This is a genomic window from Sphingomonas sp. PWP1-2, from assembly GCF_049898305.1.
Classification (GTDB): Bacteria; Pseudomonadota; Alphaproteobacteria; order Sphingomonadales; family Sphingomonadaceae; genus Sphingomonas; species Sphingomonas glacialis.
In genome coordinates this window covers 449,625-562,548 of record NZ_JAFCXM010000002.1, presented here as the reverse complement: position 1 = coordinate 562,548, position 112,924 = coordinate 449,625, and the positions used below count along the sequence as shown (strand labels likewise).

General features: G+C 66.8%; 103 protein-coding genes and 1 tRNA gene (1 of these 104 running past the window's edge). 55 read left to right on the top strand and 49 right to left on the bottom strand.

Annotated elements, in window-relative coordinates; all coding sequences use genetic code 11:
* Positions 1-5: 5 nt before the first annotated feature.
* From ACP7C5_RS07505 to ACP7C5_RS07475, 7 genes are all read left to right on the top strand, one after another.
* Complete coding sequence (locus tag ACP7C5_RS07505; RefSeq protein WP_426263911.1) at positions 6-1,649, top strand: electron transfer flavoprotein-ubiquinone oxidoreductase; 1,644 nt, start codon at positions 6-8, stop codon at positions 1,647-1,649.
* A gap of 120 nt (positions 1,650-1,769) precedes the next feature.
* Positions 1,770-2,594, top strand: coding sequence for a 4-(cytidine 5'-diphospho)-2-C-methyl-D-erythritol kinase (locus tag ACP7C5_RS07500; protein ID WP_322163880.1), 825 nt, complete (start codon positions 1,770-1,772; stop codon positions 2,592-2,594).
* A gap of 206 nt (positions 2,595-2,800) precedes the next feature.
* Positions 2,801-3,535 (top strand): N-formylglutamate amidohydrolase, encoded by a 735-nt coding sequence (locus tag ACP7C5_RS07495; protein ID WP_426263749.1) that lies wholly within the window; start codon positions 2,801-2,803, stop codon positions 3,533-3,535.
* An 8-nt stretch (positions 3,536-3,543) separates the two neighbouring features.
* Positions 3,544-5,265 (top strand): dihydroxy-acid dehydratase, encoded by a 1,722-nt coding sequence (gene ilvD, locus ACP7C5_RS07490; RefSeq protein WP_189674661.1) that lies wholly within the window; start codon positions 3,544-3,546, stop codon positions 5,263-5,265.
* The gene (locus tag ACP7C5_RS07485; protein ID WP_426263748.1) at positions 5,252-5,653 is read left to right on the top strand and encodes a hypothetical protein; all 402 of its coding nucleotides are present in this window, start codon (positions 5,252-5,254) and stop codon (positions 5,651-5,653) included. Before ilvD ends, ACP7C5_RS07485 begins: the two co-directional genes overlap by 14 nt.
* Positions 5,650-7,074 carry an NAD(P)H-hydrate dehydratase gene (locus ACP7C5_RS07480; protein WP_426263747.1) on the top strand — a complete coding sequence of 475 codons (1,425 nt, stop codon included), beginning with the start codon at positions 5,650-5,652 and terminating at the stop codon, positions 7,072-7,074. Before ACP7C5_RS07485 ends, ACP7C5_RS07480 begins: the two co-directional genes overlap by 4 nt.
* A complete protein-coding gene (locus ACP7C5_RS07475) occupies positions 7,071-8,255 on the top strand; it encodes a class I SAM-dependent RNA methyltransferase (protein ID WP_426263746.1) in 1,185 nt (394 codons plus the stop codon). Before ACP7C5_RS07480 ends, ACP7C5_RS07475 begins: the two co-directional genes overlap by 4 nt.
* Here ACP7C5_RS07475 and truA read toward each other — a convergent pair.
* Both truA and fmt read right to left on the bottom strand, forming a co-directional pair.
* Positions 8,246-8,986: a tRNA pseudouridine(38-40) synthase TruA gene (gene truA / locus ACP7C5_RS07470; protein ID WP_426263745.1), complete on the bottom strand. Its 741-nt coding sequence runs from the start codon at positions 8,984-8,986 to the stop codon at positions 8,246-8,248. The two genes, ACP7C5_RS07475 and truA, sit on opposite strands and share 10 nt — an antisense overlap.
* Positions 8,983-9,945 (bottom strand): methionyl-tRNA formyltransferase, encoded by a 963-nt coding sequence (gene fmt, locus ACP7C5_RS07465; RefSeq protein ID WP_426263744.1) that lies wholly within the window; start codon positions 9,943-9,945, stop codon positions 8,983-8,985. Before fmt ends, truA begins: the two co-directional genes overlap by 4 nt.
* 138 nt (positions 9,946-10,083) lie before the next feature.
* Between fmt and recR the strand changes: the two genes are divergently transcribed.
* Together recR and def are read left to right on the top strand one after the other, a co-directional pair.
* Complete coding sequence (gene recR, locus ACP7C5_RS07460) at positions 10,084-10,680, top strand: recombination mediator RecR (protein WP_426263743.1); 597 nt, start codon at positions 10,084-10,086, stop codon at positions 10,678-10,680.
* A gap of 298 nt (positions 10,681-10,978) precedes the next feature.
* Positions 10,979-11,509, top strand: a complete 531-nt coding sequence (gene def, locus ACP7C5_RS07455; RefSeq protein WP_426263742.1) for a peptide deformylase — start codon at positions 10,979-10,981, stop codon at positions 11,507-11,509.
* 129 nt (positions 11,510-11,638) lie between these two features.
* Here def and ACP7C5_RS07450 read toward each other — a convergent pair whose 3' ends face one another.
* Entirely contained in the window at positions 11,639-13,300 is a 1,662-nt protein-coding gene (locus tag ACP7C5_RS07450) for a formate--tetrahydrofolate ligase (protein WP_426263741.1), read from the bottom strand.
* A gap of 152 nt (positions 13,301-13,452) precedes the next feature.
* On the opposite strand from ACP7C5_RS07450, the gene rmuC reads away from it, so the two are divergent.
* Both rmuC and ACP7C5_RS07440 read left to right on the top strand, forming a co-directional pair.
* Positions 13,453-14,997: a DNA recombination protein RmuC gene (gene rmuC / locus ACP7C5_RS07445; RefSeq protein WP_426263740.1), complete on the top strand. Its 1,545-nt coding sequence runs from the start codon at positions 13,453-13,455 to the stop codon at positions 14,995-14,997.
* Between the two features lie 37 nt (positions 14,998-15,034).
* Positions 15,035-15,709, top strand: a complete 675-nt coding sequence (locus tag ACP7C5_RS07440) for a tetratricopeptide repeat protein (RefSeq protein ID WP_426263739.1) — start codon at positions 15,035-15,037, stop codon at positions 15,707-15,709.
* On the opposite strand, the gene ACP7C5_RS07435 is transcribed toward ACP7C5_RS07440, so the two are convergent.
* The 7 genes from ACP7C5_RS07435 to ACP7C5_RS07405 all read right to left on the bottom strand — a co-directional run bounded on the left by ACP7C5_RS07435 (position 15,706) and on the right by ACP7C5_RS07405 (position 21,005).
* Positions 15,706-16,512 (bottom strand): TrmH family RNA methyltransferase, encoded by an 807-nt coding sequence (locus ACP7C5_RS07435; protein ID WP_426263738.1) that lies wholly within the window; start codon positions 16,510-16,512, stop codon positions 15,706-15,708. The two genes, ACP7C5_RS07440 and ACP7C5_RS07435, sit on opposite strands and share 4 nt — an antisense overlap.
* Positions 16,513-16,638: 126 nt before the next feature.
* Complete coding sequence (locus ACP7C5_RS07430; RefSeq protein WP_133188116.1) at positions 16,639-16,911, bottom strand: HPr family phosphocarrier protein; 273 nt, start codon at positions 16,909-16,911, stop codon at positions 16,639-16,641.
* Positions 16,911-17,318 carry a PTS sugar transporter subunit IIA gene (locus tag ACP7C5_RS07425; RefSeq protein WP_133188118.1) on the bottom strand — a complete coding sequence of 136 codons (408 nt, stop codon included), beginning with the start codon at positions 17,316-17,318 and terminating at the stop codon, positions 16,911-16,913. The genes ACP7C5_RS07430 and ACP7C5_RS07425 overlap by 1 nt, the downstream gene beginning before the upstream one ends.
* A 13-nt stretch (positions 17,319-17,331) precedes the next feature.
* Entirely contained in the window at positions 17,332-18,297 is a 966-nt protein-coding gene (rapZ, locus tag ACP7C5_RS07420; RefSeq protein ID WP_426263737.1) for an RNase adapter RapZ, read from the bottom strand.
* Positions 18,294-18,716 (bottom strand): HPr kinase/phosphorylase, encoded by a 423-nt coding sequence (locus ACP7C5_RS07415; protein WP_426263736.1) that lies wholly within the window; start codon positions 18,714-18,716, stop codon positions 18,294-18,296. Before ACP7C5_RS07415 ends, rapZ begins: the two co-directional genes overlap by 4 nt.
* Positions 18,713-20,281 (bottom strand): ATP-binding protein, encoded by a 1,569-nt coding sequence (locus ACP7C5_RS07410; RefSeq protein ID WP_426263735.1) that lies wholly within the window; start codon positions 20,279-20,281, stop codon positions 18,713-18,715. The genes ACP7C5_RS07415 and ACP7C5_RS07410 overlap by 4 nt, the downstream gene beginning before the upstream one ends.
* A gap of 16 nt (positions 20,282-20,297) precedes the next feature.
* The gene (locus ACP7C5_RS07405; protein WP_133188126.1) at positions 20,298-21,005 is read right to left on the bottom strand and encodes a response regulator transcription factor; all 708 of its coding nucleotides are present in this window, start codon (positions 21,003-21,005) and stop codon (positions 20,298-20,300) included.
* 166 nt (positions 21,006-21,171) lie between these two features.
* Between ACP7C5_RS07405 and ACP7C5_RS07400 the strand changes: the two genes are divergently transcribed.
* From ACP7C5_RS07400 to ACP7C5_RS07385, 4 genes are all read left to right on the top strand, one after another.
* Positions 21,172-22,776, top strand: coding sequence for a phosphoenolpyruvate carboxykinase (locus ACP7C5_RS07400; protein WP_426263734.1), 1,605 nt, complete (start codon positions 21,172-21,174; stop codon positions 22,774-22,776).
* Between the two features lie 45 nt (positions 22,777-22,821).
* The gene (locus ACP7C5_RS07395; RefSeq protein WP_426263733.1) at positions 22,822-23,274 is read left to right on the top strand and encodes a hypothetical protein; all 453 of its coding nucleotides are present in this window, start codon (positions 22,822-22,824) and stop codon (positions 23,272-23,274) included.
* A 41-nt stretch (positions 23,275-23,315) separates the two neighbouring features.
* Positions 23,316-23,630, top strand: a complete 315-nt coding sequence (locus tag ACP7C5_RS07390; RefSeq protein WP_133188131.1) for a hypothetical protein — start codon at positions 23,316-23,318, stop codon at positions 23,628-23,630.
* Positions 23,631-23,717: 87 nt separating this feature from the next.
* A complete protein-coding gene (locus ACP7C5_RS07385) occupies positions 23,718-24,362 on the top strand; it encodes a hypothetical protein (RefSeq protein ID WP_426263732.1) in 645 nt (214 codons plus the stop codon).
* Positions 24,363-24,594: 232 nt separating this feature from the next.
* On the opposite strand, the gene ACP7C5_RS07380 is transcribed toward ACP7C5_RS07385, so the two are convergent.
* From ACP7C5_RS07380 to ACP7C5_RS07370, 3 genes are all read right to left on the bottom strand, one after another.
* On the bottom strand, positions 24,595-25,041 hold the full coding sequence (locus ACP7C5_RS07380) for an NfeD family protein (RefSeq protein WP_133191950.1): 447 nt from the start codon (positions 25,039-25,041) through the stop codon (positions 24,595-24,597).
* On the bottom strand, positions 25,041-26,021 hold the full coding sequence (locus ACP7C5_RS07375) for an SPFH domain-containing protein (RefSeq protein WP_426263731.1): 981 nt from the start codon (positions 26,019-26,021) through the stop codon (positions 25,041-25,043). Before ACP7C5_RS07375 ends, ACP7C5_RS07380 begins: the two co-directional genes overlap by 1 nt.
* A gap of 97 nt (positions 26,022-26,118) precedes the next feature.
* The gene (locus tag ACP7C5_RS07370; protein WP_426263730.1) at positions 26,119-26,580 is read right to left on the bottom strand and encodes a hypothetical protein; all 462 of its coding nucleotides are present in this window, start codon (positions 26,578-26,580) and stop codon (positions 26,119-26,121) included.
* Positions 26,581-27,179: 599 nt separating this feature from the next.
* Here ACP7C5_RS07370 and guaB point away from each other — a divergent pair.
* From guaB to ACP7C5_RS07355, 3 genes are all read left to right on the top strand, one after another.
* Complete coding sequence (gene guaB / locus ACP7C5_RS07365) at positions 27,180-28,637, top strand: IMP dehydrogenase (RefSeq protein ID WP_426263729.1); 1,458 nt, start codon at positions 27,180-27,182, stop codon at positions 28,635-28,637.
* A gap of 142 nt (positions 28,638-28,779) precedes the next feature.
* Positions 28,780-29,952, top strand: a complete 1,173-nt coding sequence (locus ACP7C5_RS07360) for an RsmB/NOP family class I SAM-dependent RNA methyltransferase (protein WP_189674681.1) — start codon at positions 28,780-28,782, stop codon at positions 29,950-29,952.
* Positions 29,953-29,986: 34 nt separating this feature from the next.
* A complete protein-coding gene (locus tag ACP7C5_RS07355; protein WP_426263728.1) occupies positions 29,987-30,493 on the top strand; it encodes a tetratricopeptide repeat protein in 507 nt (168 codons plus the stop codon).
* 90 nt (positions 30,494-30,583) lie between these two features.
* Here the strand turns inward: ACP7C5_RS07355 and rsmA are convergent, their stop codons facing one another.
* The 4 genes from rsmA to ACP7C5_RS07335 all read right to left on the bottom strand — a co-directional run bounded on the left by rsmA (position 30,584) and on the right by ACP7C5_RS07335 (position 36,167).
* The gene (rsmA, locus tag ACP7C5_RS07350) at positions 30,584-31,405 is read right to left on the bottom strand and encodes a 16S rRNA (adenine(1518)-N(6)/adenine(1519)-N(6))-dimethyltransferase RsmA (RefSeq protein ID WP_426263727.1); all 822 of its coding nucleotides are present in this window, start codon (positions 31,403-31,405) and stop codon (positions 30,584-30,586) included.
* A complete protein-coding gene (pdxA, locus tag ACP7C5_RS07345) occupies positions 31,402-32,397 on the bottom strand; it encodes a 4-hydroxythreonine-4-phosphate dehydrogenase PdxA (protein WP_426263726.1) in 996 nt (331 codons plus the stop codon). The genes rsmA and pdxA overlap by 4 nt, the downstream gene beginning before the upstream one ends.
* A gap of 16 nt (positions 32,398-32,413) precedes the next feature.
* Positions 32,414-33,817 carry a peptidylprolyl isomerase gene (locus tag ACP7C5_RS07340; protein ID WP_189674684.1) on the bottom strand — a complete coding sequence of 468 codons (1,404 nt, stop codon included), beginning with the start codon at positions 33,815-33,817 and terminating at the stop codon, positions 32,414-32,416.
* Positions 33,818-33,929: 112 nt separating this feature from the next.
* Positions 33,930-36,167, bottom strand: coding sequence for an LPS-assembly protein LptD (locus tag ACP7C5_RS07335; RefSeq protein WP_426263725.1), 2,238 nt, complete (start codon positions 36,165-36,167; stop codon positions 33,930-33,932).
* 210 nt (positions 36,168-36,377) lie between these two features.
* On the opposite strand from ACP7C5_RS07335, the gene ACP7C5_RS07330 reads away from it, so the two are divergent.
* The 4 genes from ACP7C5_RS07330 to ACP7C5_RS07315 all read left to right on the top strand — a co-directional run bounded on the left by ACP7C5_RS07330 (position 36,378) and on the right by ACP7C5_RS07315 (position 39,414).
* Positions 36,378-37,853 (top strand): leucyl aminopeptidase, encoded by a 1,476-nt coding sequence (locus ACP7C5_RS07330; RefSeq protein WP_426263724.1) that lies wholly within the window; start codon positions 36,378-36,380, stop codon positions 37,851-37,853.
* 99 nt (positions 37,854-37,952) lie between these two features.
* The gene (locus ACP7C5_RS07325; protein ID WP_426263723.1) at positions 37,953-38,393 is read left to right on the top strand and encodes a DNA polymerase III subunit chi; all 441 of its coding nucleotides are present in this window, start codon (positions 37,953-37,955) and stop codon (positions 38,391-38,393) included.
* A 77-nt stretch (positions 38,394-38,470) separates the two neighbouring features.
* Entirely contained in the window at positions 38,471-38,893 is a 423-nt protein-coding gene (gene ndk / locus ACP7C5_RS07320; protein ID WP_426263722.1) for a nucleoside-diphosphate kinase, read from the top strand.
* Positions 38,893-39,414, top strand: a complete 522-nt coding sequence (locus ACP7C5_RS07315; RefSeq protein ID WP_426263721.1) for a GNAT family N-acetyltransferase — start codon at positions 38,893-38,895, stop codon at positions 39,412-39,414. Before ndk ends, ACP7C5_RS07315 begins: the two co-directional genes overlap by 1 nt.
* A gap of 18 nt (positions 39,415-39,432) precedes the next feature.
* On the opposite strand, the gene ACP7C5_RS07310 is transcribed toward ACP7C5_RS07315, so the two are convergent.
* The 4 genes from ACP7C5_RS07310 to purM form a co-directional block, all read right to left on the bottom strand.
* Complete coding sequence (locus ACP7C5_RS07310) at positions 39,433-40,077, bottom strand: hypothetical protein (RefSeq protein WP_426263720.1); 645 nt, start codon at positions 40,075-40,077, stop codon at positions 39,433-39,435.
* On the bottom strand, positions 40,074-40,451 hold the full coding sequence (locus ACP7C5_RS07305; RefSeq protein WP_354285561.1) for an MmcQ/YjbR family DNA-binding protein: 378 nt from the start codon (positions 40,449-40,451) through the stop codon (positions 40,074-40,076). Before ACP7C5_RS07305 ends, ACP7C5_RS07310 begins: the two co-directional genes overlap by 4 nt.
* On the bottom strand, positions 40,448-40,957 hold the full coding sequence (purN, locus tag ACP7C5_RS07300; RefSeq protein ID WP_426263910.1) for a phosphoribosylglycinamide formyltransferase: 510 nt from the start codon (positions 40,955-40,957) through the stop codon (positions 40,448-40,450). The genes ACP7C5_RS07305 and purN overlap by 4 nt, the downstream gene beginning before the upstream one ends.
* Positions 40,958-41,122: 165 nt before the next feature.
* Positions 41,123-42,232: a phosphoribosylformylglycinamidine cyclo-ligase gene (purM, locus tag ACP7C5_RS07295; RefSeq protein ID WP_322163850.1), complete on the bottom strand. Its 1,110-nt coding sequence runs from the start codon at positions 42,230-42,232 to the stop codon at positions 41,123-41,125.
* A gap of 62 nt (positions 42,233-42,294) precedes the next feature.
* Between purM and ACP7C5_RS07290 the strand changes: the two genes are divergently transcribed.
* Genes ACP7C5_RS07290 through ACP7C5_RS07275 form a run of 4 tightly spaced genes read left to right on the top strand, consistent with a single transcriptional unit; the run spans position 42,295 to position 47,938 of the window.
* Complete coding sequence (locus ACP7C5_RS07290) at positions 42,295-43,566, top strand: heavy-metal-associated domain-containing protein (RefSeq protein WP_426263719.1); 1,272 nt, start codon at positions 42,295-42,297, stop codon at positions 43,564-43,566.
* A 19-nt stretch (positions 43,567-43,585) separates the two neighbouring features.
* Positions 43,586-44,221, top strand: coding sequence for an HdaA/DnaA family protein (locus ACP7C5_RS07285; RefSeq protein WP_133191952.1), 636 nt, complete (start codon positions 43,586-43,588; stop codon positions 44,219-44,221).
* Entirely contained in the window at positions 44,218-46,395 is a 2,178-nt protein-coding gene (locus ACP7C5_RS07280; RefSeq protein WP_426263718.1) for an RNA degradosome polyphosphate kinase, read from the top strand. The genes ACP7C5_RS07285 and ACP7C5_RS07280 overlap by 4 nt, the downstream gene beginning before the upstream one ends.
* Before the next feature lie 4 nt (positions 46,396-46,399).
* Positions 46,400-47,938, top strand: a complete 1,539-nt coding sequence (locus ACP7C5_RS07275) for a Ppx/GppA family phosphatase (RefSeq protein WP_240699051.1) — start codon at positions 46,400-46,402, stop codon at positions 47,936-47,938.
* A 130-nt stretch (positions 47,939-48,068) separates the two neighbouring features.
* Here the strand turns inward: ACP7C5_RS07275 and rnd are convergent, their stop codons facing one another.
* Positions 48,069-49,247 carry a ribonuclease D gene (gene rnd, locus ACP7C5_RS07270; RefSeq protein ID WP_426263717.1) on the bottom strand — a complete coding sequence of 393 codons (1,179 nt, stop codon included), beginning with the start codon at positions 49,245-49,247 and terminating at the stop codon, positions 48,069-48,071.
* A 173-nt stretch (positions 49,248-49,420) separates the two neighbouring features.
* Here rnd and aspS point away from each other — a divergent pair, with 173 nt between their 5' ends.
* Both aspS and ACP7C5_RS07260 read left to right on the top strand, forming a co-directional pair.
* The gene (gene aspS / locus ACP7C5_RS07265; RefSeq protein WP_426263716.1) at positions 49,421-51,244 is read left to right on the top strand and encodes an aspartate--tRNA ligase; all 1,824 of its coding nucleotides are present in this window, start codon (positions 49,421-49,423) and stop codon (positions 51,242-51,244) included.
* A gap of 176 nt (positions 51,245-51,420) precedes the next feature.
* On the top strand, positions 51,421-52,200 hold the full coding sequence (locus ACP7C5_RS07260) for a polyphosphate kinase (RefSeq protein WP_322163845.1): 780 nt from the start codon (positions 51,421-51,423) through the stop codon (positions 52,198-52,200).
* A gap of 26 nt (positions 52,201-52,226) precedes the next feature.
* On the opposite strand, the gene ACP7C5_RS07255 is transcribed toward ACP7C5_RS07260, so the two are convergent.
* Positions 52,227-52,673 (bottom strand): hypothetical protein, encoded by a 447-nt coding sequence (locus ACP7C5_RS07255; protein WP_426263715.1) that lies wholly within the window; start codon positions 52,671-52,673, stop codon positions 52,227-52,229.
* Positions 52,674-52,718: 45 nt separating this feature from the next.
* A complete protein-coding gene (locus ACP7C5_RS07250; protein ID WP_189674697.1) occupies positions 52,719-53,348 on the bottom strand; it encodes a carbonic anhydrase in 630 nt (209 codons plus the stop codon).
* Positions 53,349-53,414: 66 nt separating this feature from the next.
* Between ACP7C5_RS07250 and lipA the strand changes: the two genes are divergently transcribed.
* Both lipA and ACP7C5_RS07240 read left to right on the top strand, forming a co-directional pair.
* Positions 53,415-54,335, top strand: a complete 921-nt coding sequence (gene lipA / locus ACP7C5_RS07245) for a lipoyl synthase (RefSeq protein ID WP_189674698.1) — start codon at positions 53,415-53,417, stop codon at positions 54,333-54,335.
* A complete protein-coding gene (locus ACP7C5_RS07240) occupies positions 54,335-54,814 on the top strand; it encodes a type II toxin-antitoxin system RatA family toxin (protein WP_133188183.1) in 480 nt (159 codons plus the stop codon). Before lipA ends, ACP7C5_RS07240 begins: the two co-directional genes overlap by 1 nt.
* On the opposite strand, the gene ACP7C5_RS07235 is transcribed toward ACP7C5_RS07240, so the two are convergent.
* The 3 genes from ACP7C5_RS07235 to ispF are packed head-to-tail and all read right to left on the bottom strand — an operon-like array spanning position 54,754 to position 57,042.
* Positions 54,754-55,284 (bottom strand): CinA family protein, encoded by a 531-nt coding sequence (locus tag ACP7C5_RS07235; RefSeq protein ID WP_426263714.1) that lies wholly within the window; start codon positions 55,282-55,284, stop codon positions 54,754-54,756. The genes ACP7C5_RS07240 and ACP7C5_RS07235 overlap by 61 nt on opposite strands.
* The gene (locus ACP7C5_RS07230; protein ID WP_426263713.1) at positions 55,277-55,798 is read right to left on the bottom strand and encodes a hypothetical protein; all 522 of its coding nucleotides are present in this window, start codon (positions 55,796-55,798) and stop codon (positions 55,277-55,279) included. The genes ACP7C5_RS07235 and ACP7C5_RS07230 overlap by 8 nt, the downstream gene beginning before the upstream one ends.
* Complete coding sequence (ispF, locus tag ACP7C5_RS07225; protein ID WP_426263712.1) at positions 55,795-57,042, bottom strand: 2-C-methyl-D-erythritol 2,4-cyclodiphosphate synthase; 1,248 nt, start codon at positions 57,040-57,042, stop codon at positions 55,795-55,797. The genes ACP7C5_RS07230 and ispF overlap by 4 nt, the downstream gene beginning before the upstream one ends.
* Positions 57,043-57,153: 111 nt before the next feature.
* Between ispF and dusB the strand changes: the two genes are divergently transcribed.
* From dusB to ACP7C5_RS07180, 9 genes are all read left to right on the top strand, one after another.
* Positions 57,154-58,155: a tRNA dihydrouridine synthase DusB gene (gene dusB / locus ACP7C5_RS07220; protein ID WP_189674701.1), complete on the top strand. Its 1,002-nt coding sequence runs from the start codon at positions 57,154-57,156 to the stop codon at positions 58,153-58,155.
* Positions 58,131-59,213, top strand: coding sequence for a two-component system sensor histidine kinase NtrB (locus ACP7C5_RS07215; RefSeq protein ID WP_133188193.1), 1,083 nt, complete (start codon positions 58,131-58,133; stop codon positions 59,211-59,213). The genes dusB and ACP7C5_RS07215 overlap by 25 nt, the downstream gene beginning before the upstream one ends.
* Positions 59,210-60,628, top strand: coding sequence for a nitrogen regulation protein NR(I) (gene ntrC, locus ACP7C5_RS07210; protein WP_133188195.1), 1,419 nt, complete (start codon positions 59,210-59,212; stop codon positions 60,626-60,628). Before ACP7C5_RS07215 ends, ntrC begins: the two co-directional genes overlap by 4 nt.
* 104 nt (positions 60,629-60,732) lie before the next feature.
* The gene (locus ACP7C5_RS07205; protein ID WP_426263711.1) at positions 60,733-62,952 is read left to right on the top strand and encodes a sensor histidine kinase; all 2,220 of its coding nucleotides are present in this window, start codon (positions 60,733-60,735) and stop codon (positions 62,950-62,952) included.
* 3 nt (positions 62,953-62,955) lie between these two features.
* Complete coding sequence (locus ACP7C5_RS07200; RefSeq protein WP_133188199.1) at positions 62,956-64,329, top strand: sigma-54-dependent transcriptional regulator; 1,374 nt, start codon at positions 62,956-62,958, stop codon at positions 64,327-64,329.
* A gap of 252 nt (positions 64,330-64,581) precedes the next feature.
* Entirely contained in the window at positions 64,582-65,412 is an 831-nt protein-coding gene (locus tag ACP7C5_RS07195) for a 23S rRNA (adenine(2030)-N(6))-methyltransferase RlmJ (RefSeq protein ID WP_426263710.1), read from the top strand.
* 148 nt (positions 65,413-65,560) lie between these two features.
* Entirely contained in the window at positions 65,561-66,052 is a 492-nt protein-coding gene (hfq, locus tag ACP7C5_RS07190) for an RNA chaperone Hfq (protein WP_189674705.1), read from the top strand.
* Positions 66,049-67,335, top strand: a complete 1,287-nt coding sequence (gene hflX, locus ACP7C5_RS07185; protein ID WP_426263709.1) for a GTPase HflX — start codon at positions 66,049-66,051, stop codon at positions 67,333-67,335. The genes hfq and hflX overlap by 4 nt, the downstream gene beginning before the upstream one ends.
* Positions 67,313-67,969 (top strand): GNAT family N-acetyltransferase, encoded by a 657-nt coding sequence (locus ACP7C5_RS07180; RefSeq protein WP_426263708.1) that lies wholly within the window; start codon positions 67,313-67,315, stop codon positions 67,967-67,969. Before hflX ends, ACP7C5_RS07180 begins: the two co-directional genes overlap by 23 nt.
* Here the strand turns inward: ACP7C5_RS07180 and mazG are convergent.
* The 11 genes from mazG to ACP7C5_RS07125 form a co-directional block, all read right to left on the bottom strand.
* Entirely contained in the window at positions 67,947-68,669 is a 723-nt protein-coding gene (gene mazG, locus ACP7C5_RS07175) for a nucleoside triphosphate pyrophosphohydrolase (RefSeq protein WP_426263909.1), read from the bottom strand. The two genes, ACP7C5_RS07180 and mazG, sit on opposite strands and share 23 nt — an antisense overlap.
* Before the next feature lie 208 nt (positions 68,670-68,877).
* Positions 68,878-69,558, bottom strand: a complete 681-nt coding sequence (locus tag ACP7C5_RS07170; RefSeq protein WP_426263707.1) for an RBBP9/YdeN family alpha/beta hydrolase — start codon at positions 69,556-69,558, stop codon at positions 68,878-68,880.
* Between the two features lie 254 nt (positions 69,559-69,812).
* Positions 69,813-69,995: a hypothetical protein gene (locus ACP7C5_RS07165; protein WP_133188213.1), complete on the bottom strand. Its 183-nt coding sequence runs from the start codon at positions 69,993-69,995 to the stop codon at positions 69,813-69,815.
* Positions 69,992-70,756 (bottom strand): MBL fold metallo-hydrolase, encoded by a 765-nt coding sequence (locus tag ACP7C5_RS07160; RefSeq protein WP_426263706.1) that lies wholly within the window; start codon positions 70,754-70,756, stop codon positions 69,992-69,994. Before ACP7C5_RS07160 ends, ACP7C5_RS07165 begins: the two co-directional genes overlap by 4 nt.
* Positions 70,753-71,529, bottom strand: coding sequence for a TatD family hydrolase (locus tag ACP7C5_RS07155; protein WP_426263705.1), 777 nt, complete (start codon positions 71,527-71,529; stop codon positions 70,753-70,755). The genes ACP7C5_RS07160 and ACP7C5_RS07155 overlap by 4 nt, the downstream gene beginning before the upstream one ends.
* Positions 71,529-73,070, bottom strand: a complete 1,542-nt coding sequence (gene metG / locus ACP7C5_RS07150; RefSeq protein WP_426263704.1) for a methionine--tRNA ligase — start codon at positions 73,068-73,070, stop codon at positions 71,529-71,531. The genes ACP7C5_RS07155 and metG overlap by 1 nt, the downstream gene beginning before the upstream one ends.
* Positions 73,071-73,125: 55 nt before the next feature.
* Complete coding sequence (locus ACP7C5_RS07145) at positions 73,126-74,103, bottom strand: DNA polymerase III subunit delta' (RefSeq protein WP_426263703.1); 978 nt, start codon at positions 74,101-74,103, stop codon at positions 73,126-73,128.
* Positions 74,100-74,726: a dTMP kinase gene (gene tmk / locus ACP7C5_RS07140; RefSeq protein ID WP_426263702.1), complete on the bottom strand. Its 627-nt coding sequence runs from the start codon at positions 74,724-74,726 to the stop codon at positions 74,100-74,102. Before tmk ends, ACP7C5_RS07145 begins: the two co-directional genes overlap by 4 nt.
* A complete protein-coding gene (locus ACP7C5_RS07135; protein ID WP_189674716.1) occupies positions 74,723-75,892 on the bottom strand; it encodes a D-alanyl-D-alanine carboxypeptidase family protein in 1,170 nt (389 codons plus the stop codon). Before ACP7C5_RS07135 ends, tmk begins: the two co-directional genes overlap by 4 nt.
* A gap of 18 nt (positions 75,893-75,910) precedes the next feature.
* Positions 75,911-76,819 carry an SPOR domain-containing protein gene (locus ACP7C5_RS07130; RefSeq protein ID WP_426263701.1) on the bottom strand — a complete coding sequence of 303 codons (909 nt, stop codon included), beginning with the start codon at positions 76,817-76,819 and terminating at the stop codon, positions 75,911-75,913.
* 4 nt (positions 76,820-76,823) lie between these two features.
* On the bottom strand, positions 76,824-77,870 hold the full coding sequence (locus ACP7C5_RS07125) for a lytic murein transglycosylase (RefSeq protein WP_426263700.1): 1,047 nt from the start codon (positions 77,868-77,870) through the stop codon (positions 76,824-76,826).
* 122 nt (positions 77,871-77,992) lie between these two features.
* Here ACP7C5_RS07125 and ACP7C5_RS07120 point away from each other — a divergent pair.
* Positions 77,993-78,082: transfer RNA gene (locus ACP7C5_RS07120), tRNA-Ser, on the top strand.
* A 337-nt stretch (positions 78,083-78,419) separates the two neighbouring features.
* Here the strand turns inward: ACP7C5_RS07120 and ACP7C5_RS07115 are convergent.
* Complete coding sequence (locus tag ACP7C5_RS07115) at positions 78,420-79,886, bottom strand: deoxyribodipyrimidine photo-lyase (RefSeq protein ID WP_426263699.1); 1,467 nt, start codon at positions 79,884-79,886, stop codon at positions 78,420-78,422.
* Positions 79,887-80,181: 295 nt separating this feature from the next.
* On the opposite strand from ACP7C5_RS07115, the gene ACP7C5_RS07110 reads away from it, so the two are divergent.
* The gene (locus tag ACP7C5_RS07110) at positions 80,182-80,331 is read left to right on the top strand and encodes a hypothetical protein (RefSeq protein WP_426263698.1); all 150 of its coding nucleotides are present in this window, start codon (positions 80,182-80,184) and stop codon (positions 80,329-80,331) included.
* 41 nt (positions 80,332-80,372) lie between these two features.
* On the opposite strand, the gene ACP7C5_RS07105 is transcribed toward ACP7C5_RS07110, so the two are convergent.
* Together ACP7C5_RS07105 and ACP7C5_RS07100 are read right to left on the bottom strand one after the other, a co-directional pair.
* Positions 80,373-81,653 (bottom strand): glycoside hydrolase family 28 protein, encoded by a 1,281-nt coding sequence (locus ACP7C5_RS07105; protein ID WP_426263697.1) that lies wholly within the window; start codon positions 81,651-81,653, stop codon positions 80,373-80,375.
* 26 nt (positions 81,654-81,679) lie between these two features.
* On the bottom strand, positions 81,680-84,937 hold the full coding sequence (locus tag ACP7C5_RS07100; protein WP_426263696.1) for a TonB-dependent receptor: 3,258 nt from the start codon (positions 84,935-84,937) through the stop codon (positions 81,680-81,682).
* A gap of 262 nt (positions 84,938-85,199) precedes the next feature.
* On the opposite strand from ACP7C5_RS07100, the gene ACP7C5_RS07095 reads away from it, so the two are divergent.
* The 10 genes from ACP7C5_RS07095 to ACP7C5_RS07050 all read left to right on the top strand — a co-directional run bounded on the left by ACP7C5_RS07095 (position 85,200) and on the right by ACP7C5_RS07050 (position 98,919).
* Entirely contained in the window at positions 85,200-86,891 is a 1,692-nt protein-coding gene (locus tag ACP7C5_RS07095; RefSeq protein WP_426263695.1) for a hypothetical protein, read from the top strand.
* 113 nt (positions 86,892-87,004) lie between these two features.
* On the top strand, positions 87,005-88,603 hold the full coding sequence (locus ACP7C5_RS07090; RefSeq protein WP_426263694.1) for a family 43 glycosylhydrolase: 1,599 nt from the start codon (positions 87,005-87,007) through the stop codon (positions 88,601-88,603).
* 378 nt (positions 88,604-88,981) lie between these two features.
* Entirely contained in the window at positions 88,982-90,061 is a 1,080-nt protein-coding gene (locus ACP7C5_RS07085) for a glycoside hydrolase family 43 protein (protein WP_426263693.1), read from the top strand.
* 8 nt (positions 90,062-90,069) lie between these two features.
* Positions 90,070-91,524, top strand: coding sequence for a xylulokinase (xylB, locus tag ACP7C5_RS07080; RefSeq protein WP_426263692.1), 1,455 nt, complete (start codon positions 90,070-90,072; stop codon positions 91,522-91,524).
* An 18-nt stretch (positions 91,525-91,542) separates the two neighbouring features.
* A complete protein-coding gene (gene xylA / locus ACP7C5_RS07075; protein WP_426263691.1) occupies positions 91,543-92,853 on the top strand; it encodes a xylose isomerase in 1,311 nt (436 codons plus the stop codon).
* Between the two features lie 124 nt (positions 92,854-92,977).
* Entirely contained in the window at positions 92,978-94,558 is a 1,581-nt protein-coding gene (locus ACP7C5_RS07070) for an aldehyde dehydrogenase (NADP(+)) (RefSeq protein WP_426263690.1), read from the top strand.
* 144 nt (positions 94,559-94,702) lie between these two features.
* Positions 94,703-95,836, top strand: coding sequence for a fumarylacetoacetate hydrolase family protein (locus ACP7C5_RS07065; RefSeq protein WP_426263689.1), 1,134 nt, complete (start codon positions 94,703-94,705; stop codon positions 95,834-95,836).
* The gene (locus tag ACP7C5_RS07060; protein ID WP_426263688.1) at positions 95,833-96,579 is read left to right on the top strand and encodes an SDR family NAD(P)-dependent oxidoreductase; all 747 of its coding nucleotides are present in this window, start codon (positions 95,833-95,835) and stop codon (positions 96,577-96,579) included. Before ACP7C5_RS07065 ends, ACP7C5_RS07060 begins: the two co-directional genes overlap by 4 nt.
* On the top strand, positions 96,579-97,445 hold the full coding sequence (locus ACP7C5_RS07055) for an SMP-30/gluconolactonase/LRE family protein (protein ID WP_426263687.1): 867 nt from the start codon (positions 96,579-96,581) through the stop codon (positions 97,443-97,445). Before ACP7C5_RS07060 ends, ACP7C5_RS07055 begins: the two co-directional genes overlap by 1 nt.
* Positions 97,446-97,470: 25 nt before the next feature.
* Complete coding sequence (locus ACP7C5_RS07050; protein ID WP_426263686.1) at positions 97,471-98,919, top strand: sugar porter family MFS transporter; 1,449 nt, start codon at positions 97,471-97,473, stop codon at positions 98,917-98,919.
* Between the two features lie 221 nt (positions 98,920-99,140).
* Here the strand turns inward: ACP7C5_RS07050 and ACP7C5_RS07045 are convergent, their stop codons facing one another.
* Both ACP7C5_RS07045 and ACP7C5_RS07040 read right to left on the bottom strand, forming a co-directional pair.
* Entirely contained in the window at positions 99,141-99,614 is a 474-nt protein-coding gene (locus ACP7C5_RS07045) for a DUF7668 domain-containing protein (RefSeq protein ID WP_426263685.1), read from the bottom strand.
* A 301-nt stretch (positions 99,615-99,915) separates the two neighbouring features.
* Positions 99,916-101,229 carry a sugar MFS transporter gene (locus tag ACP7C5_RS07040; RefSeq protein WP_354285636.1) on the bottom strand — a complete coding sequence of 438 codons (1,314 nt, stop codon included), beginning with the start codon at positions 101,227-101,229 and terminating at the stop codon, positions 99,916-99,918.
* 191 nt (positions 101,230-101,420) lie between these two features.
* Here ACP7C5_RS07040 and ACP7C5_RS07035 point away from each other — a divergent pair, with 191 nt between their 5' ends.
* Entirely contained in the window at positions 101,421-103,235 is a 1,815-nt protein-coding gene (locus tag ACP7C5_RS07035) for an IlvD/Edd family dehydratase (RefSeq protein WP_426263684.1), read from the top strand.
* 69 nt (positions 103,236-103,304) lie between these two features.
* Here the strand turns inward: ACP7C5_RS07035 and ACP7C5_RS07030 are convergent, their stop codons facing one another.
* The 6 genes from ACP7C5_RS07030 to adhP all read right to left on the bottom strand — a co-directional run bounded on the left by ACP7C5_RS07030 (position 103,305) and on the right by adhP (position 109,847).
* Complete coding sequence (locus ACP7C5_RS07030) at positions 103,305-104,222, bottom strand: Gfo/Idh/MocA family protein (protein WP_426263683.1); 918 nt, start codon at positions 104,220-104,222, stop codon at positions 103,305-103,307.
* 1 nt (position 104,223) lies between these two features.
* The gene (gene araD1, locus ACP7C5_RS07025; protein WP_426263682.1) at positions 104,224-105,207 is read right to left on the bottom strand and encodes an AraD1 family protein; all 984 of its coding nucleotides are present in this window, start codon (positions 105,205-105,207) and stop codon (positions 104,224-104,226) included.
* Positions 105,208-105,473: 266 nt separating this feature from the next.
* A complete protein-coding gene (locus ACP7C5_RS07020) occupies positions 105,474-106,982 on the bottom strand; it encodes an acetyl-CoA hydrolase/transferase family protein (RefSeq protein ID WP_426263681.1) in 1,509 nt (502 codons plus the stop codon).
* A 46-nt stretch (positions 106,983-107,028) separates the two neighbouring features.
* Positions 107,029-107,559 (bottom strand): GNAT family N-acetyltransferase, encoded by a 531-nt coding sequence (locus tag ACP7C5_RS07015; RefSeq protein WP_354285646.1) that lies wholly within the window; start codon positions 107,557-107,559, stop codon positions 107,029-107,031.
* Positions 107,560-107,677: 118 nt separating this feature from the next.
* Positions 107,678-108,775, bottom strand: a complete 1,098-nt coding sequence (locus ACP7C5_RS07010; RefSeq protein ID WP_426263680.1) for an Acg family FMN-binding oxidoreductase — start codon at positions 108,773-108,775, stop codon at positions 107,678-107,680.
* A 31-nt stretch (positions 108,776-108,806) separates the two neighbouring features.
* On the bottom strand, positions 108,807-109,847 hold the full coding sequence (gene adhP / locus ACP7C5_RS07005) for an alcohol dehydrogenase AdhP (protein ID WP_426263679.1): 1,041 nt from the start codon (positions 109,845-109,847) through the stop codon (positions 108,807-108,809).
* Between the two features lie 236 nt (positions 109,848-110,083).
* Between adhP and ACP7C5_RS07000 the strand changes: the two genes are divergently transcribed.
* The 3 genes from ACP7C5_RS07000 to ACP7C5_RS06990 all read left to right on the top strand — a co-directional run.
* Entirely contained in the window at positions 110,084-111,475 is a 1,392-nt protein-coding gene (locus ACP7C5_RS07000) for a M20/M25/M40 family metallo-hydrolase (RefSeq protein WP_426263678.1), read from the top strand.
* A gap of 86 nt (positions 111,476-111,561) precedes the next feature.
* On the top strand, positions 111,562-112,710 hold the full coding sequence (locus tag ACP7C5_RS06995; RefSeq protein ID WP_426263677.1) for an aromatic ring-hydroxylating oxygenase subunit alpha: 1,149 nt from the start codon (positions 111,562-111,564) through the stop codon (positions 112,708-112,710).
* A gap of 197 nt (positions 112,711-112,907) precedes the next feature.
* Positions 112,908-112,924: the start of a phytoene desaturase family protein gene (locus ACP7C5_RS06990; protein WP_426263676.1), read on the top strand. 1,591 nt of this gene lie beyond the right edge of the window; the window shows 17 of its 1,608 coding nt (coding positions 1-17); the start codon lies at positions 112,908-112,910; the stop codon falls past the right edge of the window.

Here is a 112,924-nt window from a genome sequence, read left to right as displayed (position 1 = left end):
AGTCCATGCCGTACGATGTGGTCATCGTCGGCGCTGGCCCCTCGGGCCTGTCGGCTGCGATCCGGCTGAAACAGGTGGCGGCCGAGAAGGGCGCCGATCTCTCGGTCTGCGTGCTCGAAAAGGGCTCGGAAGTCGGCGCGCACATCCTTTCGGGCGCGGTCATCGATCCGAAGAGCCTCGACGAATTGCTGCCGAACTGGCGCGAGGACGGCTGCCCGCTTGCCGAAGTGCCCGTCACCGAAAACCACCACTGGGTGCTGAGCAAGGGTGGCAAGCGCAACCTGCCGCACTTCCTCACGCCGTCGTTCATGCACAACAAGGGGACCTATACCGGCAGCCTCGGCAATCTGTGCCGCTGGCTCGCGGGCAAGGCCGAGGAGCTCGGCGTCGAGATCTTCCCCGGCTTTGCCGCCGCCGAAATCCTCTATAACGACGACGGCTCGGTTAAGGGCGTCGCGACCGGCGACATGGGCGTCGCACGCGATGGCTCGCACAAGGGCGATTACACGCCGGGTCTCGAGCTCCACGCGAAATACACCTTCTTCTCGGAAGGCTGCCGCGGGCATCTGTCGAAGCAGCTGATCCGCAGCTTCGATCTCGCCAAGGACAGCGACCCGCAAGTCTACGGCCTCGGCGTCAAGGAATTGTGGGACATCGATCCCGCGCTCCATTCGCCCGGCCGCGTGATCCACACGCAGGGCTGGCCGCTCAGCGAGACGCACGGGTCGAACGGCGGCGGCTGGATCTATCACCAGGCCAATGGCCAGGTGTCGATCGGCTTCGTGACGTGGCTCAACTACACCAATCCGTATCTCTCGCCGTTCCAGGAGATGCAGCGCTGGAAGACGCATCCCGAGATCGCCGCTTTGCTCAAGGGCGCCAAGCGCGTCAGCTACGGCGCGCGCGCGATCAGCGATGGCGGGCTGCAGTCGATCCCCAAGCTGGTGATGCCCGGCGCGGCGCTGATCGGCGACAGCGCGGGCTTCCTCAACGTGCCGCGGATCAAGGGCACGCATACCGCGATGAAATCGGGCATGCTTGCCGCCGAGGCCGCCGCCGATGCGATCCTCAGCCAGCGCGAACATGACGAACTCGCGGCGTACCCCGCGGCGTTCGAGCAGAGCTGGGTCAAGAAGGAGCTGTCGGTCGTCCGCAACGTCGTGCCGCTGGTCAAGAAGTTCGGCGATTTCGTCGGGTCTGGGCTTGCCGGCGTGACGATGTGGCTCGAACATTGGGGCCTCAAAGTGCCCTTCACGCTCCACCACCACCCCGATCACGAGAGCCTGTGGCGTAAGGATCAGGTCCAGCCGATCGTCTATCCCAAGGCTGACGGCGTGCTGACCTTCGATCGTTTGTCGTCGGTGTTCATCTCGAACACCAATCACGAGGAGGACCAGCCGGTCCATCTGACGCTCAAGGATCCGGATGTGCCGGTGAAGCACAATCTGCCGTTGTATGACGAGCCCGCGCAGCGTTACTGCCCGGCGGGGGTGTACGAGATCGTCGGCGAGGAAACCGGCGATCCCAAGTTCGTGATCAACGCGCAGAATTGCGTCCACTGCAAGACCTGCGACATCAAGGACCCGACGCAGAACATCAACTGGGTCGTGCCCGAAGGGGGCGGGGGCCCCAACTACCCCAATATGTAAGGCGCGCCGGGCAAGACGCAGCGAAGCTGCGTCGCGCCTCGAGGCGCGCCCGGCCGGCGGCGCCACCAGCGCCGTCCGACGACGCGGATTTGCCGCGGCGCTCTCAACCGGACGAAGCGAATGATCACCGAAACCGCCCCCGCCAAGATCAACCTCGCGCTCCACGTCCGCGCGCGGCGGGGCGACGGCTATCACGAACTCGAGACGCTGTTCGCCTTCGTCGCCGATGGCGACACGGTGACGCTCGCGCCGGGGCCACTCTCGCTGGCGATAACCGGGCCGTTCTCGGAAGGCTTGAGCGGCGAGGGCGACAATCTCGTGCTCCGCGCCGCCCGCGCGTTCGCCACGGCGTTCGATCTGCCAGAGGGCGGCGCCTTCACGCTCGACAAGCATTTGCCGGTCGCCTCGGGGATCGGCGGCGGCTCGGCCGATGCTGCGGCGGCACTTCGAGCGCTCGCCCGCGCAAACGCCATCGCGATTGACGATCCAAAGCTGTTCGACATCGCCGCCGCGCTCGGCTCCGACGTTCCGGCGTGCCTGCTCGGCCGCACCGCGCTGGGGCAGGGGCGAGGCGAGCGCCTCGTTCCGCTCGATGGCCCCGCCGGAATGCCGGTGCTGCTCGTCAATCCCGGCGTCGCGGTTTCGACCGCCGCGGTGTTCAAGGCCTGGGACGGAGTCGATCTCGGCGCGATGCCCGAGGGCGATGTGCTCGACGTAGCGCTCGCCGCGCGTAACGACCTCGAGCCCCCCGCCCGCCGGCTCGCGCCCGAAATCGACGGAGTGCTCGCGCTGCTCGCCGAGGGCACGCCGCTGCTCGCGCGCATGTCGGGTTCGGGCGCGACGTGCTTCGCGCTTTACGCCACCACCGCCGAACGCAGCGCCGCCGCCGCGCGGATTCGCGCCGCGCAGCCCGGCTACTGGTGTCTCGAAACGACACTCGCGTGACGGAGCGCCGCGTCATTCTGGGACAAGCGCACGCGGGTCAGCGCCAAAACCGGCGGAAAACCGCGACTGGCGCGCAGCTTGCTGTGTTAGGGCAAGATGGGTCCGCCGCCCCCCTGCGGAGCGCCCGTTGATGGTCCATGGCTCAGCCTTGCGCCATTCCCCGGCCGGGGCGGTGACATCCATGTCATCCCCCCGGTCGTGACCATATGACCCGCCCCCACATCCTCTCCGGCAAACCCGGCGGCATCTTGCTGATCTGCGATCACGCGTCGAACGCGGTGCCCGACGGTATCGATCTCGGCATCGCGCCGGCCTTGCTCGAAAAGCATATCGCGATCGACATCGGCACCGCCGCGCTCACTCAAGCGCTTGCGGCGGAACTGCGCACGCCTGCCTTGCTCGCCACGCTGTCGCGTCTGGTGATCGACCTCAATCGTCCGATCGACCATCCCGGCCTGATCCCGCTCGCGAGCGACGGCCACGCCATTCCCGGAAATGCCACGGCAGACCGCACCGACCGGATCTCCCGCTTCTATACGCCCTATCACGACGCGCTCGCCGCGCTGATCGTCGAGACGCAGCCCACGCTCATTGCGGCGATTCACAGCTTCACGCCGCGGCTCGAACACGGCGACGGTGCGCCCCGCCCGTGGGAGATCGGCATCCTGTCGAACACAGATCGCCGCGCAGCCGACATAGCGCTACCGCTGCTCGCAGCGCAGGGTCTCGTCACCGGCGACAACGAACCCTATTCGGGTCAGCTGCTCAATGCGACGCTCGACCGCCACGGCGAGGGCAACCATATTCCCAGCCTGTCGATCGAAATCCGCAACGATCTGATAGCCGACCTCGTGGGTGTACGGCGTTGGACCGCCATCCTCGCGCCAACCTTGCGCGAAATCAGCAACAGACTTGCGTCGAGCGACCATCCTACGCAATAGGCTGTCGCATGACTCGCACCTTCGACAAATCCAAGCTCCCCAGCCGCCACGTGTCCGTCGGCCCCGAGCGCGCCCCGCACCGCAGCTATTATTACGCGATGGGAATCGCCGAGGAGGATATCGCCAAGCCGTTCGTCGCGCTTGCCTCCGCCGGCAATAACTCCGCACCGTGCAACACCACGCTCGACGCGCAGGCCGATGCCGCGCAGGCGGGCGTCATCTCGGGCGGCGGCATGCCGCGGCGCTTCAACACGATCACCGTCACCGACGGCATCGCGATGGGGCATCAAGGGATGAAATCTTCGCTCGTCAGCCGCGAAGTGATCGCCGATTCGGTCGAGCTCTCGGTCCGCGGCCATTGCTATGACGCGCTGGTCGGCTTTGCCGGCTGCGACAAGTCGCTCCCCGGCATGATGATGGCGATGCTTCGCCTCAATATCCCGAGCATCTTCGTCTATGGCGGCTCGATCCTGCCGGGCAGCTATCACGGCAAGGACGTCACCGTCGTCGACGTGTTCGAGGCGGTCGGGCAATACGCCGCGGGCTCGTGCCCGCTGCAGGAACTGATCGAGCTCGAAAAGGTCGCGTGCCCCGGCCACGGCGCGTGCGGCGGCCAGTTCACCGCCAACACGATGGCGTGTGTCGGCGAGGCGATCGGCCTGTCGCTGCCCAATTCGAACATGATGCCCGCCCCCTATCGCGGCCGTGACGAGATCGCACGCGCGGCGGGCGACCAGGTGATGGAGCTCGTCGCGCGGGGCATCCGCCCACGCGACATCTGCACGCGCGAGGCGTTCATCAACGCAGCGCGCGTCGTCGCGGCGACCGGCGGCTCGACCAACGCCGCGCTGCATCTGCCCGCAATGGCCAACGAAGCGGGGATCGACTTCGACCTGTTCGACGTGGCGGAAGCTTTCAAATCAACGCCTTACATCGCCGACCTCAAGCCCGGCGGCAAGTATGTGGCGAAGGACATGTACGAGGCGGGCGGTGTCTACATGCTGATGAAGACGATGCTCGCGGGCGGGTTCCTCGACGGCAATTGCCTGACCGTTACCGGCAAGACGCTCGGCGAGAATATCGATCAAGTCACCTGGAACCCCGACCAGAAGGTCATCTACGACGTCAAGGCGCCGCTCTCGGCGACCGGCGGCGTGGTTGGCCTGCGCGGTTCGCTCGCCCCCGACGGCGCGATCGTCAAGGTTGCGGGCATGCACCGGCTCCAGTTCACCGGCCCCGCGCGCGTGTTCGATTGCGAGGAAGAGTGCTTCGCCGCGGTCGAGGCGCGTTCGATCAACGAGGGCGAAGTGCTCGTGATCCGTTACGAAGGCCCCAAGGGCGGCCCCGGCATGCGCGAAATGCTCTCGACCACTGCCGCGCTCTATGGCCTCGGCATGGGCGAGAAGATCGCGCTGATCACCGACGGCCGTTTCTCGGGGGCGACGCGGGGTTTCTGCATCGGCCATGTCGGGCCCGAAGCCGCCGACGGCGGTCCGATCGCGCTGATCGAGGATGGCGATTCGATCCGCATCGACGCCGAGGCCGGCACGATCGATCTCGATGTCCCCGCCGATGTCCTCGCCGCGCGGAAAGCGGCGTGGCAGGCGCGCGTGAACGATTATCAATCGGGCGTGCTGTGGCGCTATGCCAAAACCGTCGGCCCGGCGTATAGGGGCGCGGTCACGCACCCAGGAGCCAGTGCCGAAACCCATGTCTATGCGGATATCTAGCGCAGCGCTGCTGCTCCTCGCGCTCGCGGCATGCGGCGAACCGCAGACCGACAAGGCGACGCTCGCCAAGGTCGAGGCCGAGCAGCGCGCGCGCCCGGACGATAGCGGCAATATCGTCTGCGCGCAGCGTGGCTCTGTCGATTTCGCGCGCGTCTGCACGGTCGACCGTACGCAGAGCGCCGACGGGCTGGTGCTGACGCTGCGCCATCCCGACGGCACCTTCCACCGCTTGCTGGTGACGCGCGACGGCCGCGGCGTGATCGCCGCCGATGGCGCCGAGAAGGCCATGGTCAGCGTGATCGGCAGCGGCGAGATCGAAGTCGCGCTCGGCGGCGATCGCTATCGTTTGCCTGCAACCGTCAAGGGCAAGGCCGCCACGGCGTCATGATTCGAAGCGACGGGCAGCCGATCGTCGGCGCGGCAGCGATGCGCGCCGTCGAGCAGCGCGCGATCGATGCCGGCACCAGCGTCGAAGCGCTGATGGAGCGTGCCGGAGCGGCCGTCGCCGAAGCTGTGCGGCGGCTTGCGGGCGGCGCACCCGTCCTGATGCTGTGCGGGCCGGGCAATAATGGCGGCGACGGTTATGTCGCGGCGCGGCTGCTCAAGGCGAACGGGACCGACGTCCGCTTGGCCGCGCTGAGCGCCCCGAAGACAGAGGCCGCAAAGGCCGCACGCGCCGGATGGGAAGGGACGGTCGAGGATTTCGCGGCGCTTGCCCCCGACGCCAGCCACGGCGCGGTGCTGGTCGATGCCCTGTTCGGCACCGGCCTCACGCGACCGCTCGCGGCGGATACGGCGGCGCTGCTCGCCACGCTGACGCGCCACGCGCATCTCGCGATCACCGTCGACGTGCCGAGCGGGGTCGATACCGATAGCGGCGCAATACTCGGGGATACCGAGATCGCCCCCTTCGCCCTGACGCTGGCGCTCGGTGCCCTCAAGCCCGCGCATGTCTTGCAACGTTCGGCGGCCTTGTGCGGCACGGTGCGCTTGCTCGATATCGGGCTCGACGCGACCGCGAGCCACGACTGGACGCTCGCGCGGCCCAAGCTCGCGCAGCCGACCCCGGCGATGCACAAATATTCGCGCGGTCTCGTCGTCGTGATCGGCGGCACGATGCCCGGCGCTGCCGCGCTCGCAGCAAGCGCCGCCATGCACGTCGGCGCCGGCTACACTGCGCTGCTCGGCGCCGCGCCCGACATGCCGCACGCGCTCGTCCAGCGCGCCTGGTCGCCCGAGGCATTGGCCGCAACGCTCGATGGCAAGACACACGACACGACCGCGATCATCGTCGGCCCCGGGCTCGGCAAAGGCGCGGACGCCGCCGACAAGCTCGAGCGCGCGCTGGCGAGCGGCTATCCCCTCGTGATCGACGGCGACGCACTCCACCAACTCGACGCCACAATGTTCGATCGCATCAAGGCGCGCGACGCCAACGCCCCCGTCATACTCACCCCACATGCCGGCGAGTTCCACGCCGTCTTCGGCGCCTATACCGGCAGCAAGATCGACGCCGCCCGCGCCGCCGCCGTACGCTCGGGCGCGATTGTCGTGTTCAAGGGCCCCGACACCGTGATCGCCTATCCCGACGGCCGCACCCGCACCGCGACCCACGCCAATCCCTGGCTCTCGACCGCCGGCACCGGCGACGTCCTCGCCGGCGCGATCGGCGCGATGCTCGCAAGCAGCGCGCTCCACCCGGTCGAGGCGGGAGTGTGGCTCCACGCCGAAGCCGCGCGACGGCTCGGCGCGGCCTTCCTCGCCGATGATCTGGCAGTAGAACTTTCCAAAGTAAGGGGCGCCCTGTGAGCGACGTCATCGTTCGAGTTGCAGCCCGCGGCGACGGCATCACCGCCGACGGCCGCCACGCTGCCTATGCCGCCCCCGGCGACACGCTGACCGCCGACAATATGGTCGTGCCCGGCCCGCACCACCAGACCCCGCCATGCCGCCACTTCCCCGTCTGCGGCGGGTGCCACCTCCAGCATCTCGACGATGCGAGCTACGCCGATTTCCTCACCGACCGGATCGCCGGCGCGCTCGCCGCGCAAGGGTTGACCGCGCCGATCCGCCCGCCCGCGCTGTCGCCCGCGCACACCCGCCGCCGCGCGACGCTCCATGCCGAAGCGAAGGGCGGGGGGCTCCAGCTCGGCTTCAGCGAGCAGGCGAGCCACGCGATCGTCGACTTGCGCGAATGCTGGATCCTGACGCCACGCTTGTTCGCGCTCGTCGCGCCGTTGCGCAAGCTGCTCGCGCGCGCGCTGAAAGGCCGCGCGCGCGTCCATCTGACCGAGCTCGACCAGGGCATCGACGTGCTGATCGAAGGCACGATCGCCGATGGCCTCGCGATCGCCGAGGCGATCACCGCCTTCTGCGGCACGAACGGTGTCGCCCGCCTCGCGATCGACGACGGGATCGGGCCGGAGACGCGCTGGGAGCCCGAGGCGGTGACGATCACGCTCGGCGGTGTCGCGGTGCCGTTCCCCGCTGGCAGCTTCCTCCAGGCGACGCAGGAGGGCGAGGCGGCGCTCGTCGCGGCGGTCCGCGAAGCGATCGGCGATGCCAAGATCAGCGCCGATCTGTTCGCCGGGCTCGGCACCTTCGCGCTGTCGCTGCCGGGCAAGGTCTATGCCGCCGAGGCGGGACGCGACGCGATCTTCGCGCTCAAGGCGGGGGCGGCGCAGGCGGGAAGGGCGGTGTTCGCCGAGCATCGCGACCTGTTCCGCCGCCCGCTGACCTCGGCCGAGTGCGACCGCTTCGCCGCGATCGTGCTCGATCCGCCCCGCGCCGGCGCGAAGGAGCAGATCGCGCAGCTGGCTGGCTCCAAGGTGCCGGTGATCGCCTATGTCTCGTGCAATCCCAGCAGCTTCGCCCGCGATGCTGAGATCCTGTCAAAAGGTGGCTACACGCTCGACTGGATCCAGCCGGTCGGCCAGTTCCGCTGGTCGACGCATGCCGAGCTTGCCGCGCGGTTCAGCCGTCAGGGATAATCCGCGCGGAGAAAGTACAGGCCGTCGGGCGGCGCATTGAGCCCGAGCCGGGTGCGGTCGCACGCGGCGAGCGCTGACGCCATGTCGTCGGGCGACCATTTGCCGAGACCAACGAGCGATAGGCTCCCGACCATCGAGCGCACCTGATGATGCAGGAACGACCGCGCCGAGGCGAACACGCTGATCCGATCCCCGTCCGCGACGACATCGAGCCGATCGAGCGTCCGCACCGGGCTGTCGGCCTGGCAGTGCGCCGCGCGAAAAGTGGTGAAGTCATGCCGCCCCACCAGATGCGTCGCGCCCTCGGCCATCGCCGCCGCATCGAGCGGCGCGGGAACGCGCCACGCCAGCCCGCGCTCGACCGTCAGTGGAGCGCGGCGGGTGACGATGCGGAATTCGTAATGCCGCCGGATGCACGAAAAGCGCGCGTGCCAGTCGTCGGGCACGACCGCGCAATCGACGATCGCGACCGGATCGGGACGGACCAGCGCGTTGAGCGCTTCCATCAGCCGGAACGGAGTGATCTCGCGCGCGACATCGACATGCGCCCGCATCCCCAGCGCATGGACGCCCGCATCGGTCCGCCCCGCAGCCTGCACCGCGACGGTCTCGCCGGTGACGGCATGGACGGCCCGCTCGATCGACGCCTGGACGCTCGCGCCATTGTCCTGCCGCTGCCAGCCGACGAACGGGCGCCCGTCATATTCGACCGTAAGCGCAAAGCGCGTCAAAGCTGCGTGCCCGCAGGGATCGTGAAACCGCGCAGCAGCTCGCCGGCGGTCATGACGCCACGCCCCGCGCGCTGGAGCAGCGTCGGCCGGATCGCGGCGTCGCTGCACGCGATCGTGAGCAGATCGTCGAGCACCACCCCGCCGTCGCCCCGGCGGAGGCCGGGCCCGCCCGATTGCTCGGATTCGCTCTCCTCATGCAGATCCCGGCCTTCGGGATGACGGATTTGCGCCGCCAGCACCTTGATCCGCTCGCCCTGAAACTCGAAGAACGCCCCGGGCACCGGATTGAACCCGCGGACCTGCCGCTCGACCGCTGCGGCGCTCTGCGTGAAATCGAGCCGCGCCTCGGCCTTGTCGATCTTGGCAGCATAGGTCACGCCGTCCTCGGGCTGCTCGACCGGCGCAAAGGCGTCGAGATCAGCCAGAACCTCCACCATCAGCCGAGCACCCATCGCGCTCAGCTCGTCGGTCAGCGCACCCGCCGTCTTGCCGTCGACCGACGTCGTATCGCGCAACAGCACCGGCCCGGTATCGAGCCCGGCCTCCATCTGCATGATGCACACCCCCGTCTGCTCATCACCCGTAAGGATCGCACGCTGGATCGGCGCCGCCCCGCGCCAGCGCGGCAGCAGCGAGGCGTGGACGTTGAGACACCCGCGCGCCGGCGCATCGAGCACCGCACGCGGCAGGATCAGCCCGTACGCCGCGACCACCGCGATGTCCGCGCCGAAACCCGCAAACTCGGCCTGCGCTTCGGCATCGCGCAGCGACACCGGCGTCCGCACCGTGATCCCCAGCGCCTCGGCGCGCGCCTGGACGGGCGAGGGGGTGAGCGCCTTGCCACGCCCGGCGCGCCGCGGCGGCTGGCTGTACGACGCGACGACGTCGTGCCCGGCATCGACCAGCGCCTGCAGCACCGGGACCGAGAAATCGGGCGTGCCCATGAAGAGTATCCGCATGCCCGCGCTTTGCGATCGGGGCTGCGCAAAGGCAAGTCCCGTCACCCGGAGCCAGCCGGGGGGGCCGCTCGATCGACCCCGGCCTCCGCCGGGGCGACGGATAGTGACGAACGCCGTTCCGCCCCCTATCTCTTGGCGATGGCCTCTCCCGAAATCGAAGCACTCACGCAAGCGCTGTCCAAATTGCCCGGCCTCGGCCCACGATCGGCACGGCGGGCGGTGCTGCATCTGCTCAAGAAGCGCGAGGGGGCGCTCGCGCCGCTGCTCAACGCTTTGATGGCGGTCGAGGAAAACCTTTCAAACTGCTCGATTTGCGGCAATATCGACACGACCAATCCGTGCGCCGTATGCGCCGACCCGCGCCGCGACGCGCGCGCGCTGTGCGTCGTTGAGGAAGTCGCTGATCTGTGGGCGCTCGATCGCTCGCGGCTGTTCCCGGGGCGGTTCCATGTGCTCGGCGGTCGGCTGTCGGCGCTCGAGGGCGTGCGGCCCGAGGATCTCGCGATCGACTCGCTCGTGCGGCGGATCGCCGATGGCGGGATCGACGAGGTCGTGCTCGCGATGAATGCGACGCTCGAGGGCCAGACCACAGCGCATTATATCGCCGAACGGATCGAACGTTTCCCGATCCGCATCACCCAGCTCGCGCATGGCCTGCCGGTCGGCGGCGAGCTCGATTATCTCGACGAGGGCACTTTGGCGCAGGCCCTGCGTGCGCGGCGGCCGGTGGCTTAGGGAGCAACGCGGTCAAGAAGATGTGGTTCGCGCAGAGGCGCAGAGAACGCGGAGAAGAAGAATGGAGAGCGATCCACGCGAAGGCGCGGAGAGCTGATTTCGCCGCGCGGCGGCCCGCGTCATCGCCAGCCGCAAATCCTGCGGCTCCCGCTGCGCGGGCGATACCCCACACGCACGCCGCCTCCGCGTCCTCCGCGCCTCTGCGCGCACCAATCTTCTTCTGCTTTCGCGCCTTTGCGTGAATCCATTCCGCAGCTGAAACCTTGACGCGCCCCCCGACCTTTCCTAGCTCGCGGGAATGGCAGTCCTAGAAATCCTCGAAGTCCCGCACCCCGGCCTCCGCGCCATCGCCAAGCCCGTCGAAACGGTGGACGACGCCGTGCGGAAAATCGTCGCCGACATGTTCGACACGATGTACGACGCCCGCGGCATCGGCCTCGCCGCGACGCAGGTCGCGATCGAGCAGCGCATCGTCGTGATCGATCTGCAGGAGACCGAAGGCGAGGGCGAAGACGCCAAGCCGGTCCGCAAGCCGCTCGTCTACATCAATCCCGAGCTGGTATCGGTGAGCGAGGAAACCTCGTTCTACAACGAAGGCTGCCTGTCGATCCCCGAGCAATATGCCGAGGTCGAGCGCCCCACCAGTTGCCGCGCCCGCTGGCTCGATGAGCAGGGTGCGGTCCAGGAGGGCGACCTTGACGGCCTGCTCGCGACCGCGCTGCAGCACGAGATCGACCATCTCAACGGCGTACTGTTCATCGACCACATCTCGAAGCTCAAGCGCGATATGCTGCTCAAGAAGCTGACTAAGATGCGCAAGGCGGCGTGATCGCCCACTCCCTCTCCCGCTTGCGGGAGAGGGTGGCCGAGCGCAGCGAGGTCGGGTGAGGGCAGTGACCGGACGCGCGTGGCACGGCCCTCACCCCGCCCCTCTCCCGCAAGCGGGAGAGGGAGAAGGCTAGAACAGCCCCTCGATCTCCCCCCCGGCCCCAAATCTAATCCCCTCCGCCGCCGGCACGCGCGGCAGCCCGGGCATCGTCATGATCTCCCCGCAGATCGCCACCACGAACCCCGCACCTGCGCTGAGGCGCACCTCGCGCACCGGCACGACATGCCCCGTCGGCGCGCCGAGCTTGGCCGGATTGGTCGAGAAGCTGTACTGCGTCTTGGCCATGCACACCGGCAGATGCCCGAACCCCGCCGCCTCGAACCGCGCGAGCTGCGCCAGCACCGACGGCTCGGCGACCGCCTCCTCGGCGCGGTAGATCCGCGTCGCGACGGTGTTGATCTTGTCGAACAGCGACAGATCATCGGCATAAAGCGGCGCGAATTGCGACGGATGCTCGGCCAGCGCCGCAACCTTCTCGGCCAACTCAAGAGCACCCGCGCCACCCTCGGCCCAATGCGAGCACAGCACCGCCTCGCAGCCCTGGTGCTCTGCGATTTCGTGGATCACCGCGACTTCCTCGGGTGTATCACCGTCGAAGCGGTTGATCGCCACCACCACCGGCACCCCGAACGCGCGCACATTCTCGATATGCCGTGCGAGATTGACGCCACCGCGTCGCACCGCCGCGATATCGGGTGCGCCGAGATCGACCTTGGCGATACCGCCGTTCATCTTGAGCGCGCGCACAGTCGCGACGATCACGGCCGCAGCTGGCTTCAATCCCGCCTGGCGACACTTGATGTCGAAGAACTTTTCCGCCCCCAGATCCGCGCCGAACCCGGCCTCGGTCACGACGTAATCCGCCAGCCCCAAGGCAGCACGCGTCGCGATTACCGAATTGCACCCATGCGCGATATTGGCGAACGGCCCGCCATGGACGAACGCCGGCGTGCCCTCGAGCGTCTGGACGAGGTTGGGCTTGATCGCCTGCGCGAGCAGCACCGCCATCGCGCCATCGGCCTTGAGATCGCGCGCCGTCACCGGCTGCTTCCCGCGCGTATAGGCGACGACGATCCGCCCGAGCCGCGCCTCGAGATCGTGCAGGTCGCTCGCGAGGCACAGGATGGCCATCACTTCCGAGGCGACAGTAATGTCGAACCCGCTCTCGCGCGGATAGCCGTTGGCCGGCCCGCCGAGCGATTGCGCGATATCGCGCAAAGCGCGGTCGTTCATGTCGAGCACGCGCCGCCACACGATCCGCCGCACGTCGATGTCGAGCGCATTGCCCCAATGGACATGATTGTCGATCATCGCCGCGAGCAGATTGTGCGCCGAGGTGATCGCATGGAAATCGCCGGTGAAGTGGAGGTTGATGTCCTCCATCGGCACCACCTGGGCATAACCGCCTCCGGTAGCGCCGCCCTTGGTACCGAAGCACGGCCCGAGCGACGGCTCGCGCAGCGCAAGCATCGCCTTGCGCCCGGTGCGGTTGAGCGCGTCGGCGAGCCCGACCGAGGTGGTCGACTTGCCTTCGCCCGCGGGCGTCGGATTGATCGCGGTGACGAGGATCAGCTTGCCCTGCGCCACGGGGGCAGGGAGCGCAGCCAGGTCGATCTTCGCCTTGTGATGGCCATACGGCTCGACCGCCTCGGGCGGGATCCCGGCTGCGGCGGCAATCGCGCCGATGGGTTGCAAAGTGGCGGCGCGCGAGATCGCGATATCGGTGAGCATATAACGGCCCTACCAAATCTCTCAGAAAAGGGGAGATGGAGAATGGACGAGAAGGCGGGCATTCATACGTCGCCATTCGGTCTGTCGCGCAACCATTTACCATCCCGATCGCGCGGGCTACGGGTTCGCAGAATGTTCCAGCGAGACCCACGATGACCGGATTGACGATAGCCCTGGTGGCGATAGCCGCGCTTTTGATCGGGCTCGCGCTCGGCTGGGTGTTCGGCAGCAAGCCGGTCGCCGCCGCGCGTGCCGATTCGGCCGCGCGCGAGGCCGATTTCAAACGCGCGATCGTCGATCTCGCCAGCGCCGAGGAACGCGCGCGGACCGCCGACCAGCTCCGCGCCGAGCTCGCGACGATCCGCGACGAACGCGATGTCGCCCGGCTCGAGAACACCGCGCTCAAGACCCACACCGCGGCGTTCGAAAATCGTCTCGCCGACATGCAGGCCACCAGCGAGGCGCGCCAACGCGCCGAACGCGACACCTATGAGGGCCGCATCGCCGATATCCGGCAGGTCACCGCGGCGCGCGAGAAGATGGTGAGCGACGCGCACGCGACTCGCATCGCCGAACTGCTCCACGCCAAGGAATTGCTCGCGACGCAATTCGCCGAGGTTTCGAACAAGCTGCTGGCCGACGCGCAGAACGCCTTCCTCAAGCGCGCCGACGAACGCTTCCGCCAGTCCGAGGAGACTGCGGGCGCCAACCTCAAGTCGATGCTCCAGCCCGTCAGCGACCGCCTGCTGCGCTACGAGGAAGCGGTGACCAAGGTCGAGCTCGACCGCGTCAGCGCGTTCGACCAGTTGAAGGGCCAGATCGAGGGCCTGCGCGTCGGCCAGGAGAAGGTCTCGAGCGAGGCCGCCAAGCTCGTCAACTCGCTCCGCAACGCGCCCAAATCGCGCGGCCGCTGGGGCGAGCAGCAATTGAAAAATGTGCTCGAAACCTGCGGCTTGTCCGAACATACCGATTTCCAGACCGAAGTCTCGGTCGCGAGCGGCGACGCCGACGAACGGGCGGGGGGGCGGCTCCGCCCCGACGCGATCGTCAAGGTTCCCGGCGGGCGTGCGCTGGTGATCGACGCCAAGGTGTCGCTCAACGCGTACCAGGACGCGTTCGGCGCGGTCGACGAGGAGGAACGGGCGAAGGGCCTCGCGCTCCACGCGGCGGCGATGCGTGCGCACGTTAATGGCCTCGGCAACAAGGCGTATTGGAGCCAGTTCGCCGACGCGCCCGATTACGTCATCATGTTCGTCCCCGGCGAGCATTTCCTCTCGGCCGCGCTCGAGCAGGACCCGACGCTGTGGGACTTCGCGTTCGAAAAGCGCGTGCTGCTGGCAACGCCGACCAACCTGATCGCGATCGCCCGCACCGTCGCGGCGGTATGGCGTCAGGAGCGGCTGGCGAAGGAAGCTGCCGAGATCGGCCGGCTCGGCAAGGAAATGCACGACCGGCTCGCCAAGGTGGCGGACGATTTGCGCAAGGTCGGCGCCGGGCTCAACAGTGCGGTCAACAATTTCAACAGCTTCTCGAACTCCTTTAACGGCCGATTGATGGTGACGGGCCGCAAGTTTCGCGACCTCAACATCGAGACCGGCGCGCGCGAGCTCGAGGATGTGTCACCGGTCGAAGCGCTCGCACGCTATGACGAGAATTCGAAGCTCTTGACGCATGCCGAGGAAAAGGCGTCAGAATAGGCCTCACTGAGCGGGGACGGCGGATGGGCGGCACAGCGTGGATGGCACTGGCGCTGCTGATCGGCGCGCCGACCGCTGGTGGGGCCGCTTCGATATCGATGCGGTGCAGAAGGAAGCCATCGACACCGCGTCGCGCGCCGTGCTCGACGGCCATCCTGAGGCGGCGCTCGCGCGGATCGAGCCGGTGATCGCAGCCTATCAATCCGCGTATTCGGGCGAGACGCGCACCGTCTATTGCGGCATGTCGACCGCGCAGACGCTCGCCTATATGGCGCTCGCCGCGTCCGAGAAACACGACGCGGTCGCGTTCGGCCCGGGCTATTGCACCGCATTATACGTTAAAGGGTTCGCGCTGGTCGATCTCAAGCGCCTGCCCGAAGCACGCGCCGTATACGAGCGCGTCGTCGCGCTCGCCCCGATGCACGCGCACTTTCTGACCGAACTCGGCCAGACCTACCGGCCCGATCGCAACTGGCCCAAGATGCTCGATCTGTGCACCAGGGCGGCGGGGCTCGCCGATCTCGCGCCGCCCGACGCGGTTGCGAGCGAGCACGGCTTTGCCTGGCGCTGCATGGGCTATGCGCTGACCGAACAGGGCAAGCTCGACGAGTCCGAGGCGCTCTATCGCAAGTGCCTCGAGGTCGATCCCAACGACGCCAAGGCGAAGAGCGAGCTCAGCTATATCGCAGACCAGCGCCGCAAAAAGACCTAGTCGCGCCCCGCCTGCTGCCCGAGCACCTCATACGCCATCACCGCAGTCGCGACCGCGGCGTTGAGGCTGTCGGCCTTGCCGAGCATCGGGATCTTCACGAGCAGGTCGCACTGCGCGGCATACGCGTCGGGCATGCCCTGCGCTTCGTTGCCCGTCAGCAGAAAGGTTGGTGCCTGATACTGCGCCGAGCGATAATCGACGCTGGTATCGAGGCTCAGGCCGACGAGCTGCCCCGGCCCGCTGCGCAGCCACGGCAGGAACGCGCTCCACTCGCACTGGACGACGGGCACGGTGAACAGCGCCCCCATGCTCGCGCGCACCGCCTCGACCGAGAAGGGATCGACGCATTCGCCGATCAGGATCAGCCCGCCAGCACCGACCGCGTCGCCGGTGCGCAGGATCGTACCGAGATTGCCCGGATCGCGCAGCCGCTCGGCGACCAGCCAGATCCCCGCGGCGCCGCGGTCGAGCGTGTCGAGCGCGTGCGCGAATTCGGCGAACACACCGACCACCGCCTGCGGGTTGTCCTTGCCCGAGAGCTTGGAGAGAATGTCGGGGACGGTCTCGATCGCCTCGCCGCCCGCGGCTTCCACCGCATCGACCAGCGCGAGCACGAGTGGATGTGCCGCGCTATCGCGGGCGAAGAAGAGATAGTGCGGGATACGCCCGGCCTCGCGCGCCTCGGTGAGGATGCGCAGGCCTTCAGCGAGGAACAGCCCTTCCTCGCGGCGATGGCGTTTCTCGCGCAAGCTGCGGATGCGCTTGATCAGCGGGTTGGAATAAGCGGTGATCTCGCGGGGCATATTTCCAGTTCCTCCCCTCCCGCGTGCGGGAGAGGTTGGGGGTGGGCTCGCGCTCCATTGAGAGCGCAACGCTGGAGGGAAGCGCGCGCCCACCCCCAGCCCCTCCCGCAAGCGGGAGGGGAGATATCAATCTTCGCCGAACTTCGCCTCGACCAGCGCGCACAGCGCGCCGACCGCGGTCTCGGCATGCTCGCCCTCGGCCGAAATCGAGATCGTGTCGCCCATCGCCGCGCCGAGCATCATCAGCCCCATGATCGAGGTGCCCGTCACCGACCCGGCGCCATCCTTTTCGACCTGCAGCTCGCACGGCTGCGAGGCGGCGAGCGTGACGAACTTGGCGCTGGCCCGCGCATGCAGCCCGCGCTTGTTGGTAATCAACACCGAACGCTTGACCGACATCAGGCGGCCGCCTCGCCGAGAACCTCGGAGGCGACCGAAATATACTTGCGACCCGCCTCGCGCGCGGCGGCGACGGCATCGACGATCTTCATTTTCTTGCGCGCCGATTCGAGCCGGATCAGCATCGGCAGGTTGATGCCGGCGATCACTTCGATCCGCCCGCGCTCCATCAGCGAAATCGCGAGGTTCGACGGCGTCCCACCGAACAGGTCGGTCAGCAGGATCACACCGCGCCCGGTATCGACGCGACCGATCGCCTCGGCAATGTCGTTGCGGCGCGCCTCCATATCGTCCTCGGGGCCGATATTGACCGTGGCGACATGCTCCTGCTTGCCGACCACATGCTCCATCGCCGTCACGAACTCATCGGCCAAACGGCCGTGGGTCACGAGAACCAGTCCGATCATCGTCCCACCCACTTCATGCAACACGCGCCCCATCGTCCCTAATCTCATCGGGCGTCCCGTCGCGCACGCCCTCAAGTGAGTCTTGCGGGGCAGCGGCGAGATCGCGGTGCGCGACCGTGGGCGAAAATCCCTCGGCGCGCAACCGCGCGGCGATCCGCTGCGCGACATGGACCGAGCGGTGTCTCCCTCCGGTACAGCCCAAGGCGATCGTAACATACGATTTTCCCTCGGCGCGGTAGCGCGGGAGCAACAGCAGCAGCAGCGCCTCGATCTGCGCGAGCGCGGCGTCATACGTCGGGTCCTGCGCGATATAGGCCGAGACGTCGGCATCGAGCCCGGTCCCCGGGCGCAGCTCGGGCACCCAATGTGGATTGCGCAGGAAGCGCATGTCGAAAACGAGGTCGGCCGTCCGCGGCAACCCGCGCGCAAAGCCGAACGACATCACCGACAAGGTCGGCTCGCCGAGCCGCTCGCCGAGCTGCTCACCCGAAAACGTCGCGCGCACTTGCTGCGCGAGTTCGTTCGCGGTGAGGCTCGTCGTGTCGATCAGCCGGTTCGCCCAGCCGCGCAAGGGGGACAGCAGTTCGCGTTCGCGCGCGATGCCGTCCGACGCCGGCCGGTCGAGCGCGAGCGGGTGCCGCCGCCGCGTCTCCGAATAGCGCCGCTCGAGCTCGTTCCCCGCACAATCGAGGAACAGCGTGCCGATGTCATAGCCATGGACTTCGCGCAGCTGCTTGATTCGCTCGACGATCCGCTCGGGATCGAAATCGCGCGTCCGCGCGCCGATGCCGAGCGCAAGCGGCTGTGCCGAACGCTCGAACCCCTCGGGCAACGGCGCATTGAGCAAGCGATCGAGCAGCAGCAGCGGCAGATTGTCGACCACTTCCCAGCCGAGATCCTCGAGCGTGCGCAACACGGTCGATTTCCCCGCGCCCGACATGCCGGTAACGAGCAGGATATCCTTGGGATCGCGTTTCATAGCGTCTCTCTAACGTCGCGGAGCGCCAATTCCACCTTGATCGGTGCCGAAGCCGCGAAAGCATCGAGCGCGACCACGGGCACTGCAATGTCGGCGATGACGGTCGACTCGTTCGGCTCGGGCATCCGCGCGACCGCTCCCCCAAGCCGTATAACGAGCGCGACCGCAATCTCGTCGATATACGGCATAGCCCGGATCCCGATCCCGCGCACCTCGATCTTTCCGGCGATCGTGTCGGGTGCCGTCGCGCGGAGCCCGCCCGCGACCGCGCGGACCGCGGTATAGTCGTCGCTGACGAGGTGCGCCCCGCGATCGATCAGCCGCAGCGCAAGGTCCGACTTGCCGCTCCCCGACGGGCCGATCAGCATCACGCCGAGCTCCCCGATCGCGATCGTCGTCGCATGGATGCGCAGGCTCATCCGGCGGTTTCCGCGGCGGGCAGGCGGATGACGAAGCGCGCGCCCGCGGCGCGGTTGGTGCGTTCGGTCGCGACGATGCTGCCTTGGTGCGCATCGACGATCGTCCGCGCGATCGCGAGCCCAAGCCCCGAATGCTTGCCGAACGCCTCGCCCGCCGGGCGCAGCGACTGGAAGCGCTGGAACACCTGTTCGCGCGCTTCCTCGGGAACGCCGGGACCTTCGTCCTCGATCGCGACGAACACGCCGTCGGGCTCGTGGCGCGCGACGATCCGGATCAGCCCGCCATCGGGCGAGAAGGAAATCGCATTCTCGATGACATTTTCGAGCACCCGCTCGAGCCGCGCGCCTTCGCCCAGCACGACGAGCGACTCGGCTTGCCGTCGGTCGAACTCCAGCCGGATGCCGCGTTCGACGCCGCGCGCCTCACGGCTGCCGATCAGCGCCGCGATCATCGCGCCGAGATCGACCGGCTCGAACTTCGCGCGGCTCAATTGCGCGTCGAGCCGCGAAGCCTCGGCAATATCCGTAATCAGCCGGTCGAGCCGGTGGACATCGTCGCGCACGATCGCGAGCAAGCGCTCCTGCAGCGCCGGATCCTTGACCATCGCCAGCCCCTCGACCGCCGAGCGGAGCGACGCGAGCGGGTTCTTCATCTCGTGCGTCACATCGGCGGCAAACGCCTCGATCGCGTCGATTCGCGCGCGAAGTGCGAGGCTCATGTCCGACAGCGCGCGCGCGAGCATCCCGATCTCGTCGCGCCGCTCGGGCAGGCGCGGCACCACCACCTCGCGCGCCCGCCCGAGCCGGACGCGCACCGCCGACCACGCTAGCCGCCGCAATGGCCGCACGATCGTGCGCGCGAGGAACAGCGACAGCAGCACCGAGACGATCGCGACGACGAACAGCACGATGCTGAGGCGGAAGCGCTCGACGCGCACCGTCTGCGTGATGTCGCGCGCATTGAAGGTCGTCATCACCACGCTGCCGCCGGGCATCGGCGAGGCGGCGGTGATCACGGGCGTGCGATCGGGCGCGCGCCACACTGTCGCCGCGACGGTCGGCGCCGATCGCACGGTGCGCACGTCGGGCCAGGCGAGCCCGTTGCTGCGCTCGCGATAGAGCGGCGCGCGCGGTGTGCCGACGACGGTGTCGATCCCGGCGTCGAGGAAGCGCGCCGCGCCCTGGCTCCAGGCCTGCTTGTCGGGGTCCTGCAGCACGAAATTGCGCAGACCCAGCGCACGCGTGTCGATAATGAGCTTGGCGTCGGCATCGTAGATGCGGATCCAGCTCCCCATGTCGCGCGCCAGCTTGACCGAGAGGTCGGGGCGTTGCGCGGTCGGCACCGCGACCACCGCCTCGGCGATCAGCCGCGCCTCGCGGATCGATTGCGTGACGCGCCCGTCGACGATCCGGCTGCGATACGAATCGAGATAGAAGAACCCGCCCGCGAGCATCGCCAGCGCGAAGACGTTGACGAACAGGATGCGCGGCGTGAGCGAGACGCGCGCCGACCAGCGCAACGACAGCGCGCGCGCATCCTCGTCGCTCGGATCGAGCACGAGCATCGCCGCCGCCGCGGGGTCAGTCCTCCGAGAAACGATAGCCCGCTCCATACAGCGTCTCGATCGCGTCGAATTCGGGATCGACCTGGCGGAACTTCCGCCGGACGCGCTTGATATGGCTGTCGATCGTCCGGTCGTCGACATAGATATCGTCGTGATAGGCGGCATCCATCAACTGGTTGCGCGTCTTGACGATGCCGGGCCGCTGCGCGAGCGTTTCGAGGATCAGGAACTCGGTCACCGTCAGCACGACGTTTTCGCCGCCCCAGGTGACGCGGTGCCGCGCGGTATCCATCGCGAGCCGCCCACGCGTGAGCGACGTCTCCGCGCTCGCCTCCTCGCCCGCCGATCCGCTCGTCGAGACTTCGGTCCGCCGCAGGATCGCACGGATCCGTGCGATCAGCAGCCGCTGCGAGAAGGGCTTGGCGATATAGTCGTCGGCTCCCATCGCCAGGCCCAGCGCCTCGTCGAGTTCGTCATCCTTCGAGGTCAGGAAGATCACCGGGATCATGCTCTTCTCGCGCAAGCGTCGTAGCAGCTCGAGCCCGTCCATCCGCGGCATCTTGATGTCGAGGATCGCGATGTCGGGCGGATTGTCGATCAGCGCCTTGAGCGCGGTCTCGCCATCGGAATAGAGCCGCGTGACAAAGCCTTCGGCCTGCAACGCGATCGATACCGATGTGAGGATGTTGCGGTCGTCATCGACCAGCGCGATCGTTGCCGTCATCGGCGGGGGCAATCCTTCATCATTTCGCAGGCGGCTTAATCCATTAGCCGCCCAGCCTCAATGGAAGCTGAACGGACCGATTTGACCGGCACGCCCCGCCTCGATATGCGCGACCGGAACACCGCGAGGTCAAAATGACCCGCACGGGACAGTAGGAGAAACCCCAGTGAGCGATCGCATACCCACCGCCGGCCTTGAATCGCAGGGCATCGAAACCCGCGCAAATCTGCACTGGAATCTCGTCACCGCCCGGCTGATCCAGTCGGCGATCGCCCGCGGGGAAGGCAAATTGTCCGCCGACGGCCCGCTGGTGGTCGAAACCGGCGCGCATACCGGCCGCTCGGCGCAGGACAAGTTCATCGTCCGCGACGCCGAAACCGAGAGTACGGTGTGGTGGGGCAAGAGCAACAAGGCGATGTCGCCCGAGCATTTCGCTGTCCTCAAGGCCGATTTCCTGTCCGCGCTGCGGGACAAGGAAGATCTGTTCGTCCAGGATCTGTTCGGCGGCTCGCAGCCCGAGCACCGCGTCCAGGTCCGCGTGATCAACGAGCTCGCCTGGCACAACAGCTTCATCCGCACGATGCTCGTCCGCCCCGAGGAAAGCGAGCTGCGCGGCTTCGTCCCCGACTATACGATCATCGACTTGCCGAGCTTCCGCGCTTCGCCCGAGCGCCACGGCTGCCGCAGCGAGACCGTGATCGCGGTCAATTTCACTGACAAGCTCATCCTGATCGGCGGCACGCGCTATGCCGGCGAGATGAAGAAGTCGGTGTTCAGCCTGCTCAACTATCTCCTCCCGCCAACGGGCGTGATGCCGATGCACTGCTCGGCCAATATGGGCCCCGACGGCGACACCGCGGTGTTCTTCGGCCTGTCGGGCACCGGCAAGACGACGCTCAGCGCCGATGCCAGCCGCACGCTGATCGGCGATGACGAGCATGGCTGGTCCGACACCGCGGTCTTCAACTTCGAAGGCGGCTGCTACGCCAAGATGATCCGCCTCTCGGCCGACGCCGAGCCCGAAATCTTCGCCACCACAAAGCGTTTTGGGACGATCCTCGAAAATGTCGTGATGGACCCGGTAACGCGCCAGCTCGACCTGGACGACGCGAGCCTCGCCGAGAACAGCCGCGGCGCGTATCCGATCGACTTCATCCCCAATGCGTCCGAAAAGAACATGGGGCCGGTGCCGCGCAACATCGTGATGCTGACCGCCGACGCGTACGGCATCCTCCCGCCGATCGCCAAGCTCACCCCCGAACAGGCGATGTACCACTTCCTCTCAGGCTACACCGCGCGCGTCGCCGGCACCGAGATCGGCGTGACCGAGCCCGACGCGACCTTCTCGACTTGCTTCGGCGCCCCGTTCATGGCGCGGCACCCCTCGGTCTATGGCAATTTGCTGAAAAGCCGGATCGCCAAGGGCGGGGTCGATTGCTGGCTGGTCAACACCGGCTGGACCGGCGGCAAATATGGCATCGGCAGCCGGATGCCGATCAAGGCGACGCGCGCCTTGCTCAATGCAGCGCTCGATGGTTCGCTCAACGACGCCGAGTTCCGAACCGATCCGAACTTCGGCTTCAAGGTGCCGGTCGCGGTACCCGGCGTCGACAGCGCGATCCTCGATCCGCGCGCGACCTGGGCCGACAAGGCGGCCTATGACGCCACGGCGGCAAGGCTCGTCGATCTCTTCGTCGAAAACTTCGCGCAATTCGCCGAGCATGTCGACGAAGGCGTGCGACAATCCGCGCCGAAAGTCGCCGCCGCCTGACCTGCCCGCGTCTCCGGACCGGGCACCGCATTGGAGCCCGATCCGATGACCGACTTGCCCTTCCGCCCCTTTCCCGATGACGCCGCGATCCGGCGCGTGGGGGAGGGGCTGCTCGACCGCAGCCTGCCGCGCCCCGACTGGACGCACGAGGCGCATCTCGCCGCAACGCTCTGGCTCGCCCGCGACCGGCGCGACATCGACCTCGATGCGCAGATCGCGACGATCATCTCGCGCTACAACGTCGCCGCCGGCGGGGTGAATGACGACAGCCAGGGCTATCACGACACGATCACGCGCGCCTATCTCGCCGGCATCCGCGCGCATCTCGCCGCGCGCGACCCGGCCGAATCGCTCGTTGCCAGCGTCGATGCGCTGCTCGCCAGCCCCGCGGGGCAGCGCGATTGGCCGCTGCGCTTCTACAGCCGCGCGCGGCTCTTCTCCGTCGCGGCGCGGCGCGCTTTCGTCACGCCCGATCTCGCGCCGCTGCCCGTGGCGTGATACGCTGTGCGTCTCGCAAATTGACGATCAAGGATGCACCCATGGGAATGCTCGACGGCCTACTCGGCCAAGTCACCCAAAACGTCGACGTGAAGAACCTCGCCGAGAAGATCGGCCTGACCCCCGAGCAGATCGAATCGGCGGTCGCCGCGCTCGGCCAGGCGCATGCCGCACCTGGCGACACCGTCGCGACCGCAGCCGAGACCACCGGCCTGCCGACCGACACGCTCCAACAGATCCTCGCGCATCTCGGCGGGGAGGGCGCGCTTGCCGGCTTTGCGAGCCAACTCGCCGGACAAGGCGGGGTGCTCGGCCAGCTCGGTGGCCTGGCCGAGGGTTTCTTCGGAAAGAAATGAGCTCTTCGGATCGGTCGCGTCGCGCCGCCGCGCGACCGATCCGCTTTGCGCTTCAATCGCCGCGCGCGATTGGCTAAGCGTCTGGATATGAACGAAACCGACGAGTATCGCGCGAACGGCTATGCCGCGCTCCCCGGCCTGTTTCCGCCGGCGGTGCTCAACGCGTTCTACGATCGGATGCGCCAGGATCTGGGGCTCACCAACGCCTCGATGCGTCGCTTCACCGCGCGCGGGCCGTTGCTGACCAAGGACGCGATCGAGATCTACGCGCTGCAATATCCGCCGATGCTGACCTTCCTGTGGGGTCTCACTCCGCGGATCGCGCAGGCAACCGGCTGCGCGTTGCTCCCGACCTACGCCTATTTCCGGCTCTATCAGCGCGGCGACGTGTGCCGCATCCACACCGACCGCCCGGCCTGCGAGCACAGCGTCTCGCTGACGATCGCCTATGGCGACGAAACGCCCTGGCCGCTGTCGGTCGCGACCGTCGCCGATCCCGTCCCGCAGCCGGTGGTGCGCGCGGATTTCGGCGAGACCGCGTTCGGATCGGTCGCGATGCAGCCGGGCGACGGCGTGCTCTACCAGGGCGTCCACCACCGCCACGGCCGGCTCGAGCCCAACCCCAATGCCTGGTCGGCGCATCTCTTCCTGCACTGGGTCGACGCCAATGGGCGTTACAAGGACCAGGCGTTCGACCGCCCGACGATCGAGCGAGTCAACGCCGGGCGATAGCGCCCCGCGGCGTCGCCCTACTGAAAGCGAGGGTCCCGCTTCTACTCGGCGCGCCAGAGAGGAGCGGGATCCCTGCTTTCGCGGGGATGACGAAGCGGTGAGGGAGTGTCACGCTCGCGGGCACGACCGATCGATGAGCGGAACGCCGATCCCCCGCGCCCGCCCTCCGCGCCTCCGCGCGAACCCAACCTTCTTCTTCTCACGCCCGAAAGCAGCACCAAGCAAAGCCAGCTCAGCCCAGCTCGACCCGCAACACGCTCCCATCCGCTCCGACGATCCGCACGCTGGCGCCAACCGCCGCATCGGGCCCGATGGCGGTCCAAGCCCCGTCGCCCACCGTAACGCGGCCCTCGCCATCGACGATCGCCTCGCACACCAGCACGCGCCGCCCGATCAACCGCGCCGCGCGATCGTTGAGTGCCGGGTCGGCCCGCGTCGTGTCGAGCCCGCGATACCAGCGCCACCCGATCGCCACCGCGCCTGCGGTCAGCCCGGCGAAGACCAACGCCTGCAGCACGATCGGCACCCCCGGCACGATCAGCACGAGCAGCCCGGTCCCGACCGCGCCCGCGCCGAGGAACACCAGGAAGAACCCCGGCACGAGCATCTCGGCGATGACGAGCGCGAGCGCCGCCGCCAGCCACAGCGCGCCGAGGCTCCACACGACCCCGAACAGCATCATGCCGCGGGCTCCTCCGCTTCGAATGGACCCGGCCGCGGCCGCGGCTTGACCACCGGCGAGGCCGACGGCGACCCGACGATCGCCTCGCGCGCCAGCTCGCCGATCCCGCCGAGCGTCCCCATCAATTGCGTCGCCTCGACCGGGAAGAGGATCGTCTTGGCATTGGGCGAGGTCGCGAACTTGCCGATCGCCTCGACATATTTCTGCGCGATGAAATAGTTGATCGCCTGGACGCTGCCGCCCTCGATCGCATCCGAGACCGCCTTGGTCGCCGCCGCTTCGGCCTCGGCCGCGCGCTCGCGCGCCTCAGCGTCGCGGAACGCCGACTCGCGGCGCCCTTCGGCCTCGAGGATCTGCGACTGTTTCTGCCCCTCGGCGCGGTTGATCGCATTCTGGCGGGCAGCTTCCGACTCGAGAATGGTCGCGCGCTTCTCGCGCTCGGCCTTCATCTGCCGCGTCATCGCATTGACGATGTCGGCGGGCGGGCGAATGTCCTTCAGCTCGACGCGCGTGATCTTGACGCCCCAGCTCTCGGTCGCATGATCGACCACCATCAGCAGCCGCGTGTTGATCTCGTCGCGCTTCGACAGCGTCTCGTCGAGATCCATCGATCCCATCACGGTCCGCAGGTTCGTCGTCGCGAGCTGCATGATCGCGAGATACAGGTCGCTCACCTCATACGCCGCCTTGGCCGCATCGAGCACTTGGAAGAACACGACGCCGTCGACCGCGACCATCGCATTGTCCTTGGTGATGATCTCCTGGCCGGGAATGTCGAGCACTTGCTCCATCATGTTCACCTTGCGCCCGACCTGGTCGAACAGCGGCACGATGAAGGTGAGCCCGGGTTTGGCGACCGCGGTGAACTTGCCGAAGCGTTCGATCGTATACTGATAGCCTTGGCGCACGACCTTCATGCCGAGCATGAGGTAGAGCAGCACGAGGATAACGAGCAGGCCGGCGATGATGAGTGGCATGGGGTTCCCCTTGCGCGACCGCGGAGGGGCGGGCGAGATTGTTGGGTTTTAGCAGATTGGGGGTGCGGGGGTAGGGGGGCTCCTATGCAAGCCCTGGTTACATCGCGGAATACTCCCGAGAGTCTTCCGGCAGCGAAGAGAAATCAAAGTCCGGCTGGAACTCGGCGTATTTCGCGCATTTCTTGTCCGAAATCGTCTTTGTGCCCTTCATGACGACAAGGCCCGCTGCAGGCCTCGCGCCAGACATCGCATTTCCTTCGACGGTATAGACGATGTAACTATAGGCGCCGCTCTTGAAACGCAGCTGGTATTCGACCCCCGCCATCCGCTGTGTCAGCCAAAAGACGTTGCCGCTTTGCCGGTCGCCGCTGATCGACATCTCCTCTTTTTGCTGCGTGCCGTAATGATAGACCAGCTGACTGCCCACCAAGTTGACCGACACGCGCTTGGTGCCGATCCCGCAACTGAAAATTGGTTTCGGCATGCCCGCGGATGATCCCGCCGCAGAAGAAGGTGCAGGAACGAGCAAGAGGAGCATCGTGATCGCCAACGTTTTCATGTCGTTTCCTCGGATATGAAATATTCAGGTCGCGATCGATGCGGGAACACTGTTCGTATCACGAGTTGATGGCGCGATAGTGACACCACGCGGCGCGGATCGCAAACCGCTATGCAGCGTTGGTTGGCTGTTCTCGCGGAAGGCTCCGTTTAGTCTTTCCTACAAGCTACGTTCGTGCTATGTTCTTACCTGCTCTTTGAACGGTCTGGCTTATCATCCTCGCGCCTTTGCGACAGTTTCGCTTGGCCTGCGCCGGGCGGCGGAACGAAAGGGGAGGTCACCCACATTCCGTATTGGCGCAGGAATGGAAACGATCGGAAAAGGAAACATCACGTCTTGGGGTCAATCGAGTCAACCGAGGCACGGTTCGTCGCAAAGGGTTCAACTTCTTCTTCTTGCCCCTCCCCTTCGGGGGAGGGGCTTGTGAGCCACCCGCGATGGTGCGACTCTCGTGCGACTTTCCACCGCGCCCCCGTCTGCAGCGCCCCACCCGCCACATCCCAAACCGCCCCCTAGCGCCCCGCGCGGCCGTTGTTTACATGGACCGCCACGACTCGCACCCACCCGACCTCCCCGGGGCAGCAGGAAACGGCATCTTCATGGACATTCGCCTCGGCCTCACCTTCGACGATGTCCTGCTCGTGCCGGCTGAATCGGACATCGTGCCCAGCCAGACCAACACCGCGACGCGCGTCACCCGCGGCATCTCGCTCGACATCCCGATCCTCTCCTCGGCGATGGACACCGTGACCGAGGCCGACATGGCGATCGTCATGGCGCAATTGGGCGGCATCGGCGTGCTCCACCGCAACATGGAGGTCCCCGAGCAGGTCGCCGCGGTCCGTGCGGTCAAGCGCTTTGAGAGCGGCATGGTCGTCAACCCGATCACGATCGCCCCCTCGGCAACGCTCGCCGAAGCGCAGGCGCTGATGCTGCGCCACAAGATCAGCGGCATCCCGGTGGTCGAGGCCGACGGCACGCTCGTCGGCATCCTCACCAACCGCGACACGCGCTTCGCCGAGAACGCGCAACAGCCCGTCTCCGAGCTGATGACGCACGAGAATCTCGCGACCGTCTCGACCGGCGTCGGCAAGGAAGAGGCGCGCCGCCTGCTCCACCAGCGCCGGATCGAGAAACTGATCGTCGTCGACGACAAATATCGCTGCGTCGGCCTGATCACCGTCAAGGATATCGAGAAGGCGGTCACCTATCCCAACGCGACCAAGGACGATGCCGGTCGCCTGCGCGTGGCGGCGGCGACCACGGTCGGCGACAAGGGCTTTGCGCGGACCGAGGCGCTGGTCGATGCCGAGCTCGACCTGGTGGTGATCGACACCGCGCACGGCCACAATCGCGACGTCGCGCGCGCGGTCGAGCGGGTGAAGAAGCTCAGCAACTCGGTCCAGGTCATCGCCGGCAACGTCGCCACCGCCGAAGCCACCCGCGCGCTGATCGACGCCGGGGCCGACGGCATCAAGGTCGGCATCGGCCCGGGCTCGATCTGCACGACGCGCGTCGTCGCCGGCGTCGGCGTGCCGCAGCTGACCGCTGTGATGGACTGCGCCGAGATTGGCCAGAAGCACGGCGTGCCCGTCATCGCAGATGGCGGCCTGCGCACCTCGGGCGATCTCGCCAAGGCGCTCGCCGCGGGCGCGTCGGCGTGCATGATCGGCTCGCTGCTCGCGGGCACCGAGGAAGCGCCGGGCGAGACCTTCCTGTTCCAGGGCCGCGCGTACAAATCGTATCGCGGCATGGGCTCGGTCGGCGCGATGGGCCGCGGCTCTGCCGACCGCTATTTCCAGGGCGACATCAAGGACCAGATGAAGCTCGTCCCCGAGGGGATCGAAGGCCAGGTCGCCTTCAAGGGGCCGGCCAGGGACGTGATCCACCAGCTCGTCGGCGGCATCCGCGCGGCGATGGGCTATACGGGTTCGGCAACGCTCGAGGACCTGCAGGCGCGCGCGCGCTTCGTCCAGATCACCGGCGCCGGCCTCAAGGAAAGCCACGTCCACGACGTCGACATCACGCGCGAAGCCCCGAACTACCCCACGCGCTGAGCGCGCGGGCAAGACGTATTTCGTCACCCCGAACTTGATCCGGGGTCCATGCGAGCCGTCCGAGACGAGACGTGGCGCATGAGGCGAGCAAACCGCATGGATGCCGGATCAAGTCCGGCATGACGACGACTGGAATTTTGATATGACCCCATCCGCCCGCACCCAGGCCGCGATCGAGCTGCTCGACCAGATCATCGCTGGCGCCCGCGACAGCGGCGCCGCCGCCGACACGCTGATCGCGCGCTACTTCAGCACGCGCCGCTATGCCGGCAGCAAGGACCGCCGCGCCGTCCGCGAACTCGTCTACGCAGCGATCCGCGCAGCCGGCGAGCGCCCAGCCTCGGGCCGCGCCGCGATGCTCGCCGTCGCTGAAGCCGACCCAGAGGTCGCCGCGACCTTCGACGGCGTCGGCCACGGCCCCGCGCCGATCGGCAAGCACGAGACCGCCGCCCCCTCGGGCGTCGCGCCGACGTGGATCATCGACCGCCTGCATTCGTCCGACCTCGGCTATGAAGAGTTCGAAGCGCTCATCAGCCGCGCCCCGCTCGACGCGCGCATCAACCGCATGATCGTCGAAGAGATCGACATCGAGGGCGCCGAGCCGATCGCCGGCCTGCCCGACGGCCTGCGCCTCCCTTCGGGCACGCAGGTCGAGAACCTCCCCGCCTACAATCACGGCGCGATCGAAGTGCAGGACGCCGGCAGCCAGTTCGTCACGCTCGCTGCCAAGGCCAAGCCCGGCCAGCGCATCGTCGACCTATGCGCTGGAGCCGGCGGCAAGACGCTCGCGCTCGCCGCGGTGATGGAAGGGCAGGGCGAAGTGCTCGCGACCGACACCGATCGCATGCGCCTTTCGCGCATGGCCCCTCGCGCTGAACGCGCACGCTCGGGGATCATCGAGACGCGCCTGCTCAATCCGGGCCGCGAGGTCGAGATGCTCGACGATTGGCTCCACAGCGCCGATTGCGTGCTGATCGACGCGCCGTGCTCGGGCACCGGCACATGGCGCCGCAACCCCGAGGCGCGCTGGCGGCTCACGCCCGACCGGATCGAGCGGCTGGTCGAGACGCAGAAGCACGTGCTCGAAGTCGGCGCCAATCTCGTAAAGCCGGGCGGCGCGCTGGTGTACATCGTCTGCTCGCTGCTCGACGAAGAAGGGGCAGGCCAGGTCGCCGACTTCCTCACCGCCAACCCCGGCTGGAAGGCGCAGCCGCTCAAACTCCCGGTCGGGCGCAAGCATGGCCCCGGCGTCCGCCTGACGCCAGCGCATGACGCGACCGACGGCTTTTTTGTCGCGCGCCTCATCGCGCCGTGATAGCCCTGTTGGCGTGTCGAAGCTGGAGTATCTCATGCGTTACACGTCCGTCGCCGTCGCTGCCGCGCTGACGCTGGTTACCGTCGCGACCGCGGTGCAGGGTCAGCGGCCCGAGGACGCGGTCGATGCGCGCTCGCTGGCGCTGCTCGCCAAGGGGCAGGCGCAGCAGGCGGCGGGCAATCTCGACGCGGCGACCGATCTGTTCGAGAGCGCGGTCGCGGTCGATCCGCGCAACCGTGGCGCGTTCGTGCGGCTCGCCGAAGTCGCCAAGACGCGCGGCCTGCCGGGCAAGGCGATCCGCCTCTACCGCGAGGCGCTGTCGCTCGATCCCAACGATGTCGCAGCGCTGAGCGGGCAGGGCGAAGCGCTCGTCGCCAAGGGGGCGGTGATCCGCGCGCGCGAAAATCTGGCGAAGGTCAAGCTGGTCTGCGCCAAGCGCGCGTGCCCTGAAGTTGCCGTGCTGACGGCATCGATCGCCAAGGGCCCGCCGATCGTTACGGCTGCCGCGACGGTACCGGCAGCGCTCCCCAAAGCCGACTAATCCGACGTCCCGGCGAAGGCCGGGCCGCTGGATGTAGCAGAGCGCCGCCCGACCCACCGAGCGGCCCCGGCCTCCGCCGGGGCGACACTGTCAGGAAAGCGCCTTGGCCAGCGCGACGAACTCCGCAACGCTCACAGTTTCCGCCCGCCGCGTCGCCTCGATCCCAACTGCCTCGAGCGCCGCAAGCGCGCCCGGCACACCCTTCAAGCTCTGCCGCAGCATCTTGCGCCGCTGCCCGAACGCCGCTGCCGTCAGCCGCTCGAGCGTCGCGAAGCGCACGCCGTCGGGCGCCTCAGCAGGCACGATATGCACCACCGCCGACATCACCTTGGGCGGCGGGGTGAAGGCCGACCGGTGCACCGGCATCGCCAGCATCGCGTTGCTCCGCCACTGTGCCAGCACCGCCAGTCGCCCATACGCTTCGCCATCGGTCGGCGCGACGATCCGTTCGGCAACCTCGCGCTGGAACATCAGCGTCAGGCTCTGCCACCACGGCGCCCAGTCGGCCGACAGCCATCGCACCAGCAACGCCGTGCCGATGTTATAGGGCAGGTTGGAGGCGATATGCGGCTTGCCCTCGAACAGGCCGGCGCCGTCGATCTCGAGCGCATCGCCCTCGATCACGCGCAGCTTACCGGGAAACGCTTCGCCCAGTTCGGCGAGCGCGGGGATACAGCGGTGGTCGCGCTCGATCGCCGTCACGCGGGCCCCCGCGTCGAGCAGCGCCCGCGTCAGCCCGCCCGGCCCCGGGCCGATCTCGAGCACTTCGGCATCGGTCAGGTCGCCGGGAATGCGTGCGATCCGCGCAAGCAACTGCGCGTCGAGCAGGAAGTTCTGGCCCAGCGCCTTGCTCGCGTTGAGGCCATGGCGGGCGATCACCTCGCGCAGCGGCGGCAGTTCTGGCCTGGTCACGCGTCGGCAGCAGCGCGGCGGTCGGCGGCTTCACCGGCGAGACGGATCGCCGCGATCGTCGCACCGGGCTCGGCGCGGTCCTTGCCGGCGATGTCGAAGGCAGTGCCGTGATCGGGCGACGTCCGAACGATCGGCAGGCCGAGCGTGATGTTGACGCCCTCGTCGAAATAGAGCGTCTTGATCGGCACGAGCGCCTGGTCGTGATAGCAACACAGCACGGCGTCATAGCCGGCACGCGCCCGCGGGTGGAACAGCGTGTCGGCCGCGAACGGGCCGATCGCGTCGATCCCGTCGCCGCGCAGCACCGCGACCGCAGGCGCGATCAAGTCGATCTCCTCGCGCCCGATCGCGCCGCTTTCGCCGGCATGCGGGTTGAACCCGGCAAAGGCGATGCGCGGGTTGAGGATCCCGAAATTGCGCGCCAAACCGCGCGCGGTCGCACGGCCCTTGGCGACGATCAGCTCGATCGACAACAGCCCACTCACCGCGGCCAGCGGCACGTGCGTCGTGATTGGGACGACGCGCAGATCGGGGCCGGACAGCATCATCACCGCATTCTCGCCGGCAATGCCGCAGCGTTCGGCGACGAACTCGGTCTGGCCGGGATAAGTGAAGCCGATCTGGTAGAGCTGGCTCTTCGACACCGGCCCGGTGACGAGCGCCCGCGCGGCACCCGAGCGGACGAGCCCGGCGGCAAGCTCGAGCGCCCGCAAGGCACAGCGCGCGCCCTCGACATCGGGCGAGCCCGGAACGATCTCGCCGCCATCCTCGACCGTCAGCACGGGAAGCGCGGTCTCGAACACTCGGTTGGCCGCTTCGGGATGCGCGATGATCGTGACCGGACCATCCCACACCGCTGCGATCGCTCGCGCGTCGCCCGTCGCGAAGAATGGCGGGAGGCCGGCTTCAACGCGACGCGCCCATGCTTTTGCGATCACCTCGGGGCCGATGCCCGCCGGATCCCCCATCGATATGGCGAGCGGCGCGACCATCGTGGTATCCTCCAGGTCAGCGATATTCAACGATCGCGTCACGCCGCAAATCGCGGAGCAACTGGTTCGCACGCAGGTTAACGCGTTGATTTTCCATCGTGCTGCGAACTTGTTCCATTCCCGGAATGTTTGCAACCGCTTCGTCACGACCGCACAACACGAGCGAACGGATGCCATCCTTGGCCGAGCCGAACGGCGGCGTCGATTCGCCGACCTGCAGCTTGAGCATGATCTCGCGCAGCGCGACCGGCAGATCCTTGATCCGCACCGAATCGTTGTCGACCACATCCGCGCCGAGCGTTGCCGCAACCTTGGCAACCTCGCCGCAGCCCTTGATCGTCGAGCTGAGCTTGGCGAACTCGGCGACGCGGGCGTTGGCCTGTTCCTGCGTGATCCCCTCGGGGAAGCGCTCGCTGACCTGCTTGAGCGTAAGGCGCGCATCGAGCGGATCGGCCACGCCGATCTTGCGCGTATCGACCAGATAGATGATCGAGAAACCACCCGGCACCTCGATCGGACCGGCGAGATGCTCGGGCGTCATCGACTTGATCGCTTCGACCAGCGCCGCCGGAAGCTGCGACAATTGCTGCTCGCTCAACCAGTCGAGATCGCCGCCGGTCGCACGCGTCGTGGCGTCGGACAGGCGGGCGTAATAGCCGAACGTATCCTCGCCCTTGTCGCGCTTCTGGATCGACTGCATCATTTGCTGCGCTTGCGCGAAGACCTCGGGCGCACGGTCGGCATCGGCCTTCAGATAGATTTCCCGAACGTGATATTCGGTCGAGCCCTGCTGCTTCTTGATCTTGTCGATGATCGCGTTGACCTCTTCGTCACCGACGTTGACGTCGACCTTGCGGCGAAGATAGCGGTTCCACGACAGCTCTGCCTCGATCTGGCGCTTGAGCGAACGGTCGGCCGATCCGATCGTCCGCAGATACGCGCGCATCTCGGTCGGCGTCTTGCCGAAGTTGCGGGCGACCGTGTCGTAGCTCTTGTTGATCTCGTCGGGACCAATTTTGACGTCGGCACTCTTTGCCTGCTGGATCTCTAGCGTTTCGTCGATCAGCTGGCGAACGATGACGAGCTTGTACTGCGCCATTTCCTGCGCCGACAGCTTGAGGTCGCGTGCGGCGAGCAACAGCGCAACGCGCTGGTCGATATCGGTCCCGGTGATCACAGCACCGTTGACGATCGCGGTCGGCTTGCGGATCGTCGGATCGACCTTGCCGAAGATCGTCGGGTTCTTGGGCAGATCGAGCGCGGTCACGCCGGCTTGGTCGGACGCCGCCGCCTCGGGCCCCGCTGGCGCCGGTGCGGTCTGCGCGATCGAGCCCCCGCTCGCGGCCAGCAGCGCGATGATCGCTGCGCCAAATCCGAAGCTGCGACCCAGTCGGGTCGGCTTTGCTGTATCAGTCTTCACGTAATCAAAATCCCATCCCGCACAGCGTGCCCGATCAGCCCAAACCTTCGCGCCCTAGGCCCGGGCCCGAACCGTTGGACGCGGTCCTGCGCCGATCCGTCTGAACCAGTGCTTAGCGGCCAAGGTTTTTGAACGCCAGCGTCAACAAGAAGCCATTGCCCGCCTTGACGTCGCCGGTGGTCTGATAATCCCGTTTCCAGGTAACCCCGAGCTTCAGGCAATCATCCTCATACTGCACACCGAGCCGGTGCCGTACGGGGTCGAACCCGTCGGCGAGCGACAACGGGTCTTCGTCACGATTGGTCAGATCGATCACCGTCGAGCCGAACACGGACCAGAAGCGCGAAATCTGCACGCGCGAGCCGACCCGCAATTCCTCGCGATCGCGCAGATCCTCGAGCGTCCGATCGATGTTGCGGTTGAGCCGCAGATATCCGACGAGGAAATAGGTGCTGCGTGAACCGACGGTCGCATCGAGTTCGTTGCGGCGGACCGCGAGGTCGCCTTGGTCGAGCCGGTAGCGGTGGATCACCGAAACCCAATCATGGAAGCGCAGTTCGGTCCGCCCGACGATATCCGATACCCGCCCCGAAAGGCCGGTACCGTCGGGAAACAGGGTCGGACGGCTGTTGAGGCGATAGCTTTGCCCGATATTGGTCGTGAACGAGAAGCCCGGTAGGTCGACCGCCCAGTCGAGCCCGTAGGTCACCCGCGCCGAATCCTCGAAGCGATCGTAGCCGGGAAAGCGGTTGAGCGAGAAAAGGTTCGTATCCTCGAGATCGACCGAACGCGAATCCTCGTTCGGAACCGTCGTGGTGCCAGCCTGTGGCGACCCGACGATTTGCACGCGCGGGGTGAGGCGCTGCGTGCCGCCAAGGAACGCCCCGATGAACGGCCACTTCACGTCGATAGCAAACGCGCCAATCAGGCGGCCGCTCACGCCCGATTCGCCGCGATAGTTTGCCACGCTCGTCGCGAGGATATCGCTGGTACGATAGAGGTCGCCGCGGCCGAGCGCGGTGAAGGTCACCTCCTGACCCCAGGGCGTCAGCTTGCGCAATTCCCATTGCGCGCTGGCAAACGCGCGCTGCGTGTCCTGGCCCGCCGGGCGCTCGATCCCGAGCGTGTTGAGCTGGAAGGTGAGAACGCCGCCGAGCAGACTGTCGGGAATCCGCTTGCGATAATCGATCTCAGGCAGCGCGATCGGTTGGAGCGCCTGGCGGTCGCCGACGCGGAGCGTCTGGACGTACCAACCGGCGACCGAGAAATAGCTGCTCCGGTCGATATGCTCAAGCTTCACGGTGCTGCGCAGCCGGTCGTCGGTCGAGATGTCATAGCGTCGCAGGAACGTCGGGTCGGTGGTCAGGCGCAAGGAACCGCTGAGCGTCCAGTCGGGGGTCAGCTGGAAACGCGCAACCCCGTCGAGATAGCCGCGGAACGAATTCGGCGTGCCTGCAGGGGTCGGGGTCAGCAAATCGGTGCTGCGCGGGCTCGCGGTGACATAGCCCGCGATGCGGTACGCGCCGAGCGTGTTGAGCGCGCTATATTCGGCCTTGAGCATCGGCAGCACGGCGCTGAAGATCCGCGGCGTGACCGTAAGCCCTTGGTTCGGCCCGAGCGCGAAATGGTAGGGCTGCGCGAATTCGAAGCCGTTGGTACGGCTGTAGCGCAGGTCGGGCGCGAGCAGGCCGTTGTCGTTGCCGTCGCCGATCGAATTGGAGAAGGCGGGCAACGGAATCGTCGGCAAGCCGAACAAATTGATTCGCGCGCCCTTGTAATAGATCCGGCGTCGATCGGGCCGATAGATCACGCGCACCGCGGTGATCTTCCACGACGGTTCCTTGGGGCAATTGTTCGAATCGGTCACACCGCACGGCGTGTAGGCGGCATCCTCGAGCACGACGGTCTCGTCGAGCGAGCGCGTTCCCTTGCGTGCAGCCAGTCGTCCACCCTTTTCGAGCACGAGCAGCATGTTGTCGACCATGCCGTCCTTGAGCGCATCGGTCAGCTCGATCGAATCGCCATAGGCGGTGTCGCCGCCGGGGTTGACCACCGCGACATTGCCGTCCGCGTGGACCTTGCCGGTCTTGCGGTCCCATACCACCGTATCGGCGCGCAACCGATTGCCGGCGCGGTACATTCGCACGTCGCCCTTGGCGGTGACCATGTCGCCTTTGCTGTCATATTCCAGCGTCGTGGCGTTGAACTGGACTTGGTCCTCGCCCGTGCTCGGCGTCGTCGCGGGCGGCGGGGGAGGGACGGTCCGCGTCTGCAGATCCTGCGCGAAGGCGGGCGCGGCCGCCCAGACGAGCGGAAACACACAGCTGGCGAGAAAGGAGGCACGCTTCACGTCGGAACTAACACCCTGATGCGAGAAAGCGCCCGATCTGTCGCCGGATGCCGCTGGTCAATCCCGCCCTATCGCATCGACCTTGCCTCGCTGCAATCGTGCTGCGGCGAATTCCCCCGGCGTTTTCCTGGGGTCGATCCTTTGCCAGCAGCGTCTGGCTGTCCTAGAGACATTCGACTCATTCGACGACCAGACCACATCGAGGCTTTCATGCACATCGAACTTTCCAGCGCCGCGCCGGCGTCCGCCGCGGCGATCGCCTTTCCCGTCGAGAAGGACGGGCTTGCCCGGCTCGCGACGACGCTCATCGACGCGGCGGCACTCGATCTCGTCAAGGCTGCGGCCCGCGCGAGCCGCTTCGAGGGCGAGGCGGCGAGCGTCGTCGAGACCTTCGTGACCGACGGTGCCGGCGGGGTGCGGCGCGTGTTGCTGCTCGGCACGGGCGCGGGCAGCGAGCCCGACTATGAGCGCGCCGGCGGTGCGCTGACCGCTCGCTTGCTCACCTCGGGCGTCGCGAGCGCGAGCGTCGATTTCACCGGAACGGGCGCCACCCCGAACGCGGTCGCGCGCTTCGCTGGCGCGGCAGCACAGCGCGGCTGGCGTCACGACGTCTATCGCACCAAGCTTCCCGAAAAATCGAAGCCGACGCTGACCTCGATCGTCCTGCACGGCGCGCCCGAAGCGACCGATGCCGCGTGGAGCAAGCAGAAGGCGCTGACCGAGGGCCTCGAGCTGACGCGCACGCTCGTCGCCGAGCCGCCAAACGTCATCTATCCCGAAACCTTCGTCGCCAAGGTGCTGGCCGAGATCGAGGGCCTTGGGCTCGAAGTTACCGTGCTTGGCGAGGACGAGATGCGCGAGCTCGGCATGGGCGCATTGCTCGGCGTGTCGCAGGGTTCGGCCAAGGACGCGAGGTTGCTCGCGCTGAAATGGAGCGGGGCAGGCGCGGGCGATCCCGAGCTGGCGCTGGTCGGCAAGGGCGTCACCTTCGACACCGGCGGCATCTCGCTCAAGCCCGGGCCCGGCATGGAAGACATGAAGTGGGACATGGGTGGTGCTGGCGCGGTCGTCGGCGCGATGAAGGCGATCGCCGGGCGCAAGGCCAAGGCCAATGTGATCGGCGTGTGCGGCCTCGTCGAGAACATGCCCGATGGCGATGCGATCCGTCCCGGTGACGTGCTCACCTCGATGTCGGGGCAGACGATCGAAATCCTCAACACCGATGCCGAGGGTCGGCTCGTGCTGTGCGACGCGGTCACTTGGGTGCAGCGCACGCATCGCCCAAAGACGATCGTCGATCTTGCAACGCTCACTGGCGCGATGATCATCAGCCTTGGCTCTGAGCATGGCGGCATCTTCGCCAATGACGATTCGCTCGCCGATCAGCTGCTCGCGGCGGGCAAGGCGTCGGGCGACTTGCTCTGGCGCTTCCCGCTGGGCGAGGCGTACAACAAGTTGATCGACTCGCCGATCGCCGACATGAAGAACGTGGGCCCGCGTGGCGCAGGGTCGATCACTGCCGCGCAGTTCATCCAGCGCTTCGTCGATCAGGGCGTGAAATGGGCGCATCTCGACATCGCCGGGATGGTGTGGTCCGACAAGGCCGGCCCGAACTACGACAAGGGCGCGACCGGGTACGGCGTACGTCTGCTCGACCGGTTCGTCGCGGATAACTTCGAGGGGTAAGCCACAAATCCCCCTCCCGCTTGCGGGAGGGGCAGGGGAGGGAACGACCTGGAACGCTTGCGGTCCGCCTGAGCAAGAAGGCAAGGTAGGGGGAGAAACATGCAAGTCGACTTCTACCACCTCACCGCGCAACCGCTCGAACGCGTGCTCCCGCGCATCGCCGAGCGCGTCGTCGAGACCGGCGGCCGCCTGTTGGTCGTCGCCGAAAGCGTCGACCAGCGCGGCGCGCTCGACCGCCTGCTGTGGACCTATGCCCCCGACAGCTTCTTACCCCACGCACAAGCCGACGGCGAGAGCGACGCCGCCCAGCCGATCCTCATCACCGACCGCCCCGCCGCCGCCAACGCCGCGCGCAACATAGCGCTTGCCGACGGTGTGTGGCGCGAGGAAGCGCTCGGCTTCGACCGCGCCTTCCACTTCTTCGACGAGGAGCGCATCACCCAAGCGCGCGCCGCGTGGAAAGCGCTCGCCGATCGCTCCGGGATCGAGCGCCGCTACTGGAAACAGAATGACGGCGGCCGGTGGGAGCAAGCCGCCTGAGGCTTGCATCCGACCGGGCGCCCGACTAGGGGATCGCGACTTTCCAAACGCCTTTCAAACACAGGAGCTTCACGGTCATGGCCGCGAACCGCACTTTTTCGATCATCAAGCCCGACGCCACGCGTCGCAACATCACCGGTGCCGTCACCAAGATGCTCGAGGAAGCAGGCCTTCGCGTCATCGCCTCGAAGCGCATCCAGATGACCCGCGAGCAGGCCGAAGGCTTCTACGCGGTCCACAAGGAGCGTCCGTTCTTCGGTGAGCTCGTCAGCTTCATGATCTCGGGGCCGGTCGTCGTGCAGGTGCTCGAGGGCGAGAACGCGATGCAGCGCAATCGCGACATCATGGGCGCGACCAACCCGGCGAACGCCGAGGCCGGCACGATCCGCAAGGAGCTCGCCGAGTCGATCGAAGCCAACACCGTGCACGGTTCGGATTCGGACGAGAATGCCGAGATCGAGATCGCCTATTTCTTCAGGCCTGAAGAAATCGTCGGCTGATGCCAAAGTGGCGCGTGCGACGGGCAGGGCCGGCGGATGCCGACCTGCTGTCGCTCGTCGCCAACGCGGCGTTCCTCGACACCTATGCGCCGTCGCTCGCCGGCGCCGATCTCGTCGCGCATTGTCTCAAGAACAATAGCGCGGCGGTTTTTGCCAAATGGCTCGCCGATCCCGCGACGGTCGTCACCGTCGCGGAGATCGAGCCCGGGTTTGCGCCGATCGGCTACGCCGTGCTGACCGCACCCGACTTTCCGATTGCGCTGCAGCCCGGCGATATCGAGCTGCGCCGGATCTACACGCTGCGACAGGCCTATGGCAGCGGCATCGGCGCCGCGCTGATGGCGCAGGCGATCGCCGATGCTGTCCTGGTTGGCGCCAAGCGTGTGTTGCTCGGCGTATGGGATCAGAATGCCCGCGCCCGTGCCTTTTACGAACGCAATGGATTTAGCGTCATCGGCACCCGCGACTTCGTTGTCGGCGGCGAGGTGCATGTCGACCCGGTTTACGCGCGCGGACTTTGAACCCCGGCTGTAACGGCGTCAGTCGTTGGTCTTCGGCCGCTGCCCCGCCCAGATGACATCGAGCCGCTTCTGCGTCCCGCCGAGTTCGTGGAGCCGCAGGCTCTCGAGCTTGACGGACCGTCCAAACGGAAACCCGCCCTCGGTCTTCCACCCGATATCGTAGATGCCACGCGTGCTGCGCGGCGTGTCGCCATCCCAATAGGTCAGCGCGATCAGCACTGGCAGTCGCCCGGTCTTCTTATCGGGCCCGCCATCGGTCGCTTTCAGCAAGGCATGGTCGAACCAGCCGCGATCGATCGTATCGCCAACGGTATCCTTGGTGCCGACGCTGAGCGCGGTCGGGAAGGTAACGGTCGCGTCGCGGATCGCATGGCGGTCGTCGTGCGCGAGCAGCAACGCGGTGCCGTTCGAGGCTGGCGCCGCGCGGATGTCGAAGCGTGATTGCTCGCGCGCTGCCTTGATCGAGGCGACCTGCTTGTCGGCTTCGTCTGCGCGGTGATCGGCCCAGTTGAGGTACAGGCTGCCGCCCGCAATAAGCAACCCGGCGACCGCGATGAATTCGCCGAGGTTGATCCAACGCCGCCGCGTCGCCGCTGCTTCGGCCTTGGCGACCGCCTCGGTCGCAGCGACTTGCAGTTCGGGATCGCGCGGCTGGTCGCTCATCGTCCACCCGCTTCGAGCAAGCGCCGTGGCGCGGCCAATTCCCAGCTGATCGCGATTCGGTCGCCGACGCGGTCCCAATCGGTGTCGTCACGATCGAGCCGCATCGCGACCCAGCCCGATGCGCCGAGATAGGCCGGGCGGAAATAGGTCTCGGGATCGGCTTCGATCAGCATCGCCTGCTCGTCGACCCCGGTGGTCTTGACGATCACGACGGTTTCGCCGTCGCCGTGATGATCATGCCAGAAATAGGCGAAGAACTTGCCATCGGCGATCAGGAAGCCGGGTGCCCCGTGCGACGGGCGTTCGGTGGTTTCGGGCAATGCCAGCGCCAGTGCGCGGACCTTGGCGAGGGCGGATTCGGGATTGGGGCTCATCGTTTTACGAACTCTGCCAGAACCTGGGGGTAAAGGCGATGCTCGGCCTCGAGCACGCGCGCGGCGAGGCTGTCGGGGGTGTCACCGGCCACGATCGGCACTTCGGCCTGGCCGAGCACGTCGCCACCATCGAGCTCCTCGGTGACGATATGGACCGAGCAGCCAGCAACCGCATCGCCCGCTTCGATCGCACGGGCGTGGGTATCGAGGCCTTTGTACTTGGGCAGGAGCGAAGGGTGGATGTTGATGATCCGGCCCGCCCAGCGCGCGACGAAGCCGTCGGAGAGCAAGCGCATGTAGCCGGCGAGCGCGATGACCTCGACGCCGGCCGCGACAAGCGCGGCGTCGATCGCGGCTTCATAGTCGGCCTTCGGGATGCCCTTGGGCGACTGCGTGAAGGTGGCGAGGCCGCGGTCGCGTGCCCAAGCTATGCCGGCGGCGTCGGGCTTGTCCGATGCGACGAGCGCGACGTGATAGTCCTGCGCGGCCTCGACCAGCGCCATCATATTGGAGCCACGCCCCGAGAGCAGAATGCCGACCTTGACGCTCACTGCCCCCCTCCCGTTTGCGGGAGGGGCTGGGGGTGGGCACCCGAAATCGACGGTAGCTGCCGGTGATAGCGCGCGCCCACCCCCGACCCCTCCCGCAAGCGGGAGGGGGGAAGACGACGTTCACCCATGGTTATGCGTCGCAGTCCAATCGGCACGACCGCCCCACGTCTCGACCGAGCCCGAAACCGTGCACCCGCGCACGCCAGCCTCGATCGTCCCGATCGCGAACACCGTCTCGCCCGCGGCTTCGAGCCCGGCGGTCACCGCCGCGACCTCGTCCGCAGCCACCACAGCGACCATCCCGATCCCGCAATTGAAGGTCCGCGCCATTTCCTCGGGCTCGATATTGCCCTGTGCCTGGAGGAACGCCATCAACCGTGGCTGCGCCCAGGCATCGGCGTCGATCTTCGCATGCGTGCCGTCGGGCAGCACGCGCGGGATGTTCTCGAGCAAGCCGCCGCCGGTGATGTGCGCCAGCCCCTTGATCCGCTTCTCCGCAAGCAACGGCAGCAATGCCTTCACGTAGATGCGCGTCGGCGCCATCAACGCATCGATCAGCAAGACGTCCGCATCGAACAGCGCCGGCCGGTCGAGCTTCCAGCCCTTGTCGGCGGCAAGGCGGCGCACGAGCGAAAACCCGTTAGAATGCACACCAGCCGAGGCGAGCCCGAGCACGACGTCGCCCGGCGCGATGTCAGCCCCGGTCAACACGCGATCGCGCTCTACCGCCCCGACACAGAAGCCTGCGAGATCATAGTCGTCGGCGGCATACATCCCCGGCATCTCAGCCGTTTCACCACCGATCAGTGCGCAGCCCGCCTGGCGACAGCCCTCGGCGATCGAGGCGATCACGCGCTCGGCGACCGCAGGGTCGATCTTGGCGGTCGCGTAATAATCGAGGAAGAAGAGCGGTTCGGCACCCTGGACGATCAGATCGTTCGCGCACATCGCGACGAGATCGATCCCGACCCCGTCATGCGCATTGTGCTCGATCGCGAGCTTGAGCTTGGTCCCGACCCCGTCGTTCGCAGCGACGAGCAGGGGATCGACGAACCCCGCCGCCTTAAGATCGAACAGACCGCCAAAGCCGCCCAATTCCGCATCGGCACCCGGCCGACGCGTCGCCTTGGCGAGCGGTGCGATCGCGCGCACCAGCGCATTGCCAGCGGCAATCGAGACGCCCGCTTGGGCATAGGTGTAGGACTCGGTGTCCGGGTTCGTTTCGCTCATCGTGCCCGCCTAGCCATATCCTGCTTGGATTTCCACGCCTCCTTCGCCAAAAGGGCGCCGACATGTCGATCCGCCGCCTTTCCACGCCCGTAAAGTTCGCTGCGGCGCTCGCCCTGACCGCGTCGGGTGGGCTGGTGCTCGCGCAAGTCGACGATTCCGATCAAGGTGTCGCCGCCGCCGACAGCTCGGGCAGCTATGAAGTGAGCGGCATTCAGATCGACGTTACCGGCAAGAGCGCCGAAGCCGCGCGCTATGCCGGGTGGCGGATCGCGCAGCGTAAAGGTTGGGACATGCTGTCGCGCCGGATGGGCAGGGGCGGGGGCACGCTGCCCGACGGTACGCTCGACGCGATGGTGTCGGGGATTGTCGTCGAGAACGAACAGATCGGCCCCAACCGCTACGTCGCCAAGCTCGGCGTGCTGATCAGCCGGGCGCGGGCGGGGTCGATCCTCGGCGTTTCGGCCGAGGCGTCGCGCTCGTCGCCGATGCTGACGATTCCGATCGAAGTGAGCGGCGGGGTCGCCACCGGCTTCGAACAGAAGACCGCCTGGCAGGACGCGTGGAGCCGCTATCGCACCGGCAACAGCGCGGTCGATTATGTCCGCCCGACCGGCACCGGCGCCGACGCGCTATTGCTCAACCTCGGCCAGACCGAACGTCCGGGTCGCGGCTGGTGGCGCGTCGTGCTCGATCAATATGGCGCGACCGATGTGCTCGTGCCCAAGGTCACGCTGCGTCGCGAATGGCCCGGCGGACCGATCATCGGCGTGTTCGAGGCGCGGCATGGCCCCGACAATCGGCTCGTCACCCAGTTCACGCTGCGCGTCGACCGCGCCGACGCGCTCGCTGTTTTGCTCGACGCCGGGGTCAAGCGGATCGACGAAGCCTATCAGGCGGCGTTGCGCGGCGGCGGGCTCAGTGGCGATTCCGGCCTCGCCTATGTCACGCCCGTCGCCACGCCGACGCCGGTCGCCACGCCGACCGAAGTCGTGCCGATCGATCGCGGGATCGACGGCTTGCCGGGCCCCGCCGCGACCAAAAGCGGCGTTACGATCACGGTCCAGGCCGACACGCCGACCGCCGGCTCGGTCACGGGAACCGAAAGTGCGCTCCAGGCGATTCCGGGCGTTCGCTCGGCGATCACCACCAGTCTCGCGATCGGCGGCGTGTCGGTGCTGCGCGTCGCGTATGACGCCGATCCCGCGGTATTGCGCGCCGCGCTCGAATCACGCGGTTGGAGCGTGAGCGCGAGTGGATCGACCCTCCGCATCCGCCGCGGCGGTTCGGCGGGGCAGGGGAGCCAACCCAACCCTACCGATTCGCCGACGGGGTGATCTGATGCTCCCGGCACAAATGGCACTTCCGCTCGACTGGCCAGCCGATCCGCGTGACGATGAATTCCTGATCGGGGATTCGAACATGCGGGCGGTGCAGCAGCTCGAACATTGGAGCACCTGGCCCGTGATGGCCGTGGTCGTCACCGGCCCGCGCAAATCGGGTCGCAGTCTGCTGGCGCGCATCTTCGCGGCCAAGACCGGCGGCGGGTTGATCGACGATGCCGAGCGGCAGAACGAGACGAGCATCTTCCACGCGTGGAACCGCGCGCAGGAGGATCGCCGCCCGGTCGTGATCGTCGCCGACGCGCCGCCGCCCGAATGGTCGATCAAGCTCCCCGACCTGCGATCGCGGCTTGCCGCGAGCCCGACGGTGCGGATCGGCGATCCCGACGAGGCGCTGATGCGCGCAATCTTCGAGCGTCAATTCCTCAGGCGTGGTATCGATGCGCGGCCGGAGGTGATTCAATGGCTCGTCCTGCGGGTGGAACGCACCCATATCAGCTTGCTGCGCACGGTCGATCTGCTCGACCAGGCGCTGTTGGCGCGGCACAAGCGCCTGTCTATCCCGCTCGCACGGGTGACGTTGATCGAAGCCGGACTGATCCCGGGCGCGGCACCCGACTTGTTCCCCGAATCGACGGAAACCCGATGACCCGCCCAGCCCATCTCGCGAGCCTGGACCATGACGACGATCCGTTTGCGGGCAGCGAGGGGAGCGACCGCTATTTCAATCGCGAGCTCTCCTGGCTCGCCTTCAACCGCCGCGTGCTCGAGGAAGCGTGCAACACTGCGCATCCGCTGCTCGAGCGTGTGCGCTTCCTGTCGATCTCGGGGTCGAACCTCGACGAATTCTTCATGGTCCGCGTGGCTGGGCTCAAGGGCCAGCAATTGCAGGACGTCGCGCGGCTGTCGAACGACGGGCTGACCTCGGGGCAGCAGCTCGCGGCGATCGTCGCCGAGGCCGATGCGCTGGTGACGAGCCAGCGCGACGTGTGGCGCGATCTGCGGCGCCAGCTCGCCGAGACGGGCATCGCGGTGCTCAGCTCGCGGACGATCGACGAGGCGCTATCGGGCGAGGATCTCGCCTGGCTCGAGACGCAGTTCCGCGAGCAGCTCTTCCCGATCCTGACCCCACAAGCGCTCGACCCCGCGCATCCCTTCCCGTTCATCCCCAACAAGGGGCTCGCGGTGATGTTCGACCTCGTCCGCATCTCGGACGACCAGCCGATCCGCGAGCTCGTCATGATCCCCGCGCCGATGCCGCGGTTCCTGCGCCTGCCGGGCGAGAAGGCGCGCTACATCGCGGTCGAATCGCTGGTGAAGCGTTTCGCCCCGCTTGTCTTCCCGGGCTACCGCGTGATCGGCGGCGCTGAATTCCGCGTGCTGCGCGACAGCGATCTCGAGATCGAGGAAGAAGCCGAGGATCTCGTCCGCTACTTCGCCAACGCGATCAAGCGGCGTCGGCGTGGCCGCGTCATCCGGCTCGAACTCGAAAGCGGGATGCCCAAGCGGCTCGGCTCGGTGCTGCGCGACGAACTCGGCGGCGCGGACTGCTTCGTCACCGAGAGCGGCGCATTTCTCGGCGTCGGCGATCTCGAGGCGATCGTCGACGAGGATCGTCCCGATCTCAAATTCCCGCCCTTCTCGCCGCGTTTCCCCGAGCGAGTTCGCGAATATGGTGGCGACTGCTTCGCCGCGATCAAGGCGAAGGACATCGTCGTCCACCACCCGTACGAGACGTTCGACGTGGTGCTCGCCTTCCTCAAGCAAGCGGCCGCTGACCCCGACGTCGTCGCGATCAAGCAGACGCTGTACCGCGCGGGCAAGCAGCCTGCGGTCATCAACGCGCTGATCGCCGCGGCCGAGGCTGGCAAGTCGGTCACCGCGGTGGTCGAGTTGAAGGCGCGCTTCGACGAGGAGCAGAATCTGCTCTGGGCCTCGGCGCTCGAACGCGCCGGCGTCCAGGTCGTCTATGGCTTTATCGATTGGAAGACGCACGCCAAGGTCTCGATGGTCGTCCGCCGCGAGAGCGGGCAATACCGCACCTACTGCCATTTCGGGACTGGCAATTACCATCCGATCACCGCCAAGGTGTATACCGATCTCAGCTTCTTCACCGCCGACCCGCGGCTCGGGCTCGATGCCGCGCAGATGTTCAATTACATCACCGGCTATGTCGAACCCGAGAACATGGCGCTGATCAGCCTCTCGCCGCGCGATCTCCGCCCGCGGCTGATGCGGCTGATCGATACCGAGATCACCAACGCCAAGGCCGGCCGACCTGCCGCGATCTGGGCGAAGATGAACTCGGTGGTCGACCCGGCGGTGATCGACAAGCTCTACGAAGCGAGCGACGCCGGAGTGCAGATCGACCTCATCATCCGCGGGATCTGTTGTCTCAAGCCCGGCGTCCCTGGCCTGTCGGAGAACATCCGCGTGAAATCGGTGATCGGCCGCTTCCTCGAGCACAGCCGCATCTGGTGCTTCGGCAATGGCGGGATGCTGCCCAACGACGGCGCGCAGGTGTTCATTTCCTCGGCCGACTGGATGCAGCGCAATTTCGATCGCCGGATCGAATATATGCTGCCGATCGAAAACAAGACCGTCCACCAGCAGATCCTCGACCAAGTGATGGTCGCCAACCTGATCGACAACGAGCAAAGCTGGGAGCTGCAGGGCGACGGGTCGTACGTCCGCACGCAGCCGGGCGATCGACCGTTCAACCTGCATCGCTATTTCATGACCAACCCGTCGCTGTCGGGGCGCGGCGCCTCGCTCGCGGCGAGTGGTTCGGTGCCCAAGCTTTCGCTCCGAAACCGGCGCTAAGCCGATGGACACCACCCCCAGGATCTCGGCGGCGTCATCTGACAACGCTGTCTCCGGTAATCGCGTCGTCGCGCGCGAGCAGGATCCCGCCGAGCCGCGCACCGCGATCATCGATATTGGATCGAATTCGATCCGCCTGGTTGTCTATCAAGGGCCTGAGCGAATGCCCGCGACCTTGTTCAACGAGAAGGTGATGGCCGGGCTCGGCCGCGGCCTGGCCGAGACTGGCGCGATTGCCGAGACAGGCATCACGGTCGCCAAGGACGCACTCGCGCGTTTCGCTGCTGTCGCGCGCGAGATGGAAGTGACCCGGCTGCGCACCGTCGCGACCGCAGCGGTGCGCGATGCCTCGAACGGTAAGGTCCTGCTCGATGCGGCGCGCGATCTCGGGCTCGAGGTCGAATTGCTCAGCGGCGAGCAGGAAGCGACCGGTGCCGGCTACGGCGTGTTGTCTGCGATCCCGCAGGCCGATGGCATCGTCGGCGATCTCGGCGGCGGCAGCCTCGAGCTGATCCGCATTCGCGGCGGCAAGGTCGGCGAGCGCGTGTCGTTCCCGCTCGGCGTGCTGCGCATCGGCGCGATCCGCGACAAGGGGCCGGGCGTATTACAGCGTGAGGTCGCGCGTGCGCTCGATCGCGCGGGCTGGACGGGGAAGGGGGCGGGGTTGCCGCTCTATCTCGTCGGCGGATCGTGGCGCGCGCTCGCACGGCTCGACATGCACCTCGGCAGTTACCCGCTTCCCGTGATCCACGAATATGCGATGTCCGCCGAAGCGATCGCGCGGATGGGGCGGACGATCAGCCACGTCAACAAGAGCTGGCTGCGCGCGATCCCGGGCCTGTCCGCCGCACGCGCGGCGACGCTGAGCGACGGGACCGCGCTGCTCGTTTCTTTGCTCAAACATCTCGGCAGCGACACCACGATCGTCTCGGCCTTCGGGCTGCGCGAAGGACTGCTCTACGGCGCGCTAGCCCCGGACGTCCGCGCGCAGGATCCGCTGATCGTTGCGACGCGCGACGAAGGCCGGCGGCATGGCCGCTTCGCCGAGCATGGCGACTTGCTCGATCGCTGGATCGCGCCGCTCTTCACGCGCGACCGGCCCGAAATGGCGCGACTGCGGCTCGCGGCGTGCTTGCTCGCCGATGTCGGTTGGCGCGCCAATCCCGAATTCCGCGCCGAGCGCGGCGTCGAAGTCGCGCTCCACGGCAATTGGGTCGCGGTCGACGCGCGCGGTCGTGCGCTGATCGCACAGGCGCTCCACACGAGTCTGGGCGGCGGGGTCAACACGCCCGCGCCGCTTGCGGTGCTCGCCGATCCGCTCGACTTGAAGCGCGCGGTGCATTGGGGGCTGGCGATGCGGCTCGGGCAGCGGATGAGCGGTGGGCTGGCCGGACCGCTCCAGCGCTCGTCGCTTGCCGACGATGGCGAGACGGTGACGCTGCGCGTAAAGAGCAGCGATATCGCGCTGTACAGCGAGACGGTCGAGCGGCGTCATGCCTCGCTGGCAACGGCGCTGGGACGCAAGGCGGTGATCGTAGAGTAGGCCCCTTCGTCACCCCGGGCTCGTCCCTGAGTGCACCGGGATGCGCGCACAACACGCGCAGGACGCGCGGCACGGTGGACCCCGGCACAAGGCCGGGGTGACGGACGGGGTTAAGTCCGTCGAACGTCGACTAAACCGCGATATCCTCAGTCCGCGTCATCTTGAGCTTGCCGTTGACCACCGCGAATGCCAGCCGCCCCTCGACCAGATCGAGCGCGTCGCGCCCGAACTGCTCGAACCGCCAGCCCTGCAGGATCGACAGCCCCTCGCGCTGCCCAGCCGCGAGCGCGTCGATATCGTCTGTCCGAGCCAGCAACCGCGCGGCGACGTCGATTTCTTTCGAGCGGATCTTGAGCAGCAGCTTGAGCAGGTCGGCGACCAACGCGCCGTCCTTGCCCATCCCCGGCTTGCGGTCGTCGCGCGACGGCAGTTCGTCGGCCGACATCGGCTCGGCATGTTCGAGCGCCGCCATCAGCCGCGCGCCGATGTCGTTCTGCGCCCAGGTCGCGGAAAGCCCGCGCACCTTGGCAAGATCTGCCTGCCGCTTGGGCGCATGGCCCGCCAGATCGGCGATCGTCTCGTCCTTGACGATCCGCCCGCGCGGCAGATCCTTGCCGCGCGCCTCGATCTCGCGCCAGCGCGCCAGCGCCTTGAGCCGACCGAGCACCTCGGGCTTGCGGCTCGGCACCTTGATCCGGCGCCAGGCTTCCTCGGGATCGTTCGCATAATTCTTGGGATCGCCGAGCCGCTCCATCTCCTGGTCGAGCCACGCGCCGCGGCCGGTCTTGCGCAGCCGCTCGAGCATCTTCGGGAAGATCCGCGCGAGATGCGTCACGTCGCCGATCGCATATTCGATCTGCCGCGCGTCGAGCGGACGGCGGCTCCAGTCGGTGAAGCGCGCGCCTTTGTCGACCGTGATGCCGAGCCAGGCATCGACGAGGTTCGAATAGCCGACCTGCTCGCCTTGCCCCAGCGCCATCGCCGCGACTTGCGTGTCGAACAGCGGATGCGGCGTCGTGCCGGTGAGGTTGTAGACGATTTCGAGATCCTGCCCGCCGGCATGGAAGACCTTGAGCACGTCCTCGTTATTGACCATCAGCTGGAGCAGCGGGCTCATGTCGAGCCCCGGCGCGAGCGGGTCGATCGCCGCCGCCTCGTTCTCATCGGCGATCTGGATCAGGCAGAGTTCCGGCCAGAAGGTGTTCTCGCGCATGAACTCGGTGTCGATGCAGACGAAATCGGCTTGCGACATTCGGGCGCAGAGATTGGCGAGGGTGGCACTGTCGGTGATCAGGGGATGGATATGCATCTCCACCCCATAGCGAGGGTCGCGCGCCTTGACAAAGGCGGGTTGTAGAGGGAAGCGCATCGACCATATCCGCCGCCGCCTCGGCGGAGGCCGGGGCCGCTGCGCTGTCACGCGTTGCGCTCCGATACACAGCGGCCCTGGCCTTCGCCGGGGCGACGAACATGAGAAGATCTATGCACGCTTATCGCACTCATACTTGCGCCCAGCTCCGCGCCGCGGACGTCGGCACCACGGTCAAGCTGTCGGGCTGGGTCCATCGCAAGCGCGATCACGGCAATCTGCTGTTCGTCGATCTGCGCGACCATTACGGCATCACGCAGATCGTCACCGACAGCGACAGCCCGGCGCACGCGGTGCTCGACAAGCTCCGCCCCGAGTCGGTCGTGACGATCACCGGCGAAGTGGTCGCGCGGTCGAGCGAGACGGTGAACGCCAATCTCCCCTCGGGCGAGATCGAGATCCGCGCGCGCGACGTCGTCGTCCAGTCGGTCGCGCACGAGCTGCCGATGCCGGTGTTCGGCGAGGCCGAATACCCCGAGGAAATCCGCCTCAAATATCGCTATCTCGATCTGCGGCGCGAGCGGCTCCACGCCAACGTGCTGCTGCGCTCGAACGTCATCTCGTCGCTGCGCCAGCGGATGATCGGGCAGGGCTTCACCGAATTCCAGACGCCGATCCTCACCGCCTCTTCGCCCGAAGGCGCGCGCGACTATCTCGTCCCCAGCCGCGTCCATCCCGGCAAGTTCTACGCGCTCCCGCAGGCGCCGCAGATGTTCAAGCAGCTGCTGATGGTCGCGGGCTTCGACCGCTATTTCCAGATCGCACCGTGCTTCCGCGACGAAGACGCGCGCGCCGATCGGTCTCCGGGTGAATTCTACCAGCTCGATTTCGAGATGAGCTACGTCACGCAGGACGACGTCTTCGCCGCGATCGAGCCCGTGCTCCACGGCGTGTTCGAGGAATTCGCCAACTGGCAGGGCAAGGGTCGCACCGTCTCGGCGCTGCCGTTCAAGCGCATCCCGTACCGCGAATCGATGCTCAAGTACGGCAACGACAAGCCTGACCTGCGCAACCCGCTGATCATCACCGACGTGTCCGAGCACTTCAAGGGTTCGGGCTTCGGTCGCTTTGCCTCGATGGTCGAGGGCGGCGACGTCGTCCGCGCGATCGCGGCGCCGAACACGCACGAGAAGAGCCGCAAGTTCTTCGACGAGATGAACAGCTGGGCGCAGAGCGAAGGCTTCCCCGGCCTCGGCTATGCGACGCAGAAGGACGGCGTGTTCGGCGGCCCGATCGCCAACAACCACGGCCAGGATGGCATGAAGGCGATCGCCGAGGCGCTCGGCCTCGGCCCTAACGACGGCATCTTCTTCGCAGCCGGCAAGGCGGCGCAGGCCGCCAAGCTTGCCGGCCTTGCGCGCACGCGCGTTGCCGACCAGCTCGGCCTGATCGACGACAAGCGCTTCGAATTCTGCTGGATCGTCGATTTCCCGATGTTCGAATATGACGAGGACGCCAAGAAGGTCGATTTCAGCCACAACCCCTTCTCGATGCCGCAGGGTGAGATGGAAGCGCTCGAGACCAAGGATCCGCTCGATATCCTCGCGTTCCAGTACGACATCGTCTGCAACGGCATCGAGCTGTCGTCGGGCGCGATCCGGAACCATCGCCCCGAGATCATGTACAAGGCGTTCGAGATCGCTGGCTATACACAGGCCGATGTCGATACGAACTTCGCAGGGATGATCAACGCCTTCAAGTTCGGGGCGCCGCCGCACGGCGGCTCCGCGCCGGGTGTCGACCGCATCGTCATGCTGCTGGCGGACGAACCCAACATCCGCGAGGTCATCACCTTCCCGATGACGCAGAAGGCCGAGGATCTGATGATGGGCGCGCCCAATTTCGCGACGCCCAAGCAGCTCAAGGAGTTGAACCTGCGTTCGACCGCCGGCGTCGCGACCGCGAAGCCCGCAGACGAAGCGGTGCGTCCGGCCTAACGCTCTCCCGTTTCGGGAAGGGCTGGCGCAAAAAGGCTCCCCTCCCGCACGAGGGGGGCTGTGCCCGTAAACACTCCCCTCCCGCTTGCGGGAGGGGCTGGGGGAGGGCAGTGTCGTCCAATGACAACGAACCGCGCATTTTCTCTCCCAACCCCTCGCGCCAGCGGGAGGGAACTGTGACGATCCAACTCTCCGACTACGAATCGGGCAAACCGTTCGACGGCGATTACGACGCCGAGCTCAAAAAGCTCCAGACGCGCCTGTCGCATATCCAGGTCGCGCACATCGTCCACCGCAAGCGTGCGATCGTCCTGCTCGAAGGCTGGGATGCGGCGGGCAAGGGCGGCATCATCCAGCGGCTGTGCGCCGACTGGGATCCGCGCAATTTCGAGGTCTGGCCGATCAAGGCGCCGACCCAGGACGAGCTCGACCGGCACTTCCTGTGGCGCTTCTGGACCAAGCTCCCGGCGTGCGGCGACATCGCGGTGTTCGATCGCAGCTGGTACGGCCGTGTGCTCGTCGAGCGCGTCGAAGGCTATGCCAAGGACGCCGAGTGGAAGCGCGGTTACGACGAGATCAACGAATTCGAGGCGCAGCAAGCCGATTCGGGAACGACGATCGTCAAGCTGTTCGTCCATGTCTCGACCAAGGAGCAGGACGAGCGGCTGGCAAGCCGGCTCGATCATCCCTGGAAGCGCTGGAAGACCGGCGCCGACGATTATCGCAACCGCGAGAAGCGGCCGGCGTATCTTGATGCGATGCACGACATGTTCAAGCGGACCGATACGCGCTGGGCACCGTGGACGGTGATCGACGGCAACGACAAGAAAGCCGGCCGCATCGCCGCGCTCACCGCGATCGCCGAGCGGCTCGAGGCGCATGTCGACATGACGCCACCCGAGCTCGACCCGGAAATCGAGGCGATCGCGCGCAAGGCGCTGGCACGTAAGCCCTGACGGGCCGGCGCGTCAGCGACGCGCGATCAGATCCATAGCAGGACGAGCGGGACGATCGTTCCCGCGACGAGCATTGCGATCGAGACCCGTCGCATCGAGCGGATCGACAATGCAATCACGACGCCCGTGATCGTCGAAGCGCACAAGGCGATCGACAGCAGGACGACGAAGATCTTGAGCGGAAGCGGGGACGGCCGCTTGGGGCCGGCGCGCTCGGCCTCGCCGCGCGGCTTGGCCGCTTCGCCGGTGGGCTTGGGTTGCTCGGCGCGCGGCGGGCGGGGCGGGCCCTGATCCTTGTGGACGCTGGCGATCCACACGATCCAGTTCGGCGGCGTGCCGCCATAGCCGCGCGCTTCCTGCAGCCGGAAGGTTTGCAACGCACCGCTGACCGAGAACAGCAGGATCATCGGCGCGAAGAATAGGCCGAGATAATGGTGATAGCGGCGCAAGGTCCGCAGCGTGTTGGGTCTCATCCGCGATGTGCTACGCGAACGATACGACTCGGGCAATTGCGGACCTTACGCGGGTGCGAAGTCGCCCGTTTCGTCCATCACATGCAGCACGCCGTCGGCAATCGCGAAATAGGCGCCGCGCAACCGCAGCGTCCCGGCGGCCTCGGCCTCGCGGATGTTGGGGAAAGTGCGCAGATTGGCGATGCTGACACGCACCGTTTCGAGCTCCATCTCGCGGATCGCGGCGGGGCCGGTGCCGTGCTCGGCGACGATCCGGTCGCGCGCCGAATCGAGCATGTCGATCCAATGCGCGATGAAGCCGCCTTCGCCCGGCGCCTTGCCCTCGAACGCGCGTGTCAGCGCCGCGTTCACGCCGCCGCACGATCCGTGGCCCATCACGACGATCTCGCCGACCTTGAGCTGGCTCACCGCGAATTCGAGCGCGGCCGAAACGCCGTGGCGCGACCCGTCGAGCTCGAACGGCGGCACCAGATTGGCGACGTTGCGCACGACGAAGATCTCGCCCGGCGACGTGTCGAATACCTGCGCTGGATCGACTCGGCTGTCCGAGCAAGCGATCACCATCACCTTGGGGCTCTGCCCCTCGGCCAATTCCGCCCAGCGGTCGCGCTGACGGATATAGTCGGTGGAACGGAAGCGGTGATACCCGCCGACGAGATCGCTGAAATCGGTCATGTGCTGCTTTTAACGGAGGAGAAGAGGGGGTGGCAAGCCGCGTCGTCAATCGCTATCTGCACAGCCATGAACGAGATGTCCCCGCTCGCCCGCCCGCCCCGCGAACGCAAGCCCGACTGGCTGCGGGTCAAGGCGCCCACTTCGGCGGGGTTCGCCGCGACCCGCGAACTGATGCGTTCGAAGAGCCTGACGACCGTCTGCGAAGAAGCGGCCTGCCCCAACATCGGCGAATGCTGGAGCAAGAAACACGCGACGGTGATGATCCTCGGCGATACCTGCACGCGCGCCTGCGCGTTCTGCAACGTCAAGACGGGGATGCCGCGCGCAGTCGACAAACTCGAACCGCAGAATGTTGCCGATGCGGCGGCGCAGATGGGGTTGCAGCACATCGTCGTAACCTCGGTCGATCGTGACGATCTGCCCGACGGTGGGGCGTCGCAGTTCGTCAAGGTGATCCAGGCGCTCCGCGCGACCACGCCGACGACGACGATCGAAATCCTCACCCCCGATTTCCGCAACAAGACGCAAGCCGCGGTCGAGTCGATCGTCGAGGCCGGCCCCGACGTCTACAACCACAATCTCGAGACCGTCCCGCGGCTCTACACGACGATCCGCCCGGGTGCCCGCTATTATGCCTCATTGCGGTTGCTCGAGAGCGTCAAGCGCCACGATCCGCGGATCTTCACCAAGTCGGGCGTGATGCTCGGCCTCGGCGAGGAGCGGCTCGAAGTCCATCAAGTGATGGACGACATGCGCAGCGCCGAAATCGACTTCCTGACGATGGGGCAGTATCTCCAGCCCACCCCGCGCCACGCCAAGGTGATGGACTTCATCCCGCCAGCGACGTTCGACGCATACGCCGCGATCGCGCGCGCGAAGGGCTTCCTGCTCGTGGCAAGCTCGCCGCTGACGCGCTCGAGCTATCACGCCGGCGACGATTTCGCCCGCCTGCGTGCCGCGCGTGAGGCAAAGTTCGCAGTCCGGTAATGCCGCGTCATTCCGAAACCCGGCGATTGCCCTACACTCCCGAGCAGATGTTCGATCTGGTCGCCGACGTCGGCCGCTATGCCGAGTTCCTGCCATGGGTCTCGGCGATCCGCGTCCGCTCGAACAGCGCGACCGAGCTTACCGCCGACATGATCGTCGGCTTCAAGGGCCTGCGCGAGACCTTCACCTCGAAGGTCGACAAGGAACGCCCCAACCGCATCCATGTCGAGTATCTCGACGGGCCGCTCAAATATTTGCGCAACGACTGGGTGTTCCGGCCCGACGGGGCGGGTTGCGCGGTCGACTTCACCGTCGACTTCGCGTTCAAGAACCGCGTGTTCGAGATGCTTGCGGGCCAGGTGTTTGGCACCGCGCTGCGCAAGATGATCGGCGCGTTCGAGGACCGCGCCGCGGTGCTCTACGCGTCGCCCGCGGCCTCGGGTGGCAATAGCAGTTCGAGCGCGCACAGCGCCGCCTGAAGCCGCACCCCGCCGCGTCCGAGATTGCCGAAATCCTTGCGATCGGCGACGACATGTCCCGGATCGGCACCGCGTTCGGCGCGTGCGAAGACGACGGTGCCGACAGGCTTCTTCTCGGTTCCGCCGCCTGGCCCCGCTACGCCGGTGATGGCCACGGCAATGTCGGCGCCAGTCGCCTCGAGCGCGCCCTGCGCCATGCTCCATGCGGTCGCCACCGACACCGCCCCGAACGTCTCGAGCACATCGGCGCTGACGTTGAGTATCTCGAGCTTGGCGTCGTTCGAATAGGTCACGAACCCGCTCTCGAACATTTCGGACGATCCCGGGATCTCGGTCAGCGCCGCGGCGACGAGCCCGCCGGTGCAGCTTTCCGCAAGCGTCACGCGGCGTCCGGCTGCGAGATTGGCGGTGACGACTTTGCGCGCTGCCTCGACCAGTTCGGCGGGCAGGATCGAATCGATCTTATCCATGGGTCGGGCAAATCGAGAAGGGCGCGCGTGTCTTGCTGCGGTCGGTGCCGAGCTGGAACAGTTCGACCACCAGCGCGGCGGTGTTGGCGACGGGCAGCGGAGCGAGCAGCCCGGTGATGCGATCGATCCGCGGGCAGTCGCCGGGCTTGATGTCCTTGGCGATCAGCGGCCCCATGATCGTCGAGATCAGCGGGCGCAGCACGTCGGGGTTCATGTCACGTAATTGCTCTCCGCCGAGCTTGCCGATCGCCGGCTTGGCGGCGATCCAGGCCGCATCGCCATTGGCGCGATAGCGCGCGATCAGCGCGGGGAGCCCCGCGCGCAGCGTCGCCGTCGCCGGGAGCGCCGTCGCACACGTCTTGCCGACCGCGTCGAGCACGTCGGGCAGCGCGACCTGGACGAGCGACTGCCCTTCTTGCGTGGTGAGGCATGGCAGGTCGGTCGGGGCCGCTTGCGCGCCGACCATCGCGGTCGCCCCGATCCAGAGTGCTGCGAATGTGCGCAATCGCTTCATTTCTTGCCCCCTGGAACGCGGACCGTCGCCGCCGCCTGCGCCGCAATGCCTTCGCCGCGCCCGGTGAAGCCGAGCCGCTCGGTCGTCGTCGCCTTGATGCTGACCTGATCCGTGTCGAGCTGCAAGAGCTCTGCGATCCGGTCGCGCATCGCGGCGCGGTGCGGGCCGATCTTGGGCTCCTCGCACATCAATGTCAGATCGACGAAATCGATGATCCCGCCGCGCTCGGTGATGAGCGAGGCGGCATGTTGTAGGAACTGCGCCGAGTCGGCACCACGCCATTGCGGGTCGCTCGGCGGGAAGTGCGTGCCGATATCGCCCGCCGCGATCGTGCCAAGCAGCGCATCGGTGATCGCGTGGAGCGCGACGTCGGCGTCGCTGTGTCCCGACAGGCCCTTGTCGTGCGGAATCTTGACGCCACCGAGCCACAGCTCCTCGCCTACTTCGAGCCGATGGACGTCGAACCCGGTCGCCATGCGCGTGCGCAGCGTGGTGGCGAGGCGGTCCTCGGCGGCGGCGAAATCGGCGGGGTGGGTGATCTTCTCGAGCATGGGGTCTCCTGCGACCAGCGCGACGCTGCCGCCGGCGGCACGCACCATCTGCGCGTCGTCGGTCGGTTCGTCACCCGATCCGTCATTTGGCCAGCCGCGATGCGCGGCGAGGGCGGTTGGAAAGAGAAAGGCCTGCGGCGTCTGGATGCGATGGAGCGAGTCGCGCGGCACGGTTTCCCCGAGCTCGACATCGCCCTTGGCGAGCGTGTCGGCGACGGGGAGGGCAGGGACGGCGCCGTCATGCGTATCGAGCGCGGCAAGCAGACGGTCGATGACCGCGGCGCTGAGGAACGGCCGGGCGGCGTCATGGATAAGCACGCGCGCGACCGCATCCGTCACCCCGGCGGAGGCCGGGGCCGCTGCGTTGTTCGCGTCGTCCGTCGAAACGAGGCGGCCCCGGCCTTCGCCGGGGCGACGATCGAGCGCTTCCAGGCCGGCGAGCACCGACAACCGCCGCGAAGCGCCGCCGATCACATACTCCACTTCGCCAAGCGCCGCGCGCAACGCCGCTTCCTGCCCAGCTCCGATCACCACGATAACCCGGTCGATCGCCGGATGCGCCGAGAGCGCAGCATAAGAGTACGCCAGCACGGCCTTGTCGCCGAGCGGTGCGTATTGCTTGGGGATCGGGCTGCCCGAGCGCACGCCGGTTCCGGCGGCGACGATCAACGCAGCGGTGCGGGGGTTCGTCATGCGATGAGCGCCTAGCCCAACCGCGCGCGACCCGCCAGCCCAGCTGCATATGCTTGCCGCTTCGCGCCCTTTCCCCTATAGGCTGCCCGTTTTTCAGGCAGACCCTATCCCGTGACTTCGCGCCTCGCCCCGCTCCAGATTGGCCCCGTGACGATCGCCTCGCCGGTGATTCTCGCACCGATGACGGGCGTCACCGACATGCCGTTTCGCACGCTCGTGCGGCGCTATGGTTCGGGGCTCAACGTCACCGAGATGGTGGCGAGCCAGGCCGCGATCCGCGAAACGCGCCAGTCGCTGCAAAAGGCCGCCTGGGCGCCGATCGAGAACCCCGTCTCGATGCAGCTGGTCGGCTGCACGCCGTACGAAATGGGCGAGGCGGCCAAGCTCAGCGAGGATCGCGGCGCTGCAATCATCGACATCAACATGGGCTGCCCGGTGCGCAAGGTCACCAACGGCGATGCCGGCTCGGCGCTGATGCGCGATCTCGACATGGCCGGGGCCATCATCAAAGGCGTGGTCGATGCGGTCAGCGTTCCCGTCACGCTGAAGATGCGGATGGGGTGGGACCATGCGAGCCTCAACGCGCCGGAGCTGGCGCAGATCGCGCAGGATCTCGGGGTCAAGCTCGTCACCGTCCACGGTCGCACGCGCAACCAGATGTACAAGGGCAATGCCGACTGGGCGTTCATCCGCTCGGTCAAGGACGCGGTGAGCATCCCGGTGATCGCCAATGGCGACATCAATTCGATCGAGGATGCCGAGGCGGCGCTCGAGCAGTCCGGCGCCGATGGCATCATGATCGGCCGCGGATCGTACGGCCGCCCGTGGCTGCTCGGTCAGGTGATGGAATGGTTCGCCACCGGCCGGCGCGTCGAAGACCCGTCGATCGAAGAGCAATACACCGTCATTGCAGAGCATTACGAGGCGATGCTCAGCCATTACGGCAACGAGACCGGCGTCAACATGGCGCGCAAGCATATCGGGTGGTACACGCGCGGCCTCCACGGCTCGGCCGAGTTCCGCAACAAGGTCAATCAGATCCCCGACCCCAAGGTCGTCAAGGCGATGCTCGCCGAATTCTACGCCCCCTGGTGCAGCCGCGCCGCCGCGTGAAGGCGATCGGGGGGCCAGATTTCGCCGATCTGTTCGCGGCGCTGCCCGTGGCGGTGCTCGTCGTCGATGACACCGGCTGCATCGTCTTTGCCAATGCCGAATGCGAGACGTTGCTCAACCTCTCGGAACGCGCGATGCTCGGCCATCCGCTCGTCTCGGTGATGACCCCGCCGAGCCAGCCAAACGCCCGCGACAATCACGGCCTCGCCGCATTCGACACCGAGATCGCGCTCAAGCGCGGCGGCAAGATCCGCGTCGATTATATCGAGACGCGCGTCGCCGATCATCCCGGCTGGCACACGATCACGCTGCACCATGCCGCCACCTCGCGCCGGATGGGCCACAGCGCCGACCGCGCCGCGGCGGCGCGCGCCGCGATCGGCGCGGCGGCGATGCTCGCGCATGAGATCAAGAACCCGCTCTCGGGCATCCGCGGCGCGGCGCAATTACTGTCTAAGGGGAAGGGGGCCGAGGAGCTGACCACGCTCATCACCACCGAGGTGGACCGCATCGCCGCGCTGATCGACCGGATGCAGGATTTCACCGATACGCGGCCCTTGAAGCTCGCGCCCGAGAACATCTATCCGCTGCTCGGCCATGCGCGCCGCGTCGCGCTCGCCGGCTTTGCGCGCCACGTGACGATCGAGGAGCGGTTCGATCCGTCGCTCCCCACGGTCCAGCTCGATCGCGATGCGATCCTGCAAGTCGTGCTCAACTTGCTCAAGAACGCCAGCGAAGCGACGAGCGAGCAGGCCGATGCGCGGATCACGCTCGCCACCGCCTATCGTCACGGCATGGCGGTCGCGCCCGCCCCCGGAAAGCCGCGTCAGCGCTTGCCGATCGAGATCTGCGTGAGCGACAATGGCCCCGGGCCACCCGCCGACATTGCCGAACATCTGTTCGACCCGTTCATCTCGGGCAAGCCGGAGGGGCAGGGGCTCGGCCTCGCGCTCGTCGACAAGCTGGTGCGCGACATGGGCGGGATCATCCAGTTCGCGCGCGAGGGAGCCCCGCCAATGACCGTCTTCCGCATCCTGCTGCCGCGAGGCGATGCGTGAGCCGCACCGGCCGGATCCTCGTTCTCGACGACGATGCCGCGATCCGCACCGTCGTCGGGCAAGCGCTAAAGCGCGACGGCCACCGCGTGCTGACCGCCGCGACGATCGCCGAGGCCGAGGTGCAGCTCGCGACGGCTTTGCCCGACGTGCTGATCAGTGACGTCAAGCTGCCAGACGGCAACGGGCTCGATCTGGTCGAGCGTATCGTGCTGGCGCATCCCGGGCTCCCCGTCATCGTGCTGTCGGCGCAGAACACGCTGACGACGGCGGTGCGATCGACCGAAGTCGGCGCGTTCGATTATCTGCCGAAGCCGTTCGATCTCGATGCGCTCTCACGCACCGTGCAGAGCGCGCTGTCGCGTGGGTCGGGCGGCATTGCGGAGCCGATCGAGGCCGAGGACCGTGCGCTGCCGCTGATCGGGCGATCCCCCGCGATGCAGGACGTCTACCGCATCATCGCGCGCGTCGTGTCGAACGACCTCACCGTCCTCGTCTCGGGCGAATCGGGAACCGGCAAGGAGCTCGTCGCGCGCGCGATCCATGATCTGGGCCCGCGCCGCCGCTCGCCCTTCATCGCGCTCAACATGGCGGCGATCCCGCGCGACCTGATCGAGGCCGAGCTGTTCGGCCACGAACGCGGCGCCTTTACCGGCGCGCAGGCGCGCTCGGCCGGGCGCTTCGAGCAGGCTGCGGGCGGCACGCTGTTCCTCGACGAAATCGGCGACATGCCAATGGAAGCGCAGACGCGGCTGCTGCGCGTGCTGCAATCGGGTGAGTTCACCACGGTCGGCGGCGCGCGGACGATTCGGGCGGACGTCCGCATCGTTGCAGCGACCAATCGCGAGCTCGCACAGCTCGTCGCGAGCGGGCAATTCCGCGAAGATCTGTTCTACCGCCTCAATGTCGTGCCCGTGATGCTGCCCGCGCTTCGCGCCCGGCGGCAGGACATCGCGCTGCTGGCGCGGCATTTCCTCGACCGTGCGGCCGAGGATGGGCTACCGCGCAAGCAGCTCGATACCGATGCGATCGCCGTGCTCGAAGCCTATGACTGGCCCGGCAACGTCCGCGAGCTCGAGAACATGATGCGCCGCGTCGCCGTGCTCGCGCGCGACGAGCGAATCGACGCCGACGAGGTCCGCGCGACGCTCGGCGGAGCGGTGCCGTCGATTGCGACGCACGTCGACGCCGGCATCGATGCGGCGATCCGTGCGCGGATCGAGCGACTGGCGATCGAGGAACCCGCCGCGCTCGACGACGGAACGCTCTATGACCGGATCATCGCCGAGGTCGAACGGCCGCTGATCGAGGCGCTCCTCGCGCGGCACGGGCAGAACCAAGTGCGCACCGCGCGGGCGCTCGGGATCAACCGCAATACGCTGCGCAAACGACTCGACGTGCTTGGAATCGACCCCTGATCGGCCCGCGACGACGCCGGGAGGGGGCCCGAAGGGGGCCGAAGTGCGATAGATTACAGTTTTGTGTGTTTTCCTTGCAACGCAAGCGTTGTAGCAATGTCACGATGAGCGACGCTTCGGCCTCTACTGTGTCTGTGCCGGCCTCGCGGTCGTGGATCAGCGTGACACCCGCGCTCGAGCTTTCGGTCGTCGCTGGTGCAATCGCGATCGCGGTCGCAAGCTATTTCGTCATTGCGAGCGGTGCCGCCTCGCAGAGCCTGCTCAGCCCTGCCGTCGTCGCGCTGCTGCTCGTGTCGAACCTGCTGCCCGGCGTCGCATTGCTCGTCCTGCTCGGCCGCCGCGTCGCGATGCGCCGTGCCGCGCGCTCGCCAATTGGTGGGCGCGGGCGGCTCCACGTTCGGCTCGTCGCGATCTTCTCGATGGTCGCTGCGGTACCGACTTTGCTCGTCGTGATCTTCGCCTCGCTGCTGTTCCAGTACGGCGTCCAGTTCTGGTATTCCGACCAGGCGCGCGACATGATTGAGAACGCCACCGGGGTCGCTAAGACGTCGTACCAACAAATGCTCAAGCGCTGGCAGCAAGCTACCGTAACTGCAGCGCAGGACATCGCCGGCTATCCTGAGTTCAAGTCGGGTTCACCGGCTTTCGAAAACATTTTCTTTTACCAGATTTACTTCCGCAGCCTGTCGGACGGCTTCATCTTTTCCGCCAGTCCCAAGAACGACATTCAGCCGATCTACGCAATCAACCCCGATAAGCTCGACTTGCGCAACGAGATCAGCGTCACAGATCTCAACCAGGTGCGGGCCGGGACGCCGAGCGTGACGACAGTCAAAGGTAACCGCATCGAGACGCTGACTGCGATCCCGGGAACGACAGACCAGTATTTCCTGAGTGTGGCGATCTCCGACGTCAAGGTGATGGAGGAACAGTCGCGCCGCAGCACCGAAGTGCTTTCGACCTATCGTGATCTGCTGGTCAAGGCGCGCTCGCTGCAGCTCAAGTTCAACGCCGCTCTGCTCGCCATTTCGCTGCTGATCGTCGCGATCGCGGTGTGGATCGCGCTCGCCGTCGCCGATCGCCTCGTGCGCCCGGTCGGCGAACTGGTCGCCGCCGCGCACCGCGTCGCCGCGGGTGACCTCGGCGCGCGCGTGCCGACACCGACGACCGATGACGAGGTCGGCACGCTCGCCAACGCCTTCAACGGCATGACCAGCCGCCTGCAGACGCAGAACAGCGCGCTCGAAAGCCGCCGCGCGCTGATCGAGGCGGTGATGTCGGGGGTGACCGCAGGCGTCATCTCGGTCGCGCCCGACGGGACGATCCGGCTGATCAACCGCTCGGCCGTCACCTTGCTCGACGGCGCCGAGGATACGCTAGCCGGCAAGCCGCTCAGCCTGATCTCGCCCGAGCTCGCTGCCTTGGTCGAAGGCAAGGAGCGCGAGGCGATCGTCGAGCTCGGCGCTGGCGGCGGCGAGGCGCGCACGCTCGCGGTCAAGGTCACGCGCGCGGCGGAAGGCCCGATCCTGACGTTCGATGATATCACCGGGCAATTGCTCGACCAGCGGCGCGCCGCCTGGTCGGACGTCGCGCGCCGCATCGCGCATGAGATCAAGAATCCGCTGACCCCGATCCAGCTCGCCGCCGAGCGGCTCCAGCGCCGCTATGGCAAGCAGATCGACCCCGAGGACACGACCTTCGCGCGCTTGACCGAGACGATCATCCGCCAGGTCGGCGATCTGCGCCGGATGGTCGACGAATTCTCGTCGTTCGCGCGGATGCCGAAGCCCGTCTTCCGCGAGGAATCGCTCGTCGATCTCGCGCGCCAGACGATGTTCCTCCACGAAGTCGCGCACCCCGGCATCGTCTTCACGCTGACGCATGACGATCCCGGCCCGATCCTCGTGTGCGATCGCCGCCAGATCGGCCAGGCGCTGACCAATATCGTCAAGAACGCGGTCGAAGCCGTCGAGGCGCATACCGACGCGCTCTCGGCCGAAATCGCGATGACGGTGAGCGAAGGCGAGGGGCATGCCACCCTGACGCTCGCCGACACTGGCATCGGGCTCCCCGCCAATCGCGACCGCATCGTCGAACCCTATGTCACGACGCGCGCGCGCGGCACCGGGCTTGGCCTCGCGATCGTCAAGAAGATCGTCGAGGAACATTGCGGCACGATCGCCTTCGACGACCGCCCCGGGGGGGGCACGATCGTTAGCGTGCGTTTCGACACGGCGATGCTCGCCAATCTCGACCAGGGTGATGGAGGCGATGGGGGCATCGCCGACACGCCCGCACCTGCCCTTTTACAGAACCGGACCTGAGCCATGCCCCTCGACATCCTCGTCGTCGATGACGAACGTGACATTCGCGATCTGGTCGCCGGCGTCCTCGAAGACGAAGGCTATGGCGCACGCGTCGCTGCCGACAGCGACTCGGCGCTCGAGGCGATCTCGGTGCGCCGCCCGTCGCTCGTCTTGCTCGACGTCTGGCTCCACGGCTCGCGGCTCGACGGGCTCGAACTGCTCGACGAGATCAAGCGGCGCGATCCGTCGATCCCGGTGCTGATGATCTCGGGCCATGGCAATCTCGACACCGCCGTTGCCGCGATCCGCCGCGGTGCCGCCGATTTCATCGAAAAGCCGTTCGAGGCCGAACGTCTGTTGCTGATGGTCGCGCGCGCGACCGAGACCGAGAGCCTGCGTCGCGAAATCGCATCTTTGCGCGAATCGGTCGGGCAGAACAACGATCTCACCGGAAATTCCGCGGCGATCAACGGGGTGCGCGCGACCTTGAAGCGCGTCGCCGCGACGGGCAGCCGCGTGCTGATCATGGGCTCGGCGGGCGTCGGCAAGGAAGTCGCCGCACGGTTGCTCCACGGTTGGAGCCAGCGCGCCAATGCGCCTTTCGTCATCGTCAACGCAGCCCGAATGACGCCCGAGCGCGTCGAGGAGGAACTGTTCGGCGCCGAGGAAGCCGGCCAGCTCGTCCGGTCGGGGCTGCTCGAGCAGGCGCATGGCGGGACGCTGTTCCTCGACGAGATCGCCGACATGCCGCTCGCCACGCAAGGCCGCATCCTGCGCGTGCTGACCGACCAGAGCTTCAGCCGCGTCGGCGGGCAGCGCATCGTCAAGGTCGACGTCCGCGTCGTCTCGGCAACCGCGCGCGACCTGACGCACGAGATCGCCGAGGGGCGTTTCCGCGAGGATCTCTATTATCGCCTCAACGTCGTCCCCGTCGCGATCCCCGGCCTCGCCGAGCGACGTGAGGACATTCCCGCGCTGATCGACCATTTCATGGCGCATTACGCGTCCGAACGTCGCGTGCCGACCCCTGAAGTCGCGCCCGACGCGATGGTCGCGCTGCAATCGTACGAATGGCCGGGCAACGTCCGCCAGCTGCGCAACGTGGTCGAGCGTACGATCATCATGGCGCCCGGGGACCGGATCGGACGTATCGACCTCGACATGCTGCCTGCCGACATCCTCGGCGATCCGGGCGAACTCGGCGGGAGCGGGACGGCGATCATGGGATCGCCGCTGCGCGAGGCGCGCGAGACGTTCGAGCGCGAGTATCTGCGCGTGCAGATCCGGCGCTTCTCGGGCAATATCTCGCGGACGGCGAACTTCATCGGGATGGAGCGCTCGGCGTTGCACCGGAAGCTGAAATTACTGGGGATCACCGAGGTGCGAGAGGATTGAGCGGCGGGCGGGGACGGACGCGGTAATCCTCGTCGCGTCCGGTCTCTCGATGATCGGGCAGTCTCAAGCGCTCGGCGCCGCAATTCTCCGCCGCTGATACGATCGCGAACGCGGACCTGAGGCGCGTCCCGGAAGAGCGTTGAAGATTTCGAACCGGCTTTATACGAGCACCGGATTGGTACTTTCGCCACGCGTGCTCCACCCAACCCCGCAGCACGTCTAAAAGGTCGATCGTCAGGATTTTGAGTTGCAATGAATTATCGCCATTCCTTCCATGCCGGCAATAGCGCCGACGTCGTCAAGCACAGCCTTTTGATCGCCCTTGTGCGGGCCTTGCAGCAAAAACCGGGCGCGCTGACGCTGATCGACACGCATGCCGGCTGCGGGCTGTACGACCTTGGCGGCGACGAGGCCCAACGCACCGGCGAAGCCGCGCAGGGCGTGCTGCGGGCCTTTGCCGACCAGAACCCCTTGCTGGACGCCTACCGCGCCGCCGTCCAAGCGGTGAATGTCGGTACCGAGCCGCAGCTCTACCCCGGCTCGCCGCGGTTTCTCGCGCAGCTTCTGCGCCCGCAGGATTTCCTGATCCTCAACGAAAAACATCCAGAGGACGCCTATACCTTGCGCGGCGTCATGCGCGGCACGTCCGCTGCCGTGCACGAGCGCGACGCCTATGAGCTATGGCTGGCGGTGGTGCCGCCCCGAACCGCGCGCGGCGTGGTGGTGGTCGATCCGCCCTATGAGCAATTGGACGAACGCGACCGGATCACGGCAACGCTCGCTGCCGCTCACCGCAAATGGGCGCATGGCGTGACGGTGATCTGGTATCCGCTGAAAGACCGCGCCACGCATTCGCGGTGGAAGGCGCAGGTACGCAAGCTCGGCATCCCGAAAGTGCTGGGGGTGGAGCATTGGCTGTACGACGAAGATCAGCCCGGCATTTATAATGGCGCGGGCCTTTTTATCGTCAATTCGCCATACGCCTTCACGCGGGCGTTGCCGCCTCTGCTGGACGCCTTGCGCGCTGTGCTCGCGCCGGAGGGGCATCGCGGCGAGCTCACAACCGAGTGGTTGAGCGCGTAACGGAAACGCGACGGCCGCCCCTTTCTAACCCCACCCGCTGGACGAACCGCCCCCGGCACCCTAAATCAGTCTAGCGTCACTCAGGCGCATCTCGACGCCGGAACCGGCGCACTGCGGGAACCACCCGCCAAAAACATAGGATCGACCGATGGCCGACAAGCACACGTCTCTGCAAGACCTGTTCCTCAATGCGCTCCGCCGCACCAAGACCCCGATCACGATGTTCCTCGTCAAGGGCGTCAAGCTCCAGGGCATCGTCACTTGGTTCGACAATTTCTCGGTGCTGCTTCGCCGCGACGGTCAGTCGCAGCTGATCTACAAGCACGCGATTTCGACGATCATGCCGTCGAACACCGTCGACATCGACGCGATCGTCAATGCGGTCGGTGAGGCGCAGCGCAAGCAGCCGTTGCTGCAGGAAATCTTCCTCAACGCAGTGCGGAAGTCGGAGGACAACGTGACGATGTTCCTCGTCAACGGCGTGATGCTGCAGGGACAGATCGCGGCGTTCGACCTGTTCTGCATGTTGCTCCAGCGCGACGGCATGGCGCAGCTCGTCTACAAGCATGCGGTCTCGACGATCCAGCCCGCGCACCCCCTCAATTTGGCTGATGAAACAGCAGGTTCGGACGAAGATTGACCACTGGATTTGAACGCGACCGCGATGATGTAGCGCGCGGTGCCAAGGCGGTCGTCGTCTATCCCGATACCGGTGCATCGACGCGCGACGCTGAGGCGCGGCTGGCGGAAACCGCCGGTCTCGCCATGGCGATCCATGTCGAAGTGGTCGATCGCGTCGCGATCAAGGTCCGAACGCTCCAGCCCTCGACGCTGATCGGGAAAGGTCAGCTCGAGGCGCTCGCGGCGACGGTGCGGATGGGCGAGGCCGAGCTGGTCGTTTTCGACGCAAACCTCACGCCGGTCCAGCAACGCAACCTCGAAAAGGCGCTGTCGGCCAAGGTGATCGATCGCACTGGGCTGATCCTGGAAATCTTCGGCGAGCGCGCCGCGACCGCCGAAGGCCGCCTGCAAGTCGAGCTCGCGCATCTCGATTACCAGGCGGGCCGGCTGGTGCGCAGCTGGACCCATCTGGAACGTCAGCGCGGCGGCTTCGGCTTCCTCGGCGGCCCGGGCGAGACGCAGATCGAGGCCGACAGGCGCTTGATCCGCGATCGCATGGCGCGGCTGAAGAAGGAGCTCGAGCAAGTGTCGCGCACGCGCGGCCTGCACCGCGACCGCCGCCAGCGCGCGCCGTGGCCGGTGATCGCGCTCGTCGGCTATACCAACGCCGGAAAATCGACGCTGTTCAACCGGATGACGGGTGCTGACGTCATGGCCGAGGATCTGCTCTTCGCGACGCTGGACCCGACGCTGCGCCAGATCGCGCTCCCCGGAATCGACAAGGCGATCCTCTCGGACACCGTCGGATTCGTCTCTGAACTGCCGACCCAGCTCGTCGCCGCGTTCAAGGCGACACTCGAGGAGGTGGTCTCGGCCGATCTGCTGATCCACGTCCGCGACATCGCGCATCCCGATACGCTCGTGCAGCGCGACGATGTCGAGACCGTGCTGCGCGACATCGGCGTCGATACGTCGGTGCCGCGGATCGAAGCGTGGAACAAGCTTGACTTGCTCGACGAAGACGAGCGTGCCGAATGGCTCGGCGAGGCCGCGCGGCGCGAGGATGTCGTGGCGATCTCGGCGCTGAGCGGGGAAGGGGTGGCGGGCCTGCTCGACACCGTTGCCGCGCTGCTGACCGTGAGCCATCGGCGCTATACGATCCTGCTCGACGCCGGCGACGGCGCGGGCGCGGCGTGGCTGCACGCGCATGGCGACGTGCTGTCGCAATCGGTCGAAGGCGAGCAGGCGATCTACGACGTCCGGATGGCCGAGCGCGACTATGAGCGCTTCGCCCAGCGCTAGTGGTGTCGATCCCGCGCTGATCGCGGGCTGGGTCGCGGCGCGTTCCTGCGCACGCGGGGTTGCTGCGCCGGTCGCCGATCACGGCGGCTGGCGCGTCGATACGCGCAGCGACGTGGAATGGTGCCGCTACATCTTCGCGCGCGCCGATCGGGAGATTTCGACGCTCGCGCGGACGATCGGGCGACCGCAGGTGTTCATCAAGGTTTGCGCGACCGATGCCGATATGCTGGCGCTTCTGCCGAACGACTGGGCGCTTCAGGCGCGCTGCTGGGTAATGACCGCTACGGTCGATCCGACGCACCGCCCGTTAGCTGCCGGCTATCGTCTGAGGGTCGATGAGACCGACGGCGTGATCGCCGCGACGATCGTCGCACCCGACGGAACGTTCGCGGCAAGCGGCTATGCGGCCGAGACGGCGGGGGTGTTCGCCTATGACCGGATCGTCACCAGTCCCGATCACCAACGGCGCGGTCTCGGCCATGCGGTGATGGGCGCATTACGCGGACAGCGGCGGGATGCGGCCTCGCGCGAAATCCTCGTCGCGACCGATCAGGGAAGGGCGCTCTACACCAGCCTCGGCTGGACCGTGCAGAGTGCCTATGCGAGCGCGCTTAGTCCTGCCGTGTACGCTTGATCGACTGCCACAGCGCTTCCTTCTCTTCGAGCGACAGAGCCCCGAAACCATCGCCCGCTGCGCTCTCCATCGCCTTGAAGCGCTGCTCGAACTTCGCATTGCCGCGGCGTAGCGCGGCCTCCGGGTCGACCCCGAGCTTGCGCGCCCAATTCACGACCGAGAACAGCAAGTCGCCGATCTCGTCCTCCCGTTCATCGTGCGTCGCCGCTGCCTCGACCTCCGCGATTTCCTCATGGATCTTGGCGCGCGGGCCTTCGGTATCGGGCCAGTCGAACCCGGTCCGCGCGGCGCGCTTCTGCAGTTTTTCCGCGCGGAGCAGCGCAGGCAGGCCGACCGCGACGCCGTCGAGCGCGCCGCCGGCACCCTTGGCGGCGCGTTCCTCGGCCTTGATCTGTTCCCAGCGCTGATGCCCGCCGTTTTCGGCATCGCCAAAGATGTGCGGATGGCGGCGCTCCATCTTGTCGCTGATCGCGGCGACCACGTCGGGCAGCGCGAACAGGCCGGCTTCCTCGGCGATCCGGCTGTGGAACACGACCTGGAGCAAGAGGTCGCCGAGCTCGTCCTTGAGATCGGCCATGTCGTCGCGCGCGATCGCGTCGGCGACTTCATAGGCCTCTTCGATCGTGTACGGCGCGATGCTCGCGAAATCCTGCGCGACGTCCCATTCGCAGCCCGTCGCCGGATCGCGCAGCCGCGCCATGATGGCGACGAGACGCGCGATCACCGCACAATCCTGTCGAAGCGGATGTCGAGACTCCGAGCGGAAGGGGGGCAATGCATGGTGATATCGAACTCGCGGCTAGAACCAGGCGCGAGAGGCCCGCGCACGGCCTTCCGTATCGCAGGATGCAGGCGAAGGCGATCTCTTCCCCGCGCGCTCCGAACCGCACCGGCTCGAGGCGCGATCCTCAATGACGAACTGGCGTGCGATCCCGGCTCGACGCGCGACCCAATCCGCTGGGGATAGCGCGCGTGGCATCGAACTCGCCATCCAGCAGCACCGCCTGCGCTTGCCGCGCCAAGGTCCGGACATTGCCCGTCCTTGCGTCGCGCAACAGCTCCGCCGCGGCTTGCCCCTGTGGCCAGCTCCCCAGGCCCGAGCGCGCATTGATATGCCCCGCGCGCCCGATATCGACCAGCCCCGAACCCCATTTGCGCGCCAGCGCCTGCGACTCCTCGATCGTGGCATAAGGATCGTCTTCGCTCGCAATGAGCAGCGAAACGAACGGCAAGGCCCGGCGCGGATCGTTCCCGAAGCGCGCGATGCGCGGATCGAGCGCGGCGCGCTCGGTCGCGGGCGGCGCGACGAGCAGGGCTCCCAAGACCGACGACGCGCCGCTTGGGCCGGAGGCGTTGGCCCACCACGTCACAGCCTGGCAACCCAGGCTGTGCGCCACCAACACGATCGGCCCGCGGGCCGCAGCGACCGCTTGATCGATCCGGCTCATCCAGACCGTCCGGTTGGGATTATCCCAGTCGCCGAGATCGATCCGATGCGTATCGCGCCGTTCGCGCTCCCAGCGTGTCTGCCAATGGTCGTCGCTCGAACCGAGCAACCCGGGGACCGTGAGAAGGATCGGCTGGATCATGCGGCGATCCACAGATAAGGCGAGCGCGGCGCATGGACCAACTCAGGCATTTGGTAAGAATGGGGCATCATCAAATCCGATCTCAATGATGGGATATGATCTCGCTTATCGCGTGGCGCCGCAAAGGCCGCTTTCTTCGAGGGACTAAAGCTGGACTTTGCCCATCCGCCCTATCTGGATCTAGGCAACCTGCAAGTCCGATAATATACATTATGTTAAACCTGCGCCGATATGGCGCCACAGTCGGCGCCGGCTCAAGCGCTCGTGGTTGCACCCTGCCAAAGCGTCACGACTATAAGCAGCACCCCGAAGATCGCGACCCATGCCAGCGCCATCTTGATCGCATCGCCGATCGGCAGACGCCGCGCGGCGAGCGCGCTCAGCGGCAGGATCAGCACGAGGACATACAGCACGATCGTCATCGCGCCGTCGCTCACAGTGCCCGTTCCAAACCGTCATAACCCGGCTCGACGCCCGGCGGCAGTTCGGCGACGAGCGTGGCGTAATCCATCGACTGGTCCATGTGCGTCAGCACGGTGTGGCCGGGCCGGAACGCCTCGACCCAGCCCAGCACGCTCGGCAAATCGGCATGCGACGGATGCGGACGTCGGCGCAGCGCGTCGACCACCCACAAATCGAGCCCTTGATACAGTGTCGCCATATCGGGCGTCATCGCGCTGAAATCGGTCGCATATCCGATCGATCCCGCTGCGCTGACGAAGCGCAGTCCGGCCGAGACGAACGGTCCATGCGGCTGCTCGACGGTGCTGACCGTGATGTCGCCGATCGTGATCGAGTCCGGGAGTGGCTCGATCGCTACGGTCGGCGGATACCCGTCGTGCCCGCGAAAGACATAGCTGAAGCGGCGTTCGAGCATTGCCTTGAGGTCAGGCCGCGCAAGCCCACGGACCGGGCGCCCCATCGCGTGGAACACCTGGCGCAGGTCGTCGATGCCATGCGTGTGATCGGCATGGTCGTGCGTCCAGATCACCGCGTCGAGCGTGTCGACTCCCGCCGCCAGCAACTGCTCGCGCATGTCGGGTCCGGTATCGACCAGGATCCGCGTCGTCGCGCTCTCGATCAGGATCGACGCGCGCAGCCGGCGGTTGCGTGGATTGGTCGGGTCGCATGCGCCCCAGTCGTTGCCGATCCGCGGGACCCCGGAGGAGGTTCCCGAACCGAGGATCCGCACCTTCATAGGCGCGTCTTGGTGAACAAAGCATGAAAGTTCTCGGCGGTCGCGGCCGCCAGCGTTTCGAGCGCCTCGCCGCGCAACTGCGCGAGGAACGCCGCGGTATCGGCGACGAACGCAGGCTCGCCCGTCTTGCCGCGGTGCGGGACCGGCGCAAGGAACGGCGCATCGGTCTCGATCAACAGCCGGTCGAGCGGCAACCGCACCGCGGTTTCCTGCAGGTCCTTGGCGTTCTTGAAGGTCACGATCCCCGAGATCGAGATATAGCAGCCGATTTCGAGCGCGATATCGGCGAACGCCCCGCTCGCGGTGAAGCAATGGATGACAGCGGGATAGGCCCCCTTCCCCATCTCCTCGCGCATGATCTCGGCGGTATCGTCCTCGGCGTCGCGCGTGTGGACGACGAGCGGCAGCTGCGTCTCGCGCGCCGCCGCGATGTGCGCGCGGAAGCTCGCGCGCTGGCGGTCGCGATCACTGTGATCATAGAAGTAATCGAGCCCGCTCTCGCCGATCCCGACGACGCGCGGGTGCTGCGCGCGCTCGACCAGTCGCGCGGTGCCGATATCGGGATGCTGGTCGGCCTCGTGCGGATGGATGCCGACGGTCGCCCAGACGTCGCTTTCGCGCTCGGCCGTGGCGATCACCGCATCCCACTCGCTCTCGCGCGTCGCGATGTTGAGCATCGCATGGACGCCGCGCGCACGGGCGCGGGCGAGCACGTCCTGCTGCCCCTCGACCAGGCCCTTGTAATTGAGGTGGCAATGGCTGTCGGCGAACATCAGGCCTCCACCGCCGGGGCTTCGAGCCGCGGAAACACCCCCGCCGGCGCCGGCAGCGTCAACCCCGGCGCGAGCGGATGGCCGAGCGCTTCGAAGCCGCGCGCGTCGGGGTTTTGCGCAAGCAGGTCGAGCAGTTTGTCTGCACCGCCCGGGATCGCCCAGCGCGCGAGGATTGCGATCCGGCGGATCGCCTCGGCGGCATGATAGAGGATCGTGTCGGCACGCTCGGGGTCGGTCTTGCGCACGCTCCACGGCGCCTGGTCGGCGAAATACTGGTTGGCGTCGCGCGCCGCGGACCAGATCGCCTCGAGCGCGTTATGCAGCGCAAGGTCGGTCATTGCGCTGTGCATGCCGGTCTCGGCCGCCTCGACGCTCGCGATCAGCGCGTCTTCCGCCGCGGTCCGCACGCCCATCGCCGGAACGACGCCGCCGCACGCCTTGGCGATGATCGACAGGCACCGCTGCGCGAGATTCCCGAGATTGTTGGCGAGATCGGCGTTGCAGCGCGTGACGATCGCCTCTTCCGAATAGCTGCCATCCTGCCCGAAGCTGACTTCGCGTAGCAGGAAATAGCGCAGCGCATCGACACCGAAGCGCGTCGCCAGTTCCATCGGATCGGTCACGTTGCCGACCGACTTCGACATCTTCTCCCCGCGGTTGAGCAGGAAGCCGTGCCCGAACACCGCGCGCGGCAGCGGAATGTTCGCGCTCATCAGGAACGCCGGCCAGTAAACGGCATGAAATCGCACGATATCCTTGCCGATGACATGTAGCTGCGCCGGCCAGAAGGTCTCGTACAATTCGACATCGTCGGGATAGCCGACGCCGGTCAGATAATTGGTCAACGCGTCGACCCACACGTACATGACGTGACCGGGGCTCCCGGGTACCGGCACGCCCCAGTCGAAGCTAGTGCGCGAGACCGAAAGGTCCGAGAGACCACCCTCGACGAAGCGCAGGATTTCGTTGCGGCGTGCCTCGGGGCGAATGAAGTCCGGGTTCGCGGCGTAGAAATCGAGCAGCGGCTGCTGGTATTTGGAAAGCTTGAAGAACCACGTCTCCTCGGCGGTCCATTCGACCGGTGTGCCCTGTGGCGACAGCTTGACGCCGCCCTCGCCCTCGACGAGTTCCTTCTCGTCGTAAAACGCTTCGTCGCGGACCGAGTACCAGCCCTCGTAGCGGTCGAGATACAGGTCGCCAGCCGCCTCCATCGCGCGCCAGATCGCCTGGCTGGCGCGGTAATGATCCTCGTCGCTGGTGCGGATAAACCGATCGTACGAGATATCAAGCGCGTCGGCCATCGCCTTGAAATACCCGCTCATCTCGTCGGCAAGCGCGCGGGGCGTCAGATCGCGCTTGCGCGCTTCCTGGACCATCTTGAGACCATGTTCGTCGGTGCCCGTCTGGAAACGGACTTCGCGCCCCAGCTGGCGCTGATAGCGCGCGATCGCATCGGTCGCGATCGCCTCATAGGCGTGGCCGACATGCGGGCGGCCGTTGGGGTAACTGATCGCGGTCGTGATATAATAGGGGTCGGTCATGCGCGCCTCCTAGGGCATCCGCGCGCGATATTGAAGCCTCGCCGCGGTGCCAGCGTTACACAGCGAGCCGGGCGACGATCCCCGCCATTTCATAGACGGTCGCCTGCGCATCGAGCGTCAGCGCGCGCGCGGTCGCGGCCAGCTCGCGCGCGGCGTCATACCCGTCGAGCGCGATCCGCAGGCGTTCGCCCTGGCGCTCGGCAGCATGCGCCGCGATGAACGCCGGTGCCCGGTCGAGAAACGCCTCGTAGCGCTTCTGCGCGGCTTTCAGCGCGAGCGACTTGGCGAGCCGGACGCGGCGGCCGTTGCCCGGGTCGCCCTCCCGCGCGATCACCGCGAGCGCCTGGTCGAGGGCTGCGAGATCGAGCCCGGCAAAACCGAGCGCGCGTCCCGGCGAGCCATGCGCGACGCCGACGAGCGCGGTCAGTTCGGCCGGATCGGCGCTCGGCAGCAGATGCTCGAGCACCGACGTCATGGTGGCGTCGCCCAGCGGATCGAAGCGCAGCTGGCGGCAGCGCGAGCGGATCGTCGGGAGCAACCGGCCCGGCGCATGGCTGATCAGCAGGAAGATCGTCCCCTGCGGCGGCTCTTCGAGGTTCTTGAGCAGTGCGTTCGACGCGCCCGGGCGCTCGAGGTCATCGACCGAGTCGATGATCACGACGCGCCGGTCCGACATAGACGGCCGCGTCGCGAACATCGGCCCGAGCGCGCGAACCTGCGCGATCGGTATACTCCGCGCGAGATCGAGACCGGTCTTGTCGCCCTCCTTCGGCTGGCGGGTCAGCTCGCGATAGTCGGGATGTGATCCCGCAGCGATCAGCTTGCGCTGCGGGTCGCTCTCGGGAACGTCGAACCCGGGCGGCAAGTCCGCCCCCGCCCCTTGCGCGAACAAGCGCAGCGCCGCGGCGCGCGCGAAGGTCGCCTTGCCGATCCCCTCGGGGCCGGCAAACAGCCAGGCATGGTGCAGCGCCCCGCTCGCCATTGCGGCAGCGAACGCCTGATGCGCGGCGTCGTTGCCGAGCGGCAGCGTCATGGCAGCAAGTCCGCGACCGCTGCGAGGACCGAGCCGGCGACGTCTTCGATTCCCGCTGCGGCATCGATCATCCGGAAGCGCGCGGGCTCGTTCGCCGCAAAACGCCGGAACGCCGCAGCAACGTCGGCATGGAACTCGGGGCCCCGCGCCGCGAAGCGATCGGACGCGTCGCCGTCGCGCAGCGCGGCGCGCGCGCTCCCTTGCTCGGGCGACAGCTCGAGCACGAGCGTGCGATCGGGCAGCAGCCCGCGCGAACCGAACGCGTGCAGTGCAAGCACCGCGGCATCGTCGATCCCGCCGGCAACGCCCTGATACGCCCGGCTGCTGTCGAGGAACCGATCACAGATCACCCACCGGCCAGCGCCAATCGCGGGCCGGATCGTCTTCTCGACATGATCGGCGCGCGCCGCGGCGAACAGCAAGGCTTCGCTGTGCGCGCTCCAGAGCGCGACATCGCCCTGCATCAGCAGCGCACGGATCGCCTCCGCGCCCTCGCTTCCGCCGGGTTCGCGCGTGACGAGCGCATCGATCCCACGCTCGGCGAGCGCGGCAGCAAGCCGTTTCGCTTGAGTCGACTTGCCCGCCCCCTCCCCGCCTTCAAGCGAGATGAAGCGTCCGATCACCCGCCGAACAGCCCCATCAGACCCGCCCAGGCGCGGCCGAAGAAGCCGGCTTCGCTGACGTCGTTGGCGGCGACCAGCGGGAGGCGCTCGGCGGGCATGCCGGGCGTCACCACGACGAGGTCGGCGATATGCTGGCCAGCCTTGATCGGCGCCTTGATCGGGCCGTCATATTGCACGCTGAGCTTCATCTCGCCCGCCGTGCCGGCCGGCACGGTCGCGCTCAGATCGTTGGCGGCAACGAGGCCGACGCTGTTCGCGCTGCCGAGCTGGACTTCGGCGGTCTCGATTTGCTTGCCCTTGGCGAGGATCGGCTTGGCCTGCCACGCACGGAAGCCCCATTCCATGAACTTGACCGATTCCTCGGCGCGCTGGCCCGAAGTGCCGAGCCCCGCCATGACGAGCACGAGACGGCGGCCGTTCTGCATCGCCGACCCGGTGAAGCCATAGCCAGCCTCGTCGGTGTGCCCGGTCTTCAAGCCATCGGCACCCGACACGCGCCCGAGCAACGGATCGCGATTGGCCTGGTCGATCGGCTTCTCGCCGCCGAGCGTCTTGCCCCAGGTAAAGCTGCGCAGCGAATAGAAGCGCTTGTAGAGATCGGGATAGGTCTGGATCGTCGCCGAGGCGAGCTTGGCGAGATCGCGCGCCGTAACATAGGTTACGCCGTTGTCGGGCCAGCCGTTAGCCGTGCCAAAATGGCTGTTCGCCAGGCCGAGCTTGGTCGCCGCGCGGTTCATCCGTTCGGTGAACGCGCTCTCGGTCCCCGAAATGCCCTCGGCGAGCACGACGCAGGCGTCGTTGCCCGACAGCGTGACGATGCCCTTGAGCAGATCCTCGACGCTGACCTCCTCGCCCGACGACAGGAACATCGTCGACCCTTGCGAGTGCCACGCGCGCCACGTCTCGGGGCGGACCGGGAATTTCTGGTCGAGCTTCAATTCGCCCGACTTGATCATCTCGAACGCGACATAGACCGTCATCATCTTCGCCATCGAGGCGGGCGGCATGCGGCGATCGGCGTCCTTCTGATACAGGATCGCACCCGACGACAAATCCTGCAGATAGGCGACCGGCGCCGGTGTCTGGAATTCGGGGGCGGCAACCGCCGGGCACGTCGCGGCGATGGCAACGACGGCGGCGGCGAGCAGTTTCTGGCGCGAGGACATGCGGTTCGGTCTCGTTTTTCAGTCGGTGTGGAAAATGCGTGCGTCAGCATAGCCGCGTCGTGCGGCGCCGTCACGTGCGCGCTGCGCAGCGGCGGAATCGGCGAAGGGGCCAAGCTGGACGCGGTAGAGCTTGCCGAGCGGGACGACGCGGCCGCCGAGCTGCTTGGCGAGTGCGGCCGCGCGCTCGGCGGACGACAGCGCCGCGACCTGGACCATGAGGCCGCCGCGGGCCGCCGCTGGCGCTGGCGCAGGCGCAGGCTTCGCGCGAGCGGGCGCCTCGATCTCGGGTGCCGAGTGCGGCTTCACGGGTGCACTCCGCTGCGGCGCGGGAGCCGGGCGGGTCGTGCCGACCGCCGCCGGCCGACTGGGCGAGCGCGGCGCGGGCGCGACACGCTCGGCAGGCAGTTTGCGCCGAAGCGCCACGAGCAAGGTCGGCGGCGCGTCGAGCCGGGGCGACGCCGCTTGCCCCGCCTGCAGCGCGCGAAGATCCTGCGGCGAGACGATGACGGTGCGGACGCGGATGCCGCCATGATCGCCCACACCGAGCGCCTGCGCCGCGCCCGGCGACAAGGCGACGACCGCGCCGCTGCTCTGTGCGACGACCAACGCGATGATCGTCCGCCCGCTGTCGAGCGCGGTCAGCTCGACCGGCGTGCCGGGCGCGAGCGTCGGATGCCCCACGCCGATCCCGACCGTCGCCCAGCGCCCTTCGGGCGGCGCGGTAAGCAGCGTTGCATAGCCGACGCCGTCCTCACGGGCTTCTCCCGACGTCCCGCGCGGGCCGGCCCCTTGCGCGACTTCGGGCGGCAGATCCTGCGGCGGCCGCGCACTGTCGGACGGCAGGGTCGGGTCACGCAAATCACGCTGCGCCACGGTAGCGGGCGACGCCACGACGCCAAACAGCGCCAAGCCAAGCAACAGCGTCACGCGCTTATTGCTCGACCGCGTCGGCGAGCAACCCGACCGACAGCGCGTAGAAATTCGAACAGTTATAATCGAGGATCACGCGGTAATTCCCGGTCAGGAGGTAGGCGGTCCGCCCGACGCCATCGGGCTCGATCAGCGTCGCCAGCACGGAATCGGCGGGCCAGCTGCGCGACGCGGGCGCGACGCCGAGCGCGCGCCATTCGGCCATCGTCTTCCAACCGCTGTGGCGCGCAAACACCTTGAGGCAGCGCGGCGACAGCAAGCGGTTGGTGATCTGGCTGCGGTCGAAGCTCGCCGGCACCGACACCGCCAGACCCCATGGCTGGCCCGGACGCCAGCCGGCATTGGCGAAATAATTGCCGATTGACGCCAGCGTATCGGCATGGCTCGACCAGATATCGGCGCGCCCGTCGCCATCGCCGTCGCGCGCGAGCCGCAAATAGATCGACGGCAGGAATTGCGGCCCGCCCGTCGCCCCCGCCCAGCTCCCGACAAGCTGCGACCGCGTCACGCCGCGGTCCATCATCTGCATCGAGGCGATGAACTCATCGGCGAACAGATCGCGCCGCCGCCCCTCATAGGCGAGCGAGGCGAGCGCGCGCGGCAGGTCGAACCCGCCCATCACGCGGCCATAGCTCGTCTCATGCCCCCAGATCGCGACCATGATCGATTCGGGAACACCGGTCTGCTGCTCGATCCGGCGCAGGCGCCAGCGCTCGGCTTGATAGGCGCTGCGGCCGTTGGCGATGATCGCGCTGCTCAGATGCTGGGCCTGATACGGCGCGAAATCGGGGACCCCCGCGTTGGGATTGGCGCCGGGCTGCGCACGATCGAGCTCGATCACGCGTGGATTGAGCGTCAGCGTCGGCATCACCGCGTCGAGCGTCGCGCGGCTGACGCCCTTCGCTTCGGCCTTGGCGCGCAGCGTCGTCAGATAGCTCCGGAAACCGGAATCGTCCTGCGCGCAGGCGGCGCCGCCGACCCCGAGGCAGAGCGCAGCCGCCGTCAGTCCAAGGGCGATCCGCGCCCGTAATGTGTGTTTGTCCCGCATGCGCCAACAGTGGCACAGCCGCCCGCGCACATGAACCCCCAAAGGCCTGCAGCCCGTCACAAACCTTGCACGCGGTGGCCCTTGCGTCATGCCGCGTCGGGTCGCTATGCGAGCGGAAGCGCGGAGAGATGGCCGAGTGGTTTAAGGCAGCGGTCTTGAAAACCGCCGTGGGTGCAAGCTCACCGTGGGTTCGAATCCCACTCTCTCCGCCACGTCGCACCGTCGACCTTCGATAAACGTGCTGGATCGGGACCTGTGTTTACGGCGTTCTGTCTGCCTCGGCGTTCGGCGGTGGCAGCGACACCGCATCAATCGTGGCGTCCACCGGGTGGCACTCACCGTGGCTGCACCAAATGATCGACGCAGCGGGCACGGCTACTGCGCAGGATCTTCCAACCGCGTCAGCGTGAAACCGACCTGGCTCGCCGTACCTGCTGATCGGGCTTTGCAAGCTCCATGTCGGGCATTGGCCGAATACGAACGGCGCTCACCCGGCGCCTTGAAGCAGCGGTTCGTCCACGCCGTTAGGCCGACCGATGCGATATCTGTCTAGCTCGCGAGATACGGGTCTACCGGTGGAAATCCAGGGACAGACACAAGAGGAACAGGCCGAGACGCCGCCGTTGCCAGCCACGCGTCCCCGCCCACCCGATGGCGGATAGAGCCGTCACCCCGCGTGGCCACACGCCCATAGACCGGACACTCGCGTTCCGTGGGCGCCCCGGCGAACATCATGGCGATGTTGCCGTAGGTACTTGGGTCACGACCATCGAGGCTCAGGCGATCATTGAGATAGCAAGCGGTCGCCCATGCCGCTTCCGGACTGGGCGTCATCGCGATGATGCGCTTGCACCAGTACATCCGCAGGTTGTTGTGCATCCAGCCCTCGGCCAGGAACTGGCGCTGACACGCATTCCACGTCTCGTCGCGTGTCTCGCCCCTCAGCATGGCTGAAAGCGGCTCTTGGTCGGGGCGGAGGTCGCCGGCATGGTCGGTGAGTGTCTGGCGCGCCCAGGGGGCGATCCGGTCGTACCGTTCGGGCGCGTCGAGATGCCGCGCTTGATGGTGGAACCATTCCCGCCAGCCGAGCAACTCGTCGGCGAACTTGCGCTTGTGCTGTCCACCTGCGGCAGCACCGTTCACTGCCGCCATGACCTCGCGCGGGCCAAGCACGCCAAAGTGCAGATAAGGCGAAAGACCGCTCGCGCTATCGAGACGCGTGGCATCGTTCCGGTTGGACGCGTAGCCGGGCAGCACGTCTGCGACCAAGCGTGTGAGCCGCGCCTCCGCCGCGTTCCGACCCGCTGGATGCATCTGGGTGACCGGGACCGAATGGTCGATGTCGAGGCCGGCAATCAGGGTGCCCAGCTCGTCCGCGCGGAGCGTGTCAGGCGTGAACGGCAACGCTCCGGAATAGGCGGCGACGTCTGCGATTTCCTCGTCCCAGGCCGCCCAAGCGGCCCGCGCTGGCTCATGGCGACGCAGGAAAGCGGTTCGCCCCTGCACGTCGCGGCCGATGACGGCCGGTGGCACCAGACAGGCGGCATTCACCGCAAGAACGGGCACGTCGACCCTTCCCGCCACGCGTTCCGACTGCCACCGCGCAACGAAGGTCGGCTGGTCTTCCACGACGATCGCCGCGGCCGCGACACCCAGCCGGTAGACCAGACCCTTTTCCCGTCGCTCGGCACGCTCGACGTGCTGGACGCAAGCCAGCCCGCGCCGGCGACATCCCTCCGCGAGATCGATGCTCGCTCTCAGGATGAAGTGGTGGAGCCGGTCCGACGCATACGGATAGTCCTCGCGGACACCGTGATAGACCAGCACCGGCAGGTGCAGCGCGTTGCCGAGGCGGACGGCTGCGTCGATAACGGGGTTGTCGCAAGCGCGCAGCGCCTGCTGGAGCCAGCACAGGACGTATCGACCGCCCTGCGCTGGCAATCGGTCGTTCAGCGGCCGAACGCGCGGTGCCTGGTGCCAGTCGGAAAGTTCAGCAAGCCGTCCAGATAGTGCCATCACAAACTCCGGCCACGTTGATGCCCCGTGGCCAACGCGGTCTTGTTATGCGCATCCTGGCGCCAGCGGCGAAGATAGTCGCCAAAATAAGCGAACGTTCGTTTAGAAGCGTCCGCATCGCCGAGGTCCCGCCTCGATCTTTCAGCAACGCGGCATCCCACCCGAGCAAGCGCGATCGGCGGGTACCGGCCGATCCCGCCACGGTGCCTGGACTGATCGCCGCCACCGGGCGAGACGCGAACTGACGCCGATCGCCTATCCCCTCGGTTCGGCACTTCCCCCGAGCGCTGAAGGCGTGCCGACCTGCGGAACGTTCCGCATCCTATCGGGCTATGGCCTCACCGCGATGGGTTTCCAGTCCACGGTCGCGGCTCATGTCCAGGTCGCGGCGCTGCGCCGGGTCTATGGCGATCGCAATAACAAGCGCGCGGCGCGGCAGGAGTGACCACACCCTTGGCCGATACCGCGACGCGACATCACCCTGCGCTACGGCTTTTCCGGAAACGTACGCCATGCGGCATCGCACCGCGCGGCAATGGAAGCCTGCTCGGTCGCTTGACCGGTAGGATCGGGCACCGCGCCGCCTTTGCCGATCAGGAAGCGGGCGTGCACGGTTTCCCATCGCGGTACCGCCGTGAACCGCACGTCGTCGAGCGCGAGCTCGAGCGTGTGCGCGGCGTCATAGCCATTGGCGATCAGCCGCCCGCCATCGCCATAAACCCGCCGCAGCACGATGCCGCGATAGACCGGGATCAGCTCGCCGCGCGCCTCCTTGTCATAGGCGGTGTAGATGTCGATCGGCCGCTTGCTGCCGCGAATGCAGACGTCCTCGTAATGCACATCCTCGACCAGCCCGCCGCGGCTCGCGTCGCTCTTGATGCGCAAGCCCGAAGTGGTGCCGTCGAGCGTCAGCCCCTTGACCAGCACGTGCGCGACGCCGCCATTGGTCTCGCTGCCGATCGACATGCCGTGGCCCGAGTAGAAATGGTTGTCGAGGATCGAGACGTAGCGCGTGCCGCCGGTCTTGCCCGCCTTGATCGCGACATTGTCGTCGCCGGTGCGGATGAACGTCCTGGTGATCGTCACGTCCTCGCTCGCGCCGGGATCGATCCCGTCGGTGTTGCGCGCGTCGGCGGGCGTATCGACGATCACGCCCCACGCGGTGAAGCCCTGCAGGCGGTTGGCGACGACGTGGAAATTGGGCGAGTTCGCCAGGCGCACGCGGTACAGCGTGAAATTGCGCCCGCGATCGGCGACGATCAGCCGCGGGACGTTCTGATTGCCCTTCTCGACCTGCGCGCGGCGCGCGAGCTGCCACCACGTCTCGCTTCCGCCGGCCATCGGCTGGCCGCCATTACCCTCGACCGTGCCGTCGCCCACGATCGCGACGTCGGTCGCATCGGCGATGTGCAGCAGCGGTCGACACCCCTTCCCGCGCTGGTCGAACTTCCCGCAAGCGTGCTCGCCAGTGTCGAACAGCGCCGGATCGGGGATCGCGGCGAGCACGGCAGCGCGATCGAGCCACAGCGTCGTCCGCATCGGCAGCTCGAGCGGACCGCTGTCGTAGCGCCCTGCGCTCAGCCGCACCGCCTGCCCCGCACAGCGCTTGAGCGCGGCCTGCAGCTCGGCGGCGCGGTTGCCCGCTTTGGGCGTCAGCGTCTCGCACGCAGTCGCGGGCAGACGCGGCTCGGTCACCGTGCGGCGATCCTGCGCGGTGGCGGGGGCCGCGAGGATCAGGCTCGTCGCGGCAAGAATCGAATAGCGCATCGCTGCGTCCTTTACGCTGGAACCCATCAGAAGACGAACCGCACGCCGGCGGTGATCACCCGCCCGGTGCTCTGGTAGTTCTGCGCGACCGGGTCGGCCTGATATTCGGTCGCATAGCTCGCCGCGTTGGTCAGGTTGCGGCCCTCGAGCGTCAGGCGCGCATAGCTGGTCAGCGCATAGGACATCGCCGCATCGACATTGAACTGGCTCGCGCGATAGCCGAAATCGGAGACCACCGGCGAGTTGCAGACCGCGCCGTTGTTGGTCGTCAGGCCGACCGCGCACGTTCCCGACGCGAGCGGGAAGCGCGTGACATATTGCGTGCGATACGCGCCCGACACGCGCGCCGAGAATTTGGCGTCCTCATAATAAAGCGTCGCGTTGAACGCGTCGGGCGAGGTGTTGAGGAATGGCCCCTGCGCATAGACGTTGACCGCGGTCCCGGTCTGCGTGCGCGTCGTCGCCAGCTGTGCGCTCGTCAGATAATTGAGCTTCGACGAGATGTGCGTGTAGTTGGCGGTGATGCCGAAGTTCTTGAGGAACCCCGGCAGGAAGAAGAATTGCGACTGGACGTTGACCTCGACGCCACGGATCTTGCCGCCCGGCGCGTCATTGTACTGGCGCACCGCAAAGACCCCGCCTTGCTGGGTGTAGGCGAGCAAGGTCGGGCTGGTGATGCTCGCATAGATCGATTCCAGCGTGGCGGCGTCGTAGATCGACTGGAGCGCATATTCGCCGGCGATCTGCTGCGGAAAGGTTTCGAGATTCTTCATGAAGAACCCGACCGAGATCAGCCCGCCGCGACCGAAATAATGTTCGAGCGCGACGTCGTAATTGGTCGCGCGATACGGGTTGAGATAGGGATTGCCGACGGTGATCTGCGGCGCGGTGGTCGCGTTGAGCCCGGTCGGGAACGACGTCGTCCCCGGCGTCAGCGCGGCGAGCTGGGGTCGCGCGATGACCTTGGCCGAGGCGAGCCGCAGCAGCGTGTTGGGGAGGAACTCCCACGCCGCGTTCAAGGCCGGCAGATAGTCGGTATATTCGTTACGCGCGGTGACGAGCACGCCCGCCACGCCATTGGCGGCGCCGCCGACCGACCCCGTCCCGCGCACGATCGTCTTGGCGATGCGGGTGCCGGCATTGCCGCGGAACGGCTTGCCGAACAGCGTTCCGTCCCAGTCGAATTCGAGATAGCCCGAAAGGTCGTTTTCGGTGACGCGATTGGCCTGGCGCGCGTCGGCCTGCGCACGGAAATCGCCGAATTTGTTGATGCAGTTGCAACCGATGCCGAACGCGTTGCTGAACTTGTCGATGTCGGGGGCGTAGAAACTGGTCGGCGTCCCCGCCGGGACTTGGAGACCACGACCGAAATCGTACAAGCGCCCGAGATCGGTGATCGCGAGCTTGGCTTCGGCGAGCGTCGGATTGATCGCCTCGATGTCGCTGTTGCGCCGCCCCTGCAGGCTCGAATAGCTGAAGCGCTTGTAGGTGAGCCCGCCCTGGACCTTGAACAGATCGTTGACGTCCCAGATCAGGCTACCTCGCGCGACGCGGAAGCTGTTGACGATATCGTCGGTCAGATAGCGGATCGTCGACAGGCCCTTCACCAGCGTCCAGTTCTGCGGATTGGCGACGTCGAAGCCGGGGCTGAACACGGGCATCTTGCCGCTGCCGCGCCCGTCGAAGACGTAATTGTCCTTGTCGATCGCGTTGAACTCGGCGAGCAGCGTCGTGCCCTTATACTCCGACCGCGAATAGCCTGCGGTGCCGACGAAATGCAGCCGCTCGCCGATATCCTGCTTGAGATTGAGCGTCCCCTGCCAGAACTTGGTCGTCCCCGACACGCGCTGCGTCGAGCTGCGCCAGTCGACATCATCGAGCACGAGATAATCGGCCTGCCCCGCCGCATTGACGTTGGCGGCGCGGATCTTGGTGTTGGGGCGGCCGATCAACTCATTGTAGAAGCCGGTCTGGTTGGCGGTCGCGACATAGCCGGGCGACGCCGGGTTGTTGTAATAGTCGAACGGATTGAGATTGTTGGGGTTCTGGCTGTTGAAATAGCCCGGCAGCACCGTCGCGCTGCCCTGTGTGCCCTGGCAGTCGAGCGCTGCCGACGGGGTGCAGTTCGGATAGAGCGCGACGCGGTCGGCATAGCCGTTGGCGGTGCCGGCGGCGCGCAGGCCGTTGGCGCCGGTCTGCGCCGCGCGCGCATTGGTGCCGTTGCGGTTGAGCCCGATCGTGGTGATCCCCGCGATCGTCGAATCCTGGTCGTACTTCGAGAAGACGCCGTCGAGCGTCACCTCGGTATGCGTCGTAGGCTTCCACTGGAGCGTCGCGGTCGCGCCGAGCCGCTTATAGTGCAGGTCCTGCCGGTTGATCGACGGCAGCGCCGGGATCAGCGTATTGGGCGTGATCAGCGCATAGGCCGCCGGATCCGAGCCGAACGTCGCGCCAGTCCCCTGGTTCGACGGCCGCGCGAAGCCATAGGTGTTGGGCGTGACGCCGTTGAGCTGCGACGAGCGATAGGCGTAATCGAACTGCCCGATGCTGCGCTGGTACGAATCGATCTGCTGGCGCTGGTCCTGATAGGCGATCGAGCCGAGGATGCCGAGTGTCGGGGTGATATGCTTCGACACCAAAGCGGTCAGCCGCGGGTTCACCGTCTTGCCGTTCTCGCGATATTCGCCCTCGAGCCCGAGCGCGTAGCGATCCTTCTTGTTGGCGAGCGGTCGGCCCGTGGTGAGATCGATGATCGCGCCGAGCGAGCCCTCGTCGTTCGCCGCGGAGGTCGTCTTGGTGATCGTCACGCCGCCGAACAGCTCGGACGCGAAGGTGTTGAAATCGAAGCCGCGCGTGCGGTTCGCCCCCGAGGGATCGTTGCCCCCGCCGGTGACGCTCAGCGCGTCGGCGCCGTTCAAGCGCGTCTGCTGGAAATCACCGCCGAGGCCGCGCACCGTGATCGAGCGCCCTTCGCCATTGTCGCGGTCGATCGAGACACCCGGCAGGCGCTGGATCGATTCGGCGAGATTGGCGTCGGGAAAATCGGCGATATCCTCGGCCGTGATCGCATCGATGATCTGGTTGGCGCGCCGCTTCTGGTTGACCGCGTTGGACAGGCTGGCGCGAAATCCGGTGACGACGATATCCTGCGCGGTGTCGTCGGCGACCCGGCCGGTATCCGGCGTCGCTGGAGCATTCTGGGCGCTCGCGGGAGCGACAGCGACAAGCCCGCAGAACGCGACGACAGCAAGCGATGCGCCGTGACGCATATCGACCTTCAGCATGACTCTCTCCCCGGCTGACGCCTCTGCGGACGCCCTGGCGGCTCTTATGATTTGCCGATGTCACCGGTGTCAATAAGTCAGCGGCGTTGGATTGACGAATTTTGCACCTGCGAATTGATCCCGCTCAGTAGACTCTTCGAAAGTGTCTGATCTGCCTCCTATATTGACCAGTATCGACCCTTGACGAGCAATGACACCGGTATCAAGATGAGCCGAGAATGCGGGAGATCTAACCATCCGGCATCGAATACGGGAGATGGCGATGAAGGTGCGGATCGGGCTGTCGCTGACGGCCATGCTGGTGTTGACCGGCGGGTGCGGCGAAGACGGCGGCAGTACGCCGACCCCGACACCGAGCGCGACCGCCGCACCGCTGACGGTCTCGCCAACGACGGGCGACACCGCCGCGTTCAAGGACACGCTGCTACGGCTGACCTTCGATGGCCCGCCAGTGATCACCGGCTCGGGCACGATCCGGGTCTATCGCAGCGACGGAACGCTGGTCGACACGATCGACACTTCGGCGAACATCGTCACCACCGGCGGCGAGACGCAGAGCGCACTCGGCGCCGCCAATACCGAGATCGACAAGATCGGCAACGGCGTGGCGAGCCTCACGCAATATCGCTACACTTATTATCGGCCCGTCAGCGTCGCGGGCAATGTCGCGACGATCAAACTCCACGACGGCGTGCTGGCGTATGACACAGCGTATTACGTACAGGTCGACCAGTCGGTGTTCAACGGCCCGTTCGGCGGCGCGGGGAGCTTTCCGGGGATCGGCGGCACCACCGCCTGGACCTTCCGCACCAAGTCCGCGCCGACCTCGACCACCAATCTCATCGTCGACGACGATGGACCGGCCGACTTCCGCTCGCTGCAGGGCGCGCTCGATTATGTCATGGCGACGGGCTGCCTGTCGTGCCCGAGTGCTGCCAGCCCGAAGACGATCACGCTCAAGAACGGGACCTATGACGAGCAGCTGTTCCTGCGCAACGTGAGCAATCTGACGATCCTCGGGGAGAGCCGCGCCGGGACGATCGTGCGCAACAGCAATTGGGAAGCGTTCAATCCCGGCACCGGCGGCAGCCGCGCGACTCCGAACACCACCTTCAGCAACATCGGCGGCGCCGCCACGCTCGGCACGCGCCTGTCGCTCGGCGGCGGGCGCGCGGTGCTGCTGGTCGAGGGCGGCGATCTGCTCAAGCTGAGCAACTTCACTTTCGCCAACACGCACGTGAAGGATGCCACGCAGAACAGCCAGGCCGAGGTGATCTATTACAATTCGGCGACGCTCAACGGATCGCGCTTCATCGCCACCGACATGAACTTCCTCGGCACGCAGGATACCTTGCAGATGAAAGGCTGGGTGTGGATCTACAACAGCCTGATCACCGGCGATGTCGATTTCCTGTGGGGCTATCCCTTCGCCGAAGTGATCGAGAATTCCGAACTTCGCACTGTCTTCGATCCGACGACGCCGGGGTCGGGCGGCTACCTCTTCCAGTCGCGCGCGGCCAAGGGCTATCCCGGCTTCGTCGTGCTCGGCGGGGCGCTGACCGCGGCGAGCGGTGTACCCGACGGATCGGCCTATCTCGCGCGCTCGGGCGGCTCGACGCAGGCTCAGGGGTTCTGCACGACGATGCTCACGCTCGGCGGCGGCTCGGCGGGCAATGCCACCCAATATTGTGACTCGGTCGCCTATATCGGCGTCAAGATGGGCCCACATATCGCGCCCGCAGGTTGGTTCATCAACCCAATCCCCAATCTGCTGCCGACGGCGCGCGAGGGCTGGCGCGAGAGCGGATCGCTGACGCCGGGCGGCGCGGCGCTGCCGCTGACCGGTCGCGAAACGCGCTATGCCAGCAGCACCGCCGATCTGTCCTCGCTCGACACCCGCGCGAAGGTCTTTGCGCAGTGGAATGGCAATGCCGGCTGGAATCCCCAGCCATGAGCGCCGGTATCCCCGGCATGCGCGTTTAAAGTCCCCACCGGGAGCCTCCACCCCGCTTGTAACGGCCGGCGGGGTGGCTTTGTCCCTACCCAAATCCCGCTTAGGACACCGATATGGAAATCAGCCGTCGCGATGCCTTCGGTCTGGCGCTGGCCGGCACCGCTGCCCTGGCCACCGAACCGGCCGCCGCCGTACCGCCCGGATCGGGAGCGCTCCCCGCCGCGGCCTGGCGCCGCGGGTTCGATAACCAGCGCGTGCCCGACCTGGGCGACGGCCGCTTCCTCAACCCGCTGCTGTCCGGCGACCATCCCGACCCCGCGATCCTCAAGGACGGCGCCGACTATTACATGACCTTTTCGAGCTTCGACTCCTACCCCGGCTTGACGCTGTGGCACAGTCGCGATCTGGTGAACTGGCAACCGCGCAAGGCAGCGCTGACCAAGAACATCGGCTCGGTCTGGGCGGTCAGCCTCGCCAAGCATGACGGACGCTATTTCCTCTACATACCGGTCAAGGCGACCCCCAACACGATCTTCGTGATCCATGCCGATCACATCGACGGCCCGTGGAGCGACCCGATCGACTTGCATTTGCCCGCCCATATCGACCCCTGCCACGCCGTGGCGGAGGACGGATCGCGCTGGCTGTTCCTCTCGGGCGGGAACCGCATCCGGCTCGCGCCCGACGGCCTCTCGACGCTCGGCGCAGTCGAGCATGTCTATGATCCGTGGCGCTATCCCGCGGAATGGGACGTCGAGAGCTTCAGCCCGGAGGGACCGAAGATCGCGCACCACGGCGATTACTGGTATCTCATCACCGCGGTCGGCGGCACTGCGGGCCCGCCGACCGGGCATATGGTGATCGCCGCGCGATCGCGCTCGCTGCATGGGCCGTGGGAGCACTGTCCGCACAACCCGATCGTGCGCACTACCAGCACCGATGAACGCTGGTGGTCGCGCGGCCATGCCAGCTTGATCGAGGCGCCCGACGGGAGATGGTGGTCGATCTATCACGGCTACGAAAATGGCTTCTGGACGCTCGGTCGCCAGGCGCTGCTCGATCCGGTCGCGTGGACCGCGGATGGCTGGTTTCGAATGACCGGCGGCGATCTCTCGCGCCCGCTCGCAAAGCCGCGCGGTGGTGCTGCCGTGCCGCACGGCCAACCGCTCAGCGACGCCTTCACGCGGCTCGACCTCGGCAGCCGCTGGAACTTCTTTCGCCCCGGCCCGCACGAAACCGATCGTCTCCGCGTCGAGCAAGGCGCGTTGGTGCTGCGCGCGAGCGGGACCGCGCCGGTCGATTCCCCGCCCCTGTTGCTGACGGCCGGCGACCAGGCCTATGCCTTCGAATGCGACGTCGAGATCGCTTCCGGCGCTACGGCCGGGCTGGTGCTGTTCTATGACGACAGATTGTATGCCGGACTCGGTTTCGACGAACGGCGTTTCGTGACGCATCAATACGGGATGGAGCGCGGACGCCCGTCCAACCCGCACGGGCGCAGGATGCGGATCCGCATCACCAACACGCGCCATATCGTCGCCATCCACACCTCGCACGATGCAGGCCGAAGCTGGCAGCGCTTCGATCGGGGCATGGAGGTGTCGGGGTATCATCACAATGTTCGCGGTGGCTTCCTGATGCTGCGGCCGGGTCTCTACGCAGCTGGAACGGGCGAAGCGCGCTTTCGCGACTTCCGCTTCCGCGCGCTGTGAAGGACAACAGGTCCCTGATCCGATCGCCGGACGACGATATCCGGCCGCACCTCCAATTCCACCTCGACGCGCCCCTTGCCGACGCGAACGACACGAAGCTTGAGTGACCGCACGGCACGCTTCAAGTTTGGTGGCAGCCATCATCGACTGATCCAGCTTTCCAACCTTGGCCGCGAGCGCCGCAGATCGTGTTGACCACGCCCATGCGCCTCCAACCGACCAGCCGGGTGTCGATCCGGGGAGTGATGCGATCGGCGACGGCTCGCTCCGCCAGCAGCGTGTCTTGGTATGCGTACGATCCCGAAACCGCTTGCAGCTTCCAAATGGTAGCGCTACCTGTCTGCTATAGCGCGGTTACGCGCATCGGGGAGAGGACCAATGGCGTATCGTTATGTAGCCGCCGTGCTGGCGTGTGGAACCGCATCGCTCGCGCTGGCGCAGGATCGCGCCCCGGATGGCCGGCGCTATCTTTCGCAACCGCTCGTCACGTCGATCTACACCGCCGATCCGTCGGCACACGTCTTTAATGGCAAGATCTACGTCTACCCGTCGCACGACGTGCCGACCGAGACCCCCGACGACGATCTCGGCAATCAATATGCGATGCACGATTATCGCGTGCTGAAGATGGACAAGATCGGCGCCCCCGTCACGGTCGGCCCGGTCGCGCTCGACGTCCGCCAAGTCCCCTGGGCTTCGCAGCAAATGTGGGCGCCCGACGCCGCCTATAAGAACGGCACCTATTACCTCTATTTCCCGGCGCGCGACAAAACCAAGGACAAGAACGGCCTCGGCAAGTTCATGGTCGGCGTCGCGACGTCGAAGAGCCCGATGGGCCCGTTCAAGGCCGATCCCAAGCCGATCGCGGGCGCCTTCTCGATGGACCCGGCGGTGTTCACCGACAACGACGGCAAGAGCTACCTTTATTTCGGCGGGATCTGGGGCGGTCAGCTCCAGCGCTGGAAGAACGGCACCTTCGATCCCAATGGCAGCGACACCGATCTCGGGAAGGACGATCAGCCCGCGCTCACCGGCAAGGTCGCGCGGCTCAACCCCGACATGAAGAGCCTCGCCGAGACGCCGCACGACGCGGTGATCCTCGACGAAGCGGGGAAGCCCGTGCTCGGCGGCGATCACGATAAGCGCTTCTTCGAGGCGTCATGGATGTTCAAGCGCGGCGGGCACTATTATTACACCTACTCGACCGGCGACACGCATTTCCTCAACTATGCGACGGGCACCAGTCCGTACGGCCCGTTCACCTATCGCGGGCATATCATGAACCCCGTCCAGGGCTGGACGACGCATCACTCGATCATCGAGACCGGCGGCAAATGGTGGCTGTTCTATGCCGACACGCAGCTCAGTGGGAAGAACCACTTGCGCAACGTCAAGCTGACCGAGCTCACCTTCAACGCTGACGGGACGATCAAGACGATCGATCCGCTCGTCAAATAAGGCAGACGATGTTTCTCGGAGTCGATATCGGCACGTCGGGCGTCAAGGCCGTCGTCCTCGACACGCATGGCGCGGTCGTCGGCCAGGGCGTCGCGGCGCTCACCGTCCAGCGCCCTCACCCCTTGTGGTCCGAACAGCACCCCGAGGATTGGTGGAAGGCGACGACCGCCGCAGTGCTCGCGATCGACCCCGAGGTCCGCCGGTCGGTCCGCGGGATCGGGCTCGCCGGGCAGATGCACGGTGCGACCCTGCTCGGTGCGAACGATAAACCGCTCCGCTCCGCGATCCTGTGGAACGACGGGCGTTCGTTCGCGGAATGCGCCGCGCTCGAGGCAACGACGGGCGACTTCCGCACCATCGGCGGCAATATCGTGATGCCGGGCTTCACCGCGCCCAAGCTCGAATGGGTGCGGCGGCATGAGCCCGAGATCTTCGCGCAGGTCGCAACCGTGTTGCTGCCCAAGGACTATGTCCGGCTGCGGATGACCGGCGAGAAGGCGTCCGACATGTCGGATTCGGCGGGCACGCTGTGGCTCGACGTCGCGGGGCGCCGCTGGAGCGAGACGCTGCTCGCCGCCTGCGGGCTGACCGAGGCGCAGATGCCGCGGCTGGTCGAGGGCACCGACGTCGCGGGCACCCTGCGTGCCGATATCGCCGAGTCTTGGGGCATTCCGCAGGTCCCCGTCGCGGGCGGCGCGGGCGACAATGCCGGTGGTGCGGCGGGGGTCGGCGTCGTCACCGATGGCAAGGCCTTGCTGTCGCTCGGCACGTCGGGGGTGATCTTCGTCGCCAACGATACGTTTCGGCCCAACCCGGCGCGCGCGGTCCATGCGTTCGCGCATTGCCTGCCCGACATGTGGCACCAGATGTCGGTCCATCTCAGCGCGGCCTCGTGCATCGACTGGGTCGCGCGGCTCACGGGCGCGAGCGGTGCAGCCGAGCTGTTCCAGCGTGCCGAAGCGGCGGGTGCTGCCAATGGTCCCGAGATCTTCCTCCCCTATCTCTCGGGCGAACGCACCCCGCACAACGACGCGCAGGTCCGCGGCGCCTTTATCGGGCTCGACAACGACACCGACGCCAACCGCCTCGCGCAGGCGGTGCTCGAAGGTGTCGCGTTTGCGCTCGCAGACGGGCTCGACGTGCTGCGCGAAGCCGGAACCGAGGTCGCCGAACTCGCGGTGATCGGCGGCGGCGCGCGCTCGCATTATTGGGGAAAGACGCTCGCCGCCGCGATGGACGTGCCGTTGGTCTACCTCCAGGGCGGCGAGGTCGGTCCCGCGCTCGGCGCCGCGCGGCTCGCGCAGATCGCGGTCGATGGCGGAACGCCCGCCGAAGTCTGCGTCGCACCGCCCGTCTCGCACCGCATCGCCCCCAATGCCGAACTGGTCCGCCGCCTCGCCCCCAAAAAGGCAAGGTTCAAGGCAGCCTATTCGCGCATCTCCCCGCTCACCGCATCCAACTGACACCCAAGGAGCGCCCCGATGGCCACCGATTTCTTCGCCGACATTCCGCAGATCGCCTTCAAGGGCCCCGAGACCGACGACGAGCTCGCCTATCGCTATTACGACAAGGACCGCGTCGTCATGGGCAAGCGGATGGAAGACCATCTGCGCTTCGCCGCGTGCTTCTGGCACACTTTCTGCTGGCCGGGTTCGGACGTGTTCGGTGGCGGCACCTTCAACCGCCCGTGGCATGCCGGCGCGAACGATTCGGCCGCGGCCGCGCAGAAGCGCGAAGTCGCGTTCGACTTCTTCACCAAGCTCGACATCCCGTTCTACACCTTCCACGACGTCGACGTGATGGCCGATGCCGCCACCATCACCGAGCATCGCCGCAATTTCGCCGAAGCGGTCGATCATCTCGAAAAGCTCCAGGCCTCCTCCGGCCGCAAGCTGCTGTGGGGCACCGCGAACCTGTTCAGCCACCCGCGCTTCGCTGCCGGCGGCGCGACCAACCCAGACCCGCAAGTCTTCGCATTCGGCGCAATGCAGGTCCGCGACGCGCTCGAGGCGACGCATCGCCTCGGCGGCGCGAACTACGTGCTGTGGGGCGGTCGCGAAGGCTATGAGACGCTGCTCAACACCGATCTCAAGCGCGAGCTCGACAATCTCGGCCGCTTCCTCAACTTGGTGGTCGAGCACAAGCACAAGATCGGCTTCACCGGCACGATCCTGATCGAGCCCAAGCCGTTCGAGCCGACCAAGCACCAGTACGATTTCGACAGCGCGACGGTGTACGGCTTCCTCAAGCGCTACGGCCTCGAGAACGAGGTCAAGGTCAACATCGAGGCGAACCACGCGACGCTCGCCAGCCACACCTTCGAGCATGAAATCGCGACCGCGGCGGCGCTCGGCATCTTCGGCTCGATCGACGCCAACCGTGGCGATCCGCAGAATGGCTGGGATACCGACCAGTTCCCCAATTCGGTCGAGGAACTGACGCTCGCCAATCTCGAGATCATCCGCGCAGGCGGCTTCACCACCGGCGGCTTCAACTTCGACGCCAAGGTCCGTCGCCAGTCGATGGATGCGGTCGACCTGTTCCACGGCCATGTCGGCGCGATCGACGTCGTCGCCAAGGGTCTGCTCAATGCAGCAGCGCTGATCGAGGACGGGCGCCTCGATGCGATCAAGACCGAGCGCTATGCCGGCTGGGATGCCGATTTCGGCCAGAAGGTTGGCTCGCTCGATCTGGCGGCGATCGCCGATCTCGCGGTCGAGCAGGGTATCGACCCGCAGCCGCGCTCGGGCCGGCAGGAGCGGATCGAGAACCTCATCAACCGCTTCATCTGACCAAGCGGTCGGCCCGTCTGTTTCGCACGGACGGGCCGATCCCCCGACGAGCCCATGCGCCGATCGCCTTGTACTCTGCGCTGGCAGCTTCTATTATGTCGGACTAATTCAAGGAACAGTATCTATGATCGACGGAGCGATTTTGGTCGGTGCCGAGCAACGGCAGGCGACGACGCGATTTTCGGGGATCGACCCTTCGACCGGCGCGACCCTCACCCCCGATTTCTCCTCGGCCGGTGTCGATGCGGTGGCCGATGCAGCGGCGCTCGCCGAAGCGGCCTTCCCCGAATATGCGGCGACCGATCCCGAGACGCGCGCGACCTTCCTCGAGGCGATCGCCGATGCGATCGTCGCCATCGGTGACGAACTGATCGACCGCGCCGTCCAGGAAAGCGGCCTGCCCCGCCCGCGGATCGAAGGCGAGCGGGGCCGTACCGTCGGCCAGTTGCGGTTGTTCGCTACCGTCGTCCGCCAGGGCGACTGGCTCGACGCGACGATCGACCCCGCGCTTCCCGACCGCGCGCCGCTGCCGCGCCCCGATCTGCGCCGCGTCAATGTGGCGGTAGGCCCCGTCGCGGTGTTCGGCGCGTCGAACTTCCCGCTCGCTTTCTCGGTCGCCGGTGGTGACACTGCGTCGGCGCTCGCCGCGGGCTGCCCGGTGATCGTCAAGGGCCATCCGTCGCATCCCGGCACCGGCGAACTCGTCGCACGCGCGATCGCCAGCGCGGTCGCCAAGTGCGCCCTGCCCGCCGGCACCTTCTCGTATCTGCCTGGTGAGACCAACGACCTCGGCGGCGCACTCGTCGCCGATCCGCGGATCAAGGCGGTCGGCTTCACCGGCTCGCGCGGCGGTGGCCTTGCGCTCGTCAAGATCGCGGCGCAGCGCGCCGAGCCGATCCCGGTCTATGCCGAAATGTCGAGCATCAACCCGGTGATCCTGTTCCCCGCAGCGCTCGCCGCGCGCGGTGCCGCGCTGGCGACCGCGTTCGTCCAGTCGCTGACGATGGGCGCAGGCCAGTTCTGCACCAATCCCGGCCTCGTCCTCGCGATCGACAGCCCCGAGCTCGATGCCTTCGTCAATGCGGCCGGCGTCGCCTTGGGCGGCAGCCAGCCCGCGACGATGCTCTCGCCCGGCATCCATGACAGCTTCGAAAAGGGCGTCGCCGCGCTCGCCGAACACGGTTCGGTCCGGACCGTCGCGCGCGGTTGCGCGAGCACCGGCGCCAATCAGGCGGTCGGCGCGCTGTTCGACACCGATGCCGCCGCCTTCCTCGCCGACAGCGCGCTCGGGCATGAAGTGTTCGGCTCGTCGGCAGTCGTCGTGCGCTGCACCGACCTTGCCGAGCTGACGCGCGTCGTCGCCGGGCTCGAAGGCCAGCTGACCGCGACGCTCCAGATCGATCCCGACGATCATGCCGCGGCGGCCAAGCTCGTCCCCACGCTCGCCGGTCGAGTCGGGCGGATCCTCGCCAATGGCTGGCCGACCGGGGTCGAGGTGAGCCATGCGATGGTGCATGGCGGCCCCTTCCCCGCCACCAGCGACGGGCGGACGACTTCGGTCGGCACGCTCGCCATCTATCGCTTCCTGCGGCCGGTGTGCTTCCAGAACCTGCCGGCGGAGTTGCTCCCGGCAGCGATCGCGCCCGACAATGCGTGGAATGTCGCGCGCCGGATCGAGGGCGTTCGCGAAGCCTCGCCGCGGTAAAACGGCACACGCCGCGGTGGGCGAAGGCCTGCCGCGGCGATGCTGCACCTGGCGGATCGGACGCACCGGTCCCGCGCTCTTGACACATGGCTTGACGTCGTGTTGGTAGCGCTATCAGATATAAAAGCGTGACGGGAGTTGAGGATGGCGGGCAGCAGCGACCCACAGCGGTCTGCACTGGCGGCGGACTGGCAGAGCGGGACGTTCCTCGGACGGATCGAGAGCGCCGATGGCCCCTCGCCGGTGCTCCTCGTGCGCGGCGAACTGTTCGACATGGCGCGCGTCGCCCCGACTGTCTCGGCGCTCGTCGAGGCGGGGGATTTCAGCGGCACCGGCGGCTTCTCGCTCGGCGCGTTCGACCCGTCGGCCGTCACCCTGCTCAGCCCCGTCGACCTGCAATGCGTCAAGGCTTGCGGCGTCACCTTCGCACTCTCGGCGATCGAGCGCGTCATCGAGGAACGCGCGCGCGGCGATTCGAGCGCGGCGGCGGACATCCGCGCGCGGCTCGAGACGCGCGTCGGCGGGTCGATCCGCGCGGTCATGCCGGGCTCGAGCGAGGCCGCCGACCTCAAGCAAGCGCTGATCGACGACGGGATGTGGTCGCAATATCTCGAGGTCGCGATCGGCCCCGATGCCGAGGTGTTCACCAAGGCGCCCGTCCTCTCGACCGTCGGCGGCGATGCCGAGATCGGCATCCGCTCGGATTCGACCTGGAACAACCCCGAACCCGAGATCGCCCTGCTCGTCGACAGCCGCGGCAGCGTCGTCGGCGCGACCCTCGGCAACGACGTCAACCTGCGCGATTTCGAAGGCCGCTCGGCGCTGCTGCTCGGCAAGGCGAAGGACAATAATGCGTCGTGCTCGCTCGGGCCGATGGTCCGGCTCTTCGATGCCGGCTTCGGCATCGACGATGTCCGCTCGGCAGAATTGCGGCTGCGGATCGAAGGTGAGGACGCCTATGTCCTCGACGGCGCGAGCAACATGGCCGAGATCAGCCGCGATCCGCTCGACTTGGTCCGCCAGACGCTGAGCGAGCACCAATATCCCGACGGCTTCGTGCTGTTCCTCGGCACGCTGTTCGCGCCGGTGCAGGACCGCGACGAGCCGGGCCGTGGTTTCACCCACAAGGTCGGCGACAGCGTGACGATCGAGAGCGCGCGGCTCGGGCGCCTCGTCAATCGCGTCGTCACCTCGCGCGATGCCGCGCCCTGGACGATCGGGATCAGCGCGTTTTTCGCAAATCTCGCCGCACGCGGCCTGTTGGGAGCAACCCAGTGAGCGGTGCCGTCTATCCAAGTCTCGTCGGCAAGCGCGTGTTGGTCACCGGCGGCGGCAGCGGGATCGGCGCTGCGCTGGTCGAAGCGTTCGCGGCGCAGCAGGCAAACGTCGCGTTCATCGACATCGACCAGGAAGCCGGCGAAGCTACCGCGGCGAAGTTCGCGCCCGGCCGCTTCCACGCTTGCGACCTGCGCGACATCGATGCGCTCACCGCGACGATCGCCAGGATCTCGACCGAGCTCGGCGGGATCGATATCCTCATCAACAATGCCGCGCGAGACGACCGCCACACGATCGAGGAAGTGACGCCCGCTTATTGGGACGAGCGGATGGCGACCAACCTCCGCCACCTGTTCTTCGCCGCCCAAGCCGTAGTCCCCGGCATGAAGGCCGCCGGCGGCGGCGTGATCGTCAATTTCGGGTCGATCAGCTGGCATCTGGGGCTCCCCGACCTGGTTCTCTACCAGACCGCCAAGGCCGCGATCGAAGGCCTCACGCGCAGCCTCGCGCGCGACCTCGGTCGCGACAACATCCGCGTCACGACGATCGTCCCCGGCAATATCCAGACCCCGCGGCAGGAACGCTGGTACACCCCCGAAGGCGAGGCCGAGATCGTTGCCGCGCAATGCCTCGATGGCCGCATCCAGCCGTCCGACGTCGCATCGCTCGCGCTGTTCCTCGCCTCGGACGATGCGCGGATGTGCACCGGACATGACTATTTCGTGGACGCGGGCTGGCGCTGATGGTCGGGGCGGTACGCTCGGTCCAGCCGATCGGCGCGATCCTCGGCGAAGGGCCGGTCTGGCATGACGCGGCCTTGTGGTTCGTCGACATCAAGCGCCCGCGGATCTACCGCTTCGATCCGGCGCGCGATGCGCTGCAGCACTGGGACGCGCCGGGCGAAGTCGGCTGGGTGTTGCCGCGCGCGAACGGCGGGATGATCGCCGGGCTTGCTTCGGGTCTCCACGCCTTCGATCCCGTCAGCGGGCAGTTTACCCACCTGTTCGATCCCGAGGCGCACCTTCCCGGTAACCGCCTCAACGATGCGACGACCGATGCGATGGGCCGCATCTGGTTTGGCAGCATGGACAATGCCGAGCAGGACGCGACCGGCCGGCTCTATCGCGCCGATCCGCACGGCAGCACCGACAGCGGCCTCGCCCCCGTCGTCATCACCAACGGCCCGGCGATCGCGCCTGACGGCGGCACGCTCTACCACACCGACACGCTCGGCCGGAGCGTGTGGCGCGTCGTGCTCAACGACGACGGCACGCTCGCCGCGCCCGAACTGTTCTGCGAAATCGCACCCGGCGAAGGCCATCCTGACGGCTCGACGATCGATGCCGAAGGCTGTGTCTGGGTCGCGCTGTTCGGCGGCTGGGGCGTCCGGCGCTATGATCCCGCGGGCGCGCTGATCGAGACGGTGGAATTCCCCGTCGCCAACGTCACCAAGATCGCCTTCGGCGGCCCAGATCTGCGCACCGCCTATGCAACAACCGCGCGCAAGGGTTTGACACGACAGGATTTGCAAGCGCAGCCGCTCGCCGGCAATCTCTTCGCATTCGACGCCGGCGTGTGTGGCCTGCCCGTCTATCCAGCAAAACTATAAACGATTTCAGGAGCGGAAAAACGATATGGCACTCACGCAGCCCGATACCCAAAGGGGCAATCTGGGGTTCATTGCGGCGATCGTTGCGGTGGCCACGATCGGCGGACTGTTGTTCGGCTATGACAGTGGCGCGGTGAACGGGACGCAGCCCGGGCTCAAGGCGGCGTTCGCGCTCGACGATGCCGGGCTGGGCTTCACCGTCGGATCGCTGCTGATCGGCTGCGTCATCGGGGCGTTCTCCGCCGGCACGCTCGCCGATGCGATCGGCCGCCGCAACGTGATGCGCTATGCTGCTTTGCTGTTCCTGCTCGGTGCACTCGTCCAGGGGGTCGCGCACGACCATACGCTGTTCGTCATCGCGCGCATCTGCGGCGGGATCGCGGTCGGCGCGGCCAGCGTGCTGTCGCCCGCGTATATCTCGGAGGTCGCGCCGCCCAGCATCCGTGGCCGCATGACGACCGTCCAGCAGATCATGATCATCACCGGTCTGACGGCGGCGTTCTTCGCCAATTATTATCTCGCTGCCGCCGCCTCCAACCCCGCCAACCCCAACGATGTCGCCTCGCTCAACCCGCTCTGGTGGGGCATCGCCGCGTGGCGCTGGATGTACCTGCTGCAGGCGGTGCCCGCAGTGGTCTTCTTCATCGCTCTATTCTTCATCCCCGAAAGCCCGCGCTTCCTCGTCTCGAAGCAACGCAACGAAGAGGCGCTGAACGTGCTGACCAGCCTGTTCGGCACCCGTCAGGGCGCACTGACGCTCGGCGAGATTCAAGCAAGCTTCTCGAAGGATCACCGCCCGCGCCTCTCCGACGTGCTGACGCCGCCGGGCGGCCGCGGCTTCCTCGGGCTTCGCTCGGTCGTCTGGGCGGGACTGCTGCTGGCCGTGTTCCAGCAGCTCGTCGGCATCAACGTGATCTTCTATTACGGCGCGACGCTGTGGCAGGCGGCGGGCTTCTCCGAGTCCGAGGCGCTGATGACCAACATCATCTCAGGGACGATCTCGATCGTCGCGTGCTTCATCACGATCGGCCTGGTCGACAAGATCGGCCGCAAGCCGCTGCTGCTGATCGGGTCGGCGGGCATGGCGGTCACGCTGTTCGCGATGGTCTATGCCTTCTCGACCGGCACGCTCGTCGCCGACAAGCTCACGCTGCCGGGGCATATGGGGCAACTCGCGGTCGGCGCGGCGCTCGCTTATTCGTTCGCGTTCAACATCAGCTGGGGCCCGGTGATGTGGGTGATGCTCGGCGAGATGTTCCCGAACCAGATCCGCGGTTCGGCGCTCGCGGTATGCGGCTTTGCGCAATGGTTCGCCAATTACCTCGTCGCACAGTCGTTCCCGATCATGCTCGGGAGCATCGGTCTGGCGAAGAGCTATTCGTTCTACGCGGTGTGTGCGGTGATCAGCTTCTTCCTGGTGCAGAAGTTCATCCACGAGACCAAGGGCAAGTCGCTCGAAGCGATGGAGGGGTAAGGCGCACGCGACCTTGGTGGCGGATGTGGCTCCGATCTTCGAGCAGATCGGTTTTGACGGGACCGCGATGATGCCATCGCGGTCCCGTTTTTTGTTTACGATGCGCTCAAAGTCCCGTGGATACCTGCCAGTCAGGAGGTGCCCTCCGATCGGGAGTTACCGATGCTGAAGGACCGTATTTGGTGGAGTGCGGTCCGGCAGCTTTCGGGCGCGGTGATCAATTAGGCGACATGAACCGACTCGATTTCCAGCGTGTGCGGTTCAGTGTCGTGGAGCTTGGCATGAAGTGTGAGGTCGCTCACTTCCTCGCCCTCCGTCGTCAAATCAACCAGCATCTGCCAGTAACCACCCATCCAGCGGTAGACCGCATATTCCCACGTGGACCGGTGTAGGGGAGCCAAGCTGTCTCCGTAAGCCGACACGCTCTCGGCGATTGCTTTCGCCGCCGAAGGATTAACCTCGCGCACACCCCGGATCGCGTGATCGCGCAGGCAGTAATCTCCGACCGCGAAGGCGTCTGCGATTTCTCGGAACGTGGCATATAGCTCCGATGGCACGGAGTGTTCGTCAGCATCTTTCGCCATCATACCCACTAGTTCCTGCATCCGCTCACGGGGAACCTGCATCGCGACGTGAATGTCCGCAAGTGGTCGGTTTCCGCCTTTATCGTCATCCCCGCACAGGCGGGCATCCATTGCGCCGACGAGCTTCCGTTTTGCGGCAGCTCAGCGGCAATGTTTTCCCGCCTGCACGGGAACGACCGAAGCTGCGAGCGGCAATGGGGCTCCTAGCAGCGCCAAACCCACAGCGGCATGCACGAACAGACCGCGTCCGCCCGCCAACAGACCCGGCGCTGTCCTACATCCCACCTTTCATGATATACCCGTCAGGCTCTTTGAAATCGTCGAACCCGCGCATTAGCGCAAAAACGGAAACAATCGCCTTTGTAAACACCACGTCTTGGGGTCAATCGAGTCAACCAACCCCGCGCGGCACTCACGCCGCGCCCTGCCCCTCAACCGCGCCGCTCACCCGGCACCCCCACACCGCATAGAACAGCACATACAGCTCGCACGCCGCCGTCAGCAGGAACGAGGTCTGCAGCCCGTACATATCGGCGAGCTTGCCCTGCACGATCACCAGCGCGCCGCCCGCGATCGCCATGATCAGTAGCCCAGACCCCTCTTCGGTCAGCGGCCCGAGCCCGCGAATGCCGAGCGTGAAGATCGTCGGGAACATGATCGAGTGAAACAGCCCGACCGAGATCAGCGCCCACATCGCGACATGCCCCGTGGTGAAGGTCGCGATCAGCATCACGACGCACGCGCCGATGCTGGCGGCGGCAAGCACGTGCTCGGCGGGGATGCGCTGCATCAGATAGCTGCCGACGAAACGGCCGACCATCATCCCGCCCCACAGCAGGAAGAGATAATGTGACGCCTGCTCGTGCGTCGTATTGCCGATCTCGGGCTGGCTGATGAAGTTGATGAAGAGATTGCCGACGCCGATCTCGGCGATCAAATAGATGAAGATCGCCGGGATGCCGAAGATCAGGTTGCGGTGCGACCAGAGCGAATGGTTGGCGCGCTCGGCCTTGGCGTTGCGCTTGGTGGCAGCCCCCATCGCCGGCAGCGGCGAGCGCGCGATGACGACCGCGAGCACGACCAGCACGACCGCGACGATCAGATACGGCAATTGCACCGATTGCGCGTCGGCCAGCCGCTGCGCCGGGGTCAGCGCCGCCGCCCCCGCCGCCGCCGTGCCCGAGGTCGAGCGACCGAGGATCAGATACCCGCCGAACAGCGGCGCGAGCGTCGCGCCGAGCGAGTTGAACGCCTGCACCAGGTTGAGCCGCGACGACGCGGTCTCGGGCTTGCCGACGACCGCGACATACGGGTTGGCGGCAACCTGCAGCAGCGTAATGCCGCTCGCGATGACGAACAAAGCGAACAGCGTTACCCCGTACGACGGGATCCGCGCCGCGACGATCATCCCGAGCGCACCCGCCGCCATGATGACGAGCCCGACCACCAGCGAACGTTGATAGCCGATCCGCTCGATCAGCTTGGCCGAGGGGATCGACGCGACGAAATAGGCGATGAACCAGACGCTCTCGATCAGCGTGGTCTGGGTGTAGCTCAGGTCGAACACGCTGCGCAGATGCGGCAGCAGCGTGTTGTTGATGACGGTGATGAAGCCCCACATGAAGAACAGGCTCGCCAGCAGCGTCAGTGCCGAACGATAGCGCCCATTGTCGGGCGAATCGCCCGATGCGACGGGGGCAGGCGCGGCAATCACGGGTGCGGCCATTCGTAGATCCTCCATGTGGCGAACCCCGCGCGCGGCGGATTGCCTTCTCGGTATTTGTCCGAGTATAAGTCTCGCTCTATCTCGTCAACAGATAGCCTCGGCGACCGGAGTGTGTGGCGCGGGAATGTGGAAACCCGTCCGCGCCTAGGGAGGTCGCCGCGCTGCTGCTGACCCAGTCCGGACGATCCTGCATGACCGACACGCCTACCGCTCCCGCCACGCCGCTCGCTCGCCTGCGCTCGCGCGCCTGGTTCGACAATCCCGACAATATCGACATGACCGCGCTGTACCTCGAGCGCTATCTGAACTTCGGGCTCAGCCTCGAGGAACTCCAGTCGGGCAAGCCGATCATCGGCATCGCGCAGACCGGCAGCGACCTGTCGCCGTGCAACCGCCATCATCTCGTGTTGGCAGACCGCGTGCGAGAGGGCATCCGCGAGATGGGCGGGATCGCGATCGAATTCCCGGTCCATCCGATCCAGGAAACCGGCAAGCGCCCGACCGCCGGGCTCGACCGCAACCTCGCCTATCTTGGCCTCGTCGAGACGCTCTACGGCTATCCGCTCGACGGCGTCGTGCTGACGATCGGCTGCGACAAGACGACGCCCGCCTGCCTGATGGCGGCCGCAACCGTGAACATCCCGGCGATCGCGCTGTCGGTCGGGCCGATGCTCAACGGCTGGCACAAGGGCGAGCGCACCGGCTCGGGCACGATCGTGTGGAAGGCGCGCGAGATGCTCGCCAAGGGCGAGATCGACAATGCCGGCTTCATCAAGCTCGTCGCCTCGTCGGCACCGTCGACCGGCTATTGCAACACGATGGGCACCGCGACGACGATGAACTCGCTCGCCGAGGCGCTCGGCATGATGCTGCCGGGCTCGGCCGCGATCCCCGCGCCGTATCGCGACCGCCAGGAGGTCGCCTATCTCACCGGCAAGCGGATCGTCGACATGGTCCGCGAGGACCTCAAGCCATCCGACATCATGACGCGCGACGCCTTCCTCAACGCGATCGTCGTCAATTCGGCGATCGGCGGATCGACCAACGCCCCGATCCATCTGGCGGCGATCGCGCGCCATGTCGGCGCCGAGCTCGAACTCGACGACTGGCAGACCCACGGCCACAAGGTCCCGCTGCTCGTCAATCTGCAGCCGGCCGGCGAATATCTCGGCGAGGATTATTATCGCGCGGGCGGCGTGCCCGCCGTCGTCGCCGAGTTGATGCGCCACGACCTGATCCAGGAAGGCGCGCTGACCGTCAACGGCCAGACGATCGGCGACAATTGCCGGGATGCGACGATCGAGGACGAGCGCGTGATCCGCACCTTCGAGACGAGTCTCGTCGAGGAAGCCGGCTTCGTCGTGCTGAAGGGCAATCTGTTCGACGCCGCGATCATGAAGACGAGCGTGATCAGCGCCGAGTTCCGCGAGCAATATCTCTCCAACCCCGAGGATCCCGAGGCGTTCGAAGGGCCGGCGATCGTGTTCGACGGTCCCGAGGATTATCACCACCAGATCGACGATCCCGCGCTCGGCATCACGCGCGAGACGCTGATGTTCATGCGTGGTGCCGGCCCGATCGGCTATCCCGGCGCGGCCGAGGTCGTCAACATGCGGCCGCCCGCCTATCTGATCCGCGAGGGCGTCCACGCGCTTCCGTGCATCGGCGATGGTCGACAGTCGGGGACGTCGGCCTCGCCGTCGATCCTCAACGCCTCGCCCGAAGCGGCGGCGCACGGCGGGCTGGCGCTGCTGAGGACGGGCGACCGCGTTCGGATCGATCTCGGTCGCGGCACCGCCGATGTGCTGATCTCGGACGAAGAGCTTGCCGAGCGCCGCGCCGCGCTGGTCGCAGCGGGCGGGTATCAGTATCCGGCCTCGCAGACCCCGTGGCAGGAAATGCAGCGCGCTGTCGTCGGCCAGCTCAACACCGGCGCGATCCTCGAGGGTGCCGAAAAGTATCAGCGCATCGCACAGACGCGGGGATTGCCGCGCGACAGCCACTGAGTTGACACAACAAGGGGCGGCGGTTGCGGCCGCCGTCCCTTTAATCCTCACCGACGCTGCGGGCTTCGCTTAGTCCTCGAACGCCTCGACTTGCCGCCGCTCGCCGCGCAGATAGGCATCGGCCACGTGCCGCAACGGCGCGACATCGACGTCACTCTCGCCCGCCGCGATCAGCGCCGCGAAACGATCGTACAGCCCGCGATATTCGGCCTCAGGCGCGAGCCTATGCTCGACTCCGTCGATCCGCAATTCGCTGCCACCCTTCGACAGCACAAGCGTGCCGGCATCGGTCTCGACCTTAATGTCCCACGTCTGCGGGCCCGTCTGGCGCCAGTCGAACTCCGCACGGATCGGCGTTCCCGCAGCATCGGTGAAGTGCAGATCGGCTGCGATCGGCGAAGCGCGATTGGTTGGAATCTCCAGCACGCCGTGCGTGAGGAAGAAGCCCGGCAGGATCGCGGTCGCGATCGACAGCGCGTTGATCCCGGGATCGAACACCCCCATCCCGCCGGCTTCCCAGATCCACGCCTGGCCGGGATGCCAATGGCGCACGTCTTCCTTCCACTCGATATGGACCGAGCGCAGCGTCTTGCCCGCCAGCCATGCCCGGGCAGCTTCGACCCCCGCTGCGTAGCGCGAGTGCCAGCTCGCAAACAGCGTCACCCCCTTATCGCGTGCCAGTGCGTGCAACAGGTCGACTTCGCTCAGCGTCGCGCCGGGTGGCTTTTCGAGAAACACGTGCTTGCCGGCAGCGATCGCGAGGCGCGCCGCCTCGAAGCGGACTTGCGGCGGCTGGCACAGCGAGACCGCGTCGATCTTCTCGGCGGCGAGCATCTCTTCGATCGTGGTGTGCGTCACCCCGTGCTCGATCCGCCCGTGCCGGCTGGCGGCGGTGACGAGATCGAAATCGGGCGACGCGTCGAGGACGGGAATATGCTGGTCGCGCGCGATCTTGCCGACGCCGACGATGCCGATACGGATCACCATCTCAAAGTGCCTTCACGCTGACGGAGACGGGCGCATCGATCGCGATCGGGTTGCGCACGGGCAAATGGAACGGGACGGCTTCGATTTCGAACACGTCGCCTTCCTGGGTTTGCACGGCTTCACTGAACGACAGCGTCGCGGTCCCGAAGAAATGGACGTGCACGTCGCCCGGTCGACGGAACAGCGCATATTTGAAATGGTGATGCTCGAGATTGTCGATCGAATGCGACATGTTCGCCTCGCCCGACAGGAACGGCTTTTCCCACAGCGTCGCGCCGTCGCGCACGATCCGGCTGGTGCCACGGATGTCGGCGGGGAGCGCACCGACGCGCAATTCGGGGCCGAGCGCGGCATTGCGCAGCTTCGAGTGCGCCAGCCACAGATAATTGCCCCGCTCGGTGACATGGTCCGAAAACTCATTGGCGAGCGCGAAGCCAAGCCGGACCGGCGTGCCGTCGGCATCGATCAAATAGATGCCGGCAATCTCGGGCTCCTCGCCTGCATCGAGCGCAAAGGCGGGCGAGCGCAGCGGCTCGCCGGGGGGGACCAATTGCGACCCGTCGCCCTTGTAGAACCATTCGGGCTGGACGCCCTGCCCCGGCTCGGACGGCTTGCCGCCCTCGACCCCCATCAGGAACATCTTCATCGAGTCGGTCGGCGCGGGATTTTCGACCGCGGCGCGGTGCATCTTGTCGCGCCCCTCGGCCGAGCCGAGATGCGTGAGACCCGTTCCGGTGAGCAGCAGATGCGCGGGATCGATATGGTCAACCGGCGAGAGCAGCGTCACGCTCGCCAGGTCGAGCGGATCGCCCACGCCGGCGCGGTCCACCGCCTCGGCCAGACCGACTCCGTCGGCGAGCGCCGTCTTGGCAAGCGCGATGGTGGTGCTGGCGCCGGGCACGACGCGCGCCGAGCCGTCGGGACCGAGCGCAGCGACGCCGCGAGCGCCGTCAGCGCCGCGAAATTGAACGAGCGATACGCTCATCGGTAACCTCTCCACAAAGCCCCGCAGCCGATCGACCCGCTGCGCGCTATTAGTCCGACTACCAGCTAGCAGCGCGCTTGCAGATGTTCAACCAAGGTCCCTAAGCTTTGGTGATGGCAGCGGCGCTACCCACCGCATCTCCCAGATGACGGTCCAAGGTCGTCCGCAAATACGGGTCTTCGCACATTCGATATCGACCGCCACCCGAGCGTAGGGGTCAAGTCGGCGCGGGGCAGAAGCCGACCGTCATCACCGGTGGATCCCGGTCACATCCGCATCGTGCCCGTCTCGAGGAAGCGTTGGTGCCACGACAGCGCTTCGCCCGGCAGCATCGGCGTCTGCTGGCCGTACGAGCCCAGCCGGGCGCGGCGGTAATAGTCGGCGAGCGCGGGGCGATAGTCGGGATGCGCGCAATTCTCGATGATCAGCTGCGCGCGCTGCTTCGGGCTCAGCCCGCGCAGATCGGCGAGGCCTTGCTCGGTGACGAGAACTTGGACGTCCTGGCTGATATGATCGACATGGCTCGCCTGCGGCACGATCGCCGAGATCGCGCCGCCCTTGGCGGTCGACGGCGTCATGAAGATCGAGACATAGGCATTGCGCGCGAAATCGCCCGAGCCGCCGATCCCGTTCTGGATCCGCGATCCCATGATGTGCGTCGAATTGACGTTGCCGTAGATGTCCGCCTCGATCAGCCCGTTCATCGCGAGGCAGCCGAGCCGGCGGATCAGCTCGGGATGGTTGCTGATCTCCTGCGGGCGCAGGATCATCTTGTCGCGATACGCGCGCAGATCGGCATTGAGCCGCGCCGCCGCCTCCGGACTGAGCGAGAAGGCGGTCGCCGACGCCATCAGCAGTTTCCCCGAATCGAGCAAGTCGAGCATCCCGTCCTGGATCACCTCGGTGTACGAGGTCATCGCCTCGAACGGTCCAGCGACGAGCCCGCTCAGCACCGCATTGGCGATGTTGCCGACCCCCGACTGCAACGGCAGCAGCGACGCCGGCAACCGCCCGCGCGCGACTTCATGGCGGAAGAACTCGATCAAATGCCCGGCGATCGCTTCGGCTGCGGCATCGGGTGCTGCGAACGGCAAGTTGCGATCGGGCGCGTCGGTCTCGACGATCGCGACGATCTTGGCGGGATCGACGCGGTAATAGGCCTCGCCGATCCGGTCGTCGGGGCGGACGAGCGGGATCGGCAAGCGGTGCGGCGGCAGCGCGGTGCCGTAATAGATGTCGTGCATCCCCTCGAGTGCGGGGTTCTGCCAGCGATTGACCTCGAGGATGATCTGGTCGGCGCGGTCGAGCCAGGTCTTGTTGTTGCCGACCGACGACGACGGGATCAGCGATCCGTCGTCGCGAATGCCCACGATTTCGATCACGGCGGTGTCGAGCGGTCCGAGAAAACCCTGCCACGCCATCGGCGCGACTTGGCTCAGATGCATGTCAAAATAGTCCATCTCGCCACGGTTGATCTTCTCGCGCGCGATCGGATCGGAATTGTACGGCAGGCGAAACTCGATCCCGTCGGCCTTCGCAAGCGCGCCATCGAGCTCGGGCCCGGTCGACGCCCCGGTCCACACGCGGACCTGGAAGGGATTGCCGAGCGTGTGCTCGGCCTCGATCCGCGCGGCGAGCGCCAGCGGAACTGCCTTGGGATAGCCAGACCCGGTAAAGCCACTCAGCCCGACCGTGCTGCCCGGTGCGATCAGCGCTGCGGCCGCCTCGGCCCCCATGACGCGGTTGCGCAACTGCGCGCTGATTTTCGAAGGCATGGGCTTCCTCTTGGCCGTTATAATCCGGGGCGTGCGCAGCGTGCGGTCAAGCCGGCACCGCGGCGTGACCGATCGAGCGGCTCACCAGCAGCAACGCGCCGTCGCCAGGATAAGGGGCAACCGTGAAGCCCATGTCGCGCTCGACCTCGATCGCGGCGTGATTGTCGCGGCTCTCGATCGCCTCGAGCACCTTGACGCCCTTGGTATCGGCGACCGCGGCGATATGCGCGAGCAGCGTCCAGCCGATGCCGTGCTGCTTGAAATCCTTGCGGAGTGCGATCGCGACTTCGCCGCGCTCGAACCCCGGGTCGCAGGCGAGCATCGCGGTCGCGATCATCGTCGCTCCGTCATGCGTGAACGCGAGGTAATTCTCGGTCCAGCGATGGTCGACGTGCGTGAGGGCAGTGATCTGTGCCGGCGCGACTTCGTTCATCCCGGTGAGAAAGCGAAACCGCAGATCCTCACGCGTCACGTGCGTAAAGAACTCGGCGACGGTGCCATCGTCCTCGGGCCGCGCCGGGCGGACGTGAAAGGTAAATCCGCTGCGCGTGGTGAGTGTCTGGCTCGGCTGATGCATCGAAGACCCTTCCGCTTGGCAAACGAAACCCGATTTCGAGCTTCACAAGAGCGCCTCATGCGCTGCGAAGGTCGGGCTGGCTGCTGATGAAACTACGTAGATCGGGCCTCGCGCAGCGTCATGCCGCCAGCACCGCCGCGACCGGACGCCGCAGCGCATAGGGCAACGCGGGCCCACGCCCGAAGCGCAGGACGAGATCGGGCCGCATGCCCGGCGCGCCGATCAATGCGGCAAGCTCGGGTCGCAAACCGGCGACCTCGACCGGTTGATTGACGAACGCGCATTTGATGCCGAGCGCGGTCGCTTGGAGCGCGAACCGCTGGCACGCCCGACCGACGCGCACCCAATGATCGGGATCCGCCTTTGCCCCAAGGAAGATCGCCACGCCTGCTGAAGAGTCGAGCTGGCGCGCATATCGGTCGTTTTCCGAGCGGGCGGTAACGAAGCGATCGAACAGCGCCGGCCCGGCCCAGCTCGGCAGCGCTGGGTTACCGCTCGCCGCGCTGAACAGGCCGTCGCGTGTCCGCAGCGCCGCGTGCGGATTGTAGCGTAGCCACTGCTTGAGTTCGCGCACGAAAGCCGGGTCGGCCATCTGTCTGGAGTTGCCGTCGATGACCATGTCGCGAACGATCGCCCTGTCGCGGCGTTCGGTCATCAGGATCAGCTCGACCCCAGGCACCGCCGCCGCGACCGCCAAGTCGCGGAGCTCGGCGGTCGGCACCGATCGCCCGTCATAGCGGCCACGCGTCGATTGCCGCTTGGGGATTGCCCAGAACAACGGATCATCGACGGGCGGGCCGGGGCGAAACGCAAAGCCGATCGTCCCGCCATCGTCGGGCGCAAACACCGCCTCCCCGCGATGCCCCGACGCAGCCGCCGCCAGCACGAGGTTTTCGGTCGCGCATCCCAGGCTGACGAACAGATGGTGATCGTCGGGATCGACGACCGGGGTACGCCGGCTGAAATCGGGGAGCACGTCGATCTGGTTCGTGCCGAGGCGGAAGCGCCACGGCTGCGTATTATGGCCGTTGGGGGCGAGCGTCGCGAAGCGGACGAGCTCGGCCAGCGCCGGGTTGCCGCCAAGCGGAATACGCGCGGCGGCCGCTGCCGCATCATACGCGGTCATCGAGGACAGGTCGTGAAGGCCGGCCCAGCCAGCCCCCACGACGCCGAGCGCGGCTGCCCCACCCCCGAGCAGAAGATTTCGGCGGTTCATCCGAGACCCTCCCGATCGGTGCGAGACGCGCTCAGGCGTCGGCCGGCGTGAAGTCGAGCACGACGCGTGACGGCACGTCGCCGCGCTCGAGCCGCTCGAACACGCTGTTGATCGCCGCCAAGGGCTGCAGCTCGATGTCGGCCTTGACCTTGCCGTTGGCGGCGAATTGGAGGCACTCGGCCATATCCTTGCGCGTGCCGACGAACGATCCCCGCACGGTGATGCAATTCGCCACGACATCGAACAACGGCACGGGGAACTCGCCCGGCGGCAGGCCGACGAGCACGCAGGTGCCGCGCTTGCGCGTCATCGCGACGCCTTGCTTGAACGCGGCGAGCGAGGGCGCGGTGATCAGCACGCCGTGCGCCCCGCCGCCGGTCTTCTCCTTAAGTATCTCGGCGGGATTATGCGTCTTTGCGTTGATGACGAGATCGGCGCCGAGCCGCGTCGCGTGGGCGAGCTTGCCGTCGTCGATGTCGATCCCGGCGACGTTCAGCCCCATCGCCTTGGCATATTGGATCGCGAGATGGCCAAGCCCGCCACACCCCGAAATCGCGACCCATTCGCCCGGCCGCGCCTGCGTTTCCTTGATGCCTTTGTACGTCGTGATGCCAGCGCAGATCAGCGGCGCGGCCTCGACCGCGCTCAGCCCGGCGGGAATGTGCGCGACATAGTCGGGGTCGGCGAGCAGATATTCGGCGAAGCCGCCATTTTGCGTGTAGCCGCCGAACTTGGCCTCGCCGCACACCGTCTCCCACGCCGACAGGCAATATTCGCAATGCCCGCATGCCGAATAGAGCCACGGCACGCCGACGCGGTCGCCTTCCTTGACGCGGATCACTCCGGCGCCGAGCGCAACGACGATGCCGATCGCCTCATGCCCGGGGATGAAGGGCGGGTTGGGCTTGACCGGCCAATCGCCCTTCGCGGCGTGCAGATCGGTATGGCAGACCCCGCACGCCTCAGTCTTGACGAGGATCTGCCCGGGACCTGGCGTCGGGATCGCAACCTCCTGGAGCGCCAGCGGCTGTCCGAATGCGGTGACGACCGCGGCGTGCATTGTCTTGGCCATGAGCAGGCTCCTTCCGGGGGAAAATTCGAGAATCGTTTCGACCTGACACGCGCGCGACACGCTGCCAGCGGTGCCGCGACACGGCCGCCTGCCCGAGCGCTCTGGCCTGTCTTTCCTAGAAGTCGCGACCCGCGTTTGGGCAGACTCGGAAAATACGCATAGCTCCGACCGGCAACCGCCTTGCGCCGGTCAGCCTGAGCGCTAGGTTCACAGCGCCTCCCGCCAAGGACCCCTGCATGCGCGCTGTCTTCTCTGTTCTCCTGTCTGCCACCATCCTGACGAGCGGCGCGCACGCGGCCGCCCCCACCGCCGCGGCGTCGGCCGATGCCGCGCTAGAGCTCGCCAAGAAGGCAATCGCGCTGCGCTCGGTAAAGGGCCCGGGCAACCAGACCCCGCAAGTCGCCGCGCTCTACAAGACGGCGCTCGTCGCGGGCGGCTTTGCCGATGCCGATGTCGAGATCGTGCCTGTCGACGACACCGCCTATCTGATCGGCACGTGGCGCGGCAGCGATCCGTCGCTCAAGCCGATGGTGATTTCGGGGCACATGGACGTCGTCGAGGCCAAGCCCGCCGACTGGAAGCGCGATCCGTTCACCCCCGTGGTCGAAAATGGCTATCTCTATGGTCGCGGCGCAACCGACATGAAGCTCGACGGGACGATCGCGATCACCGCGCTCACCGACCTGCGGCGCAGCGGCTACAAGCCCAAACGGACGATCGTCATCGAATTCTCGGGTGACGAGGAAACCGCGATGAAGACCTCGACGCTGATCGCCGAGCGGCTCAAGGACGCCAATATCGTGCTCAACGTCGATGGCGGCGGCGGTGTGCTCGACGAGGCGACCGGCAAGCCCAAATATTGGACGTGGAACGGCGCCGAGAAGACCTATGCCGATTTCCGGCTGACCGTCACCAACCCCGGCGGCCACTCGTCGATGCCGCGCCCGGTCAACGCGATCGTCGAGCTGTCGAAAGCGCTCGAGAAGGTCGGCGCGTATCAGTTCAAGCCCGAACTGAGCCCGCTGACGCGCGAGGCGCTGACCAAGGCCGCGCCGTTCGAGGAGCCCGCGATCGGTGCCGCGCTGAAAGCGTTCGTCGCCGACCCGACCGACAAGGCCGCGATCGCGACGCTGACCGCCAATCCCGCGACCATCGGCAAGATCGGCACGACCTGCGTCCCGACGCTCGTCAACGGCGGGCACGCCGAGAACGCGCTCCCGCAACGCGCGACCGCCAACATCAACTGCCGGATCTTCCCCGGCCACAAGCCAGCCGACATCATGGCCGAGCTCGGCCGCGTGATCGCCGATCCGTCGGTGACGATCGCCGATGTCAGCGAAGGCTCGGTGGCGAACGACGCATCGCCGATGCGCCCCGATTTCATCACCGCGATCACCCGCACGATGGGCCAGGTCTATCCGGGCGTGCCCGTCTTCCCGGCGATGGCCTCGGGCGCGAGCGACAGCATGTGGTTCCGCTCGCACCACGTCGCGAGCTATGGCGCGAGCCCGACCTTCATCAAGCCGTCGGACGATTTCAGCCACGGCCTCGACGAGCGCACGCCGATCGCGACGATCGAACCGGGGATTCGCTACTACAAGCTGCTGTTCGCCGATCTGTCGAAGTAGCCGCGGCAAACGCGCTTGGTGCGCCCCGGTCTTGCCCGGAGCGCACGCCGATCCTACGATCGGCGCACTCGCAATCGGAGCTCAGCATGGCGCCGTGTCCCCCCGATCCTGATGCCGACTGGAGCTTGCCCGGCTGGCTCTATACCGATCCCGAATATCATGCGGTCGAGGTCGAGCGTGTGCTGCGGCCGTCTTGGCAAATCGTCTGCCACCAGAACCAGATCGCCAACGCCGGCGATTTCCACACGATCGACTATCTCGGCGAGAGCGTCGTCGTCGTGCGCGGCGATGACGGCGCGCTGCGCGCCTTCGCCAATGTCTGCCGCCATCGCGCGATGCGGCTCGTCGAGGGGCCGACGGGATGTGCGCGCAAGTTCGTCTGCCCGTATCACGCCTGGAGCTACGAGACCGACGGCCGGCTTTCGGGCGTGCCGATGCGCCGCGATTATCCCGCGCTCGAGCTCGAGGCGCATGGCCTCGCCCCGGTCGAGCTCGAGATCTGGCGCGGCTTCGTGTTCGTCCGGCTTGAGGGCGATGGCCCGTCGGTCGCGGCGATGATGGCGCCCTACGATGCCGAGATCGCGCCGTATCGCCTCGAGGCGATGCAGACGCTCTCGCCCGTCCGGCTGCGCGAGCGCGCGGTCAATTGGAAGAATGTCGGCGACAATTATTCGGACAATCTGCACATCCCGGTCGCGCATGACGGGCTGAGCCGGCTGTTCGGCAAGAGCTATGCGATCGAGGCGGCGCCGTTCGTCGACAAGATGTCGGGCCAGATCGTCGACCGCGCCTCGGACAATCGCTGGGAGCGGTTTTACCAGACGCATCTGCCGCACGTCGATCATCTGCCGCAAGCCAACCAGCGGCTGTGGCTCTATTTCAAGCTGTGGCCCAACATGGCGTTCGATCTCTACGCCGACCAGATCGATTTTATGCAATGGCTGCCGCTGACGCCGACCACCAGCGTGCTGCGCGAAATGGCGTTCGCGCTGCCCGATGACCGGCGCGAGATGAAGCTTGTGCGCTATGCCAATTGGCGGATCAACCGCGTCGTCAATGCCGAGGACACGTGGCTGATCGAGCGCGTCCAGCAAGGGATGGCGTCGCGCAGCTACACCGCAGGGCCGATTGGGCGGAGCGAGGTGTGCCTGCGCAGCTTCGCGCGGAAGATCCGCGAGCGGATCCCGGAGGCGCGATTGCACCGTGCGCCCGCGCCGGGATGGTCGCGGGGATAGTGCTCTGCGCGATTGGGGCGGAACTTCCTCTCCCGCTCGCGGGAGAGGCAACGAAGACTTGGTCCGCCTTCTTCAGGCGGGCCTAGTCGAAGTCGGTGAGGGTCTTCTTCTTCGCGGCATCGAAGAAGAAGGAGACCCTCCCCCACACCTCCCGCGAAGGCGGGAGGGGGAAAGTAGAGAGGAAGGCGGGAGCAAGCATGACCAAACGCTATGA

What these genes read in the sequence shown, in the direction of transcription:
- ACP7C5_RS07055 (WP_426263687.1), top strand. Translation starts at nt 96,579, where the DNA reads ATGGTCGGGGCGGTACGCTCGGTCCAGCCGATCGGCGCGATCCTCGGC.
- ACP7C5_RS07095 (WP_426263695.1), top strand. Translation starts at nt 85,200, where the DNA reads ATGAAGGTGCGGATCGGGCTGTCGCTGACGGCCATGCTGGTGTTGACC.
- ACP7C5_RS07385 (WP_426263732.1), top strand. Translation starts at nt 23,718, where the DNA reads ATGAACGAAACCGACGAGTATCGCGCGAACGGCTATGCCGCGCTCCCC.
- ACP7C5_RS07410 (WP_426263735.1), bottom strand. Translation starts at nt 20,281, where the DNA reads ATGCTCGTGCTCGATCCGAGCGACGAGGATGCGCGCGCGCTGTCGTTG.
- ACP7C5_RS07195 (WP_426263710.1), top strand. Translation starts at nt 64,582, where the DNA reads ATGAATTATCGCCATTCCTTCCATGCCGGCAATAGCGCCGACGTCGTC.
- ilvD (WP_189674661.1), top strand. Translation starts at nt 3,544, where the DNA reads ATGACTCGCACCTTCGACAAATCCAAGCTCCCCAGCCGCCACGTGTCC.
- metG (WP_426263704.1), bottom strand. Translation starts at nt 73,070, where the DNA reads ATGACCGACCCCTATTATATCACGACCGCGATCAGTTACCCCAACGGC.
- ACP7C5_RS07310 (WP_426263720.1), bottom strand. Translation starts at nt 40,077, where the DNA reads ATGAGCGACCAGCCGCGCGATCCCGAACTGCAAGTCGCTGCGACCGAG.
- ACP7C5_RS07250 (WP_189674697.1), bottom strand. Translation starts at nt 53,348, where the DNA reads ATGACCGATTTCAGCGATCTCGTCGGCGGGTATCACCGCTTCCGTTCC.
- ACP7C5_RS07160 (WP_426263706.1), bottom strand. Translation starts at nt 70,756, where the DNA reads ATGAAGGTGCGGATCCTCGGTTCGGGAACCTCCTCCGGGGTCCCGCGG.
- ACP7C5_RS07435 (WP_426263738.1), bottom strand. Translation starts at nt 16,512, where the DNA reads ATGCCCCGCGAGATCACCGCTTATTCCAACCCGCTGATCAAGCGCATC.
- ACP7C5_RS07000 (WP_426263678.1), top strand. Translation starts at nt 110,084, where the DNA reads ATGCGCGCTGTCTTCTCTGTTCTCCTGTCTGCCACCATCCTGACGAGC.
- araD1 (WP_426263682.1), bottom strand. Translation starts at nt 105,207, where the DNA reads ATGAGCGTATCGCTCGTTCAATTTCGCGGCGCTGACGGCGCTCGCGGC.
- ACP7C5_RS07085 (WP_426263693.1), top strand. Translation starts at nt 88,982, where the DNA reads ATGGCGTATCGTTATGTAGCCGCCGTGCTGGCGTGTGGAACCGCATCG.
- guaB (WP_426263729.1), top strand. Translation starts at nt 27,180, where the DNA reads ATGGACATTCGCCTCGGCCTCACCTTCGACGATGTCCTGCTCGTGCCG.
- ACP7C5_RS07405 (WP_133188126.1), bottom strand. Translation starts at nt 21,005, where the DNA reads ATGACGGCAACGATCGCGCTGGTCGATGACGACCGCAACATCCTCACA.
- recR (WP_426263743.1), top strand. Translation starts at nt 10,084, where the DNA reads ATGGCCTCTCCCGAAATCGAAGCACTCACGCAAGCGCTGTCCAAATTG.
- purN (WP_426263910.1), bottom strand. Translation starts at nt 40,957, where the DNA reads ATGATGGCGCTGGTCGAGGCCGCGCAGGACTATCACGTCGCGCTCGTC.
- ACP7C5_RS07020 (WP_426263681.1), bottom strand. Translation starts at nt 106,982, where the DNA reads ATGCCTTCGAAAATCAGCGCGCAGTTGCGCAACCGCGTCATGGGGGCC.
- ACP7C5_RS07235 (WP_426263714.1), bottom strand. Translation starts at nt 55,284, where the DNA reads ATGGATAAGATCGATTCGATCCTGCCCGCCGAACTGGTCGAGGCAGCG.
- ACP7C5_RS07125 (WP_426263700.1), bottom strand. Translation starts at nt 77,870, where the DNA reads ATGCGGGACAAACACACATTACGGGCGCGGATCGCCCTTGGACTGACG.
- ACP7C5_RS07170 (WP_426263707.1), bottom strand. Translation starts at nt 69,558, where the DNA reads ATGATCCAGCCGATCCTTCTCACGGTCCCCGGGTTGCTCGGTTCGAGC.
- def (WP_426263742.1), top strand. Translation starts at nt 10,979, where the DNA reads ATGGCAGTCCTAGAAATCCTCGAAGTCCCGCACCCCGGCCTCCGCGCC.
- hfq (WP_189674705.1), top strand. Translation starts at nt 65,561, where the DNA reads ATGGCCGACAAGCACACGTCTCTGCAAGACCTGTTCCTCAATGCGCTC.
- ACP7C5_RS07370 (WP_426263730.1), bottom strand. Translation starts at nt 26,580, where the DNA reads ATGAAAACGTTGGCGATCACGATGCTCCTCTTGCTCGTTCCTGCACCT.
- ACP7C5_RS07430 (WP_133188116.1), bottom strand. Translation starts at nt 16,911, where the DNA reads ATGTCGGTCAAGCGTTCGGTGTTGATTACCAACAAGCGCGGGCTGCAT.
- xylB (WP_426263692.1), top strand. Translation starts at nt 90,070, where the DNA reads ATGTTTCTCGGAGTCGATATCGGCACGTCGGGCGTCAAGGCCGTCGTC.
- ACP7C5_RS07325 (WP_426263723.1), top strand. Translation starts at nt 37,953, where the DNA reads ATGCAAGTCGACTTCTACCACCTCACCGCGCAACCGCTCGAACGCGTG.
- purM (WP_322163850.1), bottom strand. Translation starts at nt 42,232, where the DNA reads ATGAGCGAAACGAACCCGGACACCGAGTCCTACACCTATGCCCAAGCG.
- rmuC (WP_426263740.1), top strand. Translation starts at nt 13,453, where the DNA reads ATGACCGGATTGACGATAGCCCTGGTGGCGATAGCCGCGCTTTTGATC.
- ACP7C5_RS07045 (WP_426263685.1), bottom strand. Translation starts at nt 99,614, where the DNA reads ATGGATGCCCGCCTGTGCGGGGATGACGATAAAGGCGGAAACCGACCA.
- ACP7C5_RS07355 (WP_426263728.1), top strand. Translation starts at nt 29,987, where the DNA reads ATGCGTTACACGTCCGTCGCCGTCGCTGCCGCGCTGACGCTGGTTACC.
- adhP (WP_426263679.1), bottom strand. Translation starts at nt 109,847, where the DNA reads ATGGCCAAGACAATGCACGCCGCGGTCGTCACCGCATTCGGACAGCCG.
- ACP7C5_RS07255 (WP_426263715.1), bottom strand. Translation starts at nt 52,673, where the DNA reads ATGAGACCCAACACGCTGCGGACCTTGCGCCGCTATCACCATTATCTC.
- ACP7C5_RS07240 (WP_133188183.1), top strand. Translation starts at nt 54,335, where the DNA reads ATGCCGCGTCATTCCGAAACCCGGCGATTGCCCTACACTCCCGAGCAG.
- ACP7C5_RS07425 (WP_133188118.1), bottom strand. Translation starts at nt 17,318, where the DNA reads ATGATCGGACTGGTTCTCGTGACCCACGGCCGTTTGGCCGATGAGTTC.
- ACP7C5_RS07375 (WP_426263731.1), bottom strand. Translation starts at nt 26,021, where the DNA reads ATGCCACTCATCATCGCCGGCCTGCTCGTTATCCTCGTGCTGCTCTAC.
- fmt (WP_426263744.1), bottom strand. Translation starts at nt 9,945, where the DNA reads ATGCGGATACTCTTCATGGGCACGCCCGATTTCTCGGTCCCGGTGCTG.
- ACP7C5_RS07135 (WP_189674716.1), bottom strand. Translation starts at nt 75,892, where the DNA reads ATGTCCTCGCGCCAGAAACTGCTCGCCGCCGCCGTCGTTGCCATCGCC.
- mazG (WP_426263909.1), bottom strand. Translation starts at nt 68,669, where the DNA reads ATGGCGCGGCTGCGCGATCCGGCGACGGGCTGCGAATGGGACGTCGCG.
- ACP7C5_RS07480 (WP_426263747.1), top strand. Translation starts at nt 5,650, where the DNA reads ATGATTCGAAGCGACGGGCAGCCGATCGTCGGCGCGGCAGCGATGCGC.
- ACP7C5_RS07155 (WP_426263705.1), bottom strand. Translation starts at nt 71,529, where the DNA reads ATGTTCGCCGACAGCCATTGCCACCTCAATTACAAGGGCCTGGTCGAG.
- ACP7C5_RS07505 (WP_426263911.1), top strand. Translation starts at nt 6, where the DNA reads ATGCCGTACGATGTGGTCATCGTCGGCGCTGGCCCCTCGGGCCTGTCG.
- rapZ (WP_426263737.1), bottom strand. Translation starts at nt 18,297, where the DNA reads ATGAAACGCGATCCCAAGGATATCCTGCTCGTTACCGGCATGTCGGGC.
- ACP7C5_RS07380 (WP_133191950.1), bottom strand. Translation starts at nt 25,041, where the DNA reads ATGCTGTTCGGGGTCGTGTGGAGCCTCGGCGCGCTGTGGCTGGCGGCG.
- ACP7C5_RS07145 (WP_426263703.1), bottom strand. Translation starts at nt 74,103, where the DNA reads ATGACGCTGCCGCTCGGCAACGACGCCGCGCATCAGGCGTTCGCTGCC.
- xylA (WP_426263691.1), top strand. Translation starts at nt 91,543, where the DNA reads ATGGCCACCGATTTCTTCGCCGACATTCCGCAGATCGCCTTCAAGGGC.
- ACP7C5_RS07500 (WP_322163880.1), top strand. Translation starts at nt 1,770, where the DNA reads ATGATCACCGAAACCGCCCCCGCCAAGATCAACCTCGCGCTCCACGTC.
- ACP7C5_RS07330 (WP_426263724.1), top strand. Translation starts at nt 36,378, where the DNA reads ATGCACATCGAACTTTCCAGCGCCGCGCCGGCGTCCGCCGCGGCGATC.
- pdxA (WP_426263726.1), bottom strand. Translation starts at nt 32,397, where the DNA reads ATGGTCGCGCCGCTCGCCATATCGATGGGGGATCCGGCGGGCATCGGC.
- lipA (WP_189674698.1), top strand. Translation starts at nt 53,415, where the DNA reads ATGAACGAGATGTCCCCGCTCGCCCGCCCGCCCCGCGAACGCAAGCCC.
- ACP7C5_RS07035 (WP_426263684.1), top strand. Translation starts at nt 101,421, where the DNA reads ATGACCGACACGCCTACCGCTCCCGCCACGCCGCTCGCTCGCCTGCGC.
- rnd (WP_426263717.1), bottom strand. Translation starts at nt 49,247, where the DNA reads ATGCATATCCATCCCCTGATCACCGACAGTGCCACCCTCGCCAATCTC.
- ACP7C5_RS07315 (WP_426263721.1), top strand. Translation starts at nt 38,893, where the DNA reads ATGCCAAAGTGGCGCGTGCGACGGGCAGGGCCGGCGGATGCCGACCTG.
- ACP7C5_RS07015 (WP_354285646.1), bottom strand. Translation starts at nt 107,559, where the DNA reads ATGCATCAGCCGAGCCAGACACTCACCACGCGCAGCGGATTTACCTTT.
- ACP7C5_RS07105 (WP_426263697.1), bottom strand. Translation starts at nt 81,653, where the DNA reads ATGCGCTATTCGATTCTTGCCGCGACGAGCCTGATCCTCGCGGCCCCC.
- ACP7C5_RS07090 (WP_426263694.1), top strand. Translation starts at nt 87,005, where the DNA reads ATGGAAATCAGCCGTCGCGATGCCTTCGGTCTGGCGCTGGCCGGCACC.
- ACP7C5_RS07100 (WP_426263696.1), bottom strand. Translation starts at nt 84,937, where the DNA reads ATGCTGAAGGTCGATATGCGTCACGGCGCATCGCTTGCTGTCGTCGCG.
- ACP7C5_RS07040 (WP_354285636.1), bottom strand. Translation starts at nt 101,229, where the DNA reads ATGGCCGCACCCGTGATTGCCGCGCCTGCCCCCGTCGCATCGGGCGAT.
- ACP7C5_RS07230 (WP_426263713.1), bottom strand. Translation starts at nt 55,798, where the DNA reads ATGAAGCGATTGCGCACATTCGCAGCACTCTGGATCGGGGCGACCGCG.
- ACP7C5_RS07360 (WP_189674681.1), top strand. Translation starts at nt 28,780, where the DNA reads ATGACCCCATCCGCCCGCACCCAGGCCGCGATCGAGCTGCTCGACCAG.
- ACP7C5_RS07205 (WP_426263711.1), top strand. Translation starts at nt 60,733, where the DNA reads ATGAGCGACGCTTCGGCCTCTACTGTGTCTGTGCCGGCCTCGCGGTCG.
- ACP7C5_RS07275 (WP_240699051.1), top strand. Translation starts at nt 46,400, where the DNA reads ATGGACACCACCCCCAGGATCTCGGCGGCGTCATCTGACAACGCTGTC.
- ACP7C5_RS07450 (WP_426263741.1), bottom strand. Translation starts at nt 13,300, where the DNA reads ATGCTCACCGATATCGCGATCTCGCGCGCCGCCACTTTGCAACCCATC.
- ACP7C5_RS07285 (WP_133191952.1), top strand. Translation starts at nt 43,586, where the DNA reads ATGGCACTTCCGCTCGACTGGCCAGCCGATCCGCGTGACGATGAATTC.
- ACP7C5_RS07305 (WP_354285561.1), bottom strand. Translation starts at nt 40,451, where the DNA reads ATGAGCCCCAATCCCGAATCCGCCCTCGCCAAGGTCCGCGCACTGGCG.
- ACP7C5_RS07415 (WP_426263736.1), bottom strand. Translation starts at nt 18,716, where the DNA reads ATGAGCCTGCGCATCCATGCGACGACGATCGCGATCGGGGAGCTCGGC.
- ACP7C5_RS07280 (WP_426263718.1), top strand. Translation starts at nt 44,218, where the DNA reads ATGACCCGCCCAGCCCATCTCGCGAGCCTGGACCATGACGACGATCCG.
- ACP7C5_RS07070 (WP_426263690.1), top strand. Translation starts at nt 92,978, where the DNA reads ATGATCGACGGAGCGATTTTGGTCGGTGCCGAGCAACGGCAGGCGACG.
- ACP7C5_RS07115 (WP_426263699.1), bottom strand. Translation starts at nt 79,886, where the DNA reads ATGGCACTATCTGGACGGCTTGCTGAACTTTCCGACTGGCACCAGGCA.
- ACP7C5_RS07180 (WP_426263708.1), top strand. Translation starts at nt 67,313, where the DNA reads ATGAGCGCTTCGCCCAGCGCTAGTGGTGTCGATCCCGCGCTGATCGCG.
- ndk (WP_426263722.1), top strand. Translation starts at nt 38,471, where the DNA reads ATGGCCGCGAACCGCACTTTTTCGATCATCAAGCCCGACGCCACGCGT.
- ACP7C5_RS07200 (WP_133188199.1), top strand. Translation starts at nt 62,956, where the DNA reads ATGCCCCTCGACATCCTCGTCGTCGATGACGAACGTGACATTCGCGAT.
- ACP7C5_RS07010 (WP_426263680.1), bottom strand. Translation starts at nt 108,775, where the DNA reads ATGAACCGCCGAAATCTTCTGCTCGGGGGTGGGGCAGCCGCGCTCGGC.
- ispF (WP_426263712.1), bottom strand. Translation starts at nt 57,042, where the DNA reads ATGACGAACCCCCGCACCGCTGCGTTGATCGTCGCCGCCGGAACCGGC.
- aspS (WP_426263716.1), top strand. Translation starts at nt 49,421, where the DNA reads ATGCACGCTTATCGCACTCATACTTGCGCCCAGCTCCGCGCCGCGGAC.
- ACP7C5_RS07030 (WP_426263683.1), bottom strand. Translation starts at nt 104,222, where the DNA reads ATGGTGATCCGTATCGGCATCGTCGGCGTCGGCAAGATCGCGCGCGAC.
- ACP7C5_RS07390 (WP_133188131.1), top strand. Translation starts at nt 23,316, where the DNA reads ATGGGAATGCTCGACGGCCTACTCGGCCAAGTCACCCAAAACGTCGAC.
- ACP7C5_RS07485 (WP_426263748.1), top strand. Translation starts at nt 5,252, where the DNA reads ATGCGGATATCTAGCGCAGCGCTGCTGCTCCTCGCGCTCGCGGCATGC.
- ACP7C5_RS07065 (WP_426263689.1), top strand. Translation starts at nt 94,703, where the DNA reads ATGGCGGGCAGCAGCGACCCACAGCGGTCTGCACTGGCGGCGGACTGG.
- ACP7C5_RS07050 (WP_426263686.1), top strand. Translation starts at nt 97,471, where the DNA reads ATGGCACTCACGCAGCCCGATACCCAAAGGGGCAATCTGGGGTTCATT.
- ACP7C5_RS07495 (WP_426263749.1), top strand. Translation starts at nt 2,801, where the DNA reads ATGACCCGCCCCCACATCCTCTCCGGCAAACCCGGCGGCATCTTGCTG.
- ACP7C5_RS06995 (WP_426263677.1), top strand. Translation starts at nt 111,562, where the DNA reads ATGGCGCCGTGTCCCCCCGATCCTGATGCCGACTGGAGCTTGCCCGGC.
- ACP7C5_RS07395 (WP_426263733.1), top strand. Translation starts at nt 22,822, where the DNA reads ATGACCGACTTGCCCTTCCGCCCCTTTCCCGATGACGCCGCGATCCGG.
- ACP7C5_RS07290 (WP_426263719.1), top strand. Translation starts at nt 42,295, where the DNA reads ATGTCGATCCGCCGCCTTTCCACGCCCGTAAAGTTCGCTGCGGCGCTC.